Annotated in this window: 117 protein-coding genes (2 of these 117 cut by a window edge); 48 read left to right on the forward strand and 69 right to left on the reverse strand. The window is 46.6% G+C overall.

Annotation, left to right across the window (positions count from 1 at the left end; translation table 11 throughout):
• A protein-coding gene (locus LQ247_RS13170) for a transglycosylase domain-containing protein (protein WP_023856563.1) crosses the window boundary here: on the reverse strand, positions 1-791 show its beginning. It extends 1,348 nt beyond the left edge of the window; the window shows 791 of its 2,139 coding nt (coding positions 1-791); the start codon lies at positions 789-791; the stop codon falls past the left edge of the window.
• Between the two features lie 132 nt (positions 792-923).
• On the opposite strand from LQ247_RS13170, the gene LQ247_RS13175 reads away from it, so the two are divergent.
• The 3 genes from LQ247_RS13175 (at position 924) to LQ247_RS13185 (ending at position 4,212) form a co-directional block, all read left to right on the forward strand.
• A complete protein-coding gene (locus LQ247_RS13175; protein WP_023856562.1) occupies positions 924-1,427 on the forward strand; it encodes an antibiotic biosynthesis monooxygenase family protein in 504 nt (167 codons plus the stop codon).
• A gap of 107 nt (positions 1,428-1,534) precedes the next feature.
• Positions 1,535-2,911 (forward strand): membrane protein, encoded by a 1,377-nt coding sequence (locus tag LQ247_RS13180; RefSeq protein ID WP_023856561.1) that lies wholly within the window; start codon positions 1,535-1,537, stop codon positions 2,909-2,911.
• Between the two features lie 140 nt (positions 2,912-3,051).
• Complete coding sequence (locus LQ247_RS13185; RefSeq protein ID WP_231006176.1) at positions 3,052-4,212, forward strand: M20 family metallopeptidase; 1,161 nt, start codon at positions 3,052-3,054, stop codon at positions 4,210-4,212.
• A 30-nt stretch (positions 4,213-4,242) separates the two neighbouring features.
• On the opposite strand, the gene LQ247_RS13190 is transcribed toward LQ247_RS13185, so the two are convergent.
• Genes LQ247_RS13190 through LQ247_RS13200 form a run of 3 tightly spaced genes read right to left on the reverse strand, consistent with a single transcriptional unit; the run spans position 4,243 to position 6,961 of the window.
• Positions 4,243-4,953, reverse strand: coding sequence for an EcsC family protein (locus LQ247_RS13190; RefSeq protein WP_023856559.1), 711 nt, complete (start codon positions 4,951-4,953; stop codon positions 4,243-4,245).
• Between the two features lie 48 nt (positions 4,954-5,001).
• The gene (locus tag LQ247_RS13195; protein WP_020450803.1) at positions 5,002-6,228 is read right to left on the reverse strand and encodes an ABC transporter permease; all 1,227 of its coding nucleotides are present in this window, start codon (positions 6,226-6,228) and stop codon (positions 5,002-5,004) included.
• Positions 6,221-6,961 carry an ABC transporter ATP-binding protein gene (locus LQ247_RS13200; RefSeq protein ID WP_020450802.1) on the reverse strand — a complete coding sequence of 247 codons (741 nt, stop codon included), beginning with the start codon at positions 6,959-6,961 and terminating at the stop codon, positions 6,221-6,223. The genes LQ247_RS13195 and LQ247_RS13200 overlap by 8 nt, the downstream gene beginning before the upstream one ends.
• A gap of 524 nt (positions 6,962-7,485) precedes the next feature.
• Between LQ247_RS13200 and LQ247_RS13205 the strand changes: the two genes are divergently transcribed.
• The 3 genes from LQ247_RS13205 to LQ247_RS13215 all read left to right on the forward strand — a co-directional run bounded on the left by LQ247_RS13205 (position 7,486) and on the right by LQ247_RS13215 (position 9,848).
• A complete protein-coding gene (locus LQ247_RS13205) occupies positions 7,486-7,905 on the forward strand; it encodes an HIT family protein (protein ID WP_020450801.1) in 420 nt (139 codons plus the stop codon).
• Between the two features lie 198 nt (positions 7,906-8,103).
• Positions 8,104-9,177, forward strand: a complete 1,074-nt coding sequence (serC, locus tag LQ247_RS13210; protein ID WP_229129130.1) for a 3-phosphoserine/phosphohydroxythreonine transaminase — start codon at positions 8,104-8,106, stop codon at positions 9,175-9,177.
• Between the two features lie 143 nt (positions 9,178-9,320).
• The gene (locus LQ247_RS13215; protein ID WP_020450799.1) at positions 9,321-9,848 is read left to right on the forward strand and encodes a tryptophan transporter; all 528 of its coding nucleotides are present in this window, start codon (positions 9,321-9,323) and stop codon (positions 9,846-9,848) included.
• A gap of 91 nt (positions 9,849-9,939) precedes the next feature.
• On the opposite strand, the gene LQ247_RS13220 is transcribed toward LQ247_RS13215, so the two are convergent.
• Positions 9,940-10,131 (reverse strand): hypothetical protein, encoded by a 192-nt coding sequence (locus LQ247_RS13220; RefSeq protein WP_231006146.1) that lies wholly within the window; start codon positions 10,129-10,131, stop codon positions 9,940-9,942.
• Between the two features lie 161 nt (positions 10,132-10,292).
• On the opposite strand from LQ247_RS13220, the gene LQ247_RS13225 reads away from it, so the two are divergent.
• Positions 10,293-10,649: a YtxH domain-containing protein gene (locus LQ247_RS13225; protein WP_003180256.1), complete on the forward strand. Its 357-nt coding sequence runs from the start codon at positions 10,293-10,295 to the stop codon at positions 10,647-10,649.
• Positions 10,650-10,842: 193 nt separating this feature from the next.
• Positions 10,843-11,463 (forward strand): HTH-type transcriptional regulator Hpr, encoded by a 621-nt coding sequence (locus LQ247_RS13230; RefSeq protein WP_020450797.1) that lies wholly within the window; start codon positions 10,843-10,845, stop codon positions 11,461-11,463.
• Here the strand turns inward: LQ247_RS13230 and LQ247_RS13235 are convergent.
• Entirely contained in the window at positions 11,460-11,807 is a 348-nt protein-coding gene (locus tag LQ247_RS13235) for a YhaI family protein (RefSeq protein WP_023856555.1), read from the reverse strand. The two genes, LQ247_RS13230 and LQ247_RS13235, sit on opposite strands and share 4 nt — an antisense overlap.
• 213 nt (positions 11,808-12,020) lie before the next feature.
• On the opposite strand from LQ247_RS13235, the gene LQ247_RS13240 reads away from it, so the two are divergent.
• Complete coding sequence (locus tag LQ247_RS13240) at positions 12,021-12,536, forward strand: DUF3267 domain-containing protein (RefSeq protein WP_231006147.1); 516 nt, start codon at positions 12,021-12,023, stop codon at positions 12,534-12,536.
• 78 nt (positions 12,537-12,614) lie between these two features.
• Positions 12,615-12,830 (forward strand): hypothetical protein, encoded by a 216-nt coding sequence (locus LQ247_RS13245; RefSeq protein ID WP_003180249.1) that lies wholly within the window; start codon positions 12,615-12,617, stop codon positions 12,828-12,830.
• Between the two features lie 54 nt (positions 12,831-12,884).
• Here LQ247_RS13245 and LQ247_RS13250 read toward each other — a convergent pair whose 3' ends face one another.
• Both LQ247_RS13250 and LQ247_RS13255 read right to left on the reverse strand, forming a co-directional pair.
• On the reverse strand, positions 12,885-12,983 hold the full coding sequence (locus LQ247_RS13250; RefSeq protein WP_020450794.1) for a YjcZ family sporulation protein: 99 nt from the start codon (positions 12,981-12,983) through the stop codon (positions 12,885-12,887).
• Positions 12,984-13,110: 127 nt separating this feature from the next.
• Positions 13,111-13,197, reverse strand: coding sequence for a YjcZ family sporulation protein (locus LQ247_RS13255; RefSeq protein ID WP_003180245.1), 87 nt, complete (start codon positions 13,195-13,197; stop codon positions 13,111-13,113).
• 163 nt (positions 13,198-13,360) lie between these two features.
• On the opposite strand from LQ247_RS13255, the gene LQ247_RS13260 reads away from it, so the two are divergent.
• Entirely contained in the window at positions 13,361-14,221 is an 861-nt protein-coding gene (locus LQ247_RS13260; RefSeq protein WP_020450793.1) for a peptidylprolyl isomerase, read from the forward strand.
• Between the two features lie 44 nt (positions 14,222-14,265).
• Here the strand turns inward: LQ247_RS13260 and LQ247_RS13265 are convergent, their stop codons facing one another.
• The 6 genes from LQ247_RS13265 to LQ247_RS13290 all read right to left on the reverse strand — a co-directional run bounded on the left by LQ247_RS13265 (position 14,266) and on the right by LQ247_RS13290 (position 22,039).
• Entirely contained in the window at positions 14,266-14,499 is a 234-nt protein-coding gene (locus LQ247_RS13265) for a sporulation YhaL family protein (protein ID WP_020450792.1), read from the reverse strand.
• A 68-nt stretch (positions 14,500-14,567) separates the two neighbouring features.
• Positions 14,568-15,512: a 3'-5' exoribonuclease YhaM gene (gene yhaM / locus LQ247_RS13270; protein WP_020450791.1), complete on the reverse strand. Its 945-nt coding sequence runs from the start codon at positions 15,510-15,512 to the stop codon at positions 14,568-14,570.
• Positions 15,513-15,561: 49 nt separating this feature from the next.
• The gene (locus LQ247_RS13275) at positions 15,562-18,522 is read right to left on the reverse strand and encodes an AAA family ATPase (RefSeq protein WP_231006148.1); all 2,961 of its coding nucleotides are present in this window, start codon (positions 18,520-18,522) and stop codon (positions 15,562-15,564) included.
• A gap of 13 nt (positions 18,523-18,535) precedes the next feature.
• Positions 18,536-19,780, reverse strand: a complete 1,245-nt coding sequence (locus LQ247_RS13280; RefSeq protein ID WP_231006149.1) for a metallophosphoesterase family protein — start codon at positions 19,778-19,780, stop codon at positions 18,536-18,538.
• A 101-nt stretch (positions 19,781-19,881) separates the two neighbouring features.
• Positions 19,882-21,150: an ABC transporter permease gene (locus LQ247_RS13285; protein WP_039072583.1), complete on the reverse strand. Its 1,269-nt coding sequence runs from the start codon at positions 21,148-21,150 to the stop codon at positions 19,882-19,884.
• On the reverse strand, positions 21,143-22,039 hold the full coding sequence (locus LQ247_RS13290) for an ABC transporter ATP-binding protein (protein WP_020450787.1): 897 nt from the start codon (positions 22,037-22,039) through the stop codon (positions 21,143-21,145). Before LQ247_RS13290 ends, LQ247_RS13285 begins: the two co-directional genes overlap by 8 nt.
• A gap of 117 nt (positions 22,040-22,156) precedes the next feature.
• On the opposite strand from LQ247_RS13290, the gene LQ247_RS13295 reads away from it, so the two are divergent.
• A complete protein-coding gene (locus tag LQ247_RS13295; protein WP_020450786.1) occupies positions 22,157-22,342 on the forward strand; it encodes a YhzD family protein in 186 nt (61 codons plus the stop codon).
• A 72-nt stretch (positions 22,343-22,414) separates the two neighbouring features.
• On the opposite strand, the gene LQ247_RS13300 is transcribed toward LQ247_RS13295, so the two are convergent.
• The 8 genes from LQ247_RS13300 to LQ247_RS13335 form a co-directional block, all read right to left on the reverse strand.
• On the reverse strand, positions 22,415-22,693 hold the full coding sequence (locus tag LQ247_RS13300; RefSeq protein ID WP_105979107.1) for a hypothetical protein: 279 nt from the start codon (positions 22,691-22,693) through the stop codon (positions 22,415-22,417).
• Positions 22,694-22,697: 4 nt separating this feature from the next.
• Positions 22,698-22,835, reverse strand: coding sequence for a hypothetical protein (locus tag LQ247_RS13305; RefSeq protein WP_023856549.1), 138 nt, complete (start codon positions 22,833-22,835; stop codon positions 22,698-22,700).
• Positions 22,825-23,943 (reverse strand): Rap family tetratricopeptide repeat protein, encoded by a 1,119-nt coding sequence (locus LQ247_RS13310; RefSeq protein WP_026579963.1) that lies wholly within the window; start codon positions 23,941-23,943, stop codon positions 22,825-22,827. Before LQ247_RS13310 ends, LQ247_RS13305 begins: the two co-directional genes overlap by 11 nt.
• Positions 23,944-24,069: 126 nt before the next feature.
• Positions 24,070-24,846 (reverse strand): enoyl-CoA hydratase, encoded by a 777-nt coding sequence (locus LQ247_RS13315; protein WP_020450783.1) that lies wholly within the window; start codon positions 24,844-24,846, stop codon positions 24,070-24,072.
• A 135-nt stretch (positions 24,847-24,981) separates the two neighbouring features.
• Positions 24,982-26,499, reverse strand: a complete 1,518-nt coding sequence (locus tag LQ247_RS13320; RefSeq protein WP_103749107.1) for a coproporphyrinogen III oxidase — start codon at positions 26,497-26,499, stop codon at positions 24,982-24,984.
• A gap of 143 nt (positions 26,500-26,642) precedes the next feature.
• Positions 26,643-27,506 (reverse strand): Cof-type HAD-IIB family hydrolase, encoded by an 864-nt coding sequence (locus LQ247_RS13325; protein ID WP_016886434.1) that lies wholly within the window; start codon positions 27,504-27,506, stop codon positions 26,643-26,645.
• 446 nt (positions 27,507-27,952) lie between these two features.
• Entirely contained in the window at positions 27,953-28,306 is a 354-nt protein-coding gene (locus LQ247_RS13330; protein ID WP_016886435.1) for a YlbF family regulator, read from the reverse strand.
• 122 nt (positions 28,307-28,428) lie between these two features.
• Positions 28,429-29,559 carry a DUF445 domain-containing protein gene (locus LQ247_RS13335; RefSeq protein WP_105979108.1) on the reverse strand — a complete coding sequence of 377 codons (1,131 nt, stop codon included), beginning with the start codon at positions 29,557-29,559 and terminating at the stop codon, positions 28,429-28,431.
• Between the two features lie 329 nt (positions 29,560-29,888).
• Here LQ247_RS13335 and LQ247_RS13340 point away from each other — a divergent pair, with 329 nt between their 5' ends.
• The 5 genes from LQ247_RS13340 to LQ247_RS13360 all read left to right on the forward strand — a co-directional run bounded on the left by LQ247_RS13340 (position 29,889) and on the right by LQ247_RS13360 (position 34,814).
• Positions 29,889-30,974 carry a YheC/YheD family endospore coat-associated protein gene (locus LQ247_RS13340; RefSeq protein ID WP_020450775.1) on the forward strand — a complete coding sequence of 362 codons (1,086 nt, stop codon included), beginning with the start codon at positions 29,889-29,891 and terminating at the stop codon, positions 30,972-30,974.
• A complete protein-coding gene (locus LQ247_RS13345) occupies positions 30,971-32,329 on the forward strand; it encodes a YheC/YheD family endospore coat-associated protein (protein ID WP_026579967.1) in 1,359 nt (452 codons plus the stop codon). Before LQ247_RS13340 ends, LQ247_RS13345 begins: the two co-directional genes overlap by 4 nt.
• 144 nt (positions 32,330-32,473) lie before the next feature.
• Positions 32,474-32,692, forward strand: a complete 219-nt coding sequence (locus LQ247_RS13350) for a YheE family protein (RefSeq protein WP_171866274.1) — start codon at positions 32,474-32,476, stop codon at positions 32,690-32,692.
• A gap of 18 nt (positions 32,693-32,710) precedes the next feature.
• On the forward strand, positions 32,711-33,592 hold the full coding sequence (locus LQ247_RS13355; protein WP_105979109.1) for a helix-turn-helix domain-containing protein: 882 nt from the start codon (positions 32,711-32,713) through the stop codon (positions 33,590-33,592).
• Positions 33,593-33,707: 115 nt separating this feature from the next.
• Positions 33,708-34,814 carry an ABC transporter ATP-binding protein gene (locus tag LQ247_RS13360; RefSeq protein ID WP_023856547.1) on the forward strand — a complete coding sequence of 369 codons (1,107 nt, stop codon included), beginning with the start codon at positions 33,708-33,710 and terminating at the stop codon, positions 34,812-34,814.
• Positions 34,815-34,864: 50 nt separating this feature from the next.
• On the opposite strand, the gene LQ247_RS13365 is transcribed toward LQ247_RS13360, so the two are convergent.
• Entirely contained in the window at positions 34,865-35,089 is a 225-nt protein-coding gene (locus tag LQ247_RS13365; protein ID WP_020450771.1) for a hypothetical protein, read from the reverse strand.
• A gap of 233 nt (positions 35,090-35,322) precedes the next feature.
• Here LQ247_RS13365 and LQ247_RS13370 point away from each other — a divergent pair, with 233 nt between their 5' ends.
• The 3 genes from LQ247_RS13370 (at position 35,323) to LQ247_RS13380 (ending at position 36,487) form a co-directional block, all read left to right on the forward strand.
• Positions 35,323-35,526 carry an alpha/beta-type small acid-soluble spore protein gene (locus LQ247_RS13370; RefSeq protein ID WP_020450770.1) on the forward strand — a complete coding sequence of 68 codons (204 nt, stop codon included), beginning with the start codon at positions 35,323-35,325 and terminating at the stop codon, positions 35,524-35,526.
• Positions 35,527-35,696: 170 nt separating this feature from the next.
• On the forward strand, positions 35,697-35,840 hold the full coding sequence (locus tag LQ247_RS13375) for a hypothetical protein (RefSeq protein ID WP_023856545.1): 144 nt from the start codon (positions 35,697-35,699) through the stop codon (positions 35,838-35,840).
• Between the two features lie 23 nt (positions 35,841-35,863).
• Entirely contained in the window at positions 35,864-36,487 is a 624-nt protein-coding gene (locus tag LQ247_RS13380; protein ID WP_025811778.1) for an NAD(P)-dependent oxidoreductase, read from the forward strand.
• 19 nt (positions 36,488-36,506) lie between these two features.
• On the opposite strand, the gene LQ247_RS13385 is transcribed toward LQ247_RS13380, so the two are convergent.
• Together LQ247_RS13385 and LQ247_RS13390 are read right to left on the reverse strand one after the other, a co-directional pair.
• On the reverse strand, positions 36,507-38,525 hold the full coding sequence (locus LQ247_RS13385; protein WP_231006150.1) for an ABC transporter ATP-binding protein: 2,019 nt from the start codon (positions 38,523-38,525) through the stop codon (positions 36,507-36,509).
• Positions 38,522-40,276 (reverse strand): ABC transporter ATP-binding protein, encoded by a 1,755-nt coding sequence (locus LQ247_RS13390; protein WP_079289317.1) that lies wholly within the window; start codon positions 40,274-40,276, stop codon positions 38,522-38,524. Before LQ247_RS13390 ends, LQ247_RS13385 begins: the two co-directional genes overlap by 4 nt.
• 521 nt (positions 40,277-40,797) lie before the next feature.
• Here LQ247_RS13390 and LQ247_RS13395 point away from each other — a divergent pair.
• From LQ247_RS13395 to LQ247_RS13410, 5 genes are all read left to right on the forward strand, one after another.
• A complete protein-coding gene (locus tag LQ247_RS13395) occupies positions 40,798-41,295 on the forward strand; it encodes a universal stress protein (RefSeq protein WP_231006151.1) in 498 nt (165 codons plus the stop codon).
• Positions 41,296-41,958: 663 nt separating this feature from the next.
• On the forward strand, positions 41,959-42,273 hold the full coding sequence (locus LQ247_RS22335) for a heterocycloanthracin/sonorensin family bacteriocin (RefSeq protein WP_080131300.1): 315 nt from the start codon (positions 41,959-41,961) through the stop codon (positions 42,271-42,273).
• A 124-nt stretch (positions 42,274-42,397) separates the two neighbouring features.
• Positions 42,398-44,254: a putative thiazole-containing bacteriocin maturation protein gene (locus LQ247_RS13400; protein ID WP_231006152.1), complete on the forward strand. Its 1,857-nt coding sequence runs from the start codon at positions 42,398-42,400 to the stop codon at positions 44,252-44,254.
• The gene (locus LQ247_RS13405; RefSeq protein ID WP_144497727.1) at positions 44,254-46,188 is read left to right on the forward strand and encodes a TOMM precursor leader peptide-binding protein; all 1,935 of its coding nucleotides are present in this window, start codon (positions 44,254-44,256) and stop codon (positions 46,186-46,188) included. Before LQ247_RS13400 ends, LQ247_RS13405 begins: the two co-directional genes overlap by 1 nt.
• 77 nt (positions 46,189-46,265) lie before the next feature.
• Positions 46,266-46,742 carry a DUF4944 domain-containing protein gene (locus LQ247_RS13410; protein ID WP_023856536.1) on the forward strand — a complete coding sequence of 159 codons (477 nt, stop codon included), beginning with the start codon at positions 46,266-46,268 and terminating at the stop codon, positions 46,740-46,742.
• A 15-nt stretch (positions 46,743-46,757) separates the two neighbouring features.
• Here the strand turns inward: LQ247_RS13410 and LQ247_RS13415 are convergent, their stop codons facing one another.
• Positions 46,758-47,738 (reverse strand): aldose 1-epimerase, encoded by a 981-nt coding sequence (locus LQ247_RS13415; protein ID WP_043054255.1) that lies wholly within the window; start codon positions 47,736-47,738, stop codon positions 46,758-46,760.
• A 237-nt stretch (positions 47,739-47,975) separates the two neighbouring features.
• Here LQ247_RS13415 and nhaC point away from each other — a divergent pair, with 237 nt between their 5' ends.
• Entirely contained in the window at positions 47,976-49,334 is a 1,359-nt protein-coding gene (gene nhaC / locus LQ247_RS13420; protein ID WP_023856534.1) for a Na+/H+ antiporter NhaC, read from the forward strand.
• 39 nt (positions 49,335-49,373) lie between these two features.
• Here the strand turns inward: nhaC and dat are convergent, their stop codons facing one another.
• Positions 49,374-50,225, reverse strand: coding sequence for a D-amino-acid transaminase (gene dat / locus LQ247_RS13425; protein ID WP_161513206.1), 852 nt, complete (start codon positions 50,223-50,225; stop codon positions 49,374-49,376).
• 293 nt (positions 50,226-50,518) lie between these two features.
• Here dat and LQ247_RS13430 point away from each other — a divergent pair, with 293 nt between their 5' ends.
• Together LQ247_RS13430 and LQ247_RS13435 are read left to right on the forward strand one after the other, a co-directional pair.
• Positions 50,519-51,430: a polysaccharide deacetylase family protein gene (locus tag LQ247_RS13430; protein ID WP_023856532.1), complete on the forward strand. Its 912-nt coding sequence runs from the start codon at positions 50,519-50,521 to the stop codon at positions 51,428-51,430.
• A gap of 134 nt (positions 51,431-51,564) precedes the next feature.
• A complete protein-coding gene (locus LQ247_RS13435) occupies positions 51,565-52,059 on the forward strand; it encodes a GNAT family N-acetyltransferase (RefSeq protein WP_144497724.1) in 495 nt (164 codons plus the stop codon).
• Between the two features lie 39 nt (positions 52,060-52,098).
• Here the strand turns inward: LQ247_RS13435 and LQ247_RS13440 are convergent, their stop codons facing one another.
• The 3 genes from LQ247_RS13440 to LQ247_RS13450 form a co-directional block, all read right to left on the reverse strand.
• Complete coding sequence (locus tag LQ247_RS13440; RefSeq protein WP_023856530.1) at positions 52,099-52,848, reverse strand: NAD-dependent protein deacylase; 750 nt, start codon at positions 52,846-52,848, stop codon at positions 52,099-52,101.
• A 29-nt stretch (positions 52,849-52,877) separates the two neighbouring features.
• On the reverse strand, positions 52,878-53,954 hold the full coding sequence (locus LQ247_RS13445; protein ID WP_039072568.1) for a mechanosensitive ion channel family protein: 1,077 nt from the start codon (positions 53,952-53,954) through the stop codon (positions 52,878-52,880).
• A 182-nt stretch (positions 53,955-54,136) separates the two neighbouring features.
• Entirely contained in the window at positions 54,137-54,244 is a 108-nt protein-coding gene (locus LQ247_RS13450; RefSeq protein ID WP_003180159.1) for a YhdX family protein, read from the reverse strand.
• A gap of 191 nt (positions 54,245-54,435) precedes the next feature.
• On the opposite strand from LQ247_RS13450, the gene LQ247_RS13455 reads away from it, so the two are divergent.
• From LQ247_RS13455 to crcB, 3 genes are read left to right on the forward strand one after another with little or no spacing between them, the layout of a single operon-like run.
• Positions 54,436-55,140: a glycerophosphodiester phosphodiesterase gene (locus tag LQ247_RS13455; RefSeq protein ID WP_023856527.1), complete on the forward strand. Its 705-nt coding sequence runs from the start codon at positions 54,436-54,438 to the stop codon at positions 55,138-55,140.
• 15 nt (positions 55,141-55,155) lie between these two features.
• On the forward strand, positions 55,156-55,557 hold the full coding sequence (locus tag LQ247_RS13460) for a fluoride efflux transporter FluC (RefSeq protein WP_035339092.1): 402 nt from the start codon (positions 55,156-55,158) through the stop codon (positions 55,555-55,557).
• A complete protein-coding gene (gene crcB, locus LQ247_RS13465; protein WP_231006153.1) occupies positions 55,554-55,910 on the forward strand; it encodes a fluoride efflux transporter CrcB in 357 nt (118 codons plus the stop codon). The genes LQ247_RS13460 and crcB overlap by 4 nt, the downstream gene beginning before the upstream one ends.
• Before the next feature lie 207 nt (positions 55,911-56,117).
• On the opposite strand, the gene LQ247_RS13470 is transcribed toward crcB, so the two are convergent.
• From LQ247_RS13470 to LQ247_RS13485, 4 genes are all read right to left on the reverse strand, one after another.
• The gene (locus tag LQ247_RS13470) at positions 56,118-56,795 is read right to left on the reverse strand and encodes an N-acetylmuramoyl-L-alanine amidase family protein (RefSeq protein WP_009328972.1); all 678 of its coding nucleotides are present in this window, start codon (positions 56,793-56,795) and stop codon (positions 56,118-56,120) included.
• Positions 56,758-57,045, reverse strand: a complete 288-nt coding sequence (locus tag LQ247_RS13475) for a hypothetical protein (RefSeq protein WP_003180149.1) — start codon at positions 57,043-57,045, stop codon at positions 56,758-56,760. The genes LQ247_RS13470 and LQ247_RS13475 overlap by 38 nt, the downstream gene beginning before the upstream one ends.
• Positions 57,046-57,245: 200 nt before the next feature.
• Complete coding sequence (locus tag LQ247_RS13480; protein ID WP_003180147.1) at positions 57,246-57,647, reverse strand: hypothetical protein; 402 nt, start codon at positions 57,645-57,647, stop codon at positions 57,246-57,248.
• A gap of 97 nt (positions 57,648-57,744) precedes the next feature.
• Complete coding sequence (locus LQ247_RS13485) at positions 57,745-59,118, reverse strand: hemolysin family protein (protein ID WP_003180145.1); 1,374 nt, start codon at positions 59,116-59,118, stop codon at positions 57,745-57,747.
• Positions 59,119-59,432: 314 nt separating this feature from the next.
• Between LQ247_RS13485 and LQ247_RS13490 the strand changes: the two genes are divergently transcribed.
• The 4 genes from LQ247_RS13490 (at position 59,433) to LQ247_RS13505 (ending at position 63,242) form a co-directional block, all read left to right on the forward strand.
• The gene (locus tag LQ247_RS13490; protein ID WP_020450745.1) at positions 59,433-59,858 is read left to right on the forward strand and encodes a MerR family transcriptional regulator; all 426 of its coding nucleotides are present in this window, start codon (positions 59,433-59,435) and stop codon (positions 59,856-59,858) included.
• Positions 59,859-59,918: 60 nt separating this feature from the next.
• Positions 59,919-61,241 carry a hemolysin family protein gene (locus tag LQ247_RS13495; protein WP_020450744.1) on the forward strand — a complete coding sequence of 441 codons (1,323 nt, stop codon included), beginning with the start codon at positions 59,919-59,921 and terminating at the stop codon, positions 61,239-61,241.
• Between the two features lie 106 nt (positions 61,242-61,347).
• Positions 61,348-61,968 carry a TetR/AcrR family transcriptional regulator gene (locus tag LQ247_RS13500; RefSeq protein WP_228119598.1) on the forward strand — a complete coding sequence of 207 codons (621 nt, stop codon included), beginning with the start codon at positions 61,348-61,350 and terminating at the stop codon, positions 61,966-61,968.
• On the forward strand, positions 61,965-63,242 hold the full coding sequence (locus LQ247_RS13505; protein WP_095289900.1) for an acyl-CoA thioesterase/bile acid-CoA:amino acid N-acyltransferase family protein: 1,278 nt from the start codon (positions 61,965-61,967) through the stop codon (positions 63,240-63,242). Before LQ247_RS13500 ends, LQ247_RS13505 begins: the two co-directional genes overlap by 4 nt.
• Positions 63,243-63,271: 29 nt before the next feature.
• Here LQ247_RS13505 and LQ247_RS13510 read toward each other — a convergent pair whose 3' ends face one another.
• The 3 genes from LQ247_RS13510 to LQ247_RS13520 form a co-directional block, all read right to left on the reverse strand.
• A complete protein-coding gene (locus LQ247_RS13510; protein WP_144498023.1) occupies positions 63,272-63,637 on the reverse strand; it encodes a DUF805 domain-containing protein in 366 nt (121 codons plus the stop codon).
• Between the two features lie 102 nt (positions 63,638-63,739).
• Positions 63,740-64,339, reverse strand: a complete 600-nt coding sequence (locus LQ247_RS13515; protein WP_020450740.1) for a lysophospholipid acyltransferase family protein — start codon at positions 64,337-64,339, stop codon at positions 63,740-63,742.
• Positions 64,340-64,464: 125 nt separating this feature from the next.
• The gene (locus tag LQ247_RS13520; RefSeq protein ID WP_231006154.1) at positions 64,465-65,460 is read right to left on the reverse strand and encodes an aldo/keto reductase; all 996 of its coding nucleotides are present in this window, start codon (positions 65,458-65,460) and stop codon (positions 64,465-64,467) included.
• A 155-nt stretch (positions 65,461-65,615) separates the two neighbouring features.
• Between LQ247_RS13520 and LQ247_RS13525 the strand changes: the two genes are divergently transcribed.
• From LQ247_RS13525 to LQ247_RS13540, 4 genes are all read left to right on the forward strand, one after another.
• Positions 65,616-66,158 carry a cupin domain-containing protein gene (locus tag LQ247_RS13525; RefSeq protein WP_101560649.1) on the forward strand — a complete coding sequence of 181 codons (543 nt, stop codon included), beginning with the start codon at positions 65,616-65,618 and terminating at the stop codon, positions 66,156-66,158.
• Between the two features lie 288 nt (positions 66,159-66,446).
• The gene (sigM, locus tag LQ247_RS13530) at positions 66,447-66,938 is read left to right on the forward strand and encodes an RNA polymerase sigma factor SigM (RefSeq protein ID WP_011197692.1); all 492 of its coding nucleotides are present in this window, start codon (positions 66,447-66,449) and stop codon (positions 66,936-66,938) included.
• The gene (locus LQ247_RS13535; protein WP_106070791.1) at positions 66,931-68,001 is read left to right on the forward strand and encodes an anti-sigma factor; all 1,071 of its coding nucleotides are present in this window, start codon (positions 66,931-66,933) and stop codon (positions 67,999-68,001) included. Before sigM ends, LQ247_RS13535 begins: the two co-directional genes overlap by 8 nt.
• Positions 67,989-68,279 carry a hypothetical protein gene (locus tag LQ247_RS13540; RefSeq protein WP_003180123.1) on the forward strand — a complete coding sequence of 97 codons (291 nt, stop codon included), beginning with the start codon at positions 67,989-67,991 and terminating at the stop codon, positions 68,277-68,279. The genes LQ247_RS13535 and LQ247_RS13540 overlap by 13 nt, the downstream gene beginning before the upstream one ends.
• A 28-nt stretch (positions 68,280-68,307) precedes the next feature.
• Here LQ247_RS13540 and LQ247_RS13545 read toward each other — a convergent pair whose 3' ends face one another.
• Complete coding sequence (locus LQ247_RS13545) at positions 68,308-68,742, reverse strand: GNAT family N-acetyltransferase (RefSeq protein ID WP_025808232.1); 435 nt, start codon at positions 68,740-68,742, stop codon at positions 68,308-68,310.
• Between the two features lie 112 nt (positions 68,743-68,854).
• On the opposite strand from LQ247_RS13545, the gene pdxR reads away from it, so the two are divergent.
• Both pdxR and LQ247_RS13555 read left to right on the forward strand, forming a co-directional pair.
• Entirely contained in the window at positions 68,855-70,267 is a 1,413-nt protein-coding gene (pdxR, locus tag LQ247_RS13550; protein WP_106070792.1) for a MocR-like pyridoxine biosynthesis transcription factor PdxR, read from the forward strand.
• A gap of 77 nt (positions 70,268-70,344) precedes the next feature.
• Positions 70,345-71,232, forward strand: a complete 888-nt coding sequence (locus tag LQ247_RS13555) for an AraC family transcriptional regulator (RefSeq protein WP_231006155.1) — start codon at positions 70,345-70,347, stop codon at positions 71,230-71,232.
• Positions 71,233-71,268: 36 nt separating this feature from the next.
• Here LQ247_RS13555 and LQ247_RS13560 read toward each other — a convergent pair whose 3' ends face one another.
• From LQ247_RS13560 to LQ247_RS13580, 5 genes are all read right to left on the reverse strand, one after another.
• Entirely contained in the window at positions 71,269-72,897 is a 1,629-nt protein-coding gene (locus LQ247_RS13560) for a pyridoxal phosphate-dependent decarboxylase family protein (RefSeq protein ID WP_082021580.1), read from the reverse strand.
• Between the two features lie 21 nt (positions 72,898-72,918).
• The gene (locus LQ247_RS13565) at positions 72,919-74,277 is read right to left on the reverse strand and encodes a sodium-dependent transporter (RefSeq protein ID WP_039072556.1); all 1,359 of its coding nucleotides are present in this window, start codon (positions 74,275-74,277) and stop codon (positions 72,919-72,921) included.
• 138 nt (positions 74,278-74,415) lie between these two features.
• The gene (locus LQ247_RS13570) at positions 74,416-75,285 is read right to left on the reverse strand and encodes an SDR family oxidoreductase (RefSeq protein WP_231006156.1); all 870 of its coding nucleotides are present in this window, start codon (positions 75,283-75,285) and stop codon (positions 74,416-74,418) included.
• Between the two features lie 82 nt (positions 75,286-75,367).
• Positions 75,368-76,432 carry a PQQ-dependent sugar dehydrogenase gene (locus tag LQ247_RS13575; RefSeq protein WP_231006157.1) on the reverse strand — a complete coding sequence of 355 codons (1,065 nt, stop codon included), beginning with the start codon at positions 76,430-76,432 and terminating at the stop codon, positions 75,368-75,370.
• Between the two features lie 121 nt (positions 76,433-76,553).
• Positions 76,554-77,645 (reverse strand): citrate synthase/methylcitrate synthase, encoded by a 1,092-nt coding sequence (locus tag LQ247_RS13580; RefSeq protein ID WP_095289882.1) that lies wholly within the window; start codon positions 77,643-77,645, stop codon positions 76,554-76,556.
• A 110-nt stretch (positions 77,646-77,755) separates the two neighbouring features.
• Between LQ247_RS13580 and LQ247_RS13585 the strand changes: the two genes are divergently transcribed.
• Positions 77,756-78,634 (forward strand): LysR family transcriptional regulator, encoded by an 879-nt coding sequence (locus LQ247_RS13585; RefSeq protein ID WP_025811806.1) that lies wholly within the window; start codon positions 77,756-77,758, stop codon positions 78,632-78,634.
• Between the two features lie 48 nt (positions 78,635-78,682).
• Here LQ247_RS13585 and LQ247_RS13590 read toward each other — a convergent pair whose 3' ends face one another.
• The 3 genes from LQ247_RS13590 to hmpA form a co-directional block, all read right to left on the reverse strand.
• Positions 78,683-79,519 (reverse strand): C40 family peptidase, encoded by an 837-nt coding sequence (locus LQ247_RS13590; protein ID WP_101560643.1) that lies wholly within the window; start codon positions 79,517-79,519, stop codon positions 78,683-78,685.
• 385 nt (positions 79,520-79,904) lie between these two features.
• Positions 79,905-81,314 (reverse strand): SpoVR family protein, encoded by a 1,410-nt coding sequence (locus LQ247_RS13595; RefSeq protein WP_101560642.1) that lies wholly within the window; start codon positions 81,312-81,314, stop codon positions 79,905-79,907.
• Positions 81,315-81,409: 95 nt separating this feature from the next.
• The gene (gene hmpA / locus LQ247_RS13600; protein WP_224145873.1) at positions 81,410-82,624 is read right to left on the reverse strand and encodes an NO-inducible flavohemoprotein; all 1,215 of its coding nucleotides are present in this window, start codon (positions 82,622-82,624) and stop codon (positions 81,410-81,412) included.
• Between the two features lie 258 nt (positions 82,625-82,882).
• Between hmpA and nsrR the strand changes: the two genes are divergently transcribed.
• Positions 82,883-83,314: a nitric oxide-sensing transcriptional repressor NsrR gene (gene nsrR / locus LQ247_RS13605; protein ID WP_023856512.1), complete on the forward strand. Its 432-nt coding sequence runs from the start codon at positions 82,883-82,885 to the stop codon at positions 83,312-83,314.
• A 31-nt stretch (positions 83,315-83,345) separates the two neighbouring features.
• Here the strand turns inward: nsrR and LQ247_RS13610 are convergent, their stop codons facing one another.
• On the reverse strand, positions 83,346-83,672 hold the full coding sequence (locus LQ247_RS13610; RefSeq protein ID WP_306453675.1) for a YqzG/YhdC family protein: 327 nt from the start codon (positions 83,670-83,672) through the stop codon (positions 83,346-83,348).
• A gap of 198 nt (positions 83,673-83,870) precedes the next feature.
• Between LQ247_RS13610 and LQ247_RS13615 the strand changes: the two genes are divergently transcribed.
• Positions 83,871-84,119, forward strand: a complete 249-nt coding sequence (locus LQ247_RS13615; protein ID WP_023856510.1) for a YhdB family protein — start codon at positions 83,871-83,873, stop codon at positions 84,117-84,119.
• Between the two features lie 30 nt (positions 84,120-84,149).
• Here LQ247_RS13615 and LQ247_RS13620 read toward each other — a convergent pair whose 3' ends face one another.
• The 10 genes from LQ247_RS13620 to LQ247_RS13665 all read right to left on the reverse strand — a co-directional run bounded on the left by LQ247_RS13620 (position 84,150) and on the right by LQ247_RS13665 (position 94,267).
• Entirely contained in the window at positions 84,150-84,668 is a 519-nt protein-coding gene (locus tag LQ247_RS13620; protein ID WP_101560641.1) for an NADPH-dependent FMN reductase, read from the reverse strand.
• A gap of 4 nt (positions 84,669-84,672) precedes the next feature.
• Positions 84,673-85,323 carry a response regulator gene (locus LQ247_RS13625; protein ID WP_033155147.1) on the reverse strand — a complete coding sequence of 217 codons (651 nt, stop codon included), beginning with the start codon at positions 85,321-85,323 and terminating at the stop codon, positions 84,673-84,675.
• Entirely contained in the window at positions 85,311-86,459 is a 1,149-nt protein-coding gene (locus tag LQ247_RS13630; RefSeq protein WP_101560639.1) for a GAF domain-containing sensor histidine kinase, read from the reverse strand. Before LQ247_RS13630 ends, LQ247_RS13625 begins: the two co-directional genes overlap by 13 nt.
• A gap of 118 nt (positions 86,460-86,577) precedes the next feature.
• On the reverse strand, positions 86,578-86,775 hold the full coding sequence (locus LQ247_RS13635; protein WP_059230683.1) for a helix-turn-helix transcriptional regulator: 198 nt from the start codon (positions 86,773-86,775) through the stop codon (positions 86,578-86,580).
• A 21-nt stretch (positions 86,776-86,796) separates the two neighbouring features.
• Positions 86,797-87,255, reverse strand: a complete 459-nt coding sequence (locus LQ247_RS13640) for a DUF6773 family protein (RefSeq protein WP_025811820.1) — start codon at positions 87,253-87,255, stop codon at positions 86,797-86,799.
• 130 nt (positions 87,256-87,385) lie between these two features.
• Positions 87,386-89,131: a phospho-sugar mutase gene (locus LQ247_RS13645; RefSeq protein WP_101560638.1), complete on the reverse strand. Its 1,746-nt coding sequence runs from the start codon at positions 89,129-89,131 to the stop codon at positions 87,386-87,388.
• Positions 89,132-89,315: 184 nt separating this feature from the next.
• Positions 89,316-90,983, reverse strand: a complete 1,668-nt coding sequence (glpD, locus tag LQ247_RS13650; protein WP_026579995.1) for a glycerol-3-phosphate dehydrogenase — start codon at positions 90,981-90,983, stop codon at positions 89,316-89,318.
• Positions 90,984-91,129: 146 nt separating this feature from the next.
• Positions 91,130-92,620 (reverse strand): glycerol kinase GlpK, encoded by a 1,491-nt coding sequence (gene glpK / locus LQ247_RS13655; RefSeq protein WP_025811824.1) that lies wholly within the window; start codon positions 92,618-92,620, stop codon positions 91,130-91,132.
• A gap of 46 nt (positions 92,621-92,666) precedes the next feature.
• Positions 92,667-93,482, reverse strand: coding sequence for an MIP/aquaporin family protein (locus tag LQ247_RS13660; protein ID WP_020450709.1), 816 nt, complete (start codon positions 93,480-93,482; stop codon positions 92,667-92,669).
• A 227-nt stretch (positions 93,483-93,709) separates the two neighbouring features.
• Positions 93,710-94,267 carry a glycerol-3-phosphate responsive antiterminator gene (locus LQ247_RS13665; RefSeq protein ID WP_101560637.1) on the reverse strand — a complete coding sequence of 186 codons (558 nt, stop codon included), beginning with the start codon at positions 94,265-94,267 and terminating at the stop codon, positions 93,710-93,712.
• A 172-nt stretch (positions 94,268-94,439) separates the two neighbouring features.
• Here LQ247_RS13665 and LQ247_RS13670 point away from each other — a divergent pair, with 172 nt between their 5' ends.
• The gene (locus LQ247_RS13670; RefSeq protein ID WP_023856502.1) at positions 94,440-95,432 is read left to right on the forward strand and encodes a quinone oxidoreductase family protein; all 993 of its coding nucleotides are present in this window, start codon (positions 94,440-94,442) and stop codon (positions 95,430-95,432) included.
• 66 nt (positions 95,433-95,498) lie between these two features.
• Here LQ247_RS13670 and LQ247_RS13675 read toward each other — a convergent pair whose 3' ends face one another.
• The 7 genes from LQ247_RS13675 to LQ247_RS13705 all read right to left on the reverse strand — a co-directional run bounded on the left by LQ247_RS13675 (position 95,499) and on the right by LQ247_RS13705 (position 103,454).
• Positions 95,499-96,410, reverse strand: coding sequence for an AEC family transporter (locus LQ247_RS13675; RefSeq protein WP_020450706.1), 912 nt, complete (start codon positions 96,408-96,410; stop codon positions 95,499-95,501).
• A gap of 708 nt (positions 96,411-97,118) precedes the next feature.
• A complete protein-coding gene (locus LQ247_RS13680; RefSeq protein WP_101560636.1) occupies positions 97,119-97,919 on the reverse strand; it encodes a formate/nitrite transporter family protein in 801 nt (266 codons plus the stop codon).
• Positions 97,920-98,163: 244 nt separating this feature from the next.
• Positions 98,164-99,792, reverse strand: a complete 1,629-nt coding sequence (gene abc-f / locus LQ247_RS13685) for a ribosomal protection-like ABC-F family protein (protein ID WP_144498032.1) — start codon at positions 99,790-99,792, stop codon at positions 98,164-98,166.
• A 335-nt stretch (positions 99,793-100,127) separates the two neighbouring features.
• On the reverse strand, positions 100,128-101,666 hold the full coding sequence (locus LQ247_RS13690) for a bifunctional GNAT family N-acetyltransferase/carbon-nitrogen hydrolase family protein (RefSeq protein ID WP_020450701.1): 1,539 nt from the start codon (positions 101,664-101,666) through the stop codon (positions 100,128-100,130).
• Between the two features lie 23 nt (positions 101,667-101,689).
• Positions 101,690-102,352, reverse strand: coding sequence for an HAD family hydrolase (locus LQ247_RS13695; RefSeq protein WP_023856497.1), 663 nt, complete (start codon positions 102,350-102,352; stop codon positions 101,690-101,692).
• A 138-nt stretch (positions 102,353-102,490) separates the two neighbouring features.
• Positions 102,491-102,895 carry a CBS domain-containing protein gene (locus tag LQ247_RS13700; RefSeq protein WP_425332687.1) on the reverse strand — a complete coding sequence of 135 codons (405 nt, stop codon included), beginning with the start codon at positions 102,893-102,895 and terminating at the stop codon, positions 102,491-102,493.
• Positions 102,896-103,085: 190 nt separating this feature from the next.
• A complete protein-coding gene (locus tag LQ247_RS13705) occupies positions 103,086-103,454 on the reverse strand; it encodes a DUF5365 family protein (RefSeq protein WP_026579999.1) in 369 nt (122 codons plus the stop codon).
• Between the two features lie 112 nt (positions 103,455-103,566).
• Here LQ247_RS13705 and LQ247_RS13710 point away from each other — a divergent pair, with 112 nt between their 5' ends.
• On the forward strand, positions 103,567-104,484 hold the full coding sequence (locus LQ247_RS13710; protein WP_035339123.1) for an RluA family pseudouridine synthase: 918 nt from the start codon (positions 103,567-103,569) through the stop codon (positions 104,482-104,484).
• A gap of 31 nt (positions 104,485-104,515) precedes the next feature.
• On the opposite strand, the gene LQ247_RS13715 is transcribed toward LQ247_RS13710, so the two are convergent.
• From LQ247_RS13715 to LQ247_RS13725, 3 genes are all read right to left on the reverse strand, one after another.
• A complete protein-coding gene (locus tag LQ247_RS13715; protein WP_023856493.1) occupies positions 104,516-105,100 on the reverse strand; it encodes a class D sortase in 585 nt (194 codons plus the stop codon).
• The gene (locus LQ247_RS13720) at positions 105,097-108,699 is read right to left on the reverse strand and encodes a 5'-nucleotidase C-terminal domain-containing protein (protein WP_280639421.1); all 3,603 of its coding nucleotides are present in this window, start codon (positions 108,697-108,699) and stop codon (positions 105,097-105,099) included. The genes LQ247_RS13715 and LQ247_RS13720 overlap by 4 nt, the downstream gene beginning before the upstream one ends.
• 112 nt (positions 108,700-108,811) lie before the next feature.
• On the reverse strand, positions 108,812-110,833 hold the full coding sequence (locus tag LQ247_RS13725; protein ID WP_231006159.1) for an ATP-binding protein: 2,022 nt from the start codon (positions 110,831-110,833) through the stop codon (positions 108,812-108,814).
• A gap of 691 nt (positions 110,834-111,524) precedes the next feature.
• On the opposite strand from LQ247_RS13725, the gene LQ247_RS13730 reads away from it, so the two are divergent.
• Positions 111,525-112,172 carry a spore coat protein gene (locus LQ247_RS13730; protein WP_020450692.1) on the forward strand — a complete coding sequence of 216 codons (648 nt, stop codon included), beginning with the start codon at positions 111,525-111,527 and terminating at the stop codon, positions 112,170-112,172.
• On the opposite strand, the gene LQ247_RS13735 is transcribed toward LQ247_RS13730, so the two are convergent.
• Both LQ247_RS13735 and LQ247_RS13740 read right to left on the reverse strand, forming a co-directional pair.
• On the reverse strand, positions 112,162-113,061 hold the full coding sequence (locus LQ247_RS13735; protein ID WP_231006161.1) for a hypothetical protein: 900 nt from the start codon (positions 113,059-113,061) through the stop codon (positions 112,162-112,164). The two genes, LQ247_RS13730 and LQ247_RS13735, sit on opposite strands and share 11 nt — an antisense overlap.
• A gap of 115 nt (positions 113,062-113,176) precedes the next feature.
• Positions 113,177-113,737, reverse strand: a complete 561-nt coding sequence (locus tag LQ247_RS13740; protein WP_035339130.1) for a YhcN/YlaJ family sporulation lipoprotein — start codon at positions 113,735-113,737, stop codon at positions 113,177-113,179.
• A gap of 145 nt (positions 113,738-113,882) precedes the next feature.
• Here LQ247_RS13740 and LQ247_RS13745 point away from each other — a divergent pair, with 145 nt between their 5' ends.
• Positions 113,883-114,608, forward strand: the start of a protein-coding gene (locus LQ247_RS13745; protein ID WP_106070799.1) for a S9 family peptidase. 1,071 nt of this gene lie beyond the right edge of the window; only the first 726 of its 1,797 coding nucleotides appear in the window; it begins with the start codon at positions 113,883-113,885; the stop codon falls past the right edge of the window.

Consider the following 114,608-nt stretch of genomic DNA (forward strand, 5'->3'; position numbering starts at 1 on the left):
AGATCAATATAGCTGTCAAGCCACGGATTTTTTGATTTTTCTTTCACGTGGAGGCCCAATGTGCTGCCTTGGGCTCTGACGGTTTCCTTTGAGCTGATATATCCCTGCTCGTTCATCATGCCGAGAATGACATTGCGCCGCTCACGGCTTTTTTCCGGATTGAGAATGGGCGAATACGTGGACGGCGCTTTAGGAATGGAAGCCAGCACCGCTCCCTCACTGACCGTCAAGTCTTTCACATCTTTGCTAAAAAAGTAGTTTGCAGCCGCTTGGATTCCATAGACGCCGTGCCCGAAATAAAGCTGGTTCAAATACATTTCCAAAAGCTTGTCTTTGCTGTAGTCCCGCTCCAAGTTGATCGCGATTATGACTTCTTTCGTTTTTCTTAAAAACGTTTTGTCGTGTGTCAAAAAAGTGTTTTTTGCGAGCTGCTGGGTGATCGTACTTCCACCTTCCACTTTTCCTCCCGCTAATATATCTTTATAGACCGCACGGCTCACGGATTTAAAATCGATGCCGTGGTGCTCATAAAAGCGCTTGTCTTCAACCGCGATAAAGGCATTTTTTACGCCGTCCGGCACCTCGGCAATTGAAATAGGTCTTCTGTTTTCAGTATAGAGGCTTGTGACTTCTTCTCCATTTTGGTCGACGATTTTAGAAGAAGCATGGAAAATCAGTTTCTTTTCATCAATCACATAATCCCCCAGAAACAAAATCGTAATATATCCGATTAACGATAAAAGGAATATCGCCGCTGTAATGATGATTGGAATGAAAAATCTCTTTCTCATATGGGTCACCTCATTCCTTTCTATAGCTAGTATGGGAATTTTTTCTTCAAATTATGTTGCAGCATTTATAGCGGGTAATAGATAGAATTTTAAATCGTCCTTTTGTTATACTATCAAAAAGGGGTGATAAAATTGAATTTTTACATTACATACGGAACTGTCGAGTTTTTAAAAAAGCTCGCCAAACAGCACGGTCTTGAAAACATGTTATTTATGAAAAGCCACGATTCCGCCATTCTCTTTCACGAAACCGACGGAGAAAGCGTCTTTCATTCTCCTCACCGCTACGAAATCATCGATCAGTCGGGAACTTTGGAACATTCCGGATTCGCCGTCCTCAACAACATCCCTGTCACACCGGAAGGAAGACCGCTTTTCGAAACCCGTTTTAAAAACAGAGCCGGAAAAATCGAAAATCAGCCTGGCTTTAAAGCCCTCAGGGTGCTGAGGCCGAAAGACAGCGATACGTATATCGTACTGACGCTGTGGGACACAGAACAGTCGTTTCAGGACTGGAAAAGCTCCAAATCGTTCGGCGAAGCCCATCAAAAGAAGGAATCTTCAGCTGGAATCAACCAAGGCGGAACGATTTTTTCCCGCCCATCCTATATTTCTTCGTATCATTCTGTCGAATAACTGCCTTTTAAGGCAGTTTTTTATTTCCGAGGAAATGAGCCCTTCCTTCACACTCTGACAGCCCAGGAATAAGCTGTATGAGGTTATGTTAACGGGGGGATCGGGAAATGGAAATTGAATTAACGTCCGTTCACTTTATATATTTGGGCTTTATCGCTGCAATTCTCGCATTTATGCTTCTTCGTCTTGATACCACCTTTATATCGCTTGCCGGGGTTTTTTTCATTTCATTAGCGGCGACCCATTCTGCCATTGCCTCTGTGATGGGCCTGTTCAACAGCTTAATCTACGCCGCCGGAGAACTTCTCCCGACCATTTTCATCATCTGCTTTACCGTTTCGATGAGCGAACTGCTGGCAAAGACCGGCGTTAATGAAGCAATGGTCACTCCGATCGCCAAATGGATGAAAGGTCCTGCCTTGGCCTACTGGATCACCGGAGCTTTAATGTTTATCATTTCTTCATTTTTTTGGCCCTCCCCGGCTGTCGCATTGATCGGCGCCGTCCTCCTGCCTGCCGCGCTGAAAGCCGGCCTCTCCCCGATAGCGGTAGCGTGCGCCATGAATTTGTTCGGCCACGGTTTCGCTCTATCAGGCGATTACATCATCCAGGCGGCGCCTAAATTGACCGGAGATGCAGCCGGACTGTCCGTTGCAGAAGTGATGTCTGCAAGCGTTCCGCTCGTCCTGATCATGGGCTTTTCGACAACGGCGGCAGCCTTTTTTATGCTCAGGAAAGAGAAAGACAATCAAGCAGCCGCAAACAGTGAGCGGCGGCAAAGCGAGCCTGAATGGCTTCTTCCCCCAGCCCCAAGAAAATGGCTCGCACTGATGATTCCGGTCATTTTTTTAGGGGATATCGCCGCGATGCTGATCCTGGAATTGCAAGGAGACGAAGCGACGGCGCTTGTCGGAGGAACAGCTGTCTTCGTCATGATTCTCATTCATTTTATCGTCCACAAACACCGTCGTCTTGAGAAAATCACCGGTTATTTCATTCGCGGATTTCAGTTCGGCTTTAAAGTGTTTGCCCCCGTCATTCCGATCGCCGCCTTTTTTTACTTGGGCGACGCGGGTTTCGAAAAAGTACTGACAGCCGAGATACCCGGTTTTTCTAATAGGATCGTGCAGGACCTCGGTTCAGCTTTTGCCCACAGCGTCCCGCTCTCTCCAGAACTCGCCGCAGTGGCGCTCACTGTCACGGGAGCGGTGACCGGTCTTGACGGCTCCGGTTTTTCAGGAATATCTCTAGCCGGATCAGCTGCTTCGATGTTTGCTGCGGCTGTTGACGGCAACCCGGCCGTTCTGACCGCACTCGGCCAAATCTCAGCCATTTGGGTCGGCGGCGGTACGCTTGTGCCATGGGCGCTCATTCCGGTAGCAGCGATTTGTAAAGTGGACCCGTTCGATCTTGCCAGAAAAAACTTTATTCCTGTAGCAGCCGGATTAACTGTCACAACGATTGCCGCCATTTTTCTTCTATAAAACGTGACAGCAAGGTTGAACAGCGGCTTCAGTTGTCATAAAATTATAAAAACTTGTCATTCCTAAAAGGAGGAATTTTTTTGAGCGCATCCGCATTCATCCGACAAATTAATGAGCAGCTTGATGCACACTACGATGAAATGGTCAAATTGAGGCGTCATTTTCATCAGCACCCGGAGCTTTCTTTTCAAGAAAAGAAAACAGCAGCATTTATCGCTTCTTACTATGAAGCGCTCGGTATGCCTATCCGCACCAATGTCGGCGGGGGCGGAGTTCTCGCGCACATCGAAGGCGGATCGCCCGGCCCCGTCATTGCGCTTCGAGCCGATTTTGACGCGCTGCCCATTCATGATGAAAAAGATGTGCCTTACCGGTCGACGGTGCCGGGAGTGATGCATGCCTGCGGACACGACGGGCACACGGCCACCCTGCTCGTCCTCGCGAAAATTTTGAACGAACATGCCGACCGTTTAAAAGGAAAGATCGTCCTCATCCATCAGCACGCCGAGGAATATTCCCCGGGTGGAGCCAGGCCGATGATTGAAGACGGCTGTCTTGACGGTGTTGACGTGATTTTCGGAACCCATTTGTGGGCTACTGAGCCGACGGGAACCGTTCAATATCGAACAGGACCGATCATGGCCGCTGCGGACCGTTTTACGATTACGATTAAAGGCAAAGGCGGGCATGGCGCACAGCCTCATAAAACAAAAGACGCCGTGTTGATCGGATCGCAGATCGTCGCTTCACTCCAGCAGATTGTCAGCCGCAGGCTCGATCCGACTCATCCGGCAGTCGTTTCGATAGGTTCATTTGTTGCCGAAAACGCCTTTAATGTAATCGCTGATAAAGCCGTTTTAATCGGGACGGCGCGTTCCTTCAATGATGAAATCCGCACCTTGATTGAAAACGAAATTGAACAGATTGCAAAAGGTATATGCGGCATGCATGGCGCTGACTGTGACTATTCCTTTGAAAGGGGCTATCCGCCTGTCTGCAATCATCCGGAAGAAACGGCTTTTCTCGCAAAAATTGCTAAACAGACAGAAGGCGTCGAAAACGTTGAGGAAAGCAGCATGCAAATGGGCGGGGAAGATTTCGCTTACTACCTAGAGCGCGTCAAAGGGACATTTTTCTTTACAGGCGCCCGTCCTGAAAATCCGGACGCGGTGTTTCCCCATCACCATCCGAAATTCGACCTTGATGAAAAAGCGCTGTTGATCGCAGCCAAGGTGCTGGCAAATGCCGCTGTCTCCTATCAGGAGAAAGAGCAGGCGCTCCGCGAAACGCCTGCAATGTAACAACCGAAAAAGCAAAAAACAGCCGGATCATCAATATCCGGCTGTCTCATGTATCAACCTCATATGGAAAACGTGTCTCGCTGTTTCCCCAAGATGCCCAAGCAGCTTATAGTTAGCCGTTCCGCCTATGACCGCGCCGAAGCCCGGCACAAGCTGAAACAGCTTTACAAGATCGAGATAGTCCCGGTATTCCTGCTGAAATGCCAGCCAATCGATTTCGCGCTTTTCGGTTTCCCAATGTTCAATCATACGGAAAATTTCTTTTCGGTGAGCTTCCCCTGAGAAGGCGAGCTGAAAAATATACAGAAGAAACATCCGCTCTTCTTTTTCCTTGATATCATATCCGTAAATCGACGCCAATTCAAACAGGCATTTCATTTTGATGCCGAGCAAAAGCGGAAAGTCCGCCAGTCCGAGAAAAATCCCGCCTGCGCCTGTTCCGATCCCTTCAACGGCAGCCGCCTTTTGATACTGGGCGATCGTCTTCTGAGCCAGCTCATCTTTTTCCCTTAGTGAAAGCGTGCCTGTTTTCTTGTCAAAAGTCGTCAAATTCGAGCCGAGCAAAGTGGCCTCGACCATCTTTTTAATGCTTTCTGTTATCGCTTTATGAACTTTGGCGGGAATGCGGGCGTTGATTTTCGACTGCACGCCTTTCGACATCCGCTCAGCCATCGACGGCTTTCTGAGAAACTTCATTTTCCAGCGGATTGCTTCCTCCAAATAAAGCTGGTTTTCATTCATGCGCCTCTCACCTCTTCTTTCATCATACTTGCTTAAAAAGAAAAGGATTCATGATCTCTTGGCATTTTTCTTCAATCTGCTGTTGAAATAAGGCTTCAAAATTACAAATATAAGCAATGCGGAGCCGGCCAGTCCGGCGAGCATCCCGGTCCACTGCATCATGGCTCCGGCAACGGCAGATAAAACAAGCGCCTGGACGCTCAGAACAATGTGAAGCAGACCGAAAAAGCTCTTCCGCTTTTCTGCAGCTTTGACGGGATAAAGCTCCTGCAAGGACAAGTGTGAAAAATGATCAAACAGCGGCGTCAGCTGAATTCCTGTAATGAATACGGTAAAGACGATGAGCGCCGCAGAAACCCACTCATATGTCGAAAAATAAGCGATGATGATACCAAAAATTGCGGTCAGCCTGACGACGATACCGAAATAGTCGTTTGATCTGATAAAGGCCCTTCCGTACATATATGTAAATGTCCGGCGCTGTTCATACGGAATAAACCGGAGCATCCAATCGAGATATGCTCTTCTTTTCGCCTGCTTTCTAAGATGGGGAACGTCTGTGAATAGGTTCGCAATTCTGTAGAACCGCTGCTTTCTTCTGATTTCGTCTTCAATATGCAGCTCCCATTTAAACGATTTTTTCTTATCGATCATTTTAAAATACACATACAGTGCGGCCATGATCAGGTAGACAGCTGCTGCAAATCCGTATGAAGACGCTAAAGCGAAATAGATCGCGATCGTGTTGAGAAGCAGTCTGACAATCCAGTCGGTGACCCTCATGTTTTTTTCGCCGAAAAACGTCATCCGCCATTGCATCGCTGTGTTCCATCCTTTTAAGACGAGCAGCTGAATCAGCAAGATGAAGTACGCGGAGAATGCCTGGCCGCTCGCTTCAAAATAGAGCGGTGCCAAAGCGAGGGCCGCGGCGGCCAGCGGAAAAAGCTGCGTCAACAAACTGAATCGGAAAGCCTGCTGAAAATACGGCTCCATCTTTGCTTCGAGCGGCAGCAAAAAGACGAGATCCGCTTCTTTAATTAGCGTTCGGACGTATGAGCCTGTCAAAATGAACGAAAAGATGACGGCCATCACCCAATAGGCGGGAAAACCTTCGGGCATCTCTTTCAGCCATTTGCTGTACCAGCTCGCAGCTCCTGCAAGGAAAAAAATCATGACGATGACAAGGTGGTCATTCAGCATGTATTTCAAATATGATCTTGTTTCTTTGACATACTCCTCAATTCTTGTCTTCCAAATCCCCAGAATGCTATTCATAGCTCTCTTCCTTCGTCAGTTCAAGATACAGGTCGTCGAGGCTCGCTTCTTCCATCGAAAACTGCTCTCTGAGCTCATCAAGCGTTCCTTTCGCCCGCACTTCGCCGTTATGGAGAATAATGAAGGAGTCGCAATACCGCTCTGCCGTTGCCAAAATATGCGTCGACATCAAAACGGCCGCGCCGTTTTTCTTCGCTTCGTTCATCCGCTCGAGAAGGGCATTGATCGCCAGTGGATCAAGACCGAGAAACGGTTCGTCTATAATGTACAGGTCGGGTTCGACAAGGAAAGCGCACATGATCATAACCTTCTGCTTCATACCTTTTGAAAAATGGGCAGGGAACCATTTCAGGCGCTTCTCCATTCTGAATTCTTTCAAAAGCGGCGGAAGCCTTTTCTCGAACGTTTCCTTCGAAAGGCCATACGCCATCGCCGTCAGCTCCAAATGCTCCTTCAATGTCAGCTCTTCATATAAAATCGGCGTTTCCGGAATAAACGTAAATTGGGAACGATAGCTTTCCGGATCGTCCATGAACGTTTTGCCGTTCAATTCAACCGATCCTTTGTGCGGTTCCATTAAGCCGATGATATGCCGGATCGTCGTGCTTTTCCCCGCTCCGTTCAAACCGATCAGCCCGACGATCTGCTCCCGTTCAATCGCAAATGAAACATCGCGCAGCACCGGGTTTCTTGTATACCCTCCAGTTAACTCATTAACAGTCAGTAGTGACATACGTTCGTTCCTTTCCTGCATTTTTCTTAATAGTACCAAAAACAAGAATGTATTTGAAACGTTTTCCCTCTTGCTTTTCGGCCTTAAAATAAAACGAATAATCGAATGCGCATCAGGACATTCTAATTCTTGAAGAAGGGAAAGCTTATCAACTCTGGCGAATGAGGTGTTTGTCAAAGACAAAATCGGCAAGAGTTCCTGAGTATGAAACATGTCAAGCTTAGAAATTTCTTTCATCCACTGAATTGAGAAAGCACCTGCTTTATTTGACATCTCCGTCATATAAAAAAGGTGTGACGATCAAATGAGGTGTTTGTCGCAGGAAATGTATAGGCGTTACAAGCTTTCATTTTGACGAAAATGGGGTGCTTGCAAAAGGCAGTTAACGTTTCTTCATTAAAGCGTACCTTCTTCTGGCAGGGTGAACGTTGGAGCCGTTCATCCTGTTTTTCGTGTTTTCGCGCAAATTGTGGTAATATGTTGCTTATACATAACCTTTCCCTGATGGAAAAAGGAGGAAAAGTATGAGCGACTGTATTTTCTGCAAAATCATAAACGGAGAAATCCCTTGTGCAAAGGTATTTGAAAATGAACATGTATTGGCTTTTCTCGACATCAGCCAAGTCACAAAAGGGCATACGCTTGTGATTCCAAAAGTTCATAAAACCAATATTTACGAAATGACACCTGATGTTTCAAGGGAATTTTTTGAAGCGGTTCCGAAAATCGCCCAAGCTATCAAAGACGAATACGAGCCGATCGGCTTAAACCTTCTGAATAACAATGGCGAAAAAGCGGGGCAGTCCGTCTTCCACTATCACATGCACATCATCCCCCGCTACGGCAAAGGAGACGGATTCGGAGCCGTCTGGAAAACACATGCGGACGACTATTCACCGGAAGACTTGCAGAACATTGCAGCTTCCATCAACAAGCACCTGTAATCGAGACATTGTCCAAGGGCGCCGGCAGCTGCCGGCGTCTTTTTTTCGTTCAAAAAAACTCCACATTTATCAGATCGCCCGGCACGACTAAATAGACTTTGTTCTATATTTCACACAATTCAAATTTTTTATGTATAACCGGAACCTTTTATGATAGGATGGTTTTATATTTTTATACATGAACAGGGAGCGATTGTGATGATACGTACAACGAACTTTAACGCAGGACCGGCAGCACTGCCTTTAGAAGTACTGCAAAAGGCGAAAGACGAATTTCTTGATTTCAACGGTGCGGGGATGTCCGTGATGGAGCTGTCCCACCGCAGCAAAGAGTATGACGCCGTTCATCAAAAAGCGAAAGCTCTGTTAAAGGAACTGATGGACATACCTGATGATTATGAAGTCATGTTTCTGCAAGGCGGAGCAAGCCTTCAGTTCTCAATGATTCCGATGAACTTCCTCTCCAAAGACAAAACGGCGCACTACATAATGACAGGCGCCTGGTCTGAAAAAGCGCTCGCCGAAGCGAAGCTCTTCGGAAACACATCGATCATCGCGTCCAGTAAAGAAAATACGTACAGCTATATTCCCGAAGTACCGGAGATTCCGGCAGACGGTGCTTACCTCCACCTGACTTCCAACAACACGATCTTCGGAACGCAGTGGCAAAAGTTCCCTGACGCTCCGATTCCGGTTGTCGCTGATATGTCCAGCGATATTTTAAGCAGAAAAATCGATGTTTCCCAATTTGATATCATCTATGCCGGCGCTCAGAAAAACCTCGGACCGTCAGGGGTGACCGTTGTCATCATGAAAAAAGACTGGCTCGGCAAAGAAAACGAGCAAGTTGCCAAAATCCTGAAGTACTCAACACATGCCAAAGCGGATTCTCTCTACAATACCCCTCCGACTTTTGCGATTTATATGCTGTCTCTCGTGCTGGAGTGGCTCAAGGAAAAAGGCGGCCTCGATGCCATTGAGAAACGCAATCGCGAAAAGGCCGGTATTTTATACAACGCGATCGACGAAAGCGGCGGATTCTACCGCGGCCATGCGAGAGAAGACAGCCGCTCAAACATGAACGTTACCTTTACGCTCAAAAATGATGAGCTGACAGCATCATTCATCGCAAAGGCAAAGGAAGAAAAAATGTCAGGGCTTGGCGGACACCGTTCGGTCGGAGGCTGCCGCGCTTCGATTTACAATGCCGTATCTGTTGAAGACTGCGAAAAGCTGGCAGCCTTTATGAAGAAATTCCACGAAGAAAACTGATGGTTTATCCTGATGATGGAAGATGGCGAAAAAGGCTTCCCCATTCCTTCGAAAGTTTGATATACTACTAGAAAGCTTTCGCAATAAATGACGAGCATATTATTGGAAAGCGTAAAAAGAGCCTAGATGAGGAGAGAATAGACATGAAAACAAAAGAATTAGTGGCTATGGCCCTGTTTGTCGCCATTGGAGCGGCGCTTCACGCTGTGATTCCGCCTTTTTTCTACGGAATGAAGCCGGATATGATGCTGATCATGATGTTTATGGGAATCCTTTTGTTCCCTAGATTGCAAAATGTTCTTGTCATCGGAATCGTGACAGGCGTCATTTCCGCGTTGACGACGGCTTTTCCGGGAGGACAGCTGCCCAACATCATCGACAAACCGCTAACAGCCTTGATGTTTTTCGGCGTATTTCTGCTTGTGAAAAAGCTGAACAGCAAAACGCTTGCCGCCGCCGGATTAACTGCTGCAGGAACGGTTCTTTCCGGAACCATTTTCCTTACGGCTGCGCTGTTCATCGTCGGCCTGCCTGGAAACCAGGGGTTCATTACCCTGTTTTCTGTTGTCGTTTTACCTGCTGCCTTGATCAACACGATCGCCATGGCGGTCATCTTCCCGATCGTGCAGTCGATCATGAAGCGCTCAAGGCTGATTGAACAAGTCAAATAAAACCAGAACCTCTTCTTGAAAAGGGTTATCCTTTTTTTGAAGAGGTTTTTTTCATTTTGATGGTCAAAAAAAGGGGAATCCGCCCGATATTTTATATAAGAAGCTGAATAAAAAAAAGGAGCAGGAGCGCCAATCCTGCGCTTCCCGTGCAAAAAAGCGCTTTTTGTTTAAGAATGCGTTTCGGCGGGTAAGATGCAGAATGTCCGAGAAGCCTTAAATAATAAAAGGAGCCGGCGGTAAACACAGCGCTTAAAATTGTCAAAACAATGATAATGACAGACAACCCTCTCCCTCCTTTTTTTAAAAGTATGCTAAAATAAAGCAAGCTATGCAGAAGTTTCTAAGAAGAGAAACGGATGGCCCGGCTCGAACGCCAGTATCTAATCATGAGAAGACGGGCGCCTGCCAAGCCTGATCTTTAAAAATATAACCGGGGTGATGTACATGTCAAAAGGCCGATCTTTAGCAGCTGGACTGATTGTAGGCGGTGTTATTGGCGGTGTTGCAGCATTGCTGACCGCGCCGACTTCAGGAAAAAACTTGAGAGGACAGCTAAAAGCCAACTGCGGTAAATGGGAAGACACCGTCAAAAGGCTGAAAAACGACGGAATCGCATTAAAAGAGCAATTCGTCAAAACCGCCATAGAAGGCGCGGAAATCATCAAAGACGTCGGCAGCGAACTGCAAACGTCCATCCAGGAATGGCGCGAGGAAATCAAACCTCACCAGCAGGACTTAAAAAAGGAAATCGCTGAGATTGAAGAAAAGATAAAACAGCTGGAGAAAACCTTACAAAACTAATATACTCAGCGAAAAAAATGAACCTTAAAAAAGGGGTGTGAATGGAAAATTTTCACGCTCTTTTTTTGGGTAAAATCCTGATTTCACACCGTAAAGCTGGATTTTTTAAAAATTTCGTAAATTTACATCTTTATTAATCTTTATTTTATTGGCATAATAGAAATTATAAGATAAAGAGAAGCAGGTGAAGTGAATGAATCGAGCGGAAGAGCCCTATACGGTGAAAGAAGCCCTTTTATTCAGTCAAAGAATGGCACAGCTTAGCAAGGCGCTTTGGAAGTCAATAGAAAAGGATTGGCAGCAGTGGATTAAACCTTATGATCTGAACATTAACGAGCATCATATTTTGTGGATCGCCTACCAGCTGAACGGTGCATCCATTTCGGAAATCGCCAAGTTCGGCGTCATGCACGTATCCACAGCGTTTAATTTTTCAAAAAAACTTGAGGAAAGAGGTTACCTGGAGTTTTCCAAAAAGTTGAATGACAAACGAAACACTTACATTCAGCTGACTCCGAAAGGTGAAGACGTTTTCCTTAAAATCCTCGAGTCTTACGATCCGACCCGGAATGCCGTCTTAAAAGGCGCTCAGCCCCTTCATCAGCTGTACGGGAAGTTTCCAGAAATCGTCGAGATGATGTCGATCATCCGCCATATTTACGGCGATGATTTCATGGAAATTTTCGAAAAATCGTTTTCAAACATCGAAAGTGAATTTACGAGCGAAGAGGGCAAAATGAAGAAAAAACAAGAAGCAAAAGAAGCCGGGGAATCGATAGAGATGGACAAACCGCTTGAGCCTCTTAAAAACTAAGCCAGATCGTATTGCCTGATAATGCTGATGAATTCGCTCATCAGCGGTTTGTACAGACCTTGTCTGTGAAGGGCGAAAATCGTTTCGTGCACTTCAAGTTTTTCATTTAACTGTCCCGCAAAAAGCGTGAGGAGATGATCGAACATCACATATCCTTGCGCTTTTTGTGCTTCAAGCTCCTTGGAGAGCTCTTCGCACAGCTTTTCCGTTTCCTTTGCTTCTTCCTCTGATAAGCCCTTTTCGATCAACATTTTATAATACGGATACTCTTCCATATCCGCATTGTTCAATAACAGTTTGATGTAATATTCCAGCCGCTCAAGGCGTTGCTCCATAGAGTTCATATTTGTCCCTTCTCTCCCTTTCTCTTATTTTAGCCGATATTCCCTTCTGATGAAAGTTCAACACGGGAGATTTCTGTTCCTTTTACACCCTTCTAAATTCTTTGGAAAATGACGAAATTTTTTTCGAAAAAGGGATTGATTTTTCTCATCCAGAGGAGTAAATTATTCTGAGGATTTCATATAACAGTTTGTTGAAACGGAAGGATGTCATTTATGAGTTGCTGGAAAACCATCAATCTCGTTAAAGATTATGGAGGCATGCGCATCGTGCTTACTGCCGTCAGTTTAATGATTTTATTTTTTATTCCCGAATATTTAGCGATGCAACTGATTCATCCGCAAACTGTTCAGAGAGGCGATCATGCCCTTTTGTTTGCAGGACTATTGGTTGCGGCTATAATTGCCCATAAAATTCTTCATATCTTGCCGTTGATCAGCAAGAAAAAATTAGAAAAAAAGATTTATTGGTTGAAAATGAGAACATGGAGAGAAGTTCCAAAAAACACGATGCTTGTCTCTCTTCTCTGCCCTTTTTTCGTCATCACGCCTGCTTTATTTTACGCGGGGGCTGTGATGCCGAGCTTTGCTCATTATTACTGCATCATTTCAAGCATTCATTTCGGCTATTGTCTGCCTGATTTTCTGTTTGCCTGGAAACTGATCAAAGCGCCTAAAAACTGCTATGTCGATCAGGAAGCCGACGATTTTGATATTTTAATACAAAAATAATCCAGCCGCTCGGCACTTGGAAAATCCTTTTTTTCAGTCTATTTTCTATCTTTTTTAATAAATATTTGGTAATGTAGTATGGAGCAGAAACAGAGAGGGGGATCTCCTATCATCCTTTTTTATTTCATCTTGTTTGCGGTTTTTACTGTCTTCAACATAAACAAGCTTACAAACTCTTTATGCCTTGTCAGAGAGATTCCTGAAGAACGGCAGGATAAGGTGTTTAGAATGATTAATGTGCTGATCTTAATTTTATTGATCTCATCATTCATTGAGATTTCCTTTACGGTGTAAAGAAAAAAAGGATAGCTGCCGATCGTATTGATCCGGCAGCTATCCTTTTGTTGATTAGCATATCCAAGAAGCACCAATAATAATTAATAAGATGAACAGTACCACAAGCAGCGCAAAGCCGCCAGCGAAACCTCCTGTATAACCGTCGCCCATATTGACACCTCCTCTGCCCCAGTCGTTACATTAGTGTATGCACGAATGTCATGAAACGATTAGGCTATCGTCCAAAAGAAAAGAACCGCTTGAAAAAATGACGGTTCTTTTCTCATTTTCTAAGGTTTTAGTACAGATAAGCTGCACCAACGATGATTAATAAAATGAACAACACGACCAATAAAGCAAAACCGCTTGAGTATCCTCCGCTCATGTTATTGACCTCCTTTTCTTGATCAATATATTTGTATGAGCGGAAAGAAAATTTGACTAGACGGATGCCCCTCTGTTGAAAATCTTTTTACAGCATGTCAGAATATGATATGATACAATTCAAAGGAAAGTTTAAACTGTTATGATTAGGAGTGTTTGCATTTATGAAGAAGATTGCAATTGCGGCGATTACAGCGACAAGTGTGCTGGCTCTCAGCGCATGCAGCGGAGGAGACTCTGAGGTTGTTGCAGAAACAAAAGCTGGAAATATTACAAAAGAAGACCTTTATCAAACATTAAAAGACAATGCCGGAGCGGACGCACTGAACATGCTCGTTCAGCAAAAAGTACTCGATGATAAATACAATGTCTCCGACAAAGAAATCGACAAAAAGCTGAACGAGTACAAAAAGTCGATGGGTGACCAGCTCAACCAGCTCATTGAGCAGAAAGGCGAAGACTTCGTCAAAGAACAGATCAAATACGAACTTCTCATGAAAAAAGCCGCAAAGGATAACATAAAAGTAACCGATGATGACGTAAAAGAATATTATGACGGCCTAAAAGGCAAAATCCACTTGAGCCACATTCTTGTGAAGGAAAAGAAAACGGCTGAAGAAGTTGAGAAAAAGCTGAAAAAAGGCGAAAAATTCGAAGACCTTGCAAAAGAGTATTCAACTGACGGAACAGCCGAAAAAGGCGGCGACCTCGGATGGGTCGGCAAGGAAGATAACATGGACAAGGATTTCGTCAAAGCTGCGTTTGCTTTGAAAACCGGCGAAATCAGCGGCCCTGTGAAATCGCAATTCGGCTATCACATCATTAAGAAAGACGAAGAGCGCGGCAAATATGAAGACATGAAAAAAGATCTCAAAAAAGAGGTCCAAGAACAAAAGCAAAACGATCAAACTGAACTGCAATCTGTTATCGACAAACTTGTCAAAGATGCTGATCTAAAAGTAAAAGACAAAGAGTTGAAAAAACAAGTCGACCAGCGCCAAGCTCAGACAAGCAGCAGCAGCTGACGCCAAAAAAGCTGTCCTCCCCTCGCGGGGCCGGACAGCTTTTTTTATGCGATGGAATGACTGTCAGCCGATTTTTCATGCTGTTCTTGATCTTCATCCAATGAACGCTTCATGCGCTGTGCTTTTTCTTTTTCCATCCGTTCGATATAAATGCGGCCTTCTTTTTCGATAAAAGCCTGATCGATCTTTTCCTCTTCCTTTGCCGTCGTCATCAGCTTATAGGCGCTGAAAATAATGCCGACGATGCAAAGGTACACCCACCACGGAAACAGCAGCACGGCTTTTCCCCCTTTTTTGAATAAACTGTATATCAGACATTATGCAAAAGGGAGACAAGTTATGACGCTTATTTGTGAAAAACAGGCTTGTAAAAGGAACGATTATCCAATGCAAAGACGCGTTCGGTATACTCTCCCGGCTTGACCCGTTCGAGCGCTCTGTCCATCATATTGATCTTCGCGTCAAGGTTGTCGATATAGTGAAGAATTTCCGCTTCCTTGACCATCGGCGGCTTTGGACTGCCCCATTCGGGTTTGCCGTGATGGCTTAAAATCAAATGCTGGAGAATCAGCACTTCTTCTGAATCAATTTGAAGCTCTTCGGCTGCTTTTGCAATTTCTGTCACCATAATCGAAATGTGCCCCAGCAGATTCCCTTCGACAGTATAGGTCGTGGACACCGGTCCGGATAGTTCTTTTACTTTTCCAAGGTCATGCAAAATAACACCTGCGTACAATAGGTCGCGATCGAGCGACGGATACAGGTCTGCGACCGATTTGGCCAGGTTCAGCATGGAGACAACATGGTATGCGAGACCTGATACGAACTCGTGGTGATTTTTCGTCGCAGCTGGATAATCAATGAATTCCTTGCCGTATTTTTTGACGAGGTGCCTCGTGATTCGCTGAATACTCGGGTTTTTCATTTCAAAAATATATTGAGTGACCGCATCCATCATTTCGTTTTTGGGAATCGGTGCAGTCTCAAGAAAGTCATCGATTTTGACATTGTCATTGTCGCCCGCAGGTCTGATGTTTCTCAGCTTCAGCTGATTCCGCCCGCGGTAATGATGAATGTCGCCGACCACTTTCACGATCGTCTGCGGGCCGTAGGTCACTTCGTCCTGCTGTTTGGCGTCCCAAAGCTTCGCTTCTATATCTCCGGACTGATCCTGGAGCATCAGCGTTAAAAACGGTTTCCCATTGCTCGCGATTCCTTTCGTTGACGATTTAATGAGCAAATACAAATCAACCTGCTCGCCAACTTCGTGCAGCATGATACCTTTTGCCATGATAAAGCTCCCTCCGTTTTCCTACATAAAATCATTATAGCACACACTTTTATTTGTTAGTTATACCCTTTACTTCCACGTTTTTCATGACGGGAGGCAGCAGGATCACATCTTCGTCGTGAAAAGCTTCTCTTACATGTTCATGACACGTAAAATACAAGATTTGCTGTTCTTCGCCTGAAAGCTTTTTTAAGATGTTCAGCACTTGTTTAAACCTCTCCTCGTCAAAGTGGACAAAGCTGTCATCCAGCTGGAACGGCAATTTGACTTCCTTTTGATGGGAGAGGGCCAGAGCGAATCGGATCGCTAAATAGAGCTGTTCACAAGTTGCCTGGGACAGTTCGTGGGCGTAAAAAACAGCCCCGTCTTTCCGCATGACCATCATGGATTCATCTGTTTCAGAAAAATAAATTTTTTCGTATTGCCCGGCAGTCAATGGGTTCAGTAATGTTTCAGCCGTTTGTAACAGCTTCGGAAGCCGAACCTTCTTATGTTCATCGATCTTGTTTTTGACCGCCTGCCGGATCAGCTTGACGGCTGCCCACTTTTTGGCCAGTTCGGCGACCCGCTCTTTTTGCATTCCGGTCTGATAGGCGAGCTCGGATACCGCTCCCGATTCCTCAAGTCTGACCAGTTCCGCATGGACATTCGCCGCCTTTTGTCTTTCTTCTGCAAGCTTATTTTCTATACGGGCTCTTTTTTCCTGCGCCTCGGCCAGCTTTCCTTTCAGTTCTGCAAGAGAGTGTTCTGATGCAAGCATGACGGCCTTCTCGTCCTGCCTGCCGAGCTCTCTTTTGAGCTGCCCGAGCCTTGCCGTTAATTCTTTTTTGGCTTGGTCGCGCTTCGCCAGACCGATGAACATCTCACGGCCGTCCGCCCCTGCTTTTTGAAAGAGTTCGCCAATTTGGGATTGGAAGTATTCCGTCTCTTTTGTCAGCTCTTTGATTTGTTCGGCGGTATGCTTTAAAGACACGTCCGCTTCCTGTTTTTGCCGAAGTTTTTCTTTTTGGGAACCAAGCGCGCTTTTCAGTAGAAACACCTGCTCTTGGACGCTTTCGCCAGCGCGGCCGAGAGATGAGACAAGCTTTCTCAATTCCGCTTCAAAGGATGCTTTTTTAGCTTGAAGGCGGCTCAGCTCTTGCTCGATATCCCGCTTTTTCAACATTTCCTCTCGGAGTTCCTTGATCAAAGCGTACGCATCGGCTAAAAATGACGGGTCGATTGACAGGTTCAGCTCTCTCAAATAGCGTTCGGTCTTCTCCTGATACGGACGGATATCCTTTTCCCACGCTTCGAACTTCTGAATCGCTCTTTCATATTCCGCTTCTCTCTGTCTGAGCTCTGCTTGTTTTGCGATAAGGAGCTGCCGGGTTTGGTCGTCCTTCCACAGCTCTTCCCTCAAAGCGTTGTCACTCACTCCGCTTTTTGTACCGCTGCGATCAATGTCGTCCAGCTGTTTTTGAATAAAAGCCGCTGCCGCGGAAGGCTCGGGCTTTTTTAGAACAACAGCGGCAAATATGAGCAAGATCGGCACGAGTAAAGCGCCCGGGAACCACTCCTTGAAAAAGAGCGCCGCAAAAGCGGCCGCGAAAGCAGCACAAAGCGCTGCTGCAAAAGCGGTCTTTCTTCTTTTCATCCGAACCTTTTGTTCTTGCTTCAGATAGGACAGCTGAAGGAGCAGCTCTTCCCGTCTTCCGGCATGGCCGCCGGCTGACGCAAGGTGGCTGAGGGTTTCCTCCTTTTGCTTGCGGACATCTTCCGGCATCACTTCATTGCTGAGAGCGGCGTGGGCCTGTTCAGCTTCCTCCAGATCAGCTCTCGCCTGCTCAAAGCGTTCGTCAAGCGACCGTTTCAGTTCACGCAGCTCGATGTATGCCTGAGCGGTTTCCTGCAGCTTCCACTCATATTCATACGCGGTGTCCGCATTGAGGATATCGCATTCCTCGATTTTCAGGCGCCCAAGCCCCGCTTGAACCCGTCCGTTAATCTGGTGAAGCTGATCAGTCAAAGACGCGATTTTTTCGGAATACGACTGGTAAAACGGATATGCTTTTAAAAGCTCTTCCGCTTCGTGCTCGAGAAAGTCTTCAGCCGGTGCAAAAGCGGCGGCCCGCTGTTCCAAACGGCGCTTTTTCTCTTCCAGCGCCTTCAGCTGAGCCGCTTTTGGATGCAGGTGGGATTCGAGCTTTTCGAGCTCAAAAAGTCCACCTTCGGGGAAACGGCTTTCTCCTGAGCCGCCGAAAGATGCGAGCTGCTCTTCCAGCTGGCGTTTTTCCGCGGCCGCCGGCAGAATCTCAATCGCCTGCTCGATTTGTGAGACGAGATGCTCAAGATCTTTCAGCAGTTGTCCGCTGTCCTTTATTGACGCCTCGGCGCTTTTTTTTTCGTTTAACAGGCGGTGGTAGTCGCCTTCCCGCGCTTTCGCTTTTTTCAAATCTTCGGAAAGCTTTTTTAACCGGTCGAGCTCCTGATTCAGTTCAGGTTTCCGGCCGTTCGGTTTAAACAGCTCTTCCTGCTTTTTCACGAGGCCGGCATCCATCTTTGAAATCGCATCAGAGCCGAACAGACTCGAAAACAGCAGAAAACGGCCGATTTTGTCGCGGTTGAATTTATGAATTTCCTGAAGGCCGAACACGTCAAATGAATAGATCGCTTTATACAGCTGTCTGTCGACGCCTGACAGCAGCTCATTTAAAAAACCTTCCGGCTTCGTGCTGCCGTCTTCCAGATAAACGGTGACCCGCTCAGGCTTTCCGGCCGTTCGTTCGATCCGGATCTGCCCCAAATCAGGGTGCCCGACCTCAAGCATCCCCCCGTAAATGACGCCCGTTTTCGGCTCATACCGTTTCGTCTTCGGAAAACCGAACAGCACGCTTTCAATAAACGACATGAGCGTCGTTTTCCCGGCTTCATTGAGCCCGTAGACCAAATGCAGATTTGAAGGAGACAGGCGAAATGTCTGATTGGCAAATTTACCGTATCCGTATATATGTATCGCATGTATATTCACCCTGCACCCTCCCTTATCTTTTCAATGTCTTCAGTTCATGAAGCAGCAGTTTTTCCGCCTGCGCGCGAATGTCCCGGAAGTCTTCTTCATGAAACCGCTCTCCGTGCCTTCTAAAGACCGGATGACGCTCCAAATCGTCAAAAATCAGGCTGAAATCCTGAAATTCCTGCATTTCTTGCAATAGCTCCTGAAAAAAAGCGTCCCGTTCAATTCCAGACAAGGCGGCATCTGTTTGATCTTCGATCGCGGTAAGCCAGATGAACGCGTCTTCCTCCCGCTCTTCTTCATGGAAGATGTCAAGGATCTCGTCCACGATGCCGGCCTGTCCTTCCGCCAAATAAGAGGGTGTTTCTCCTGTCAATACCATCTTGACGCATGCCGGCTTGCCTCTGTTTCTGAAAGATTGAAGGGCATCCTGCATCAGGCTGATCAGCTCTGTCATCTTCTTTGTCCCGGAGATATCGATGCTGGCCGTTTCCCACAGAACATCCGATAAGGCTTTAAATTCGAAGGACAGTTCTCCGCCGCAAACATTGACGAGACAGCAGCCTTTCTCTCCCGTTTCCTTCATGTGCCGCGATTGTGTGTTTCCCGGATAAATCACCGCCGGTTCGGAGGCTGAAATGACCTGTCTTTTATGTATATGGCCAAGCGCCCAGTAATCCATCCGGCCGTTTTTTAAATCTTGAAGGGAAAAAGGACAGTACGGATCATGGCCGCTCTCCCCGGAAAGCGTCCCATGAATCATGCCGATATGCAAGGGCGCGTCGGTCGTTTTTTTGATTTCAGCAGCCTTATTGGAATAAACAGAGCGCTCGGGATAGCTGTAGCCGTAGATGCTTGCGGCGAGCCGGCCGTCTTTGTAAAACGATTTTTCTTCAATGTCTTCCGACGAGAAAATGTGGACGTTGTCCGGCCATTCAATCGGCGTCCAATCGCCGCCCAGATGATCGTGATTGCCAAAAATCACATAGACTTGGATGTTGTTCTCTTTCAGCTTTAAAAATTGCTTTCTCAAAAACATCTGTGCTTTTAAACTGCGGTTTGCTTCGTCGAAAAGATCGCCGGCAAGCAAAATGAAGTCGGCCTCTTCATCAATCGCAAGCTTAAACACATTTTCAGCGCTTTTAAATGTGCTGTTTTTGATCCGCCGGTAAACCTCTTCAGGTAGCCGGCTGATGCCGTGAAACGGACTGTCCAGGTGCAGATCGGCCGCATGAATGAAAGTGATGTTTGTCAATCTTCTGCTCCTTTTCATAAAATATTCTGCTCCCATTCTATCACGGGTTGAAAGCGAATGCACGTTCTACTCTTTGCACGAAAAAAGCAGCTTTTCTTTCAAGCTGCTTTTCTCTTTTATTATCGATCTTTTGACAGACGAAGCGCCTGTTTGATATTTTTCAATCCGCCGCCGCTCGTGTACATGAGCACGCCGCCTTTATACACCCTCGCCCCGATGACGGCGAGAATCACAATGGTGAGAGCGGTAATGCCGATGCCGAGTGCCGCTTCCCAAAACGGAATATCAAGCACGCCGACTCTGAGAAACATGATCATCGGCGCAAAGAACGGAATGAATGAAGTAACGGTAATGAACGTTGAATCCGGTGTACTTAGCCCGACCATGGCAATTACGAATCCTGCGACGACCAGCAGAATCATCGGCGAAATCATCTGCTGAACATCTTCAATCCGGCTGACGACGCTTCCGAGAAATGCCGCAAGAGTTGCGTAGAGGAAGTAGCCGAGCATCAAGAAAATGGCCGCGTACACAAGCGTTGCAGTAGGTACGCCGGAAATATCAAGAAATCCTTTAATCATATCGGCTGCATCCCCTCCCTTTTCCTGGCTGGACTGGAGCGAAAGATAGCCGACAAGAAACAGCGCGGCAATCTGTGTCAATCCCAACAGAGCGACGCCGAACAGTTTGGCGAACATTTGCTGGACAGGCGGCACGCTGGAAATTAAAATTTCCATCACGCGGGAAGACTTTTCCGTCGCAACTTCTGTCGCGATCATTGACGCGTACGTCAAAACCGAAAAATAGATGACAAACAGCACAACATATACAAGCCCTGTCGCCTTTTGAAGCTCTTCCTCGGTTTTCGCGCCTTCTTTCAAGGCGACACTGTTGACTTTTACCGGTGTAAACAGTTCACTCAGCTTTTCCTGTGGTACGTTCAATTCAGCCGTTCCAACGGCAATCTTTGCTTGTGAGAGCGCCTGTTCAATCGTGGAGACAGCTGTGGAATCAGCGATTTCGAGCGCTTTATACGTTCCCTTCAGCACGCCTTTTTTATCTCTGTCCAGGATTAAAATGCCTTCGAGATTTTCGTCTCTGACGTCTTTTTCAAGCTCTTTTTCCGGTTTATCCGCTTTTTCGACTTCCAGCGCTTCATCAGTGTCGAGTGCTTTCACTTGCTGGGCAAACGTGTCGTACAGCTGATTTGAACGGTCAATGACGGCGATTTTATCACCCTCTCCGCCGTCATCAAACATGGAAATAATCGATCCCAGATTTGTGACGAGCACGACAAGCGCAAGCGTGATCACCGTTGAAATAATGAACGACTTTGTTTTCAGCTTGCTGAAATATGTATGAAAAAGAACAATCCAAAACTTATTCATAACGGGCACCTACCTTTTCGACGAAAATATCATGCAAAGAAGGCTCTTCAAGTTCAAATTTTCTGATAAACCCGCGTCCTTGAAGCATTGTAAACAGCTCTTGAGAGACTTCTTCATTTTCGACCTGCAGGCGGACTCCTTCGGAATGATCGCGCCATTTGACGATACCGTCCGCCTCTTTCAAGAAGCTCAAGTCGCCGTCTGCGTGAATCGTGACATTCTTTCTGCCAAAAGAACGTTTGATTTCTTTTAATTTCCCTTGAACGACAGGCGTCCCGCGCTGCAAAATGCAGACGTGTTCGCACAGCTCTTCAACATGCTCCATTCTGTGGCTTGAAAATACAATCGAAGTGCCGTCGTCTTTCAAAGAAATGACCGCGTCTTTTAATAGCTCGACATTCACCGGATCGAGACCGCTGAACGGCTCGTCAAGAATCAAAAGCTCCGGCTTGTGCAGCACGGCCGTGATGAATTGAATTTTTTGCTGGTTCCCTTTGGAGAGCTCCTCAACCTTTTTGTCGGCGTATTCCGTAATATGGAACCGTTCGAGCCACTTCTCCATTTCCTTGAGCGCATTTTGCTTTGTCATGCCTTTCAGGCGGCCAAGGTATACGAGCTGATCTTTCACCTTCAGCTTCGGATACAGTCCGCGCTCTTCGGGCAAGTAGCCGATGCTGTTTGTGATACCGTAGTTAATCGGCTGTCCTTTCCATGTGACAGTACCCTCTGTCGCATTCAAAAGGCCTAATATCATTCGGAATGTCGTCGTTTTCCCTGCTCCGTTGGCGCCGAGCAGACCGAACATTTGCTTGTCTGGAATCTCCAGCGTCAGATCGTTTACAGCTGTAAATGAACCGAACTTTTTCGTGACGTGATCGATTTTGAGCATAATAACTCCTCCTTCCAATTTACAATCATACGTTAGTCATACCATTTTAAAAAGGATTTTTTTGATTTTTATATAATTTTAAACAAATAGATCATATTTTGAGAAAGGGGAAGAGAAATGGAAAGTTATTATGTAACCGTTTTCGATACTGGTGGAGAAACGCTTTTGAATGAGCGATTTGAAGCGGCCGATGATGAAGAAGCGAAAGAGAAAGGAAGAGGAATGCTGAAGGAAAAGCAATTTTTGGAGCATACACACCGGGTAGTACATTCGTCCGGTAAAATCATTGTTTTCCGGAGCTGACTAAAATACGGGGCAAGGCGGCTCTTTTGGGGAAGGTCTCCCGCTGCCGCCTGCCCTTTAATCCGCCAAACACTAGTGGATCATCATAACAATGAGCAGTCCCATGTTGATGAAACAGAGTAAAAACGATAAGCAAGCGACGCCTTTATTTTTTCGCAGAAAATAAAGGCCATTGACCGCCAGCACACAGATGATGACGGCATCAAACAGTCGAAACAGCAGATCCTGCAAGCTGTAGGCCGGAGCGAATAAACAAATCACAGAGACGATCAGGATGAAAAGGCAAGAAACTGTAATATACATCGTCCATTCTTTCGCTGCGTCAGCCCGCTCATTCTCAGATGAAATCATGTTCTTAAACTCGGGCCTCCTTGTCAGTCGTGATCATTTTGTCCGCGTACAAGGAAGGAGCTTTTCCCACATCTGCCAAAAAGCCTGAAGACGTTAACACAACAGCCAGTGACACCGCGACGAACAACAGTTTAGCTTTCATACAACGCATCTCCCCTTTTGATTTTTCGTCTTGCCTGAGCGCACTTCTCATAGTAAAAAATGGCATCTTCAAGCCGCTCCATTTGATTATAGTACTGGGCTGCGTCTAAAGCCAGCTCTTCAACAGCGGCATATAAATGGTTTGACTCCAAATAATCAAATCCGATTTCCACGGCTTTCCGATCCCCGCCGTCCAAATACAGCCCGGATAGAATGTTAAGCTTGGCCGCGTGTTCTTCATCTCCGAGCGATGCCGCACTTCGGATGCCTTTTTCATAACAGTCGGCCGCTCCGACATGATTTCCCTGTTTTAGACGGACGTACATTAAGTTGTACAGCACTTTTGGAATATATGATGAACTTTCCTGTTCAAAAATGGAAAGGGCGCTCTCCATATGATCTGAGGCTTCCCGGTACGATTCTTGATGGAAATAGCAATTTCCCAAATTAAAATGAGCGGCTGCCGTCAAATGGCTGTTTTTGATTTTCGCGGCGTCTTCAAGCGCGTTGGCCAGGCTTTTCAGCGCTGGTCCGTATGTCATCGATTCAACCCAATTGCCGGCAATGATAAAATCGCAGAAAATCTTTTTTTCTTTTAGCGTCTCATACCGGTTAAAAATGTCGGAAGCGAGCGTCGCATAGTTGATCGATAAATATCTCTGGCTGATATAATAGTAGATTTCCGCCAGCTTATAATAAAATTCCGCTTTTTCAACCTCGTCTTCCAAGGCGCTGACTTTTTGTTCAGCCGTTTTATAGCAGCCGATTGCTTTGACAAACCGCTTTTGTTTGAACTCATACATCCCTTTAAAAAACCAGTAATAATAGTTTAGTAAACCTGTCATTTGGTCCTTTTTCTCTTCTAAGTCGCGGAGGTTTTTTTCAATATTTTCAGTCTTTTGTGGTTTCAAATAGCTGAGCATCAGCTTATGCCTGAATTCGAGCAGCGAATAGTAGAGCAGGACGTCCTGATTTTCTTCCATGTCTTGAAAATCATTTAAAATTTCCGCTTTCAATGATTCACTGGCGGCGATCTGATTTTTCCGAATGGCGTTGTACCAATCATTCAGCTTACTAGCAACGTATTCAGATGGAATCTTCTGTTTCAATTTCCCCGCCTCCCAAGACTTCGTACAGACCTGTGTCCTTATGAATCATTTTATAGAAACTTAAATTTTTTTACAATTGCTTCTGCACATCATTTCCCAAGGTCAATTTCCTGTCGGGCCCTCTTGTTATACTTGCTGACGGTTAAATTGCGGCTGGCGCTTTTCTAAAAATGCGCGGATTCCTTCCTGATGGTCGCTTGTCAGCCTCATTTTCATTTGGGCCGCTTTCTCGAGTTCAAGCGTTTTCTGCAGCCTACCGCCATTCAGCGCCTGATAGATCTTTTTTGTCTCAATCATCGCTGCCAGCGGAGCGTGCAGAAGCTTTTCAAGATAGATGCGCGCAAAACGGCCGGAGTCCCCGCTGAATACAGCGTCTGCGATTCGAAGTTCGTGCGCTTCGGCCCCCGTCAATTGTTTCCCGCTCCAAATCAATTCTTTGGCCGCAGCTTCACCGATTCTCCGCTCTAAAAAGAAGTGTCCGCCTCCGTCGGGAACAAGCCCGATGCCAATAAAATTCATCGCCAGCTTCGCCTCTTTTTCGACCAGCACATGGTCGCAGCTGAGCGCGAGGCTCAATCCCAGACCTGCGGCCGCCCCGTGGACAGCCGCTGTCGTCATCTTCGGCATGCTGTAAAGCTTCACCGCAATTTCAGAAATTGTGTCAATGACGCGGGCAGAGCTGTCTTGATCTCCGGAAGACAGCATCATCTTAATGTCTCCGCCTGCCGAAAATCCTTTGCCGCTGCCTCTCACAAGGAGAAGCAGCGATTCGCTTTCCTCTGCAATACGCAAAGCTTCATTCAGTTCTTCAAGCATTTTTTCATTCAAGGCATTGTACGCCTCAGAGCGATTTAGTACAATTTCAAAAATCCCGTCTTCGTCTTTCCATTTGATATACTCCATCTTGCACCTCCGTGAATACGTTTACAATTGATACTGTTTAAACTATTCCACCTTCGCCCTTTAAAACCTTTTTTTGTTGCCGATTCCGGTTTGATTCCGCAATAAAAAAGCTGCCGGCGATACCGGCAGCAGCTTCTATTCCTGTTGAGAACCGCTTTTTGCCTCCTTCTGAAAAAGCTCAGACAAGTAGCGGATTTTTTCGTTTGTATAGTGTTCAAATCTGTCATTGTACGTTTTCGGGTCTTTCGGGTTGGAGAAGTGTGTGATCTTTCCCGTTTCCGGATCGACGAATTTGCTCGCAGCTCCGCAGCCGATCCCAATAATCGTCTGTTTTTCCTCCATGATCATGATGTTATAGATGCTTTCCTGGCCGGGAAGGGAATAGCCTATATTCTCCAGGTTGCCGAGAATGTTTTTCTGCCTGTACAAATAGTAGGGATGGTAGCCGTGCTGTTTCGTCCACGAGACAGCGTCATCCATCATCGCAACAATCTCCTCGCGGTCAGCCACCTTATACTTATGTTTGTTTTTCGTCATTTCAGACGCGCGCTTAAATGACAGCGTATGGACGGTCAATGATTCGGGCATTAATTTTTCGGTTTCGGAAAGAGAGTTTCTGAATTCTTTTACCCCTTCGCCCGGAAGGCCGATGATTAAATCCATATTGATGTTCGACATGCCGGCATTTCGCGACAGATGATACTTTTCGATCGTTTCTTCGACCGTATGGTGGCGTCCGATCGCTTTCAGCGTTTCATTCTCGTAAGACTGGGGATTAATGCTGATTCGGTCGATGTTCCATTTTTTTAAGACTGCGAGCTTTTCCTCTGTGATCGTATCGGGCCGTCCAGCCTCAACTGTGACCTCGCGGATGTTTTTTACATCGGGAAATGAACGGTACATTTCTTCATACAATAGATCCATTTCTTCAGCGGTAATGCTTGTCGGCGTTCCGCCGCCGAAATACACGGTCGTTATTCTGACATCGTTCTCCTTGAGCCATTCGCCGATTTTTTGCATCTCATAGTGAAGCCCCCACAAAAATGAGCCGACCCGTCCGGCTTGTCCTCTGATCGCATACGCCGGAAACGTACAGTAGGCGCACTTCGTCGGACAAAACGGGATGCCGATGTAAATGCTGACTTCTTGACTCAGCTCATACAAATCGGGTACCGCTTTCAGCTGACGGTCAATGATGTTTTGCATCAGTTCGATTTTTTCGTCGTGAATTAAATAATCCCGTTTCAGCTCGGCATGTGCCTCTTCCTTTGGCATGCCGCTCTCCAGCTTTTTATGAAGCAGCTTTGTCGGACGAACACCGGTGAGAATCCCCCATTTCTGAATGATTCCGGTATGCTCCTGAAGCATGCTCAAAAAAACGTAGGAAACGGTATTTTTCACCTGCTTAAACGCTTCCTTTTCCGTCAGTTTGGGGTCAATGTTTTTTGCATATTCCGCTCTAATGTCCGTATCTTTTATCATACCCGAAGCCTTGACGCCGTTCTCTTCCCGGTCGTAGCCGAGAACGATCGCAAGGTCTGCCGGCGCTTCTTCGCCAAAAGCGACTTCGCTTTCTTCAAAGAATAAGTTGGCTATATGCTCAAGCGGTCTCTGGAACCTTTCATCTTGGAGCCCTTCTATATAAATGCGCAATGTCATCACCTTTTTCGTTTCAAAACTTTCTTTAGTGTACAAAAATAAATGGCCAAAATCAATCCGGGAAACAAACATTCCTACGTGGCAGTGATGAATGAATAATCCCCGCATTCGAGTTGAAAGCGGGGATTCTATCAGAATCAGACTTTTTTAATATGGAATTTTTTAAGAAACCCTTTGCTTTGCTGCATTCTGAAGTATTCTTTAATCATATAAGCGACGCCCTGTTCATCATTGGAGCGCGTCACCCAATCCGCTTTTTGTTTGACTTTCTGAGGAGCATTGCCCATTGCGACTCCGAGTCCGGCAAGCTCGATCATCGGGAGGTCGTCGATTTCATGGCCGATCGCAACGACATCTTCCATTTTTAGACCGAGGTCGGCGGCGAGCATCGTCAAGCCTGCTTCTTTGGAAACCCCTTTATGGACAATCAGCATTTTTTCCCCCGCTCCAATGATGTCGACGAGAGGAAATGCATTTGTGATCGTCTGCCTGATTTCTTCGGACTGTCCTGTTGAGCAATAAACCTCGATCACCGGTGCGCTGACCGGTTCATCCATCAGCATGTCGCTCAGCGAATCGACAAACTGGACGGGATAAAAAATCGGGTCAGACGGGTGAATCATCGTTTTCCCCAGCAGGTTTGAATTCGTTTTTTTCCGGTTTCCAATCGAATATTTTTCATGGAGGATTCTGATATTGCAATCATAGCTTTCCAGTATTTGAACAAGGTTAAATGTCTGTTCTTCGGAAATCCTTTTTTCTAATAAAGGATCGTCGATTTTGTCCGCTATGATGGCTCCGCTGTGCGTAATCAGCTTCGTATCCAGCTTTAAAGATTTGGCGATTTTTTGAGCGGAGCGAAAATGTCTGTTCGTCACAAGCGTAACATATACACCTTTCTTCTTTGCATATTCGATCGCTTCCTTCGTTGCGGGATGAAGCCGTCCGTTTGTCCGAAGCAGCGTTCCGTCTATATTCAGCGCAAGCATTTGTTTTGACACCAGGAGGTCCCCCTTCTTTGATGACTGAATCTGTTATAGAGGATATGTCCCGATCCTTTTTTTTAGAACAGCCCTCTTGATGCACATACTAAAAAAGCCTGTTTTCACAGACTTTTTACTTCGCATCTTGTGGATACGATCATGATTCTCCCTCATATTCAAAACAGTGAATTCAACGCCCCTTTCGTTCAATTCACCGTATATTGATAACCCCTTTATTTGACCAGCAGACGTGCTTTCAGTCTGTTAATTTCCTCTATACCCCTTATCATTTTGCCGCCAGTCCGTTTTTCATGATCGTATCCCGGCAAAAAATGAAAGCACTTACATTTAATATTATCGCAACTATTTCATGAATTGACAAGTCTTTTTTTAAATCTTTATGAACGTTATTTGTTCACTTAGTGAAAAAATCCCCTCTTGCCTTGACAAGGGGGGATTTTTTATCAGCTCTCTGGGTTTCCGTAAAGCTCTTCCAAAGGCTTCATGATGATTTTGTTTAATTCAGCAATCAGCATGCTCATCCGCTGTTCCGCTTCCATCAGCTGCGAGATTTTATCATGCTGCTGGACGAGCGCCACGGATTTTTGCGCTTGTTCGACTTCTTCCTGTGTGATGTCTTCGCCGTTCATCTGTTTTTGCTGAAGGTTCATTTGAATATCGCGAAAGTTATCAAACATCTTTTTAGCAGATGGGTCGCCATTCACCTCATCATAAAGATTTTTCAATCGGGAATATTCATCGCTTTGTCGCAAGGCTTGCCCCAAGTCATAAGCCGAGTCATGTAAATTGACCGTCATCCTAATCCGCTCCTTTCCTGCCTGTATTCTTCTTATGGAATCGGCACCACTCCACTATAACAAACTATGGAGCGTTTTTCACAGTTATACGATAATTCCGTTTGAACAGGCCGTCTTCAGCCTCAGATCAAAATCACAAAGATGGCTTGCACGGCTCCGATAATTCCGCCAAGCAGACCGCCTAAATACGTGATCATTTTGAACTCCCGCTTGGAAATGGACAGCACCATTTCTTCAAGACGTTCAACAGGGAAGTTGTCCACCTGTTCCTTGACGATTTGCTCGAGCTCCAGCTGCTTGAGCACTTGATCCAGGCGGCGGCCCGCCTCTTCGAGAAGCCGGTCGGCGATCTGCGGCAGGCGCAAAGCGATCTCCCGCTCAACACTGGCAATAGAGGAGCCAATCGTTTTTTCGAAAAACGGCTGAAACGAGAATCGTTTCAAAAGCTTTTCCTTCAAATCGAAAATGAGAGATTTGAGATTCCATTTGTCATCCGCTTCCTTGAACGTATATTCTTTCAGCTTGTCCCATTCGTTTTCAAGCAGATCCGTTAAAAGACGCGCGGTCTCGCCGTTCTTTAAAAACTTCACAATCTCCGGCTGAACGCGGTCAACCAGACTGCTGTTGCCTAAAAACATCTGCACCATGCTGCCGAGCATGCCCCGTTCTTTCAAAAAATCGTCAATCATATGTCCGAGGCGTTCCTTTCCTTCGCCGCTTTCAAAGTAGGTGACAGCCCGGCTTAAAATATAGCCGGACACCATCGGAATTTTCTCTTTCAGCTTTTTCTGGGCCTCAAGAGGGATAAGCTCTTTGAGCGGTTCATTTTCATGTGCCTCTAACAATGCGGACAGCTTCTCATCCGTCCATCTGGATACCGCCCGATCCGCTTTTTGGGCGGGATTTGAAATTCCGATGCTTTCCAATGCTTCTTCAACGGTGGCCGTTGATTGCGAGAAGTGCGCCAAGATCCGCTCCCCAACCTGCACCGCCTGGCTTTTAACCGCATCGGATGCAAGCCTTTTTTTGATCCCTTCTGTTGTCAGCAGATGGCCTGTGACCATCTGTCCCATCTGTCTCGCCAATTCATCGCGCCTTTTCGGAATTAATCCGGGTGTAAAAGGAACCCTCTTTCCAAATATGTAGACCGCTTTATATGGGCGAAAAAGCATTTTAATCGCAAAATGGTTCGTTACAGCGCCGATAAGTGCACCGACTGCAATCATAACGGCAAAAACCCCAAATACATACATGTTCTTTTCAACTGCCTTCCTTTTTACCTGACATCTTAGCTGCACAGCGTGGGCCTTATGGTCGATCCTCACCGTCTTGCCTAACGTTATTATAGTAGCTGAATAAAAGACGGGCAAATAACGGAATGGAGCAAGCCGCTTCAAAATACAATGGGTCAGATGGCAATTGTATGAAGGGCGCTCTAAAATTTTTAATCATTTCCAATTTACAAAAGCCTATTTCTGCAATCTCAAGCGTATCATGAAACAGAAGTCTATATATTAAAGTTTGCCCGAAGTTTGACAGTCTCAGCCTGTTAAGCCTTGTTTTTCATGAAGGAGGTATAATCATGATGACGCTTGGATTTATGTCGCTGTCGCACGAACATGAAAAAGCCTATGCCGAAGAACTGGCCAAAATGGCTTCGGACTATGGAATCCGGTTTATCCGTTTCACGCCCCTGGATATTTCTCCCGGTTCCCTGCTTGTGAAAGGGCTCTCCTTTCACCCGAAGTCAGGACAGTGGAATGAAATTGAAAGAGAAATCCCGGAATTGATCTATGACCGCTGCTTTTACGGCAGAGATCAGCAATCGAAAAAAGCAAAACCGATTGTCGAATGGCTCAAAAAGTATCCTAAAACAACATTTTTAGGACTCGGACTTCCTGACAAATGGACGGTTTTCAAAGCATTGAATGCCGATCCCGTCATCAAGTCCTACCTTCCTGCCACATCGATTGCAGAAAACGCCCAGGATATCCTGCGCAAGCTTGCAAAAGAAAAAGCGTGCATCTTGAAGCCTGCATCCGGATCAGGAGGCCGCGGCATCATTCACCTCGAGCTTACGGGAAAAACGGTCAAGGCCGCCTACCAAACCGGAAAACACAAACAGCTGAAGTCATTTTCGAAACAGGCTTCATTTGAAACGTGGTGTCAGAAAGTTCTTCAGCACCGCTATTTGCTGCAATCGTTCCTCGATATTCAAGACAAAGACGGTTTTCCGTGCGATATCAGGCTGCTGCTTCAGAAAAACGGCAGTGGAGAATGGGAAACAGCCGGCAAAACGGTAAGGCGGAGCTATCAGCACGGACTGCTTGCAAACCTGGCCGGGGGCTCAGAGGCGGTGAGCTTTGACAGCTGGCTTTTATCCGTGCCGAAAAAGCGCCAGGCCGTCCTTCTCGATGATTTAGAGACAATGGCGCAGGCCGTACCCCTGGTGCTTGAATCAAATCACGGACCATTATTCGAGCTCGGCCTTGATATCTGCCTGACGAAAGACGGAAAAGTCTGGCTTCTGGATGTCAATTCAAAGCCCGGAAAGCACGCTTTTATTAAGCACTCTCCTGAAAAAAGGGAGCTTTTGTATAAAGGTCCTTTGGAGTACTGCTCATTCTTAACGGCTTCAGCCGGCGCGAAAGGGGCTGAGAAAAGATGACCGGTCAACCGCTGACCGTCGGCATCCACCAGACGAGCGAAAACACGATGCTCCTGCCCGCTTCTTTTAAACAGGACGGTTTGTTATTCGCGGCTTTCGGTACAAGTGTTGAACGTTGCCACGTCTCATTTGACAGCCATTTGAAGCGCACCGTTTTATTATCTGAAAATCTGTACAAAAACCTGCGGATTCCGTACCGCGGCAAAGCCTCCCTGATTTTCCGCGACAATACCGTCTATATCGGACCTTTAATCGGGATTTTCACGGCCGGTTTTACAAAATCGCAGCTGGACCCTGTCAGAGGGAGGTCTTTATTTTTTTCGAAGCTTTTGACGATGGATCTCCCGGCAGGAGGCTACAGCTATCTGTTCGGAGCGCACCAGATAGATTGGGAAGAAGGTACAGTGCAGGCTCTCATTTTCAGGGAAAACGGCTGGGAGGAGGCCACAGTCCCCCTTCCCAACGTCGTTTACGACAGACTGCCGAACCGCAAAGCGGAAGAATCCGCCGCTCTGCGGGAAACAAAAACCCGCCTTATGGATGAATACCGGATTCCGTGGTTCAACCCGGGCTTCTTTAACAAATGGGAGATCTATAAATGTCTGCAGCAAGACGAGAGGACAGCGGAATTGCTTCCATTTTCGGCATTGGAGCCCGATGCCGGTAAAATCGAAGACATGATCGGTCAATACGGCTTCATTTATGTAAAGCCCGCCGGCGGCAGTTTGGGCAAAGGCATACTCCAGCTTTCAAAACGGGAAGAAAACGGAATTCTCGCCAGACATGCCGAAGGCGTCACATCTTATTCGTCCGCTGCTGAATGTTTAGATGAATGGCAGAGACTGCACAAACATACTTCTTATCTCGCCCAGCAGGGCATCGAACGGATCGAAGTGGATCATCATCCGGCAGACTTCAGGGTTCATACAAACAAAAACGGAAAAGGCCAATGGACCGTCACAGCCATCGCGGTCAAAATCGCTGGAAAAGACGGAATTACAACCCACATGTCGAGCGGCGGTGCCGTCAAAACGCTTGCAGAGCTATATGATGATCCTCAGGAAAGGCTTCACACTCTGCAAAAACTGACAAAAGCGGCGCTCCTCCTCAGCCGGGTCCTTGACGAAAAGCTTGACGGTTTCATCGGGGAAATCGGCTTTGACCTCGGATTGGACCGTTCGGGAAAAGTGTGGCTGTTTGAAGCCAATTCCCGGCCCGGCAGGGGGATCTTCTCCCATCCCCGTCTGGCATCTGTCAGCAGCTTAACGAAGAAAAGAAGCTTCGAATATGCTTCTTATTTAACTGAACAGTCCATCCTTAATCCGGAGGACATGTGGCATGACCTCAAGCCGTGAAGAACCTGCTTCTTCACGGTATTTTTTTGAAAAAGCTCCACTTGAAAAGAATCTATGATCTTTTCTGTGAATGAGATACAATGATAACAAATCAACGTGTAGACAGCTCGCTGGATTTGACCCACCTGAAATCAATGAAGGAGCGTGGCGTTTATGATTTCTCATTTTCAATGGAAGCCGCTGTTTAAAAAAGAAAGGCTTCCCGGCTGGAAAATATCGTTTTATCATAAAGGGATTCACTATGAAGGAATCTATCATAAATCAGGGGAAATCGAGTGGGGCAGCACCTATCCCCCGCACGATGACGAGCCTTCCCTGAAAAGCGAAATTCATGAATTAATGCTCTTCCATATTTACGAATAAAGAAAAGGACGTTGTCGTATGCTGGAGAAATTAAAGACGCTTTACGGTGAACGGATGATTGTATCTGAGGCTGTTTCAAAACACGATGCATTATGGTTTCAAACGGACGAAGGCGAGACCTTCGGCGTTTTGAAAAACGCGGTCACCGACCGGGAAAAAGAGCTGCTCCATTGCCTGTTCCGGCCTTTCTCAGAACCGCGTCCCGAACAGCAGCTGACAAAGCGGGAGAAAGAATGGCATCAATATTTTTTTCGCAATGCCCCCCTTCCAAACCCGGGGAACATTCAGCTGATGCAAGGACATTTTTTTAAAATGGAGCATGTACCTGAAGAAAGACAGGCGATCAAAGAAGCGGTCAGCGGCTTTTTTAAAGACCCGCTTGTGGTATGGTACGACCAGCACGAAGCTGTCATCGTCCACGAAAATCCTTCGCCGTTTCTCGCCAAAAAAGAGCTGTCCGAGCTTGCGCATGCACTGACAAGCGATTTCATGGCAAACCCTGTGTTTTTCAGCGGCCAGCTTCATCCAGTCAACGGATCGCTTCAAGGCAAAATCCGCTTTGAAAAACAAATGTTTCATTATATGCTGGAAGCGGGTGACATCGGAAACGTCGCCACGTTTTGCCAGTGTCTCCCGTCTTTTTTGACGGCAAAACCCGAGCGGGTTCATGCTTCTTCGTTTTCGGACGCCGTAAGAGAGGCGCTGTCTGATCCCGAGACATCCCTGACCATCAAAACGTATATGAGATGCAACCTGAATGCCTCTCTTACAGCAAAACGTTTGTTTATCCACCGAAACAGCCTGCAGTACAGAATTGATAAATTCATCGAACGGACCGGGATTGACATCAGACAGTTTGAAGAAGCAGCCGCTGTTTATTTGATGATGTATCTCCTTTAGCGGCTTTAGCAACTTGCACGAAAAGAAATTGTGCACCATGTCCATTTACACCGACCTGCCGTTTTTTATAAACTAAGACCAGATAAAGCGCTTACATAAAAGAGGGGGAGAAAAAATGGCGGAACTCGTGCTCGATCGGATATACAAAGTGTATGACAACAAAGTCACGGCTGTGGATAATTTTAATCTTCATATCGATGATAAGGAATTTATCGTCTTTGTCGGACCGTCAGGCTGCGGCAAGTCGACAACGCTCAGAATGATCGCAGGACTTGAGGAAATTACGGATGGCGAATTCACAATCGACGGGAAACGGATGAATGATGTCGCTCCCAAGGACCGCGACATTGCGATGGTATTCCAAAACTATGCCCTTTATCCGCACATGAACGTCTATGACAATATGGCTTTCGGCTTAAAGCTGAGGAAGTTTCCGAAGGATGAAATCAAACGGCGCGTCCATGAAGCGGCCAAAATTCTGGGCCTTGAACAATATTTGGACAGAAAGCCAAAAGCGCTTTCCGGCGGACAGCGCCAGCGCGTTGCCTTAGGCCGGGCAATCGTTCGGGACGCAAAGGTGTTTCTGATGGATGAACCATTATCAAACCTTGATGCCAAATTGCGCGTACAAATGCGCGCCGAAATCACAAAGCTTCATCAGCGCCTGCAGACGACGACCATCTATGTCACCCACGACCAGACTGAAGCGATGACGATGGCTACGCGGCTCGTCGTCATGAAAGACGGAATCATCCAGCAGGTCGGCGCGCCGAAGGAAGTCTATGAAAATCCGGAAAACGTGTTTGTCGGCGGCTTTATCGGTTCTCCCGCAATGAACTTTTTCACCGGCACTCTAAAAGAAGACTTGTTTACATTTGACGGCGTTTCGGTTCGCGTGCCGGAAGGAAAAATGAAAGTTCTGCGCAGCCAGGGCTATGCCGGCAAGGAAATCATCATGGGAATCAGACCTGAGGATATCCATGACGAGCCTGTTTTCATTGAAGCGTCAAAAGACTCAAAAATCGATGCGAAAATTGAGGTAGCTGAGCTGATGGGCGCCGAAACGATGCTTTATTCGCAAGCCGGCACGCAGCCGTTCATCGCCAGAGTCGATTCAAGAACCGACGTCCAGGCCGGCGATACGCTCCCTCTTGCGCTTGACATGAATAAAGCCCACTTCTTTGATAAAGAAACGGAGCTTCGCATCCGTTCTGAAGAATAGCGGATTTAAACACTTTCCATGACCGAAGCATGCTGCGGCCCTCCGTGCTGCTATGCTTCGGTCGTTTCAATTTCAACGGTTTCTTCATAAGTACAGTCCTGGCAAGTATATAAATGAACGCATACGGTTTGCGTTTGTTTAAATGAATCAAACTCCATATACGGACTGTACGGACCGAAAAAATCGGTTGCTCTCCCCGCGTCCGCCATTTCCCCGCCGCACTTCGGACAATGCCTTGTCTGGACGAGAATCCCATTGCACACTGGACACATCATCTGCTTCATCCTCCTGCTTTTTTCCTTAGCTTGCCCCATTCCCGGCCTTTTCGCCTTTCAACATTTACCAGATTGAAGCACGCATTTATTTTATCGAATCCACCATAATACGTAGTACAAACCAACATTGGGCTTTAGCCGAGAAGGCAGCGGTTTTCTTTTGGTGAAAGCCGGCAGCTGGTGCAACTCCAGTCAGCCCAACCATACCATTTTTATAAAGGAGTTTGATACAAATGGCTAATCAAAATTCTTCAAATCAACTGGTTGTCCCAGGAGCAGCTCAAGCGATCGAACAAATGAAATTCGAAATTGCTTCTGAATTCGGCGTAAACCTCGGCGCTGACACGACTTCCCGTGCAAACGGTTCTGTCGGCGGAGAAATTACAAAACGTTTAGTTTCCCAAGCTCAAGCATCTATGGGCGGTCAACAATTTTAAACAACTTCATATTCATGGATAACAGAAGGTGCATATCCTGCACCTTCTTTAGCGTGTCGACAAACTTTCACATTCATTGCCGGGGCGGCGGCCCGCACCTCTGGCATATCTTATGAAAGCCCGCACCCGCTTCTCCTTTTTTCATATGCTGATATAAAGGAGGAGTCGGCATGCAGCTGATGTTGAGCATCAATTGGGAATTGATTCAATTTGTCGGGATTTCTCTATTGAATGAGTATGTCTCAAATGTCCACCCTTATCATGGAACTTTTTGCTTTCGCGGGGCTTTTTCTTCCGGACGATCTGACGTATGATAGATCCGATGGGAGTGATTATGTTGAAAATTGCGCTTTTTGGAGGTACAGGCCGTGTCGGACAGGCCTTTCTCAATTTTGTTGAAGAGGATGGGCGTTATTCCGTTTACGCACTTGTTAGGAGGACGGAAGGCGCCCGCATTCCGGATAAATGCTGCCAAGCGCTTACAGGGAACGCTAGGAACCAGCATGACGTCGAGTCTTTAATAAAAGATTCGGATATCGTTGTCAGCTGTTTAAACACAGATGGAGACGATACATTGACCGTCTCCATCGAACATATGATAAATGCCATGAACGCACATCGGATTAAACGGCTGATTACCATCGGAACGGCCGGTATTTTAAACGCGAGGCAGAACCCGGACCTTTACCGCTTTGAAACAAACGAATCAAAACGGCGCTCGGCGCGCGCAGCGCAAGAACATGCCCGTGTGTACGAACGTCTCCGCGAGTCTGAATTGGATTGGACGATCGTCTGCCCGACATATCTCCCCGACGGGCCGGCATTGAAGACATACCGTTTTGAACAGGATGTTCTGCCGGACGGCGGAAAAGAAATATCGACCGGCGACACCGCCCATTTTCTTTTCAAACAGCTTGAATCAGACCAGTTTGTCAAGGCAAGGGTGGGGCTTGCTTATTAAAGCCGGGTGAAGATCCGGCTTACCCTGTCAGGGCTCCTTTTCCCTTTTGCAGTTCATACATTTGATAGTATTGTCCTTTTTGCTTCATCAGCTCTTCATGATTTCCCCTTTCGATAATCCGGCCTTTTTCAAGAACGAGAATCTGGTCGGCGTTTTTGATCGTTGACAGCCTGTGGGCGATGATAAAGGTCGTGCGCCCTTGTTTAACAACATCAAGCGCTTTTTGAATGACCGCTTCTGTTTCCGTATCGATATGGGCCGTTGCCTCGTCTAAAATAAGAATAGCCGGATCATATGCCAGCGCACGCGCAAACGAGATCAGCTGTCTTTCCCCTGACGAAAGGGTGCTTCCTTTTTCGATGACCGGCTCATCAAGACCTTTCGGCAGGCGGGCGAGCATTTCAAGTGCCCCAACCTGTTTCAAGGCGGCTTCTATTTGATCTCTGGTCAAATCAGCATTGTCAAGGCTGACATTTGAAGCAATCGTGCCGGAAAATAAGTAAGGATCCTGGAGAACGATGCCCATCTGCTTTCTGATTTCCTGCCTTGACATATCGTATATGCTTCTGCCGTCGATTTTGACATCGCCCTTTTCAATATCGTAAAAGCGGAAAAGTACATTTAAAATGGAGCTTTTTCCTGAGCCTGTATGGCCGACCAATGCAACGGTCTCCCCTTGCTTCGCTTCAAATGAGATGTTTTTCAGCACATCTTCACCGTCATGATAGCGAAAAGATACATCTTCAAATACGACTCGCCCCCGCGCTCTTTCGCTGCCCGGCTCTTTGACGTCGACGCCTGGCTCATCCAGCAGGCGGAAAACCCGCTCCGATGATACGCGAGCCAATTCAAGCTTGGCAAACTGGTTGACAATGCCCGTAATCGGCTGAAATAAACGATTCAAGTAATCAACGAATGCATAAAGGACGCCGATTGAAATCATTCCTTCCGCGTTCAGGGCAGCTCCCCCGAAATACCAGATTAAAGCGGTGAACATCACATTTCTGAGAATGTTGACCAAGTTGTGGGACATAAGCGAATTCAATTTCAGCATTTTATTTTGGTAATGAAAGTGGCTCTCGTTCAGCTGTTCAAATTCTTCTTTTGTGTCCTGTCCGCGACGGAATGCCTGAATAATCGGCATGCCTTGAATCGATTCATTCATTTTGGCGTTGATCTCGCTGTTGATTGACCTGAGTTTATGATTGTAGCCAGAAGCGAATTTTCGATAAACGGCCGCCCAAATGACAATCAGGGGCAAAATCAACAGACAGACGCCGGCCAGCCTGACATCAAGGAAAAACAGCGCGGCGAATATTCCGGCCATATAAATGATATTTGTGACAAACGTCGAAAGAACGGTCACATACAGGTCGCGGATCGCTTCGGTATCATTCGTCACCCTTGCAACGATTTTTCCTGCCGGCAAATTATCAAAATAGCGGATAGGTAGCCTTTGAATGTTGGCGAATACATCCTGCCTCATCTTTTGAATGATGCGGTTTGCGCTCATCTGCAAGAGGTAGAATTGGCCGTAATGGAAAAAGATCGAGAAGACGAGAAGGCCGAAATAAATAGAAACGAGTGAAATCAGCCCTCCTATTTCAGGCTCGTAAAAAGCATACACTTCTGACAAAGACAGGCGATCGGCCTTGTAGGTTTCCGTCCGGTCTCCGCTTGTCATTCTCAGCTCTTCTCCGGATACCGTCCGCTCTCCGTCAAAGGAAACCGGTTCCTCCACAAAGTAGTAGTTCATGCCGACTTGAAAGATGTGAACTTCCTGCAGCTTTTCAGCTGAAGAGTCTGTCCTGTCCTCCCTGATATATTCCTTTCCTTTATAGGAAACGGTATATTTCGTCTCCTCTGTCGTTTCATACCACGTTTTTTCAATTCCGAGAATATGATCGTCGATCATCTTTTTGGCGATCATCGGTCCCGTCAGCTCGGCTGTGACGGCAATCGTCAGCATGACGAGCGCCCAGATGAGAATTTTTTTGTAAAGAAGCGCATATTGGAAAAGCCTTTTTCCTGTTGTCATGCTACAGTCCCCCCTTCTTCTCCCGAAGGAAGCTGCTGTGCTTCGTATTGTTCAAAATACCAGCCTTTCCGGCTGATCAGTTCCTGATGCGTCCCTCTTTCAACGATCCTTCCATTTTCCATGACGAGAATGAAATCGGCGTGTTCGACGGCCGACATCCGATGTGATGTAATAAAGGTCGTTTTGCCTTTCCGCCTGCTGCGGATGTTTTCAATAATCGCCGCTTCCGTTTTCGCATCGACGGCGGACAGCGAATCATCCAAGATCAAAATATGGGGCTCCGCAATCATCGCTCTCGCAATTGAAATCCTTTGTTTCTGCCCCCCGGATAAAGCGACGCCCTTCTCTCCGACCATTGTCTCCAAACCGTCTGAAAGCATCTCAATATCCTTTTTCAGATGTGCTGCAGAGATGACATCGTATAAATCGCGTTCCTCGGCGAGTCGTCCGCCGAACAAAATATTGTCTTTCACCGATTTTGAAAACAACACGTGGTCCTGAGGCACATACCCGATCCAGCTGCGAAGCTGATCAAGCGGCAGGCGGTCAATCGGCACACCCGAAATGGTGATCGTTCCTTTTCCTTTCGGGTACTGCCTCAGCAGCTGCTTGACTAACGTCGTTTTGCCGCTTCCCGTCTTTCCGACGACTCCGACCGTCTGTCCTTCTAATACGGTAAATGAAATATCGGCCAGGTTTTCCGACGCGGAGCTCGGGTACGTAAAAGCGACCCCGTCAAACACAATATCGCCCGGTTCCGCTGCTTCAGGTTCGGCGGGCTCTCTCACATCAGGCTCATATGCCAATGTTTCATTTACTCTGTCAAGCGAAGCATTTCCCCTCTGCATGACATTGATCAGTTCTCCGATCGCAAACATCGGCCAGATCAGCATGCCGAGGTACACGTTGAAAGAGACGAGTTCACCCAATGTCAGCTGGCTGCGGAAAACAAGATAGGCGCCGTAGCCAAGACCGATTAAATAGCTGATCCCGACCAAAAACTTCACCGTCGGTTCGAACAGCGAATCGATCAAAGCGACTTTCATATTTTTCTTGTACACATCAGCCGTCATGCTGTTAAACCGGCTGACATCATTTTTCTCCTGTACATAGGCCCGGATCACCCTTACCCCTGACACGGACTCGAGCACTCGATCATTTAAAGCGCCAAACGCATCCTGCGCTTCCGTGAAACGCTCATGAATTTTTTTCCCGTAGATGCTGATGGCAGCCGCCATCAGCGGAAGGGGAATGATCGAAGCAAGCGTCAGCTTCCAGCTGATCAAAAAACCCATCGTCAAAAGAATCGTCAGCATATACATCGTCGAATCGACCAAGGTCAAAATGCCGAAGCCCGCCGTCATGGAAATCGCTTTTAAATCATTTGTCGCCCTCGCCATCAAATCCCCTGTACGGTTTTTCTCGTAAAAAGACGGGGTCATTTTCAGCAAATGGCCCATCAGCTTGGATCTGAGGATTTTTTCGACCAGGTTCGCTCCCCCAAACAGCTGATACATCCAATAATAGGACAAGATATAAACAACTGCGCCAAGCGCGAGAAATAAACCGATATAGCCGAGCATGCCGGCCTTTGAAAAAGTGCCTGCCTGCATGTCGTCAATCGCGTTGCCAAGCAGCTTCGGCGGAAACATTTCCAATACGTTTACAATAATCAATAGGACGACTGCTATCGTGTAGCGCCGCCAAGAGGCTTTAAAAAACCAGCCCAGCTTCCATAAAACAGAAAACATCTAATATCCTCTCCTTTTTTAGCCGCCTTCAAGTTTTTCCTTACAATCTTTGATTTCGTTTTTTCTGATACTCGGCATAAAAAATTCCTCCTTATGTGCGGTTTATTTATTAGAAAAACATGCTGCTCCGCATCGGGAACAGAATGTTTTTTCTCAGAAAAAAAAGGCACACTGTGTACCAGCATGCCTTTTTTCATATAAAAAGGCGCATGTACGCTTGTTCACGCGACATGCGCCTTCCTTTTGAAAATTGTTAAAGTGAAACAGAGCCCTGATCGTAAGGAAGGTATAAAAATGTCACGTTAAGGTGCTTTTGTTGTTGAACTGATGCTTTGATATTTCTAAACATGACGATACCCTCCAATCTTATTAATATTTTCCATCTTATAGTACGGCCCTTTATTTGTCAATTTGTTTTTTTGGCGAATGGCGGGCTTTTGATTCATATTCTCATATTTCGTTAGATTTGTTGGGAAAACGGGTAATATAAAAGTAAATCCATTCTGAAAGGAATGATCAATTTGTTTAAAGCTGAGATCATTGTCGCGTTTGACGGAAAAGAGGAAAGCAAAAAAGCGCTGAAAAAAGCGATCGACCTCTCGAAAAGGCTCGGCTCGCAATTGACCGTCGCCCATGTCCATGAACCGAGACAAGTGAGAACAGAGGCTGCGACTGAAAGACCCGCTGCCGGCGCGCCATACCTTTACAGCGGCTTCCCGGCCGCGCCCCGGGTCCCCCACGATTCAGACTTGGCCGGTGAACCCATGATCTATGAGGACAGCGCGGAAGAAGCGATTGCGGCAGCGAAAATCATATTAAGCGAAAACCAGTACGACGCGGAAATAGAGGTGTTGGAAGGCGACCCGGCCAACGCAGTTCTACAACATGCGGAAAATATCGGCGCTGACCTTGTCATCACGGGTACGCGCGACCAAAACCGCCTGAAAAAGCTCCTGTTTGGCAGTGTCAGTGACAAGATATCGACAAAATCGGAGATCCCTGTGCTAATTGTAAAATAACGATTTTAAAAGAGGCCGGTCAAATGTCCGGCCTCTCATCATGTTACGATCTTCTCCTGTTCATAATATAGATCATGCCCCACACAATGGATAGGAAGACTCCTAATACTATGACCGCATTTATTATGATCAAAGCAATCTCTCCTTCTCTATGAAAACATACTTGTAGAAAGAACCTGTTTTTGCAGTCATACATAAGCATTTGCATCAGTATAAAACTGCAAGGGCACTGTTCCCGCGAATGATCCTCTACTGCTATATACAACGCCAATTGATTTTTCCTGCTAAGCCGAATGGTTACCTTTATCCTCTAGGCTTTCTTCACTTTAGACGTTTCCCTTGAAATTTGACTTTCACTCCACATGACTTACAATTGATTTCTTTCTCCGCCTTGCCCCGCATTCTTGGTTTTACTTAGTGTCCCCCCTCTCTTCAGTCCCAACGATCTTTATATCAATAAACTGCCGCAAAATAAAAGCCCCTCTCCAGCGAAATCCAATAACAGGAAAAATAGGCGTTCAAATTAGTAACAACCACCTAACAGACCTCATAATTTGATCTTGTGAGTACCCGGGGTATTTGACTTAATCTGACTTTGCTTATGTTTCATTCTTTTTTTATTGTGTTTTGGTCAAAAAATTTTATCGATGAGGGGGATATTAAATGCAACCATTCCATGATGAACTGCAGTCGTTGGAGATGGATCAATTCCAGGCAGAAGATATGACGCATTGGGATGCGGACCGTCATCACGCCAATGTTAAACACTGCGCAAGCTGCTGGAGCTGCGGAAGCTGTGCCAGCTGTTGGAGCTGCATGGGTCACAGCTGTTGGAGCTGCGCGGGTCACAGCTGCTGGAGCTGTGCGGGCCACAGCTGCTGGAGCTGTATGGGCCACAGCTGTTGGAGCTGCATGGGCCACAGTTGTTGGAGCTGCGCGGGCCATTGCTGTTGGAGCTGTTGGCGCGGAGGCATGTAGTTTTTTTATAAAAAAGAAGACTTCCCCTGCCTCTTTTGCCGCAGGGGTCTTCTATTGCATAAAGGACAAACAAAATTACATATAATGGTATGTCTTGTTTTTAAAACATTGAAGGAGGAAGAGCATGACACACCTGACTGCTTCCGCTCGCCTGAAAGTAAACCAGGATACATGGTTTCTTCCTGATCCGAACGGCGGCGCATACTTTAGAAATAATTCCGGGTCGTTTCGCATAAAAGGATCTTCGATTGCTCAATGGATCGAAAAACTTCTGCCGATGTTCAACGGGGAACATTCGCTTGAAGACTTGACAAAAGGGCTACAGGCTCCGTACCGAAAGAGAGTATATGAAATCGGAGAAATGCTTTATAAAAACGGGTTCGTTCGCGACGTAAGCCGGGATCACCCGCACAAACTGGAAAGCTCAGTGCTTCAAACGTTTGAAGCCCAAATCGAATTTATTGAGAGCTTTGCCGATTCCGGCGCTTACCGCTTTCAGCTGTCGCGTCAAACCAAAATATTGGCTATAGGGGCCGGCTCCTTTCTCACAAAATTGGTCCGGTCGCTGATCGATTCCGGTTTTTCAAGAATCCGTGCGATCGTGACGGATGCATCCGGGCGCGCTTTAGACGAACTGGCAGAAATATCAGGGCAAACCGAAAGCGGACTGGAGATTGGCTGCGCCGAAACGCAACACTGGCGGGAAGCGGTGCGATCTGCCGATTGGGTTCTGTATGTCTCTGACCGCGGCTTCACAGATGAGCTCCGCGATCTTCAAACGTTTTGCCTCGAAGAGAACAAAGGCTTCATACCCGGGATCTGCCTGAAACAAGTCGGACTGGCAGGCCCTGTCTTTCATCAACAAGGAGACGGTTGCCTGAAGGATGCCTGGAGGCGCCTCCATCGGCCTGCGCTCCATGAAGAACGGACGCTTCGAACTTTTCCTTCGGCAGGGAAAGACATGCTGGCAAACGTTATTGTGTTCGAATTGATGAAAGCAACTGCTGAGATTGCACCATTATCTAAGAAGAATCAAGTGTATCTGATTGATTTGGCAACGCTCGAAGGCGGCTGGCATATGTTTCTTCCGCATCCGGACTTCGAATGCGGCAAGGATTCGCCTGAACTCATCTGCGACCTTGAAGCGAAACTTTCGGAGCGCCCCGGAAGAGAAGCAGAAAGCAGGTTGTTTCAATGTTTCAGTGAACTGACCTCACCTGTAACGGGCATTTTTCATCTGTGGGAAGAGAAACATTTGCGGCAGCTTCCTTTAGCACAATGCTTTGTTCAGACAGCAGACCCGCTCTCTTCCGGACCTGCGGAGCTTTTGCCCAAGACGGTGTCGGTCGGTTTGACCCATCAAGAGGCGCGGCGGGAAGCCGGGCTGACGGGTATTGAAATGTATGCATCAAGGTTGAACCGTTCTTATCCGAGTAACGGGGAGTTGTTCGCGATCGCCGCCGGGGAAACGCTGGCTGAAGGCGTATTAAGGGGATTGGAGAAATGCTTGGAACACCGGTTGCGAGAACGGATCAAAAGCGGAAAAGAAACGATTTCCCTCGTTCAGCTAGGCGGAATGGAAGACCGGCATACCGCATTTTATTTAAAAGCGATGACAGTCTTGTACGGCAAACCGGAAATCGGTTTAGGAAAAAACATAGGAGGCTTCCCTGTCGCATGGGCGGGAATTCGCGGCCGCTGGTACGGAAGTTCTGGACTCAACATCACATTCGCTCTCAGAAAAGCGCTCGAACGGGCGCTGACAGACAAAGACCCTGTGAAAGGCGCGGATGTTTTGCTGGAGTCTAGTGACCTGAAGCTTGCTACCCCCGTTTCCGCTGATTTGCAGCAAACACTGCTTTCCGCCTTGAAAAACAACTGCGACTTGCAGCTTTATGTCTATGAGCTGCCTGCTGAACCATTTTTCAAAGAAAAACTGGCAGGCATTTACTGCGTGCAGTTGCGAAAGGAGGAATCTTGATGAACCGCTGCATTTTGGTCATTGGCGAAGGATTGATGGCAGAAGACGCATCACAACAATTATCTGCTGAATATAACATTATCCGAAGGTCTGATTTTGAGAACAGCATACCGGAGGAGACTGCGTTCGCTCTTGTGCTGCACGATGCTTGGCGGCCTTTATTATACCGCGAGGCGGAAAAGGTGCTAAGGGCGGCAGGGATTCCGTGGCTTCGCGGGTTTGCATCTTTTGGCGAAGGGGTCATCGGACCGCTCGTTATTCCGTCAGCGTCAGGATGTTCCCAATGCGCCGATATGAGGCGGTATATCTCCGGCCCCGACAGCAGAGAGACCCTTGAACTGGAACAAAAAAGCAATGGCATAAGCCGCGATCCGTGGATTTCAAAGACCGGCTGCCGCCAAATGGTCAGCCTGATCTGCACAGAAGTCGACAACATCATGAACGGCGGGTGCGGCCGGTTGAAAAAAAACCTTTACATCGTCAATTTGAAAACGTTAGAAAGTTCGCTGCACGCTTTCATCCCGGAACCGACATGCCCTATATGCGGCAGTCTGCCTGAAGACGGAGCGGAATCCGCACGGATATCGCTTCGGCCCAGTTTGAAAACGAACCCGGACAGCTTTCGCGTGCGAAACACGGACGATTTAAAACAAACGCTCGCCAAAGACTATCTGGATCATAGAACGGGGATATTCAACGCCAAAATTTATGACGCGATTCTGCCGTTCGCCGATATGATCGTCAATATGCCTTTATGGACGGGAAATGAAGGTGTCGGAGGGCGGAGCCATTCGTATGAAGACAGCGAATTGACCGCCATTTTAGAGGGTTTGGAACGTTATTCCGGAATTGAACCGCGCGGCAAACGGACGGTCGTACATGACACCTATGAAAATGTAAAGGATCGTGCGCTCAACCCGGCAAAAGTCGGGCTCCATCAAGCGGAACAATACATGCATCCCGATTTTCCTTTTCAGCCATTTCACCCGGCCCGTCCTCTTCACTGGGTATGGGGCTATTCATTTTTGCAGAAACGGCCGATTCTTATTCCTGAATCGCTCGCCTATTACAGCCTGGGGCGCGAAGACAGCTTCGTCTATGAAACATCGAACGGCTGTGCACTTGGAGGGAGTTTGGAGGAAGCGATTTTCCATGCCATACTAGAAGCCGCTGAGCGCGATTCATTTTTGCTTGCCTGGTACGCCAGGCTCCCACTTCGGCAGCTGGATCTCGGCTCTTCAGAAGATCCGGAATTACGCCTCATGACAGAGAGGGTGCGAAGTGTGGCGGGATATGATCTGCATGTCTTTAATTCAACGATGGAATACGGCATTCCAAGCGTTTGGGCGATCGCCAAAAACAGAAAACGGGAAGGATTGAATCTGATTTGTTCCGCAGGGGCCCACCCCGATCCCGTAAAAGCGGTGAAAAGCGCCCTTCATGAGCTGGCAGGCATGATGTTGAAGTACGACCGCAAATTTGAATCTGAAAGGAGCAAATATCACCAGATGCTCCGCAATCCTGCTTTAGTGCAGGAAATGGAGGATCACAGCTTCATGTACGGACTGCCTGAAGCTGAAGAGCGACTCCGGTTTTTGCTGAATCAAAGCCGGCCTCTGCAAACATTCGACGATGCCTTTAAAAAAAGAAAGAAACACCTTGATTTAACCGAAGATCTCTGCGACCTGCTTGAAGCTTTCCGGAGTCTCAATCTTGAAGTGATTGTCGTTGACCAGACTTCCCCTGTTATCAAACGGAACGGACTTTACTGTGTGAAAGTGCTTATCCCGGGCCTGATTCCGATGACATTCGGACAGCGCTTCATCCGCCTGGAAGGACTTGAGAGAATTTTCACGGTGCCGAAGGAGCTCGGCTTTGCAGAAGAGCCGTTAACACCAGAACAGCTGAACCTGCACCCGCACCCGTTCCCTTAAAATTTAAGAGAATGACTTTTTTTCCCGATTGTTCTGCTTTATGATCATAAAGCAGAACTTTTTAGGCGGTGGATAATATGAAACAGGAATACAAGCGGCCGCTTCTTTTCATTGCTTCCCTTTTCACGGCCTTTTGCACCGTTTATTTCGGCGGCAGACTGATCGGTTTCTATATGACGGAATACCCGAAATGGAACGGACAAAGCGCCGATGGAAATTGGGAGGCCGTGATCAAAAAGATAGAAGGCCGCACGCTATTTGGCGGAGACCTCTATTGGACAGGCGACCGCGGGGAGCTGGACGATATATATTTGGAAAAGTTGGTCGTAAAGTTTGGTGATGAAATCGTTTTGAACTCCCAAGTCGAGACGCCGATGAAAGATTACGCGGGAGGCGAATTCCCCGGCGGAGGGTCAAAAGAACAATCCGTTTCTTTTTTGGAAGAGCTTGAAGAAGCCGAATTCGCCGGCCGCAAGATCACGGTTCAATTGGATTGGAGAGAGGGCAAACAAGCGTCCCATACAGCATTTACGCTTGATAAAAGCTCATGGTAAAAGGCGGAATATCGATTATATTCCGCCCACCTCAATTTTGCTTCGCATCGTCAGCTCTTCCTGCGGCCCCAAATCCCGAAATCCGGTCACATCCTTCGGAAGGTTGAGGTTCGGTGCATTCGTCATCCAAGTATATGGCTCTATACAAAGCAGATCATCCTGATCAGATGTACCGTTAAACACAACCCAGTGCTTAAAATGCCCGTCGCATTGGTAGCGGACGCGAATGCCGGCGAGGCTGTCCGCAATGACGGCCGCGCTGTTTCCTTCCTGGTCTTGTTCAGCTGCCAATATATCGTCAAGCCTTTCTCCCGCTGCCATTTTTCCCGCTTTGAACTCCTCTGTCACCCGATACTCGCCTGTCGGCAGCATGCGGTCTGTCAGCGTCCATCGCTTTGAGGCAGGAAGAGTAAACAGACACCTTTCTTTATCTCCTGCTTCGTTTAAAGGATAGCGGAAAGATGTGTGGTACCCCAATCCGATCGGCATCGGGTCTTGACCGCGGTTGACAGCCGATGCATCGATTTTTAGATGCTGTCCTTCTAACGTGTAAGTGATGGTGATGGAAAACGAGTGCGGAAAGATCGCTTTAATATCGGGATGATCATCAGAGTCCAGCTTCGTCTGCACGATGATCCTCTCTTCTGTTGCCTCCACTTTTTCGACCGTCCATTTTTTATCGTAAAGAAATCCGTGCAGGTGGTTTTCGAGCGGCTTTTCATTGATCGGCAGCTCGTACGTTCTTCCCGCATATGTAAATCTTCCGTGATCGATCCGGTTGGGAGGAAAAAGAACAGGAATTCCGAATAAAAACGGATTCGCGTTATATTCTTCCTTTGTTTCAGGCGTTTTCAACAATTTCAAACCGCTCGGCTTCCACTTCAGTGAAATTAAATTGCTTCCCCACCCGGGCACAAGTACAGCCTCTAAATCATCATTTTCCAACCAGATCGCTTCCTCATCTAAAAACCGGCTTTTCTGAACAGTGTAAGACATTCGCATTTCCCCCTATTTTGGCTAAAGGATCAGTGAAACGTGTATCAAGTACATGCCTATCTCCAATCTATTATATCTTAAAAAAGTCAGCGCTTTCAAAAGAGAATGGGCGAACCTTTGAAAAATGTTTGAAATATTTTAATTTAAGTATATAATCTATTTTTCTGTTATAATACGTTTATGCACAAAAGCATCAAAGTATTAAAGAGAGATATTTCTTCTAATGAGGTGTGTGACTTGTCAAACGAAAAACGTCTATCGTTTTCCATATCGGCTCTATTGTTTTTAGCCATATTGTTCATTATTTTCACCTGCTTATTCATATTTAAAGCAGAAGCGCACATACCGCTGTTGATTTGCGTTGGTTTTTTAGCTGCGGTCGGCGCGGTGAAAGGCCATTCCTGGAAAGACCTTGAAAGCGGCATTGTCTCAGGCATCCGGAATGGCGTTCAGCCGATTATCGTCCTTTGTTTAATCGGCATCTTAATCGGAGTCTGGGAGTACAGCGGCGCGATTCCGACGGTAACGGTTTACGCGTTGAATCTGATTGAACCGCAGCACCTGCTGCTCACCGCACTTTTCAGCTGTCTTGTGATCAGTTCATTGGTCGGCTCCAGCTTTACGACGGTCAGCACGATCGGCGTCGCCCTCATCGGCGTGGCCGCAGCGGCCGGCGTTCCACTGACATGGGCGGCGGGAGCTGTGATTTGCGGCGCCTGTTTCGGCGACAAAATGTCTCCGATGTCTGACACGACCAATTTTGCCGCAGGAGTCGGAGAGCTTCCCATTTTCAAGCATATTAGACATATGGCGGGAACGACGATCCCCGCTCTTTTGATCACGATTTTGCTTTTCTTTTTCATGGGCCGTTCTTTAACGGCGGCACCGGCTTCTACCGAAAACATTCAAGCGATCATAAACGGAATAGAAAGTACAGTCAACATCAGCGTCTGGGCGCTTCTGTCGCCTCTTCTTGTGATTGTACTTGCTGTCAGACGAACGCCCGTCATTCCGTCGCTTGCAGCGGGGATCGTTTCCGCCGGAATTCTTGCCGCGTTGATACAGCCTGACGCCAGCATTTCATCGTTTTTGTCAGCGATGCAGAATGGTCCTGTTTTCTCAGCCGACACTGAAGCCGTTGAGAAAATTTTAAACCGCGGCGGCCTTCAATCGATGATGGGCTCTGTTTCCCTGATTATCATCGCATTCGCGCTCGGCGGTCTCATGGAAAAGATCGGCCTGATTACAAGCCTGCTTGAAGGTGTGATCAAGGGCATTCATACGAAAGGCCGGCTTGTGTTCTCAACCGTTTCATCAAGCATCGGCATGAACCTGGCGACAGGCGAACAGTATTTATCGATCTTGATTCCCGGACAGTCCTTTAAAAAGCTGTATGACAAGCTCGGAATCGACCGGAAACATTTGTCGAGATCGCTTGAAGACGGAGGGACATTAATCAATCCGATGATTCCTTGGGGAGTCAGCGGCGCGTTCATGTCCAGCGCGCTCGGCGTTCCCGTTATTGAATATTTGCCGTTTGTGTTTTTCCTATATTTATCGCCGCTCTTTTCAATTTTGTTCGGTTTCCGCAAGTAAAAAAACGCCGTTTCCCCATGGAAGCGGCGTTTTTCTTTGTTAAACCGGTTTGGCTGTCTCTGACAAAATGCTGTTTTGCAATGCGGTCTGCACATTTTTGGTGAGCGGTCCGGGCGCTCCGGAGCCGATAGTTTGCCCATCAATCGATGTGACCGGAATGACTTCGGCTGTCGTTGACGTGATGAACACCTCATCTGCATTCAGCAATTCATCCTTTGTCACCGCTTTTTCTTCATAGTTCAAGCCGTGTTGCTCACACAGCTGAAGCACTTTCATCCGCGTGATGCCGTTTAAGATGAGCGTTGTCACAGGATGGGTGTAGATAACGTTTTGCTTGACGACGTAAACATTTGAGGACGTCCCTTCCGTCACCAACCCGTCGCGAATTAAGATCGCTTCGAATGAAGAAGCTTCATACGCTTTTTGCTTGATCATTACATTGTACAACAGATTTAAACTCTTAATGTCGCATCTCAGCCAGCGCATGTCGTCCGCAGTAATAGCTGAAACGCCGTTTTGCTGTTCTTTTTCAGGCTTTTGAATAGGAAATGTATAAGCCGTCACCTGAGGCGTAAGCCCTGCTCCGTATTGGTGCTTTCTCGGGGCTTTTCCCCTTGTCACTTGAAGATACAGCCCGCCGTCCCGCATTTGATTGATGTCGACGAGCTCTTTCAGCTGGCTTTTCAGCTCGGCTTCTGAAAAAGACAAGTCGATTCCGATTTCGGCTGCGCTTTTATATAAGCGGGCAATGTGTTCATCAAGCGTGAACAAGATTCCATTGTAAATGCGGATGACTTCATAGACGCCGTCTCCAAATTGGTAGCCTCTGTCTTCAATATCAACCGCACACTCGCTCCGTTCCATCAGCCGGCCGTTAAAAAGAACTTTCATTTCTCCATCCCCTTGTTTTTTGTTGACTTCTGAATTTTCTCCATTCCATTCTAACACGACCCTGCCCTTCAAAATAGTGCAATATTTCCAAAAACTTTTCTCCGCCTTCATGATCAAAAAAACAGCATTCCCCATCGTTCAGCATTTTCTATTAAAATTTGATATATTTTTCCCTTCATCCTGTATTCATCTTCTTTCCAATCCTGTATACTTAAACATTGTGATCCATTATTTTATGAGACTAGCATTCTATAATGGCATTGGAACGAGAAAAATGATACGGAGAGAGTGACATGCGCCAAGTATCAAAAAAAACTGCCCCATCTGTAGCTTATCTGTTGACGAAAGCAGCGTGCTTTTTTGTTTTGTGTCTGATTCTCCTGTACGTATGGGACCTTTCACAGTCCTCTGCCGCCGCTGAGAAAAAAGAGCTTACGGTGTCGGAAAACAGCCAAATGAGGCATGAAGGAGACAGCGTTCCGCTCAAAAAAGCAACGCAAGGCGAACTTCTCGATCACTTGAGCACAAAACAGCAGATCGAAAAGCGCAAGCAGGAAAAAGAGAAGCAAAAAGCTGCCGCGGAAAAAAAGCAAGAAAAATTGAAGGAAAAAACGGTTTATTTGACGTTTGACGATGGGCCTTCAGCCGTAAGCCAAAGGCTGCTGCAAATTTTATCCGAACATGACGCTAAAGCGACGTTCTTCATGCTCGAACCGAACATGAAGCTTCACAAAAAAGCCGTTCTCAATATGAAGCAGCAGGGCCATGCACTTGGACTTCACGGAGTGACCCATGACCAAAAGCAATTTTATAAAGGCGCCAATTCTCCTCAGCTGGAAATGAAGCAGGCTCAAAAAACGCTGAAGTCTATCACCGGGGTTGAAACCCATTTAATCAGAACGCCTTACGGGAGCAAACCTTCGCTGACCGAAGCGCAGAAAAAAGTGCTGAAAAAGAACGGATTTGTTTATTGGGACTGGAATATTGACAGCATGGACTGGAAATACAGAAGCCAAAAATTCGTTCCGGAAGTCATGAACCAGCTGAATACGCTGGAAAAGCGGCAGACAAAACAGCCGATCGTGATCCTGATGCACGATATTCCTTCAACGGTTCAATCGTTGCCGTTATTGCTGACAAATTTAAAAAACATGGGGTATTCATTTGCAACGCTTGATGAATCGATGACACCCGTTCATGAATAACACCCCATGCCTGATCCCCTACTGAAGGGGATTTTTTTATTTCCTCCCGCAAGTGTGATTATCTGACACACTTGTTGCCAAACAAACCGTTTTCTGATTATGATGCAGTTATCTTTATATCATGGGGTGAATAAATGAAAATTGAAGAGCTGCATTCGACTGCCGAATATACCAATCAATTGGCCGAGCTTCTCATCCGGGTCGTCGATGACGGGGCATCGATCGGCTTTCTGCCCCCGCTTGATGAGCAGCTGGCGGAGGCTTATTGGAAAACAGCCGTCACACCGGATTCGGTGTTATGGATTGCCAAACAAAACGGCCGGATCGCAGGAAGTGTTCAATTGCACTTATGCACAAAACAAAACGGCCGCCACAGAGCGGAAATCTGCAAGTTAATGACAGATCCCGCCTTCAGGCGGCAGGGCGTCGCCAGATCATTAATGGAAAAAGCGATCGACAGGGCGAAACAGGAAGGCAGATCTCTTCTCGTGCTGGATACAAGGGAAAAAGACCCGTCCAACCTTCTTTACGCTTCGCTCGGCTTTGCCGAAGCCGGCCGCATTCCCGCATACGCGGAATCTGCAGACGGCGGCTTTGATACATCCGTTTTTTATTATAAAAAATTGTGATGAAGCTCAGAAAAAGGCGCTCCGGTCTGGAGCGCCTTTTTAACAATTAAGCTTCCGAACAAACTCGGCGATTTTTTGATGGATGACAATATCAAATAAATGATCGTAAGGTGTCTTATCGAGATTGATCATCGCTTTCTTCAAGCCTGGGATCAAGTGCGCTTCTTCAGGAACAAACCTGACAGGCGCCACTTCAAGTGAAGTGCCGATCACCAAAAGCAGGTCGGATTCGTTGAGGACTTCAAAAAGCGTGTCAAAATGCTGAACGGCATCGCCGAACAGCACGACATCCGTTTTTAATATGAATCCGCATTCTCTCCCCTTGCCATTGACGCGATGGCATCTTGGCACTTCTTCTTGAAGAATGTGGTCAAGACCATAGCGCGCCCCGCATTTTGGGCATGCGGCTGTTTGGATCGAACCGTGCAGTTCATATACATGCCGGCTTCCCGCCTTGAGATGCAGTCCGTCGATATTTTGCGTGAATACCTTGACATCCTTACCGCTTTTCTCGAGATCGGCTAAATAAAGGTGCCCGTCATTCGGCTGATAAGTTCCGGTCATTTTCATTTGAAAAAGCTCTTTAAACTTCGGCCAAAACAATTTTGGATATCGTTCGTAATAATCACGACTCATCGCTTCCATTCTCGACAGATCTTCCGTCCATATGCCGCCGGCTGAACGAAAATCGGGAATACCTGATTCCGTGCTCATACCGGCGCCTGTCAAAACGGTAATGCGCTCGGCATTTTCGATCATCTCCACAAATCTCAGGGCTTTTTCCTCCATTTGGCTTGTCTCCCTTCCAAAAGCGTTACCTAAGCATCTCCTTGCTGATCTTTCATTTTCTTCAACTCAAAGAGGCTGTGACCCGGAGAAACAAAATCAACCTGCTCCTCTTTCATAATATCAAGAATTCGGTAGTTGACATCCTGTCTGACGTCCAAGTTTTCGGCCCAGACCGTCGTATTGGTATAGTAGTTGAAGAAGATGCTTAAATGCGTATCCTTCAGGACGTCGAAATTGACCATAATGACATCCGGGTTGACCCCTTCGTGCGACTTGAGCATTTCTTTGAAACGCTCCACACATCGTTCGACTTTCTCGCGCGGGGTGGACGGATCGATTTCGAGCGTAAAGGTGACCTGACGCTTTCGCATTTTCGTCCAGTTCATGATCGCTTCGTTAGCCAGCACCGAGTTGGGGACGGTCACGAGAGCTTCTCCAGCCGTGCGGACTTTCGTGCTTCTGAACGATATATCTTCAACAGATCCGGTGACGATATTTGTTTCAATCCAATCGCCGATTGTAAAGGGCTTCTCCATAATAATGACAATTCCGCCGAAAAAGTTGCCGACAGTGTCTTTTGCCGCAAGAGCAAAAGCGAAGCCGCCGAGCCCGAGTCCGGCAACAAATCCGTTGACATCATAATTGAACTCTCCGGCGATAACGCTGATTCCGAGCGCTACAATGATAAAGCGGAGAATCTTGGACAAAAACGGCGCAAGAATATCATCCATATCAAGCTCAAGCCGCTTATTGATTTTATCGAATAAAACCGACGAAGCCGCCGTTAAGTTGTATAGGCCGCTTACAATGACCAAAATCACGGACACTCTGTACAGTTTATGAACGATCGCCATATGCCCATCAAAAAACGGGGAATAAATGATGGCCAGATAAATACCGAGTATCGCAAAAAACCACCGGGCCGGCTTTTCAAACGCCAGCGCCACCTGATTGAAAAAGTCTGTTTTCGTCTTATTCGTCAATTTCAGTATTAAGTTGAACAAGTACTTCGTAAATATTTTTCGAAACGCGAAAAATAAAAGAAGGATACCGATGCTGATTCCGATATCGACAGCGAAATCCATTGTCATATACTTTTCGAACATTGCTTTCTCTCCCTTATTTGACTCATCAAGCTTTAATTATACTAAAACGAGAAAAAAATTTCTCATTTTATTGTGCACCAAAAATAACCGTCGACACGCATAAAAGGCTGCCGAACACTTCGGCAGCCTGATGATCATCATATTTTATTGTTCCAGAGACAACGTGATTCGGGCCAACACCGCTATTTCTTCTTCTGAGACTGTGTTTGATCAAGGAGAGTCGCTTTAAACATTTCAGCATCGGTTTCGATCTTAATCCGTTCTTCCACTTTAATTCTCCCTTTACCCATCATCTCGCCTCCTTTTGTCCATTATAAAATATCAGAATCTTTAGTAAATGATCCTTTTGTACCATTTTGCCGAAATTTGTCGCTTGTCTCTTCTCCCTGCCCTTTGTCCGCTTCAGTCAAATGATTTACTTGCATCGTCAAAATCGGGTATCCTTGTGATGGAAAGATTTTATCAAGAGGAGCTGACATGCTTGCATATTATCGCACATCGCGGAGCCTCGGCTTACGCCCCTGAAAATACGTTTGCCGCTTTTGAAAAAGCGGTGGAGCTCGGGGCTGATTTTATCGAACTCGATGTACAGCTGACAAAAGACGGCAGACTTGCCGTCATCCACGATGACAAAGTTGACAGAACGACGAACGGTACCGGGTTCGTTCGCGAGTATACGATGAATGAGCTCGAAAAGCTTGATGCGGGAAGCTGGTTCAGCCCGGAATTTCAGGGCGAAAAAATCCCTTCACTTGAAGCTGTTCTGGGGAAATATCACAACAAGACGGGCCTTCTCATCGAAATCAAGTCGTCCAAAACCCAGCCCGGAATCGAAAAAGCGGCCGGACAACTGATCAGCCGGTTCGGCCATTCGATGAACACGATTGTCCAGTCGTTTGACGCAGGCGCCATGAGGGCGCTTCATCACATGTATCCTTCGATTCCGACCGCCGTTTTGATCAGGCCGCGATTCGGAATGCTGCCGCGCGCCCGGCTGCGGCAAATCGCGGAGTTTGCCCGGTACGTCAGCCTGAAAGCTACGATGGTCAGCCCTTTTCTAATCAAATCGATTCACAGCTGTGATTTGAAGGCGCTGGCCTGGACGGTCAACGGGGAGAAAACGGGACGCCGCCTGAAAAGCTGGAAAATCGACGGGATCATTACCGACTACCCGGATTATTTTTGAGAAAGAAGGAAGAGTATGAAATCATCTGTTGCCGTTTTTATCGGAGGAGCCCTTGGCTCGCTGCTGCGCTACTTCGTCAATCTGCATGGCGGCACCGCCGGTTTTCCTTGGCCGACTTTTATTGAAAATGCGTCTGGAAGCCTTCTCCTCGGCCTTTTGACAGGTTTTTTTGCGGCTCGGGCAAAAAAGCCGCTCGTCCAGTTATGTTTAGGAACGGGGTTTTGCGGAGGATATACGACAATGTCCGCTTTTTCTAAAGAGACCGTATTTTTGCTGCAATCGGCCGCTCCGCACATCGGGGTTCTGTACTTGATCGTGTCGCTTGCCTGTGGGGTGTGCTTCGCATTTTTGGGCATCATGATCGGCAAAAGGATGAGCGGAGCGTCAGGGAAAGAAAAGGAGCGGTATCAATCATGATGGCAGTTGGATTTATGATCGCCGGAGGATTCGGCTCCGTTTTAAGATTTTGGCTCGGCAATATGCTCATGGCGATGTTTCCGCGCCCGCGCATTCCTGTCAGCGTGATGGTGGTCAATATTGTCGGCTCATTCGCCCTCGGCATATTCGTCAGCCTCGGCATTGACAATCAAACGGTCTCTATCTTGGTCGGAACTGGATTTTTCGGAGGCTTCACAACATTTTCCACATTCAGTGTCGAAGCGGTTCAGCTTTTGGCTGCACAACGTGTAAAGGATTCAGCGGTTTACATGCTGCTTACAATGGCATGCTCACTTGGGGGTTTCTGGGCCGGCAGCATGCTGATTTTGTGAAGATGATGAAACAATGATGCTCGTTCGGCTATGAACAGGCGCTTGCACATGTACTTCCGGTTGTCATTTTTTTTTGCGCCCGCCGTCGCAAAAGCTGTACCCTGATTTGAATGGCATTGTTCAGAAAGGAACACCACGGACAACTAAAAAAGATACAAACACATTAAAGAATCCATTTTGAATGCTTCAAAATGGATTCTTCCCTTTTTATCCTTTTTCAATGGCCGCTGTTTGAAAGCTGTCCCAATTCGCAGAAATAACGTTCAAAACATCGTCTTTTTCTTGGTAAGCTCCAATTTGTCCCCCGTCCATCGTCACTTTATACAGGGGAAACTCATTGTGTGTCAGACCGAGGCAGAGTGCGATGCCGGCTGCATGTCCCCGCGCCGTCTGTTCGATCCAGGCGGCGCTTTTCATTTTTGCCGAATCTTCGGGATGATCGATAAAGCCGTTCTCCGTCAATATGGCGTGCATCGCTGTTTCCCGAAGAACATGAAAGTTCGCCTTCTTCATTCCCCTGTCCCTGAGTCCGTTCTGCTTGATCACTTCGCCGTGAATGATCCGTTGATAAAGAGCAGTAACCGACTCATCGGTCAAGCCGCTGTAGATATAATCTTCATACCCGTACGCTGTACCGTCAAAAGCGTTTGTATGAATGGAGACAAATAAATCGGCCCCCCACGAATTGGCATCATCTGTGCGCTCCTGAAGCGTGACCGTTTTGTCTGTTGTTCTGCTCAGCCTCGTCTCTGCGTTATCATACTCTTTTAATAGAATGTCATTCATTTTGAGAGCAATCGCAAGCGTCACGTCCTTTTCCTGCAAACCGTTTCCCGATGCTCCCGGATCACTTCCGCCGTGTCCCGGATCCAAATAAATCTTCATGTTCAATCTCCTCCTTTGATAATGGTTTCAAGACGTTTTTTGAGCCGGAGTAAAATCCAACTGATGACAAGCCAAGCCAAGTTCCGATCATCATATCTTCCTTCCAGTCCCCTGCGGTAAACAAGAGAGAAATCGAGATGCCGAAGACAATTGCACAGATGGGGAGAAATCGTTTCTGAATGCCGACAAGCTTTACCGTATGCACCAATCCCGTAATCAGCGGAACGAGCGCAATTTCAGAAAAATCCATGTTCTTCCTCTCCTTTCCTGAAGCGTTTGTCTCAAAAAATGACCGGCATTACATGTGTCAAACCTCCCCGCTGTTTAAAGCTTGTCTTTATCATAAAAGAAAAGCTGCCCTCTCCCGTGTCATCATCGCGTCAAGAACCTGAAAAAAAACTGAAGCGGCGCAGAAAAGAAGGGCTTGTTTGAGACAAGCCCTCGCATCCGTTAAATATTCGTGATCGCCGCCAAGCTGACAAGCAGCTTGTCCAGTAGCGATTTCTTCATTAAAAACAGCGTTTTTTCGCTGTAGCCGATTTCCATCGCGCATTTTCCCATGCTCCAATTATGAATATACCGGCATTCCACCAACTTCCGCTCGAGCTCATCCAATTCGGAGACAGCCGTTTCCATCGAATCAAGCAAAAATTGATAGAGCCTTTTTTCCGCGTCGATCTGATATTCAGCGTTTCTTTCTTTGACGGTGAGCCCGTTCTTTTGCTCCTTCTCCATCCTCCTCTCTAAATTGAGCACGGCGGCTTTGTAATTTTTCCAATTCCGCAAATGAAATTCGATCCGCTTAATATACGTTTTCCTCTCTTCCTCCGAAATGATTTCGTACCACAGCAAATCAATCACCTCTCAAACAGAACGTTTGTTCCCATTATATACGAACAAAAGTTCCTGTTCAAATGACTTTTTTCTTAAAATCAAAAATCACCTTGAGCTATTTTTCGCTCAAGGTGACTTCGTTAACGACGACCGGATTTGCCGGTGCCAGCTCTACATGTTCTGTTGTTTGTTCCCGCTTAACTTCGACGTGCTTAATCAGACGCCCTTCCATTTCGAGAACCGTTATCGTGTAGGAGCCGATATGCACCGCCTGGCCTTCCGCGATATCTATGTTTTCTTTCAGCACAAGTCCGCCGACTGTTTCGACTTCCTCTTCCTCGAGATCGTCTTCAAACAGCTCATTGACCTGATCGATTCTCACTTTGCCGTCCATGATGTATTCATGATCGGAGACTTTTTCGATAAGCGGTTTTTCGTCTTCATCGAATTCGTCCCTGATTTCCCCGACGATTTCTTCAAGAATATCCTCGGCCGTCACAAGACCAGATGTCCCGCCGTACTCATCCGTTAAGATCGCCATGTGAATCCGCTCCCGCTGCATTTTGATCAGCAGCTTTTGAACAGGCACGGTTTCAATGACTTCAATAACCGGACGGACATAGGCTTCAAGGGACAATCGCTTTTTCTCAGCCTCTGACATCATGAGCATATCCGTAAACAGCTGTTTCGTATTGATCATGCCGATGACATGATCCTTATCGCCTTTATAGACAGGCCAGCGCGTATACTTTTCCTGCAGCATGACCGAAATGGCCTCATCGATCGGCATATCCACCGGGACGGAGGCGATTTCAGTGCGCGGCACCATAATTTCTTTGGCGATCCGATTGTCGAATTCAAAGATTTTATTAACGTATCTATATTCAGACGGATTGATTTCTCCGCTTTTGTAGCTTTCTGATAACAGGATTCGCAGCTCTTCCTCCGAATGGGATTCATCCTTTTCCGAAGCAGGCTTCAAACCGAATAACCCGGTCAGCACTCTGGCTGAGGCATTCAGCGTCCAAATGAACGGGAACATCACAACATTGAAAAAGTGCAGAGGTCCCGCCAGCCACAGTGTCATCTGTTCGGCTTTTTGAATCGCGATGGTTTTTGGGGCAAGTTCTCCAACCACGACGTTCAGGAATGTAATCACTAAAAATGCAATGGCAACTGAAAGAGCGTGCGATACAGCGCCAGAAACATGCAAGCTTTCAAAGACCGGATGCAGCACCTTTTTAACCGTAGGCTCCCCCATCCAGCCGAGTCCGAGTGCTGTAATCGTAATGCCGAGCTGGCAAGCTGAAAGGTATTCATCCAAATCCGACACCACTTGTTTTGCGCGAACCGCCTTTTTGTTTCCTTCAGCAATCAGCTGATCAATGCGGGAGCTTCTGACTCTGACAATCGCAAATTCCGATGCCACGAAAAAAGCGGTTAATGCAATCAGAATCCCGATGATTATCAGACTAACAATATCGTCCATTTAACCTTATCCTTCACAAAGGACAAGGAGTCACCTCCTGATGAATTCAAATTCCCTTAATAAGGCTGATGTGCGTTCTGTAAAAATGACTATGCAGAGGGCCCCATCTAACCACCTCCAAGCCAAATATATACTATTATCTTACTTTATTAAAAAAGAGTCAGTCAAATGTCTAAACTTTAAATCTAACAATATTTTCTCGAATATTTAGATAAATAAAGGTTTTCGCATCAATTTTACGCCTTTTTTTGATCAATTAACTTGTATAAACAGCTTCTAATATATTAAAATGTTTTATAACTATAACGTGATGGTTGAGGAGGGATGCAGATGGGGCAGAGAAATATCGCATTGGCGAATTAGCAGCTGCTGCAGGCGTAACAAAACGGACTGTCGATTATTATACGAATCTCGGGCTGTTAACGCCTGACAGATCATGTTCAAACTACCGTTATTACGATGAAGCCGCTCTCAAACGGCTGAAGTTTATTATGGACTGCAAGCAGCAGAGATTGGCCCTGTCCGACATTAAAGTAAGGCTGGAAAACCAGTTTCCCTCTTCAACTGTGAATGATGATGAAATTGGAAGCCTGACAACGGAAATTGATCATGTCAATGACAATATTTCCGTGCTCATAAACAGATTGAAACGGTTGAATCCCGATGAACGGAAGATTCTGAAAAGCCGGCTTTCTCCTGAAAAAATGACGGTCATCCAGTCCTTTTTACTGCTGCTTTAGTTAATCTTTTACTAAACAGGAGGTGTTACCTTCATTCTCACGCTAGAGTGAAGGTCCTAATTGGAAATAGTTAATTTGGTTTTTGTTGCTGTATTAATTGCTTTAACAGCATTTTTCGTAGCGTCTGAGTTTGCGATTATCAGAATCAGAAGCTCGCGGGTTGATCAATTGATTGCTGAAGGAAACAAAACAGCGGTTTCGGTGAAAAAAGTCATTACGCATTTAGACGAATATTTATCGGCCTGTCAGCTCGGCATCACTTTGACGGCTCTCGGTCTCGGTTGGCTCGGGGAGCCGACAGTTGCCCGGCTGCTTGAACCGCTATTTGTGAAGTGGAACATTCCGAGCTCTGTATCACACATCGTTTCAGTCGTGATCGCCTTCAGCTTGATTACGTTTTTGCATGTGGTTGTCGGCGAGCTCGCTCCGAAGACGCTTGCGATCCAAAAAGCGGAAGCCGTTTCCTTCCTTTTTGCAAAACCGTTGATCTGGTTCTACCGCATCATGTTCCCATTCATCTGGGCGCTGAACGGATCGGCAAGGCTGCTGACGAAAGCGTTTGGCCTTGAAGCGGTTTCTGAAAATGAAATGGCGCACTCAGAGGAAGAGCTGCGAATTATTCTGTCAGAAAGCTACAAAAGCGGCGAAATCAATCAATCTGAGTTCAAATATGTCAACAAAATTTTTGAATTCGATGACCGTCTTGCCAAGGAAATCATGATCCCGAGAACAGAAGTCGTCAGCTTTCCAAATGATATGAAAATCGCCGAGATGATCGACATCACGAAGGTCGAAGGCTATACCCGCTATCCCGTAGAAGACGGAGATAAGGACAACATCGTCGGCGTCATCAATGTCAAGGAAATACTAACGGCCTGCATCAGCGGAGAATGCTCCAAAGAAGACACGATTGAACAGTTTATCAATCCGATCATTCATGTGATCGAGACTGTTCCGATCCACGATCTGCTTCTGAAAATGCAGAAAGAACGCGTTCATATGGCGATCCTTTCTGATGAATACGGCGGAACGGCCGGACTCGTGACGGTCGAAGACATCATTGAAGAAATCGTCGGCGAAATCCGTGACGAATTCGATATCGATGAAATTAATGAAATCCGCAAGATTGGCGAAAACCATTACATTCTCGACGGTAAAGTGCTCGTCAACCAAGTCAACGATCTGCTCGGCATTCAGCTCGACAATGAGGAAATTGACACGATCGGCGGATGGTTCCTGACGCAAAAATATGACGTCCAAAAAGGCGACATGATCACCGATCAGGGATTTGAATTCACGATCAACGAAATCGACGGCCACCACGTTTCATACGTTGAGGTGAAAAAAGCTGCGGAAACGCCGCTGCTTGAGGAAGCGGAATAACATTGTGAACAAACCGGGGGATACAATGAATTTGTATCCTCTTTTTTTGCATTCAAAATATGTAACCACTTGATTACAGAGCAAAATTCAATTATCATGTAATCAAGTGATTACATTTCAGGAGGGACTTATGTCAGCACAATCTACAAGGGATCGATTAATCGAAGCGGCGCTTGCCCTTTTCAAAGAAAAAGGATATCAAGCCGCATCCACCAGAGAAATTGCCCAAAAAGCAGGCGTCAATCATTTGACCCTTTTTAGACACTTCGGAAATAAACAGAATTTATTTCGGGAAAGTGTTATTCAACATGTGTCATCGGGAGATTTTATTGGAGAACTTGAAGGAATACTGAGCGGCGATTTACGACAAGACCTCTCATTCATTGCGAAAGCATATCTAAAAGAAAACCTGGAAAAAGGTACTGTTTTTTTACTTTACTTTAATGATGCAGTACAGGATAAGGAAGTTTGCGAATTAATCATGGATATTCCCCGCCGTCTCAATCGCTTTTTAGAGACTTATTTTGCGAACCTCTATGCCGAAAAAAAAATTTCAGGCGGCAATTTTCAAATTTTAAGCCAAATGTTTTTCGGTTTGCTGAATCAATACATTATGTTTCAACATTTGCCCGCATTCAAGGAGTCGTTCGATGATCGTATTGATGACTATGTTGAGGAGTGCGTCGATTTATTTTATACAAAACTTGAAAAGGAAGTGCCGTCTTGATTACTCTGCAACCGGTTTTGCACATACCTGCAGTTTCCAAATGGGATGAAAAAATAAACCTGAAGATAAGCGGACTCCGACCGTTTGACATCATTGAAATCATCTTGACTGTGAAAGATGAAGCTGACGCAGAGTGGAGATCACATGCTGTTTTTCAAGCGAATCGATTGGGAGAAGTCGACCCTGCAGCAGCAGCCCCAATAAAAGGAACCTACCAGTCTAAAGATCAAATGGGGCTTTTTTGGTCAATGCAGGCGGTTGAATCCTCCTGCTCGTTCCATAAAAAATCGGTTAATTCCTCCGTTTACAGGATTGAGGTGAAGCAAAAAGAACGCACGATCCTGAGTAAAGAAATAAAACGAGTGCTGCTTTCTGAAACAGTAGAGAGACAGGAAGTAAGCGAAAATGGGTTGTCCGGCACATTTTTTCGTCCGCTTGCTGTCAACCGGCCTCCCGCAGTCATCGTATTAGGGGGATCTGACGGCGGTCTTGATGAAACAATGGCAGGCATGTTAGCAAATTACGGATATGCAACATTTGCAATCCCTTATTTTCAATACAAACAGCTTCCTAAAAAACTGGTTGAAATCCCGCTTGAATATTTCCGGAAAGCGATCGATTGGCTCGGACGCCAAGAAGGACTTCATCATCGTCAGATCGGAATATGCGGAAGGTCAAAAGGCGGCGAACTGGCGCTGCTGATAGGTTCCCATTTTCCTGAAATCCGTTTTGCGGTTTCTCATGTAGGCGGCGGGGTCGTCTTTCAAGGCGTTGGATTAAAAAAATTTCGGCAGACATCTTCCTGGAGTCTGGACGGCGCACCGCTCGCCTTTGCCCCGCTGCCATTGTTTTCGCTTTCTCAGCTGTGGAATATGGTGACACATAAGCTCACAAGACAGCCTCATGCTTTTACTGATCTTTACAAAAAAGCTTTACGGAAAGTGAAAGAGGATCATCCAGCAATTATAAAAGCGGAACATATTAATGGGCCTATTCTGTTAACTTCAGGTACGGATGATTTGGTATGGCCCTCCGCCTCTATGAACGAGAAAATCGTTGAACGGCTGAAAAAGAAGAGATTTCCCTATTCTGTTAAACATCTATATTTCGAAGATGCCGGCCATAATATCAGGCCTCCATACTTTCCGACATCCGGGCGGAAAAGCCGAAAAATAGCCTATGGGGGAAAAACTGAAGCCGATGCCATTGCAGCTCAAACATTTTGGCGGGAACTGCTTTTGTTTTTAGAAAAATCAACTGCCACAAACAACTAAAAAACCGCCTGGGGACAGGCGGTTTTCGCTTAGATAGCTCCCTTCGGGTTCGGCCCGTATTGATTTTCCTCTTTTACACTGTTTTGACAAAACATGATCAGCAAAGTAAATTGCCCAATGAGAGGGATCAGACCGATGCAGATCCAGCAGCCGCTTTTACCCGTATCATGCAATCTGCGGATCGTGACAGCCAAGCCCGGCACAAGAATGGCAAGCAAATAAACCATCCCTAAAAATGTCTCTATTTCATATTCCGGAAGATGCAGAATGGCTTTAAAAAAACCGTAGAGGACCAAAATCATGTATGAGAAAAAGCAAAACAGCCAAAATTCCTTTCGTCTCGCCCTTCCTGTAAATCCTGCATAGTTTTTTATTGCTTTCAAATACCATTTCATATATAAGCTCCTCACCAATAAATATCGTTCTAAAATACTGCCCAAAAAATTAAAAAACAGCTTCTGTGCGTGAGAAGCTGTTTTTCCTTGCGTATGTTTGAATTATAGCTGCTCCAGCTTTTTCTCTAAAGCTTTAATACTGTCATTCAAAGCCTCCGTCATCTTGACCAGCTTTTCTTTTGACGAATATTGAGCGAAATCTTCCTGATTGAGCGGTTCGCCGATGACCAGTTTCATTTTGCCTCTCTTGAAAAGCTCTTTTTCGTTGGAAGGACCGCTGTATGCGGCCGGCACAAGCGGCGCTCTTCCCATCTGGGCGATCGTGACAGCCCCTCTTTTCAATGGAACATCTTCAGATGATCTTGTTCCGCTTGGGAAAATGCCGACGATTTTTCCTTCTTTCAACAGCTTGATCGGGGTTTTGATGCTGCTTGGCCCGGGATTTTCCCTGTCGACGGGAAATGCGTTGATGCTTGAAAGAAAAGAACCGCTTAATTTATTTTCAAAAAGCTCTTTTTTCGCCATGTAATGAATTTCCATAGGCAAAATGCCGACACCCAGTGCGACGACATCCACCCATCCTGCATGTGTGCACGCAATAACGAAACCTGTGTCTTTAGGAAGATTTTCTTTATTGTATACTTTAATTCCGCCGCGCAAAGAAAGAATCGCTTTTGCAGCATAACCAGTAAATTTATACATATGGCACTTCCTTTATTGATGTAGTCGTATGAGGTTTCCCTTTATTATTATAACAATTTTTTTTATTACCTGGTACTAAAAAATGATTTTTCACAAAAAAAACCGAGGAATTTTCTCCCCGGTTTTCAGACTTTTTCTTTTGTCGGCGGCGCCATGAATTCAGGCCCGATCTGTTCTGAAATCGTATTGTCCAATATGTCGTCAATTGCTTTTTGATCACTTTCCGTTAAACTCCAGCCGGTGATTTCGCTGACGGGACGGATTTGATCAGGGCGTCTTGCCCCCCATAAAGCAATGCTTGCGCCAGGCTGATCAAGCACCCATCTTGCTGCCAGATGGAGAACCGATTTGCCGAACCGCTCGTTTGCAAACTCATCAAGTTTCCTGACGGCCTCCAGATATTCTTTAAAGCGCGGCTTTTGAAACTTAGGGTCCCGCTTTCGAAGGTCGTCCCCTTTGAACGTGTAGTCCTCATTCATTTTTCCTGACAGGAGCCCCCTGCACAAGCTTCCGTATAATAGCGTCGTCAGCCCTTGATCTTGCGCATACGGAAGAATGTCTTGCTCGATTTCCCTTTCAAACATGTTGTACGGCGGCTGTACGGTATGCAGCGGCGCCGCAGCTCTGAATGTGTCCATCTGCTCCGGGGAAAAATTGCTGACGCCGACCGCTCTGATTTTCCCCGCATCATACAAGTCTTTCATCGCTTCCGCCGTTTCTTCGCTCAGGACGAGCGGATCGGGCCAATGCACTTGATACAGGTCGATGTAATCCGTATTGAGCCTTTTCAGCGAATCGTCAACTTCCTTGATGATCCGCTCCCTCGATCCGTCGCGATACAGCTGTTCCTGCTTCCAATCAAGTCCTGATTTTGTCGCGAGAATGACTCGGTCGCGCTCTCCGTATTGCTGTACGGCTTTACCGACGATTTCTTCCGACTGCCCGAAACCGTATGCCGGAGCGGTATCAATCAGGTTGATTCCTTCATCAAGCGCAGCATGAATCGTCTGAATCGCTTCTTTTTCATCGCTTCCGCCCCACATAAAACCTCCGATGGCCCATGTTCCGAGACCGATGCGCGACGATTCGATCGATGTACCGGATATGTTGATGTATTCCATGCTCCTCTCCCTCCTGTTATGAGTCTGATATCATATTTTCCCGGAAGCTTTTTTAAAAAAACGTGTTTTGACTAAAAACCATCTTACAGCGGGACACTTCATATGCCTATTGCATACGATGATCCCAATAAAGCTAATGAAGGGACCTAGAACAAATGCATCCAAATCAATACCCATATTATATTCCTTTTTCTTATAACCCGGTTTGGTTTCACGAATCAGACTATGCAGGCGCTTTTCGAACACCCGGCAGCGAAGAACGCATCGTATTAAGAGATTATGGACAAAAGCCGTTTGCCGCGAACATCAACGAAGCGGCAAAACAGAACAAAACGTTTCGGACCGCTTTATGGACAGGAAGGCATTTACAAGTTACCCTGATGAGCCTCAACCCCGGCGAAGACATCGGATTGGAAATGCACCCTCACGTTGACCAGTTCCTTCGTATTGAACAAGGCAGGGGAATCGTGCAAATGGGGCCGAGCAAACATCATTTGCAATTTAAAAGAAATGTTTACGATGACACCGCTATCGTCGTCCCTGCCGGAACATGGCACAATCTCACCAATACAGGCAATACTCCGCTGAAACTCTATTCAATCTATGCTCCGCCCAACCATCCATTCGGCACCGTCCATCGAACGAAAGCCGATGCGCTGGCCGCAGAAGGCCGCCGCGGTCACGGCCAATATTTTTGACAGACGATAAAAACAGCTGATAATGAAGGATATCCTCTAATCAAATAGCCTTTTAGCATATAATAAAGATCTGATATGCTTAAAGGCTTATTTTGCTGCTGTGCTTTATATTTCGGCCGTTCAGTCGTTAAAATCGCCATGAAGATTAGTTTTTTTGAACGTGTTCAGTTATTATATAGGGTAGATGATTTTAAAGGTAAGAAATTGGAGGAAAAATGAGCCGTGGGCATATTTAGTGCAACTTCAAACCTTTCTTATGCGTTTATAACATAGAGGGGAGAAAAGGCAGTGACTATCGACGAAATTTACCAAATGTATATGAATGATGTTTACAGGTTCCTGCTCTCCATGACGAAAGATAAACATCTAGCAGAGGATTTGCTTCAGGAAACCTTTATGAGAGCTTACATACACATCCATTCTTACGACCACAGCAAAGTGAAGCCATGGCTTTTTCAAGTGGCACGCAATGCGTTTATCGACTATGTCAGAAAGCATAAAAAGGAAGTGACGATTTCTGACGACATGATCGGAAACCTGTTTCAAAACGCGGTGCAAAGCCCTGCTCACCAGGTCGAAATCAAGGAAGTGTTAACCTTATATATGAACCAGCTCCCCGATAACTACCGGGAAGCGCTTACGCTGTACTATTTAAAAGAATTGAACTACAAGGAAGCGTCAAGCTTGATGAATATCTCAGAGGCTAATTTTAAAAGTGTTTTATTTCGTGCCAGACAGCGGCTGAAAGCACTTTACAACAGAGGTGTTAACGATGAATGAAGATTTTAAAAAACGTTGGGAAAAATATAAAAACGGCGAACTTTCCGAATCGGAAATGCTCCGGGTCGAAGAAGAGCTTGAACAGCTTGAAGAATACCAGGACATGCTGGAACAGGAAATGAAAGACGAAGACTGGGATTTGGCGATCAGTCCTGAAAAGCAAAAAGCGATTTTAAGATACGGAAAAAATAAATCATATATGCGGATTTCCACCCTTGCTGTTATTTCTACGCTTATTATTCTGCCGATCTGCACACTCGGCAGCTATCTATACTACGGGTTGGGCGGGCATGAAAGCAAAGGGAATGAACTGGTGCAAACCGCTTCAATGACAGTTGCCGTCACAAACCCGAATATTCAAGTCGATACTGAAGCCCTTGTCAACAAAGTAAAACTCTTTGGAATCGAAACACAGTTCCCGTTAAAGAAGCAAATCGGAAACGTCACAAAAGTAGTTGGAAATGAAGAAGTGGAAATGTTCTTCGATCAGCTGAAGTCTCCGCAGATTCATCAATACAATCAGGAGCTTTCAAAAGAAGAACGTCATTTTGTCTACCCTGACGGCATCAAAGAAAAATCAGTGTCCAAAGCCGAGTCGATTTTAAAACAGCTGCCTGACGGAACCGTAACCGAAGCTTTCCTTTCCTTTGAAAGAGCATACCCGACAAAGGAGCTGTATGAAAAATTAAAAGGCTATGATATTCGCGTTCTGTGGAATGCGATTGAAACAGAGGGCGATTTAAAAGATCATCCATACGCAGAGCCGATCGGATTTCCCGGAAAAGATTCAAACCGGATTTTTGAAATTCAGCAACCTGCCGAAAACGATGACGAGCAGTTTAAAGCGGCGCTTTCCTACATGATCAAGAACAAGAAATGGGCTGAAACCATTTCAGGCAGGAAAGACCTGAAGCTTTCCAAACGGCTTGACTATGTGGAACAGAATGGTGTGAACGTGTATGGAGCCGTCATTACCGGACCGTCAAAAGAGGTTGAACGGCTGATCAAAAAAGGGCCTGTCAAAGCAGCTAAAGTAGGTGAGGTGGAATTATGGAACTGGTAAGAATCTTTAAGGAGCACAACGTATTTGGATGGGTGTCTGTCGGCACGGCCATTCTGTCCCTGTTCGTCTTAAACTTGGCCATTTTAAGCGACACGATCGCATATTCGTATAAGATGCTTCCTTTTGCGATGGCCGCCGTTCCGCTCGGAATTATCGAGCTGTTCATAAAAAAAGGACGGACCGGTCTCGGATTTCTCGGCGTCGTCCTGAACATTTTCATTCTCGTTTGCGTATGGACCATCGTCTCCATCGATACGAATCTGCAGCTCGGCTTTTAATAACTCCCCGGTTATACCGGGGAGTTTTTCATTTCAGAGCCTTGCGAAATAGGTAGCTCGCTTTTTCATACCCCATTTTCTCTTCGTAAAAACGGTGAGCGTCTGCCCGCTGTAAGCCTGAGGATAAAGCGATTGAAGCCAATCCGTTCCCTTTGGCCCACTCTTCAACAGCGCCTAAAAGCTTCTTTCCATAGCCTTTTGAACGGTGTTTTTCACACGTCACCAGGTCCGCTACCCAAACATGCCGGCCTTGGTTCAAAGAAACCCTCGGCAAAAAGCCGGCCAAAGCCACCGGAATATCACCGTCGTACAGCGCAAATAACGTGTAGCTTTCAGCCTCCCGAGCTTCTTTGACGAGCTCCAAAAAAGACGTTTCATCCAAATGGGGCCGGAGCTGTTTCATGATCGGATAGACTTCCTTGAGCTCTGTTTCACAATGCAATTCCCTATAATCAAGCAACATCGTCATTCCCTTCTGTTGGTTATGAAACTACTTTAACTCGAAAACTGACCTTTTTAAAATGACCAGTTTTGATAAAATAAAACATACCAGATGAATTGAAAGGGCTGATCGAATGGATATAACCCCTTTTTTAAACCGCAGCGGCAGCGAGCCGCTTTATCAGCAGCTGTACACGTTTTTCAAACGCAGCATTCATTCGGGACACATAAAGCCTGGAACAAAGCTTCCCTCCAAACGAATGCTTTCCAAACACTTAAATGTCAGCCTGACAACTGTAGAACACGCGTATGAACAGCTGGCTGCAGAAGGATATTTGCTCAGCAAGCCTAGAAAGGGCTGGTTTGCGGCTGAAGCGGAAGGAGACTTTGCACAGACTGCGCCTCCTCCCCCTGCCGAAAAAGAACTGGAAGAACATGAGACGGCGGCTAACATGATCGATTTTCACCACGGCCATGTAGACCTCGCGTCATTTCCTGTTTCCCAATGGAAAAAAACGCTCGCCAAAACTGTTGGTGAATCAGGGTACGACCTTTTTCAAAGCGGCCCGCCGGCCGGAGACATTCCGCTGCGGAAAATGATTGCGGTTTATCTCAGAGAGTCTCGCGGCGTGGTCTGTTCACCCGAGCAAATCATCATCGGAGCCGGCACACCGGTTTTGCTGCAGTTGCTGTGCCATCTGTTTCCTAAAGGCACAACCGTCGGTTTTGAAGATCCCGGATTTCATCGCTCGAAAACGGTCCTGAAAACCGGCGGCTTCAATGTGATGCCTATAGCAGTCGACGAGAGCGGGATTTCCGTGCAAGATCTTGAACAATATCAGCCGCAGCTCGCATACACCACCCCGTCCCATCAGTTTCCGCTCGGAATGATCATGCCGGTCGGCCGCAGGCTGCAATTGCTTGACTGGGCAGCATCGACCGGAGCTTATATCATCGAAGACGATTATGACGGGGAATTCCGCTATGCGGGACAGCCGATTCCTTCCCTTCAGGGACTTGACCGGAACCACCGGGTCATCTATTTAGGAACCTTTTCAAAATCGCTGATTCCCTCCCTCAGGATCAGCTATATGGTTCTCCCCTTTTCGCTCGTCAAAGAAGGGCTCAACATGGCATCCTTATTTAAACAAACGGTTTCCCGCCATGTGCAGCAAGCCATTGCTCTTTTTATGAAAAACGGGGATTATCAAAGACACTTGAACCGAATGAGAACACTCTACCGAAAAAAACGAAAAACGCTCCTTGACGCCATCAAGCGTGAATTTGGCGCTCATGCCGCAGTCAGAGGAGAGAACGCCGGTCTTCACATCATCCTTGAGGTGAAAAGCGCTCCGAGTGAAGAGTGGCTGACCCAAAAAGCGCTGGAAAAAGGAGTCAAAGTATATCCAGCCTCTGTCTCGTATGTGACTCCTCCTGAAACACACGCGGTGCTCCTCGGGTTTGGCGGACTTTCTGAAAAAAGCATCGCAGACGGCATCAAAAAGCTGAAGACAGCATGGTTGAGCGGCGGACAGTCTCGGGAATGATCCTGCACAATCGGGCATGGAAAGTCGGATCCCGGGATTCTGATTCTGATATTTTTGTAAACAGAGGAGGTCATCAAATGGATGTGCTGAAGAACATGAATCAAGCCATGGCGTATATTGAAGAACACCTGACGGACAGAATCGACTTTCAAACGCTTGCGAAGCTTTCTTACTGCTCTGAATATCATTTTAAAAGGATGTTTTCTTTTCTTGCAGGGATTTCGCTGTCCGAATACATTCGCCGCAGGCGGCTTACCCTTGCAGCGTTTGAATTGAAAAACACAAATCAAAAAGTAATTGATATCGCTGTGAAATACGGCTATCACTCGCCGGATGCTTTTACGCGCGCATTTCAAAAGCTGCACGGCATCACGCCGACAGAGGCAAGGCACGATATCAGCACACTGAAAGCATATCCTCCGATGACCTTCCAGTTAACAATTAGAGGAGGAAACGAAATGAACTACCGTATTGTAGAAAAGAAGGCATTTCGGATCGTCGGAATCAAAAAAAGGGTCCCTGTCGTCTTTCACGGAATCAATCCGGAAATCGCCTCGATGTGGAAAGCTTTAAGCAGTGAAAACATCGCTGAATTAAAAGAGCTGTCAAATGTCGAGCCGCTTGGACTGATTCAAGCATCAGCGAACTTTTCCGAAGGCCGGATGGAAGAGCAGGGAGAACTTGACCATTATATCGGTGCAGCGACAACGAAGGAATGCCCGGACCGCTATGAACAGCTTGAAGTTCCCGCCTCGACATGGGCTGTCTTTGAATCGGCCGGTCCGTTTCCGGACACCCTTCAAAATGTCTGGGGACGCATTTATGCTGAATGGTTCCCGGCTTCACATTACGAGCAAACGAAAGGGCCGGAAATCCTTTGGAATCAGGATCAGGATATCAGCTCCCCAACGTTTAAAAGCGAAATATGGATACCTGTCCAAAAAAGAACCGCATATAAAGACTAAAGAAAGAACGGGAGGTTTAACCCTCCCGTTTAAATTTTATCCGGCTGCTACATCGGACGGTTCAACATGCGCTTTTAAAAAGGCGATATAATGGTCAATTGTATCAACCGTCGTGTAAGGCGAGACACTGTAGAATTTCTGGACATAAAGCGGCACGGGCAAACGGCTGTCAGCAGGATAAACGTATGTTTGCTTTTTCGTGCTGCCAAAATAGGTGTGACTGCGGTACCTTCCCAATGTTTCGGCGATTTTTTCATTGAATTTGTTAATATTCCGCACTTCTTCCTCCGTGATGGCGCCGCTGATTTCTTCGTGATAGCGGACATTTCCCGGATAGAAGCGGAATGTCGTTACAGGTGATACATCATTGGTGACGGCTGCATTCGGAAAAGCCTGCAGGAGTTTTTTTCGAAATGCCAGGTTAACTCTGATGTAATTGGCCAAGATCTCCTGGTAGCCTTCGATTCCGAATGCGAGCAGAGAAGCATAAATCGGTATGCTGCTTCCCATTCGCGAACACTCTAGCGTATAGCTCGTATGATAGCTGCCAAACCCTCTGTTACCGACATAAGGCGTCTCATCCGGATCCAAATCAACGACTTTCAGTGCCTCACGGTTTTTCACCAAGAAAAGGCTTGTGATATACGGCGTTTGTCCAAGTTTATGAAAATCAAAGACCAAGCTGTCCGCCAGGTGCAAATGCTGAAAATGTTTTTTGTAGCGGGCAAGCGTCTCAAGCACCTCATCTTCAAGATGAAGCGGGTTTCCGATGAAATCGTATCCGTTAAAAAAACCGTACATCCCACCCATCGCCGTATCGGCATGAATATAGACAGGAGGCAAACCGTAGGCGGCCTCTATTTCCTCAGTCACTTTTTTGATACCGGCCAAATCATCGATGCCAAATGAGTCGGTTGTGCCAAGCGTTGCCAACACATAGATCGGATGTCCGCCTTTTTCAATCACGGCTTGCATTTTTTCCCGCAAATCGGCCAGATCCATCGAATGATCGCGATTCGTCTTGACCTTGATCAAATGGTCCGTCCCGATTCCGGAAGCTTCCATCGATTTGTAAAGGCTGAAATGCGAAAGCTCTGAACAGAACGCGTACAGGTGATGCGGCGTTCCTTGCTGATTCGCTTCAGGGTACGCGCTTGCGATCGCCAGCCTGAGCGACTGAAAAACGGCTCCCTGCCCGCCCCATGTGGTAAAACCGCCGCTCTTGTGCCTGTCATAGCCGACAATGTCCGAAAGCATCGCCGTGATCTGCACTTCCGCCTTGGCTGCAGCCGTGCCGTCGACATCCCATAAATTGTTTCCGTTTAAAAGAACCATTAAAAGATTCCCGGCGATGCTGGCGGTGTTCGGCAAAGGTGTCGCGTTGGCCACATAATGCCTGTTTAAAAAACGGTGGCCGTCAAGCAATTTCAATAGCTCTTCAACGCTTTTTTCCGCCCCGAAGCCTTTTTCCGGCAAGGCGGCCTCCTCAATGACGCTTTGATAGTAGTCAGAGGAAACTTCAGACTCGCGGCCAAGCGTCATCCGGGCGGGATCCTTCAGCCTGTCCATTCCGGCCAATACCTCTTCAAGCAATGCCAGCAGCTGATACCGCGCCTCGTGATTGCCATCCTCGCTCGGAAACATCTGTTGAAAGTCTAACACCATATTCACCCATCTCCTGATCTTTTAAAATGAAAACACTCCGATTAAATTTAAAAAGACAAGTACAATTGCAAGCGGCACAAGGAAACGGAGAAGATAAAACCACACGATAAAAAAGCCTTTCCCCGCTTTTGATCCGCTCTTCATTTCTTCATATAGATCGTGTTTGGACAATTTCAGCGGAATAAAAATCGAAATAAAAAGCGCGCCAAGCGGCAGCAAAATATTGCTGACGACATAATCCGCCGCATCAAAAAACGTCTTCTTAAAAATGAACGGCTCATCGAGCACTCCGTAAGACAAGCAGGAAGGAATGCCGACGGCAAAAATCAAAAGGCCGATCGCCCACGTCCATTTTCCCCTTTTTGTTTGATCGCCTTTTGTAATAGCGGCAACAATGATCTCAATCATCGAAAAAGCCGAAGTCAGGGCAGCAAATAAAAAGGCCGTCAAAAATCCGATAAAAAACAGCATCCCGAATGGAAGCCGGTCAAAAACTGCCGGCAGAACCGTAAATAATAAAGTCGGACCCTGATCGGGCTGAAGCCCGAATGAAAAGACGGCCGGAAAAATCGCCAAACCGGCAAGCAGCGTGACGGCAAGGTTCATGATCACGATCGAGACCGCCGACTTCGGAAGGTTTTGTGACTTTGACAAATAGGAGCTGTACGTTACCATCACAGATACGCCAAGCGTCAACGTAAAGAAAGCTTGTCCGAGCGCAAAAAGAATCGCCTGCGGCGTCAGGCTGCCAAAATCGGGCACAAGCAGAAAACGCACGCCGTCGATCGCATGCTCAAGCGTCAGAGCCCTTAAAACGAGCGCAATAAATAAAATAAATAATAGCGGCATCATAATCGAACTGACGCGCTCGATTCCTTTTTGCACACCCTTCGCCACGACGAGGATCGTCATGATGATAAACGCAAGCTGCGCTGCCAGTGTCTGCAGCGGATCTTGGATGATCGAACCGAAGAGCTCCCCGTATCCGGCCTGCGTGAGACCCGACAATGAACCGGTTACTGCTTTGATGATATAAAGCAAAATCCAGCCGCCGATCACACTGTAAAACGACAGAACAAGGAAGCAGGCGGCGATTCCGATCCAGCCTGTGATCACCCAAGGCGTCCCCGGCGCTATTTTTTGATAGGTGCCGATAGCATCCGATTGGCTTTTTCGGCCTAATATAAATTCCCCCAAAAGCAAGGGGTATCCCAGCAGGATCGTAAATAGGACAAATACAAGGAAAAATGCGCCTCCTCCGCTCGTTCCAGCCACATAGGGAAACTTCCAAATCGCCCCCAGGCCGATGGCGGATCCCCCTGCAGCGAGAACAAATCCAAGTTTGGATGCCCATTTTGCTGTCATTCTGCGATCGCTCATTCATACACATCCTTTCTCTTTCTGTTTCTATTATCTCTTACGGGGCAGCTTTTTTGAAAGTGATCTTTCAAATTCTTATTTTTCCGAAAAAAACAAACAGAAAAAAACCGGCTGCAATTGTAAGGCAGCCGGTTGAAATTATGTCGTCACATATCTTCCGCCGTTGATGTGGATCGTCTGTCCTGTCATATAAGAAGAATCGTCTGAAGCGAGCAGAACATATACCGCAGCGTGTTCAGAAGGCTGTCCGGGCCTTCCCATCGGCGTATTTGTACCGTGTTTTTCCGTTTTTTCCGGCGAAAAAGTAGCCGGAATGAGCGGCGTCCAAATGGGCCCCGGCGCTACCGCGTTGACGCGTATTCCTTTTTTGACAAGGGATGCAGCCATCGAACGGGTAAACGCGACAATCGCACCCTTTGTGCTCGAATAGTCAATCAGCGCCGGACTGCCCTCATAAGCTGTGATTGATGCGGTATTGATAATCGCGCTTCCTTCCCCTAAATGCGGGAGCGCGGCTTTTGTCATGTGAAACATGGAGAAAATATTCGTTCTGAACGTTTGTTCAAGCTGTTCGCTCGAAATATCTTCGATCCCTTTTTGCGGATGCTGTTCGGCAGCGTTGTTGACAAGAATGTCGAGTCCGCCAAAGTGATTCACCGCTTTTTCGACAGATGTTTTGCAATGTGCTTCATCCCCGACATCTCCGGGAATCAAGAGGCATTTTGCGCCTTCCTGTTCGATTCGTTCTTTCGTTTCCTCGGCATCCTTGTGTTCGTCCAAGTACATGACGGCAATGTCCGCACCTTCTTTGGCGTATGCAATGGCGGCCGCTCTGCCGATTCCGCTGTCTCCTCCGGTAATAATGGCGGTTTTTCCTTTTAATTTGCAGCTTCCTTTGTAGTCACGATCTTCCGAGAGCGGAAGGGGCACCATCTTGTGCTCAGCCCCGGGTTGTTTTTCTTGTTTTTGCGCTTTCTGTCCATCCGTCTGTCTGTTTGCCGGATTCATTCGTCTCACCTCTTCACCATTGTTTAGTGCACAGTTACCACGATTCCGGCATCCTTAAACGCAAGAACTCAGCGAGACATGTTTACTGGTCAGACAGAGGCACGCGGATGAGCCGGTCATCTGTCTGTTTTTTTTCGCCTCTTCCGTCGCCATTGTTCGTAATGAAATACAGATCATCTCCGATTACTTTTACATCTCTGATTCTGCCGTATCCGCCAAGCCACTTGACCGCTTTGGCTTCCGCAGGATCGACCCGGAAAACCCCCTCTCCCCGCAGCCCGGCCATATAGAGGACATCCCCTTTCTGCGCTAAACCGGATGGGGCCCACGTTTTTTCTCCCGAATGGATGAGCGGCGCTTTCATTCCCCGCTTCTCATCGCTTCCCTCAATCACCGGCCAGCCATAATTGGCTCCGGGTTCAATTTTGTTCACTTCATCATGTTCAGACTGCCCGTGTTCGGAGCTGTAAAGCTGCCGGCCGATCCATGCGAGGCCTTGCGGATTCCGGTGTCCAAAGCTGTATACATAAGACGAGCGAAAAGGCTGATCAGCAGGGACCGCACCATCAAGCTCCATCCTTAAAATCACCCCCGCCAGCTTTTCAGGCTGCTGGGCCCATTCCCTTTCCCCCGCATCACCTGTCGTGATGTACAGCTTTTGATCGGGCCCGATCGCCATCCGGCCGCCGTTATGAATCACGCCTCCTGGCAAATCGGCAAGCAGCTCCTCCGTTTCCGTCCAAGTAAGACGGTCAAGCGTCAATTTTACGATCCGGTTTTTCAGATGGCTCCCGTCTTTGTATGTATGGTAAACGTATGCCTCCTGATTGTTTTTAAAATCAGGATGGAGCACAAATCCGAGCAGCCCGCCTTCCCCTTCTTGATGAACGGGCTTTTTCAGCTGAAGCTGCATGCGCTCCTTTTTGCCTTCGGCAATGGATACGATTCCCCCGTTTCTTTCGGTAATGAAAAAAATCCCGCCAGTGTGAGCGATCGTCCAAGGTACATCCAAGCGCTCTGCGATGACCTCGGCGCCGCTTCCGCCTTCTTTTGTCGCCGCCGCTTCATTTTCAGCATCAAAATCCCGGCCTTCCGAGCATGCACTCAGAAAAAACAGCATGATCAACATCAGGAATCCTTTTTTCATCGTCTCCCCCTTAAAGGATTTTCTTGATGAATACATTCAAGAACACCGGCATAATTCCCTACTTAAACATACAAAAATCTATTAAAAAACACGCCCTTCGCTGAGAAGGCGTGTGTCCGCATTACTGAGAAACCAATTCCCCGATATATTTAGCCGACGGCCTGAAAATCATGTTGTTATCAGCCTGCTCCAGCACATGGGCGCACCAGCCGACCATTCTCGCTGCCGAAAAAGTAGGGGTAAACAATGCGGCATCAAAATCGATCGCCTTCATGACAGCCGCTGCGTAAAATTCGACATTCGTATAAAGCTTGCGCCCCGGTTTGTATTCTTCCAAAAGGCGGATCGCCGTATTTTCAACATGAAGAGCAAGGTCGATATCCCGGTCGCCCCCGGCAATTTCCTCAGCTTTCACCCTTAAAGCCTTCGCTCTCGGATCATGCGTTTTATAGACGCGGTGTCCAAATCCCATCAGTCTCTCGCCTTTTTCAAGCTTCTCTCTTATATAGCTTTCTGCGTGCTGTTTTTCCCCGATGCCTTCCAGCATATCGGTAACCGCTGACGGCGCTCCGCCGTGCAAAGGTCCTTTCATTGTGCCAAGTGCAGATGTGACGGCAGAAACAAGATCGGATTCCGTAGACACCGTAACCCTTGCCGAAAAGGTTGAAGCGTTCATGCCGTGTTCCATCGCAAGAATCATGTACGTTTCGAGCGCTTTTTTCTGAGCTTCTGTCGGGCGCTTTCCTTTCAGCATGTAAAAATAATGTTCCACAAAGCCAAGCTCATCCAGCGGCTGAACAGGCTCTTTGCCATCAGTCAGCCTTTTTCTGAAGGCGATAATCGACGGGGCGGCTGCTATCAGTCTGAGAGCCTGCTCCATTGTCGGCTTGAACGCAAACGATTTATCCCCGAATGAAGAAACGGCCGTGCGAAGAACCGCCATATCGTCTAATTCGGCAGGAAGGCTTCGGATCAATCGCTCGCATGCTTCTGGCAGCACACGGAATGAAGCGAGCATCTCATTGAATTGGCCGAGTTCCGCTTCCGTCGGAAATGACCCGTTGAGTATCAGATAAGCGACTTCTTCAAATGTGGATGTAAGCGCCAGTTCATCAGCATTGTACCCTCTGTAGATCAGCTTTCCCTCTTCACCGTCAATGCGGCTGATGGCTGTTTCAACACAAGTAATCCCTTTTAATCCATGATAAACCATATCAATTCCTCCTTTTTCCTTTGTAAATATCATTATAGTTGATATAATATTTAAAAAATATTGAATTATATTGATGTCTTTGATTAACAAAATTAATCAGGAGGACTGCAATGGATTTTAAATGGCTTCATACCTTTGTTACTGCCGCAAAATACGAAAATTTCAGAAAGACGGCGGAAACCTTATTTATTTCTCAGCCGACCGTCACCGTTCAAATTAAACTGCTTGAGGAAGAACTCGGGTGCCAGCTGTTCACCCGCAAAGGAAGAAGCATTCATTTAACGAAAGAAGGCCGCGCTTACCTTCCTTTCGCCCTTCGCCTGCTGGAAGACTATGAATCGAGCATGGCAGAGCTTCACAGAATCAGACAGGGCTATTCGCAGACATTGAATCTAGCGGTTTCACCGCTTATCGCCGATACGATTCTCCCATTTGTATTAAAAAAATACACAGCGCTGCATCCGAATTCGGAGATCAAAGTAAAGATCGCCGAATCAGCTGAAATCGCTCCCCTGATTTCAGCCGGCCATGCAGATATCGGATTAAGCTGCTTAAACGTGCAATCGTCAAACCTGAACTGCTATTCCATGTACAGCGATCCCGTGATTTTGGTTGCCCCTCATGACGGCCGCGATTCAGAACAAGCGCCGCCGCTCGATGTCGAAGATTTGCTTGAAGAATATTTGCTGTTGACCCATAATCACCCCGAATACTGGGACGACCTCGTCAGGCAGCTGAGGATCAAATTTCCGTTTGTCAGAACAATGCTCGTAAGCCAAACGCATATTACGAAACGATTTATTTCAGAAGGACTCGGTATATCATTTTTGCCGCTGTCGACTGTGCGCCGCGAGCTGATGGAAGGAAGATTAATAGAGGTGCCGTGCGATTTCATGAAGCTTCCTGTTGCAGGGGGATATGCAATTAGTCTGAAAGATAATGAGAAGGTCGAACACTTTTTAGCGTTTTTAGCCGAGTTCCGTTTCTAAACGAAAAAAAACCCGTTCATCATGATGAACGGGCTTGTCCCTGCAACATTAGAAGCGTTTTGCTCCAAGATAGCGGGGCTTCCAATAGCTGTTTGTCATATCGCTGATCGTTACGCCGTCAGAACCGGCATGAACGAATTGATTGTTTCCGATGTAAACCCCCATATGCGAAGGTCCCGGCTGATATGTCGTGAAGAATACGAAATCACCTACTGCAGGGCTTGATACGCTCTTCATCGAATTCCAGTAACCAGCTGTGTTCGTTCTCGCCACATTTGTCTGTTTATTGAGGATGTACCAGACAAATCCGCTGCAGTCAAATCCTGATGTAGATGTTCCGCCCCATTTATAAGGCGTTCCGATAAGGGCTTTTGCATCTGAAACAAGCTTTGACGTATTCAGCGCTGAAGAGGTTTGCGCAGGTGCCTTACTTGTTTTGCTTGTCCCGCTTGAAGAAGAAGGCTTTGTCGTTGATGCAGCTTTTACGCTTTTCGTCCCTTTAACTTTTAATACTTGTCCGATCCGGATTAAATCTGTTTTTAAACCATTCAGAGACTTCAGTTCATTGACGGTCATGCCGTATGTCCGAGAAATTTTCCAAAGGCTGTCTCCTTTGACCACTTTATGCGTAGCTGATGAAGCTTGCGACGCTTTTGCAGACGATGAGCTGCTTCCATTGATCGACAACCTCTGCCCTATGTAAATGATATCGGATTTCAGCTTGTTTTCCTGTTTAATCTTGCTGATACTTGTACCGTACTTCTTCGAAAATCCCCATAACGTATCCCCTTTTTTCACCGTTATGGTTTGCGCGGAAGCCGCTCCCGCAAATAAAGTCGATCCTAAAACAACCGCTGATGCTGCTGTTATTACTTGTTTTTTCATGTTGTCCTCCCACTAGCAGAATTCTTTATATTTTTAAAGGCAAAAATTAGCAGTTTCATGATTTTTGAGAACGGCTGCTTCAGCCTTCCTCTGCTTCTATTATAAGGAGGGGTTTCCATCAGGTATAGTCTTGACTTACTAAGTCAAATTCCTTAATTATTCGTTTTTAAAAAAAGTTTTTAAGGGTCGATAATATTTCATTTACATTTCAAAGGTAACTTAAATACTACATTTTCGCACTTTCCTGCAGCCAAAATTACAATACTAGAAATAGTGTTAAATACTTTATTTTACATTTTTGTTATTAACTCGTAAAACTGCATAGTGACGGACGTCGCTGCGCTTTAAAATAAAAAAAGGCTGCCCGAATGCAGCCTGAAACTTTTTATAAATATCTGCGATGGACAGCCTTTCCATCATAGGAAAACATGACGGGCTTATCTTCGAGCACGGTTTCGACATGCACGCTTCTTCCCCATAGCTGGTGAAGGTAAGGCAGAACTTTTTCAAGATACTTTAAATCGAGTTCGATCCCTTCATACCAATGCTTAATGTATAATTCATTGTTCTTTAAGTAATCTCCATCCTCAACTGTCAAATAAGGAAATCCTCCGTTGACTCTCATGCTGACAAGCTGATCGCGCACAGCCTCCCAATCCTTGTCGATGATTTTATAATCCCTTCCCTGTTTTTGAAACAAGTAGAGATCTTCCCTCATCACGAGATCTTTCGTTAAATAGTTTCTGATAAATGAAATGTCTGATTCGATCTCCCTGACTTCAAATATTTTTTCTCTCCCCGAGTCCGGCTTTACACCCATCTTCTTCATATCTTCTGTCGGGTTGTTGTAGCGCTCCTCTATGTCCTCAAATATTTTCAATCCGAGATAATAAGGATTGATGCCCGTTTTGGACGGCTGAACCACTCCCGCGTTGAGCTTGGCGAATTCGATCGCTTCACTTGATGTCAGATCAAGCTCGCGGATGATTCGCTGATGCCAATAGGACGCCCATCCTTCATTCATGATTTTCGTTTCAAGCTGCGGCCAGAAATACAGCATTTCCTCTCTCATCATCGTTAAGATGTCGCGCTGCCAAGGCTCCAGCTCCCGCGAATGTTCTTCAATGAACAGCAGAATGTCTTTTTCCGGCTTCGGCGGAAACTTTTTTTTCGTCCTTTTCTTCTTCTCTTTCGATCCTTTGTGATCCAGTTCCCAGAGGTCGTCATAAGGAGTGGGCGACGCGTCTGTTTCTTCTTCCTCTTCGTCATCTATGCTCCACGACAGCTTCGGCCTCACGAGCGAAGGGTCAATGTGTTCTTCAATCGCCAGCACCGCATCGAGAAATGCTTCGACTTCTTTTGAGCCGTGGACCGTCTCATAATGTTTAATCCGCTCTGCTGTCGCCGACATGCTTTCAACCATATCGCGCTTCGTATTTTGAAAACGGCAGTTATTTTTAAAGAAATCACAATGAGCTAGAACGTGTGCGACAATCAGCTTATTTTGAATCAATGAATTGCTGTCCAGTAAAAACGCGTAACACGGATTTGAATTAATGACAAGCTCATATATTTTGCTCAAGCCAAAGTCATAGTGAAGCTTCATTTTGTGAAATTGCTTGCCGAAACTCCAATGGCTGTATCTTGTCGGCATCCCGTATGCGCCGAATGTATAAATGATTTCAGCCGGACAAATTTCATATCTCATCGGATAAAAATCCAGGCCGAATCCTTCCGCGATCTCCGTAATTTCTGCTATCGCCCGCTGCAGCTCTTTTTGCTCCCGTATGCTCAATACTCAAATCCCCCCCGGTTGGACTTATCTTTATTGTATGAGCCGGGATTTGAAAAGATGAAAGGCAGCTGTCGGTTTGACAGCTGCCTCTTTGGTTAGTTCGCTATTTGCATGTCAAGGGATGAAGCAAAGCTCTCATAGCGGATGTTTTCCATCTGAACGCCAAGATTTTGCAATCCTTCAATCACGCTTTTCATAAATGAAAGCGGACCGCATACATAAAATTCGCCATTTGGATCTTTCACGATCGATTTCAAAAGCTCTTCATTCACCCGGCCTTTTACAATATGATCTTCCGTCGCTTCAGCATCCCTGCTGTAGACAAACAGGAGACGGTTCGCCGGATTGGCGCCGAGCAGCTTCTCCGTTTCTTCCTTGAAAGCGTGGTGCTGTTCAGATTTCGCAGCGTGCACGAATGTGATCTCGCGGCTGCTTTCTTTTTGAGCCAATGTTTGCACCATGCTCATGACAGGCGTGATGCCTGATCCGGCGCTGATGAAGTAAACCGGACGATCCGTTCCTTCGGAAAGGGTAAAATCTCCGGCCGGAGCGCTCACTTCCAAGCTGCCCCCGATCTCCATGTTCTCATGCAGATAGCTTGATACCCTTCCGACCGGTTGCCCTTCCTCCGCTTCCAGTTTGACTGAAATGCGGTAGTAGTCTTTATTCCAGGCATCTGACAAGCTGTACTGCCTTGTTAAGAAATATGGTTCGCCGGGAATTTTAATGCGGACAGATACGTACTGTCCGGGACTGAAAGCGGGCAAATCCGTTCCATCGGCAGGCTTCAAGTAAAAGGAAGTAATCGTAGCGGATTCGACCCGCTTATCCATGATGACAAACGGTTTAAATCCTTCCCAGTTTCCATCCTGCTTTTTGTCTTCTTCATACATTTGTTTTTCGACTTCAATAAATACGCGGGCGATCTCTTCATAGGCTTCTGCCCATGCCTGGAGAATATCCTCTGTCGCAGCTTCGCCGAGCACGATTTCAATGGCTTCCAAAAGGTGCTGACCGACAATAGGATAGTGCTCTGGTTTCACATGCAAACTTTTGTGTTTATGTCCGATTTGTTTGACAACCGGCAGCAGGTCTCCGAGCCGGTCGATGTTCTCAGCCGCCTGCAAAACAGTAAAAGCCAAAGCTTTCGGCTGTCCGCCGGTTTGCTGGCGGGACATGTTGAAGATATTTTTCAATTCAGGGTGCGCATTAAACATCCGCTTGTAAAAACAAGTGGTGATCTCTGTTCCCTTTTCTTTTAAAACAGGGGCGGTCGATTTGACAATTTGCATGGTTTTTTCAGATAGCATAACGCTTTCTCCTCTCCAGTCACTTTAAAGATGTATTTCAAATACATCTTTAAAGGTGCAATAAGATCTTTTTTTAAATGGGACTGTTACTTTTGATTAAAGATGTATTTTGAATACATCTTTATACTAGACTTTTAATGGAATTAAAGCAATATTTTCAATGAATGTTTTATATTTTTGTAACAATTTCCGCTTCACCCTCATAACCGAAGGCAAATGTGATAAGATAATGGAAACTTGTTTGATTGAGGTAATGCGATGAAATTAACAAATTATACGGATTACTCATTGAGAGTACTGATTTTTCTAGCAACCAAAAACTCAAACGAGCTTGTCAATATAAAAGACATCGCCGAATCTTATTCCATTTCAAAAAACCACCTTATGAAGGTGATTTACGAGCTTGGCAAGCTTGGCTACGTTGAAACGATTCGGGGCCGCAACGGCGGGATTCGTCTCGGAAAAGCGCCTGAACTGATTAATATCGGTGAAGTCATAAGAAATACAGAAGATGATTTTAACCTTGTCGAGTGTTTTAACGGAGAAAAAAACCATTGTATACTTTCTCCGATCTGCGGATTAAAGCATGTTTTAAACAAAGCCCTTTCCGCCTATTTGGACGTATTGGATCAATACACTCTGCAGGATATTATCGTTAATCAGGACCATATACGTAAATTATTGAGTTAACGAAGGAAGCTGCTTCCTTCGTTTTTTTTTGTTATAGAGTAAAAATATTCACGTTGATGATCGCATTGGTCACCGGGTGAAAATACACCTCGGCGTGCGCGGAAAATGATTTGCCTTCCTGATTGACGGTTACCCTGAAGACATCTTTTGTCTCTTCATCATTGACTTGAGTGCGCCCTAAATATTCATAATCCTCAAGCTTTGCGCCTTCGTATTTTTCTTCAAGGGCGCTCCAGGCGATTCTCTCCCACCGTTCTGGCGCATCGGAAACACCTGCTTGAAAGTGGCTTTTCGCCGGGAATGACAAAAGCGTTAATATGCAAAAAAAGTACGTGCAATATCGTTTTTTCATTTCCATTCGCTCCGCATGTATTGTACATACGTTAGCTTGACCGGAAACGGAGAATGTCATGCAGACATTTTTTCGCGGTATAGCGTATACCATCCTCATATTTCTAGGCCGTCAAACAAGGGAGACCAAGTTTTGCCCGGAGAAAAAAACACCCCGCCACATAAAATAATCATGACTCCTCAGAAAGAAGGGAGAGTGGCGAAATTGAATTACGCTGACTATGACAAAGCTTTGTATTATACGCACCGCTCGCAGTGGGACAACCTGCTGATCCTGATGGTGCGGACAGAAGACGATTTATTATCAAAGCGGATCGAGCATTTTTTGCACGCCTACAATTTTGAAAGAGATGACGCCATTGTCGAAAAAAGGCTTTATGATCTGCTGCAATACATTGATCACGCCTCATTTTCGGGACAAGAACACGAAAACGGCGTGCTCGTTTTTACGTAAAATAAAATAAGCCTGGCGCTCTAATCAGCGTCAGGCTTTTTGAAATTCGGCAAAGAGCAGAAGCTCTTCCATTACATTTTTGATATTGGCTTTGGCTGCTTCAGTAACCGTATGGTGTTCCTCATCAATATGAATCGGATCGAGCACAAGCTGCTTTGTGATGACGTTCGCATAAACTCCGCGCGCGACAATACGCATATTGGCGAGCGCGTTCATCCCGCCTTTGCCGCCTCCTGCACAAGCAAAAAGCGCCACCGGTTTGCCCGAGAACTGTTCATTGCTTAAAAAATCGAGCGCATTTTTCAAAGCGCCGCTCATACCGCTGTGGTATTCGGGAGATAATAAAACGACAGCGTCTGCTTCTTTGACCGAAGCTTTCAGTTTTTGAACATTCTCCAGCGAGCTCTGCTCTTCATCTCCGTTGAAAATCGGTAGGATGAACTCGCTTAGATCGATAAGCTCGGCCTGATACGTGCGGGCGATATAGGAAGCGGCGATCCGCGTTCTGCCCTGTTTTCTCGCGGTTCCGCTGACTACGGTTATTTTCATTTGATCATCTCCCGTCATTTTGTTGTAGTCCGTGTTTAACTGCAAAGAGCGCGGCTTGCGTGCGATCGGATAAGCCAAGCTTTGACAGCAGATTGGATACATGAGTTTTCACTGTTTTTTCGCTGATAAATAAAGAAGCGGCGATTTCCTTGTTGCTTTTCCCTTTTGTAATTTCCAATAAAACATCTTTTTCTCTTTTTGTCAATTGATGTATTTTTTCTTTCTCATCAGCCTGTGACATATGGTGAAAGACGTGGGACATGATGCTTGGATCCAAGGAATATCTCCCTCCATAAACAGCACGTATCGTCTCGACAAGTTCATCAGGTTCGGCGTCTTTGAGCTGATAGGCAGAGGCTCCAGCCTGGATTGCGGGAATCACATAGCTTTCATCCGCATAGCTTGTCAGCGCTATGATTTTGACAGACGGATATTCCTTTTTTATTCGCTTTGTCGCCTCAATTCCGTCCATTTCAGGCATTGATAAATCCATTAATACGATGTCTGCCTCCCGTCTTCGCAAGACATCGAGCGCCTCAATTCCTGTTGATGCCTCTCCGACAACGTCAAAATCGCTTTTTGTTTTGAAAAAAAATAAGAGGCCTTTTCTGACAATATGATGATCATCGGCAATGATGATTTTCACCTTTTCCATCCTGCCTCCCCCTTCTCATTCAAAGGCAAAACCGCCCGGATTTTCGTCCCCTTACCGATTGCGGAGTCGATCAAAAACGTGCCGCCCGCTTTTTCCGTCCGCTCCTTCATTCCTTTCAGCCCAAGCGTCGGAAGCCCCGCGTCAGGATCATACTGAAACCCTTTGCCGTCATCTTCGATCTCCAAGACGGCAGACGATTGGAATACATCGATTTTCACTTGTATGCGGCTAGCACTGGCATGCTTTTTGCAATTGTTGAGAGCTTCCTGGCTCAGCCGCCACATCAATTCCTCAGCAGGAGGCGGCAGCCGGAGCACACCGCTGAGCGTGAAGATCACCTGAAGGCCGAGCACTTCCGCATATTTTTCAAGAGCCGCCGCCAACCCTTCTTCAAGGCCCTGGGGCCTCAGCTGCCAAATTAACGCCCGCATCTCAAGCAGTGCTTCATGAGAAAGATGTTGCATAAACTCGAGCATTTCCCTGATCTCAGGCTGGTCTGTCATTTCCCCCGCCGCTTTAGCGGTCAAGCTGAGCGAAAAAAGCATTTGATTGACGGAATCATGCAAGTCCTGAGCCAATCTGTTTCTTTCGGTCAGCAGCATGTGTTTTTGCTGTTGTTCAGCAAGCCGCATCCGTTTGATCGCCATCCCGATTTGCAAAGCAACAGCTTCGAGGAGCGCCAGTTCCCCGCGGCTGAAATGAATTTTGTCCGGAGCCGCAACGTTCAGCAAACCGAACCGTTTCTTCTGATCGCTGAGAGGGACGGTTGCATGATGTGTGATGCCTTCCGGATCTCCGGTCTTCTGTCTCATGGCCGTCGTAATTCGCCGGCAATGAATGATATTTTTCGCCCTGTCCAGCTTTCCGTCCCTATATTGTTCAAGACAGTAGCAGCTTCCTTCGCATAATAAACGGTTGTGCCGGTAAGAAAGCGCCTGAGGCAGGCGGACCGAAGCGGCCAGTTCAAAGCTCCCCTTTTCATCGATCAGAAAAAGCCACGCCGTTTTGAGTCCCGTTAAGCTGAGCAGCTTTTTTAAAACAGCATGTAGCGTTTCTTTTAGATGGTTCCCTTCGTTTAAAGCTTCCGCTATTTCTTTGAGCGTTTTCAATTTTTCAAACTGCGTGTCTTCCCGCAAAAAATTCATCCCCTTAACCCGGAGTTTCTTTTATTATATCGATATTTGATAAAAAAAAGGCCACCTCATGAGATGAACTTTTCTAAGACTTTTGACCGAGAAGGGACAAAGCGAATCGTTAAGCTTCTTCCTCCCAAAACAAATCATCAAGCGTTTTGCCCAGCGCCTTTGCGATCGCGATGCAAAGGTGCAATGTCGGATTGTATTTATTTTTTTCGATCAGCCCGATCGTCTGTCTTGTCACATTGACCCGCTCGGCAAGCTGGGCTTGTGTCAAAGACTTTTCGACCCGGGCGAGTTTGACCCGGTTAACCATATGCTCACCCGCCATTTTCATTTAATCATCTAATAGATCTTGATTTTTCCGAAAGGATTTGCGCAACGAGATAAAGTTGATCAGAAAATGAAAAAATACAAACAACATCACCATCATAATAAAGTCAAACCAACTGCCGGGGTGTTTTGGTATGCCGGTAAAAATAAGCACTAAAATGGCAAATATGATGCCGGAAGCGAGGCTGAGAGCCGTGATCTCTTTTCTTTTTTTCCTGTACGCCGCTTGACCTGCAATCTCCGGATATTCAAACCCCGACAAAAGATAGCGGAACAATATCCAGCCTGCATAGACTGCAAAACCGATGGCACTGACGATGTATTCGGATGCCGGTCGCCCTAAAATGAGGCCCCGGATGATCATATCCAAAAATAAGATAGCAGCGACAATCGTACCGGCTTCGCTAAAAAATTGCGTCATTTTCTTTTCTACGTATTCATCCCCGGTTTTTATCCATTTCATGTCAGCCATTTTCCCCTTTCACATGCAATTTATACCTAACTTATTGTTAAATATATATTACATTATTTATGGCCGCTTATCAATAAAAATTGAAAACCCGCCGTGTAGCAAGGCGGGTTTTCAGCGATTATCAATTTGAAGTCGCTTTTACAATATCATCGATTTTTTTCATCACTTCATCTGTCAATTGATGGAGAAGCGCTTCACTGTCTTCATTGGTTGGGCCTTTGACTGCGAAATAAAATTTCACTTTAGGCTCTGTGCCAGATGGACGGAGGCAGAACCATGAGCCGTCTTCAAGGAAATATTTCAAAACATTGGATGTCGGAAGATCGATCGTTTCTGTTTTGTTTTCCTTCAGCAGCGTCCGCTTCCCTGTCAAATAGTCTTCTGCGGATACAACGTCTTTTCCGGCGATGGAAAGAGGCGGCTGTTCTCTGAATGTGCTGAGGATGGCTGCGATTTGCTCCGCTCCCTCTTTTCCTTTTAAGGTCAGGGACTTCAAGCCTTCTCTATAGAAGCCGAACGTTTGATACAATTCGAGGAGCCCATCATACAGCGATTTTCCCTGCTTTTTATAGAAGGCGCATACCTCAACCGCAAGCAGTGCTGCCTGGACGGCATCCTTGTCTCTTGCGAAATCGCCGATCAAGTAACCGTAGCTCTCCTCATAACCGAATTGGAAAGCATATTCGCCCGATGCTTCAAATTGTTTGATTTTTTCTCCGATGAATTTAAAGCCGGTCAGCGTGTCGATCGTGTCAAGTCCGAAAGAAGCGGCAATGTCGCGCCCCATTTCGCTCGTCACAATCGTTTTTAGAACGACTCCGTTATCAGGCAGCGTGCCTTTCTGCTGTTTTTGCGATAGCAGATAATGCAAAAGCAGCGCGCCGGTTTGATTTCCTGTCAGCACCGCGTAACGGCCTTCTTGATCCTTTACAGCAACGCCGAGGCGGTCCGCGTCGGGATCGGTTCCGATCAGAATATCGGCTCCTTTTTCTTCTCCGAGCCTGATCGCATATTCAAAAGCGGCGTGCTCTTCCGGATTAGGAGAAGACACGGTCGAAAAGTCAGGATCAGGCAGCTCCTGTTCCGGAACGACTGTGACATGCTCATACCCGAGAGCTTTCAAGCCGCGTCTCACGGATTTATTTGCCGTGCCGTGCAGCGGGGTGAAAATGACTTTGACTTCAGTTTCCTTTGCCAGATCAGGATTGACAGAAATCGATGTCAGTTTATCGAGATACGCTTGATCGATTTCCTCGCCGATTATTTTGATCAACCCTTTTTCGGTTAAGGCAGCTTCATCGCCTGCTTCGATTTCCAATTCGTTTTCAATCGCATTGACATAGCCGATGAGTTTGTCGGCATCAGCAGGCGGAAGCTGCGCGCCGTCCTCTCCGTAGACTTTATAGCCGTTGTATTCAGGCGGGTTATGGCTCGCCGTGATGACAATACCTGCAAACGCATTCAGTTCTCTTACCGCAAAGGAAAGTTCAGGTGTCGGGCGCAGTTCGTCAAACACGTACGTTTGAACGCCGTTTTCCGCGAGCGTTTTAGCAGCTTCCATTGCAAATTCAGGCGACTTGTGGCGGGAATCGTACGCGATCACAACGCCGCGCTTTTTTGCTTCTTTGCCGTTCGCTCCTATGTATGCGGCAAGGCCCGCCGATGCTTTGCGAACCGTATAAACGTTCATGCGATTCGGACCGGGTCCGATCTCTCCGCGCATGCCGGCTGTACCAAACTCAAGTTTTTTATAAAAGCAATCCTCTAGTTCTTTTTCATTTCCTTCAGCTTCCAAAAGAAGCGATTTTAATTCGGAATCTAAGTTTTCTTTGTTTTTCCAGCGTTCATAGCTCGTTCTCCAGCTCATGATTACCTCCAATGTTCTAGCTAAGTAATTGCAGCTTTTCTTTTATCATATCGACAAACAGCCGCTTTGTCCAAATTTAGCATGCCGAACGAAAAAAATGAGGCTGCCTGATCAAGACAGCCTCACATTAGGCCATTCGGTTGATTTTTAAAGAAAATTCATCAAGGGCATTTGACCCGATACATCATCTGCTTTCCAGCGGGACAACAGCGTCGTGAAGAAGTCCTTCCAATGCTTGGACATGCCGGGCCTTCGTTTCGCCATCCCAGTTCAGCTTCTCGCTCATGTAGTCGGTAAGGCTGTCTTTGTAAGTGCGGACCCAATTGATATCAAAGAACAGCGCACCCGTTCTGCGCACGAAGAAGTCTGCCGGGACGGAAGCCATTTCTTCCTCGATCCCGTAATCCATTTCTGCCAGTACATGGACAGGAATGCGGCGTTCTGCTGCTTCATCTTTCAGGGATGGGACACGATCAAACAGGCGGTCTGCGTTTGAACCGTATCGTGCGGCAATCTGTTTTGCCGTCTCTTCGGACAGTCCGGCTTTGATCCCTTCGGCTGCTTTCGCTTGAATAAAATCGTCCAGATTTTTGGAGCCGCCGATATGGCCGCCTGAGATCGGCATCGTTTTTGTTCTGCAAGGACCGAAGTCTCTGCCGCCCTCTTCTTTTAATCGGTCTCTGACAAGATCGACGATATGCTCAGCCATTTTTCTGTAGCCGGTCAGCTTTCCGCCGGCAATCGTGATCAGTCCGGATTCAGAAGTCCAGATCTCATCTTTCCGGGAAATCTCGGACGGGTCTTTTCCTTCTTCATGAATCAGCGGTCTGAGCCCCGCCCAGCTTGATTCGACATCTTCGGCCTTGATTCCCAGTTCAGGGAACATATAGTTGATTGCATTAATGACATAATCCCTGTCTGCAGTCGTCATTCGAGGATGTTCCAGATCCTCGTTGTAGACGGTGTCCGTTGTGCCGACATATGCCTTTCCGTCTCTCGGAATCGCGAACACCATGCGGCCGTCGGGCGTATCAAAATAAACGGCTTGTTTTAAAGGAAAGACCGATTGATCAAAAACAAGATGCACGCCTTTTGTATGCTGAAGGTGTTTACCTTCTTTTGAATGGTCTTTTTCCCGTAGACGGTCAACCCACGGACCCGCGGCATTCACGATTTTTTTCGCGTGGACACGGTACGTTTTTTTCGTGAAGACGTCTTCAATGACCACGCCGGTGACCTTGCCGTTTTCATAAATAAAATCGCTTACTTTCGCATAATTGACGGCCTCGGCTCCGAATTTAACCGCTTCTTTCATGACTTCGATCGTCAACCTGGCGTCATCCGTCCGGTATTCGACATAATAGCCGCCGCCTTTCAGGCCGTTCTTTTTCACAAGCGGCTCTTTTTGAAGCGTTTCCTCGGCATTCAGCATGCTCCTCCGCTCAGCTTTTTTGACACCTGCTAAAAAGTCGTACACTCGCAGTCCGATTGAAGTGCTGAATTTGCCGAAAGTGCCTCCCTTATGCATCGGAAGCAGCATCCATTCAGGCGTTGTCACGTGCGGACCGTTTTCATAGACGATCGCCCGCTCTTTGCCGACCTCGGCTACCATTTTCACTTCAAATTGCTTTAAATAGCGAAGTCCGCCGTGTACGAGTTTCGTGGAGCGGCTTGACGTTCCGGCCGCAAAGTCCTGCATTTCGCAAAGCGCCGTTTTCATTCCGCGAGATGCGGCGTCCAATGCCGTCCCTGCGCCTGTAATACCTCCGCCGATAATAAACACGTCATACTTCTGCTTCGTCATATTCTGTAAAATATCGTCCCGTTTGCGGCTTGAAAATAATGATTCCATGTTCATGTCCTCCCTTGTTGTCACGGTAAAAAAATAGAAAAAGAGACCACAAACATCCAAAGCGCTGATACTGCTTTGGTGCCTGCGGTCTCTCCTCTTCTCCAACCGTTTCTATTAACTTAATTAGATTGTAACATACATGCGGCTTATTTAAAAGCCCTAGCTGCATTTACAGCTTTCTTCCACCCGCTGTACAGACTCTCACGCTCTTTTTCTTCCATTTTCGGTTCAAAACGTTTGTCAAGCTGCCACTGGTCTTTGATCTCGGAACGATCACTCCAGAAGCCGACAGCAAGACCCGCTAAATAGGCTGAACCGAGCGCGGTTGTTTCATTGATTTCAGGACGTTCTACAGGGACATCCAAAATGTCGCCCTGAAAATCCATCAGGAAGTTGTTTTTGACAGCTCCGCCGTCGACTCTCAGCGTTTTCACCGAGATCCCGGAGTCTTCCATCATTGCGTCAAGAACATCTTTCGTTTGATAGGCAAGCGCTTCAAGCGTTGCTCTAACAAAATGCTCTTTCGTCGTACCCCGGGTCAGTCCGAATACAGCGCCGCGGACATCGCTGTCCCAATAAGGCGTGCCTAAACCTACAAATGCAGGAACCACATAAACACCATCGGCAGATTCTGCTCTTACAGCGTATTTTTCACTTTCTTTGGCGTCCTTAAACATTCTCAGCCCATCACGGAGCCATTGAATAGCGGAACCAGCGACGAAGACGCTGCCTTCCAGCGCATATTCCACCTTTCCGTCGATGCCCCAAGCGATTGTCGTCAGCAGGCCGTGCTCTGATTTGATCGCTTTCTCGCCGGTGTTCATCAGCATAAAGCAGCCTGTTCCATACGTGTTCTTAACCATTCCCTCTTCAAAGCAAGCCTGCCCGAACAATGCTGCCTGCTGGTCGCCGGCTGCACCTGCAATCGGAATGTTTTTGCCGAAGAAATGATAATCGACCGTTTCAGCGTATACATGCGATGAAGGCTTGACTTCAGGAAGCATCGATTTCGGCACGCCGAGAATATCGAGAAGTTCATCATCCCATTTGAGGTCATAGATGTTGAACATCAGTGTTCTTGAGGCGTTTGAATAATCTGTCACATGCGCTTTTCCGCCGGACATTTTCCAGATCAGCCAAGAATCGATCGTACCGAAGAGAAGGTCGCCGTTTTCCGCTTTCTCCCGTGCCCCTTCCACATGATCCAAAATCCATTTCACCTTCGTGCCTGAAAAATAAGGATCGATTAAAAGGCCTGTTTTTTCTCTGATCGTTTCTTCATAGCCTTGTTCTCTCAATTCCTGACATATTTCCGCCGATTGGCGGGACTGCCACACAATCGCATTGTAGACCGGTTTACCGGTATGTTTATCCCAAACAACGGTCGTTTCCCGCTGGTTGGTGATCCCGATTCCGGCAATTTGCGCGGCTTCGATTCCCGATTCTGAAAGCGCAGAAGCGATCACCGACAGAACGGAGCCCCAGATTTCATTTGCATTGTGTTCAACCCAGCCGGGGTTTGGAAAATATTGCTGAAATTCTTTTTGCGCAATATGGACGATTTCGCCTGCTTTGTTGAAAACAATCGCCCTTGTGCTTGTGGTGCCTTGATCAAGAGACAAAATGTATTTTTCCATTTTTGGAAACTCCCCCTTATATGTCTGTTAAGATTTGCGTTTTTTTTTAAATGTTGACCGATTGATCAACCGATTGTTTTTTCATATGAATATAGAAACCTAACAATATCACAACTAGTATAACGCTTACAATCCAAAATGTGTTGGTGATGTGCCCTTTGAATGCGGCGTTGTAAAAAACGCCTGCAAATGAACCGCCGAGCGCCGGTCCTAAAACAGGAATCCACGCGTACTTCCAATTTGAACTTCCTTTTCCTGCAATCGGAAGGACAAAGTGGGCGATTCTCGGCCCCAAATCGCGGGCAGGGTTAATCGCATAGCCTGTTGTTCCGCCGAGCGAGAGTCCGATCGCCACGATCAGAAATCCGACAACGAGCGGATTCAGTCCGTCAGTAAACTTGTTTGCACCGATCGCTAAAAGTCCGAGAACGAGAACAAAAGTCCCCAATGTTTCACTGAACAGGTTTGCAAATGTATTTGGAATCGCCGGCCCTGTCGAAAATACTCCCAGCTTCGCGCCTTGATCTTCGGTTTCTTTCCAGTGCGGCAAGTAGTGAAGAAAAACGAGCACCGCTCCTAAAAATGCGCCGATCATCTGTCCCAAAATATAGGAAGGCACTTCTTTCCAAGGAAAATCTCCGACAAATGCCAGCCCCAATGTAACGGCGGGATTTAAATGCGCTCCGCTGATGCCGCCGACGGCATATACCGCCATGGCCACGCCAAGCCCCCAGCCGAAGACGATCACAATCCATCCGGATTGATGGGACAGCGATTTTTTCAAATTAACTCCTGCACAAACTCCAGCTCCAAAGACGATGAGCAGCATCGTTCCGATAACTTCCCCCCAAAATGCTGTCAAGGCTATCCCTCCTAAAATCTATTATGAAGTGTTATTCTAAGATGAACACCATGGGTTCACCTTCTTCACTGTGTCTAAAAGACCATAAAAAAACACAGCAAACTTTCTTTACATCATACTGAGTAAAGAACTGCTGTGGTCTCCGGGTCTCCGTCACAATGTATTAACTTAGTAAGATCGTATCGTATAGTGAAAGCGTTGTCAATAATTATTCACATTTTAAATTTTTACTTCCAGTATTTTTTCCATAAATCAGTGTCTGAGGTGGTGACTGCGGACGCCCCTGCTGCAAGCGCCTGCTCGACGTCTTTTTCGGTACGGATAAACCCGCCCGCAAAGATCGGAATGCCGGTTTTTTCTTTGACTTCCCTGATCAATTCCGGCACTACTCCAGGAAGCACTTCTATATAGTCGGGTCTGTGCTTTTTCACCAATTCAATACTCTTCTTCATGGCGCTTGTGTCTATTAAAAACATGCGCTGGATCGCATACACTTTCTTCTGCTTTGCTTTGGCGATAACGCTTGATCTTGTTGAAAGAATGCCCGCAGGCTTCATTTCCTGGCAAATGAATTCCGCCCCGTATTCATCATGCTTAATTCCTTGGATCAGATCGACGTGAACAAACATTTTTTTCCCATGAGATCTTGCCGCGCTGATGACGCCTCCCAGCTGTCCAAGGTGGATGTCAAGCAGGACCCCGTATGAAAACGGGCTGTCCAGGAATGTATCAAACTGCTTCATATTACGTACCGCAGGTAAAATTTGTTGATCGTGAAAACTCATGTTCCATCTCCTTCACTTGCTATCTTGCTTCTGTATTACACTAATGGAATTTCCGCCTCATTGCAATCCTTTATAAACAGAAGCCTCTCACGGTGCCCGGGCAAATCATTTTACATTTACCTTCAGTCATGTCCATAATTTAACACAACCAACTCGAATGGGGGAATTTTTTATGAAAGCGATCATCCATGAAGGAATCAAGGGCCTTTCAGGACTGAAATATACAGACGTTTCCGACAAAACGCCCGGTCCGGGTGAAGTCAAAATCAGACTGAAAGCGGCCGGGCTGAACCACCGTGACTTGTTCCTCTTTCAATCCAGGGAGGCGGGTGATGCCCCATTTATACCCGGCTCCGACGGAGCTGGCACGATCGAAGAGACAGGCGAAGGCGTTCAGGGCCTCGCCGTTCATACAGAGGTGATCATCAATCCGAGCATCGGCTGGGAATATACGGATTCTGTTCCGCAAGTACCCGACATTCTCGGCGGCCCATCTGACGGAACCTTCGCAGACCATGTCATCGTCCCGGCGAAGCACGTGTTGAAAAAACCGGCGCACCTTTCCTGGGAGGAAGCAGGCGTCTTGCCTTTATCCGCTCTGACCGCTTACAGGGCTTTATTTACGAAAGGACATTTAAAAAAAGGCGAACACATCTTAATACCGGGAGTCGGCGGAGGCGTCGCCACAAACGCAGTGCTCATGGCAAAGGCAGCAGGCGCGCGGGTGACTGTAACCTCCCGAAGCGAAGAAAAAAGAAAAGAAGCGCTCCGCTATGGGGCGGATCTCGCAATTGAAAGCCGCGGTCTGTGGAAAGAAAGCTTGGGCGGGGAACGGGTTGATTTAATCCTCGACAGCATCGGTCCGGCAACTTTTGCGAATTATTTCGATGTCATCAAGCCGAACGGAAGGATCATCAATTTCGGCGCCAGCTCGGGAGACAGCATCCAGCTTCCGCTGCGCTCGCTCTTTTTCCCGCAGATCAGCATCATCGGCACTTCGATGGGCAGCCTCGAAGAATTTCGGCAAATGATTGATTTTATCGAACGCCATTCCCTTAAGCCGGTGCTTGATCAAGTGTTTCCTTTATCAGAAGCGGTTGCAGCCTTTAAACGGATGAAAGACGGGGAGCAGTTTGGAAATATCGCATTGCAAATAGGCGGGTAACCTCTGGGGAACGGCGGCTTGCCATGTCATCAGCCGCCGTTTTTTGGTTTTGACCGAAAAACGAGGTCAGCCCCATAATGAAAGCAGCCACAGCACGACCGGAAGGGTGACGATGCTGAGCATTGTACTGATAAACGTCGCGCTTGAAACGATTTCCGGCTTTGTTTCAAACTGCACCGCCATCAAAGTCGTATTCGCCGCTGTCGGCATGGCCGCCGCCAACACCATGATCTGTTTAACCAGCCCGTCGACGGGAAGAATCAGCGCAAACCCCAAGGCAATGAGCGGAGACACGAATAGTTTCAGCAAAAGCGAGTAAGAAATTTTCCGGTATTCGATATGTTGAAAGGAAATCACCGCAAGCTGCATGCCGAGAATAATCATAATCGTCGGAATCGCGGCGTCCCCCACCAATTTAATTCCCGTCATTAACTGTTCGGGAATCGAAATATGCCCCAGCTGAAAGCATATGCCGAGCAGGGCACCGTATGCGACCGGCATCCGGATAACCCTTGTCATCACAATTTTAAATCCGCCCGCTTCAGGGCTTCCTTTCGCTGCATAATATATGCCGATCGTGCTCATGACAAGCTGCTGAAGCACCATCAGCACAACGGCGATATCAAGCCCGGCCGTGCCGTAGACAAGCAGGACGACAGGAGTGCCGTAGTTTCCGTTATTCATGAAAGCGGATGATAAAACGAGAGCGCATCGCTCCTGATTGGAATACCCGTGAACATATGAAATGAGGTAGACAAAGAGAATCAAAATGAAACAGAGGCCGAGACAATAGACAGACATATAGATATAATCCATCGTCAGCTTGTTCTCATAAAACGTATCAAACGCTAAAAACGGAGACATTAAATACAGGGACATTTTAGATAGGTTCTGAATATCAAAATGAAGCAGCTTTTGTCCGATGAACCCGATCGCAAATATCCCGAAAACCGGCAGTAAAACAAGCACAAACTCCATGATGCACCTTCTTTTTATGTATAACCGTTTCTCATTAATACTATCAATCATATAGAAAATTCCGTTTGTTTTCAACGGTGTTTCCAGCCCGTTTGCAGTAAAAGAGATCCCGCATACCCGGCCCTGCTTGGCTAGGTATGCGGCAATCTTCTTCATATACTGGGATGCGGCTGTAAGGAGAACTTGTTCACTCACATTCCGTTTCCCCTGAAACAGACAAACGATTTTGCCGGCCTCCCCTACATGTCGGATGATGACTTTCTGGCGGTTCTTTGATCTTGGCAGTGCTCAAGCAATGGGCATGTTTCAGGATTTTTATATGACCGGCAGCCTTTTCGGTCTTGCTGGTTTAGGCAAATGCAACTGTCTTTTCACTGTCCTTTCAAAGGGCATCATTTTTTCTGCCGCGGGCAAATAAAAACCGCAGACAAAAGAAGACATACATTGTCTCTACTGCCTGCGGGGAGTTGCGGATGTCCGTCTATTCCGATTTTAATAGGTGCGATAAGCATTGGTTAAGGAAGGACACGAATTCTTCCACAGGCTGAATGAGCCATGAGCTTTTCCTTGTGTATCACATTCTGCTGTCTCATTGTCATGCTGTTCAGCCTCCGTTGCTTTTTTCTTACTTTGAAGTACACCCGCCTAATCCCATTTCATCATCATCTTTTTCCAAAAACGGACGGCATTTGTATGTTTGCCCTTAGTTTATGATACCCGTTTTATTTCTTGTCTGGAGCGGTCTTTCTTGTGGTATCCAATAAAATAAATGAGACCGACAAACACGGCTCCGCCAATGACATTGCCGATAAAAGCCGGAATGATGTTTCCGATAAACTGCCCCCACGTGAACGAGCCTGCAAAAATGGCTGCGGGAATCACAAACATGTTGGCGACAACGTGCTGAAATCCGATTGCGACAAAAGCCATAATTGGAAACCAGATGCCAAGGATTTTCCCTGCTCCGTCTTGCGCGCCGAAAGAAAGCCATACAGCAAGACATACAAGCCAGTTACAGCCAATGCCGGAAATGAGAACCTTGCCGAAGCTCATATCTAGTTTTCCTTGTGCAACGGCGATCGTTTTTTCTAAATAAGGGCCTGTTTCAGTCAATCCAACCAAATGTCCGAAAAAGTAAGCAACAAACAGTGCCCCGATTAAGTTCATAATCGTAACGATTCCCCAGTTAACCGCCAATTGTTTCAGTGATATTTTTCTTGAAAATAAAGCCATCGCAACGGACATCATATTCCCTGTGATCAATTCAGCGCCAGCGAGCACCACAAGGATCAGACCGACAGGAAATACGGCAGCTCCGATCAGGCTGGACAGGCTTCCCCATTCTTTCGGCAGGTCGCCGATTACCCTGATATCAAGCAAGTACCCAAGGGCGATAAATGCGCCGCCTAAAAACCCCAATACAAGCAGAGACGGCAGCGGGAGCTGTATCTTTTTCATTCCTGCTTCAATTGCCGCCTCCGCTATTTCATCCGGTTTTCGAAAAGCCATACTAAAACCTCCATTATTTCTTCTTTTCTCACAGTTATGGCAGAAAGACAATAAAAAAAGGCAGCACTCAAATAACCTGTGTCAACCAGGCGTTTGAATGCTGCCTAACTTGTATGCATGCCCATACAACAAAATCAAGCAGAATTAAGATATCGAAAGAGAATATATACAGTACGTGCATACATTCCATTGCTTTTGCCTTCTATAACTGTAGCAATATCCTATCAAATGTGATAAAAATGTGTCAACCCTGCCGCCGCTTCTCTCTTGCGAATGTATAGTTCCCTTCATACTTGACGAGTTTTCTGCCGTCAAGCCACCAGGTGACATTGAAAAGCCGGTCAAGAAAGTATCTGTCGTGCGAAACTGCGATAATCGTCCCTTGAAATTGGCTTAATGCTTCTTCAAGCATCTCCTTCGATTCGATGTCCAAATGGTTTGTCGGCTCATCGAGGATCAGCACATTATGGTTTTGGTGAACGAGCTGGGCCAAGCGAAGCCGCATCCGTTCGCCTCCGCTTAAATTTTTCACTTTTTGAAAGACGGATTGGCCGAAAAACAAAAACTTTGCAAGCAACATTCTGGCTTCGCCTTCTGATGCAGAAACATGTTCACGGAATTCGGCTAAAACCGTGCGCTCTTCCTCCATTTCGCCGACATGCTGCGTCAGATATGCGGCCGATAAATTGCTGCCAAGCTGCACGTCACCGCTGTCCGGTGTTTCCTTTCCGCTAATGATGTTGAGCAGCGTCGTTTTGCCGCTGCCGTTCTCTCCGACGATGGCGGCGCGCTCCTGAAAACGGACATGCATACTGAGATTGTCAAAAAGCAACCGCTCACCGAAGCTTTTGCAGACATCCTCAAGCCTGACGACATCTTTTCCGCTTCGTTCATCCATGCTGAAAGCTAAATCGATCTTTTTGCGTTCCAGTACGGGTTTCTTCACCTTCTCCATGCGCTCCAAAGCTTTTTCCATGCTTTTGGCTCGCCGGTGCAGGCCATCATTCGGAGGATTGGCGCGATTCGCCCATTCCTTCAGCCGCTTGATCGTGTCCTTCATTTTTTTGATTTTCTTCTGCTGATCCTGATAGTCATGAAATTCTCTCATGAGGCGCTCTTCCCGTTCATCGGCATAATGTGTATAGCCGCCTTTGGAAAAGTGAAGCTCTCCCTGGTCGATTTCAAGAATTGAGGTGACCGATTCATCCAGGAAATAGCGATCATGCGATACAATGACTGCTGTGCCTTTGTACTGCTTTAAAAAAGACGTCAGCCATTCGATCGCTGTCAAATCCAAATGGTTTGTCGGTTCATCCAGCAAAAGCAGATCCGGAGCTGCCAAGAGAAGCCTGGCAAGACCCGCTTTCGTCCGTTCTCCTCCGCTTAACTCCCGCCACTCGGCATCGAGTAGCCGCTCGATATTTAAGCCGTGCGCTACCCGTTCGATTTGCGCACTGATGCCGTAGCCGCCTTTCCGCTGAAATTCATCTTGTAAAGCCCCGTACTTTTCCAATAGAAGACTGAGTTTTTCCTCGTCCTTTTCAACGGCCAATTGCCGTTCAATCCGGGAAAGCTTCTGCTGTGTGTCCCATAATGACGAAAAAACATCATACAGCAGCTCTTTTACCGTTTGGCTGCCGTCCCATGCGGGATTCTGCTCCAAGAGCCCCGTTGATAATCCTTTTTTCCAAGTCACAAGGCCTTCATCAGGTTTCGCTTGGCCGCCGATCAGCTTCAACAACGTCGTTTTCCCTTCCCCATTTCGTCCGATCAGACCGATTCGCTCCCCTTGGTGCAGGTCCCATGACAGCCCGCTGAAAATCGTATGTCCTCCGTATGTTTGCCCGACATGTTGCAAACTGCATATCATCATCTATTTTTCCTCCGCACTCCGTAAAGAGACACCGAGCATAAAAAAAGACGGCAGAGCTTACACCCCGCCGTCAGCATCAAAAATCCGATTGTGGGCAGATGTCTCTCACTGGTATTTTTTCCAATTGAATGTGTAAAAAAGGGCAGACTGATCCCGTAATACGCATTCCCCGGAAAAAATCGCGCGACAAATATACAGATGAGCTTGCATATCCGTCATACGCTTACCAGTTTGATTCATCTTTTCCACCTCCTTTTAATAGTTACAATATATGAAAAATAAAGATAAAAGTCAACATGAAAAAGCCGGCCTAAAACGGCCGGCACACGAATCTGCTATTTTTGATAATGAATCCGGTAGATGTCATGGCGTCTGTCCTTGAGCTGCCGGACGGTTCCGTCCTGCCGCTGCCTTCTGAGAATTTCCAGGTCGACATCGCCGATGACCACCATTTCAATGTTCGGATTGCATTCTCCGACGATTCCATCCCTTGCGAATTCAAAATCTGAAGGAGCAAAAATCGCGGATTGTGCATATTGGATATCCATATTTTCGGTTTGCGGCAGATTGCCGACCGTACCGGAAATAACCGTGTACACCTGATTTTCAACCGCTCTTGCTTGAGCGCAGTATCTGACTCGCAAATAGCCTTGGCGGTCTTCCGTGCAGAAAGGGGTGAAAATAATCTTGGCCCCTTTTTCGGTTGCGATTCTGCCGAGCTCCGGGAACTCGATGTCATAGCAGATCTGGATCGCGATTTTGCCGCAGTCTGTGTCAAAGACGCGCACCTCGTCCCCCCTGCTGATGCCCCACCATTTTCGTTCATTCGGGGTAATATGAAGCTTATATTGCTTTTCGATAGTTCCGTCCCTTCTGAACAAGTAAGCGATATTGTAGATCTTCCCTTCTTCTTCAACGAAGTGGGAACCGCCGATAATGTTGACATTGTATTTAACGGCAAGATCTGTGAACAGGCTGATATAGTCTTCTGTATATTCAGTGATCCGCTGAACAGCCAGGCTCGGTGAACGCTCTTCAAGAAACGACATCAGCTGCGTCGTAAAGATTTCGGGATAGACGGCAAAATCCGCTCCCGCGTCTGAAGCCACGTCTGCATAGTATTCGACTTGGTTGGCAAACTCCTCGAAGGAATGAATCTGCTTCATCTCATATTGAATCACACAGATTCTCACCGGAAAAGCTGATTTGTAATAGCGCTTCGTCTGCGGCAAGTAGTCGACATTATTCCACTCCATCAATGTCGCATATTTGCTTGATGCTCTGTCATCCGGGAGATAGTTCGGATTGATCCTCATCATCGTAAATCCGTTCAACAGTTGAAACGAAAGAACCGGATCATAGATCTGGTGGTGGATGACTTGTTCGACATACTCCCTCGGCGTCATCTCGGAAGCGTACTTATGATAGTTCGGAATCCTGCCGCCGATGATAATGCTCTTTAAATTCAAGCGCCTTGCCAGATCTTTACGCGCTTCATAGAGACGGTGGCCGATCTTCATCCGTCTGTATTCAGGATGAACCATGACCTCGATCCCGTACATGTTTAAACCGTCGGGATTGTGATTCGTAATATACCCGTCGTCTGTAATATCTTGCCATGTGTGTCTGTCATCATATTCATCAAAGTTGATCAACAGGCTTGAACAGGAACCGATGACTTCTCCGTCAAGCTCTGCGCAAAACTGGCCTTCCGGGAAGTGTTCCAAATGGCTTTCTAGATGTTCCCGTTTCCATGGGATCATTCCCGGAAAACATAGCTCTTGAAGCCCGATGATGCTGTCGATATCTTTTTCTTCAATATTGCGGATGACAATCTTTTTTTCAAAGCGGGAAAGATCCAGTTTTTCAGACACGTCCCATTCCTCCTCTGCCTTCTTTATGATGGATTGGAAATTTTTTCGATCAGCTGCTCCAGCTCCATTTCCGCCATTGATTCCAAACGGTGGTCATAATGCTCGAACAGCAGGCTTTTCGTTACTTTATTCGGTACAATCACACATTTCATTCCGGCTCTTTTCGCGGCGACTGATCCGTTAACAGAATCTTCAAATGCAATGCACTCCTCAGGATTCACACCGAGACACTCCGCCGCTTTTAAATAGAGTTCCGGGTTCGGTTTGACTTCCTCAACATCATCGGCCGTTCTGATGCACTCGAAATCATCGTACAGGCCGATTTGTTTCAAATGCTGAGACACCCATTTATAATCCGAGCTTGACGCCAAGCCGATTTTTAAACCGAGCTCTTTCGCTGCGGACAAATAAGCTTCCACACCGGGACGCGCTTTTTCGCTTTCCATTCTTTTCGTAAAACGCTCTTGCCTCAATTTCGTCAATTGCTCATGGTCCAGCTTTTTTTGCAGCTGTTCCTCCAGATAAGAAAACGGCTGGAATCCGGCGGCCGTGCCGATGACATTTCCCCAAACCGACATAGGCAGCTCTGAGCCGTGTTCTTCAAAAATTTCCTGGAGCACTTCATATTCATGCGTTTCTGTATCTAAAATAAGACCGTCAAAATCAAAAATCACTGCTTTAATCATCGCGCTTTAGCCCAACTCCTTTTGACTGTTTGCACCATTCATTGTATCCTTCTTGCCGCCCCTTGAAAAGAGAAGACACTAAAAACCGGTATGTATAAATGAAGAAGAGCCTGCTGTAAGAGGCAAGCTCTTCCGTTCTTACTGAGTCCGTGCCGGAGTGGAGATGTTCGTAAGCGCCTGTCCGGCAGATTCGTTGGACATTTCGTTTACCGCCAGATCCCCGAGCGCCAAAATCCCAACTAAATGGTTGTTATCGATGATCGGCAGACGGCGGATTTGACTTTGAGCCATCAGCTGTGATGCTTCTTCAAGGCTCATGTTCGGATTCCCTGAAACAACATTTGTTGTCATCACGTTTGAAACAGGCGTCTGTCCATCCTGGCCTTCCGCTGTCGTTCTGAGTGTGATATCACGGTCTGTGATCATTCCTTTTAACACGCCTTGATCTACGACCGGGATCGCCCCTATATTATGACGGCTCATCAACTCAGCCGCTTCTTGAACCGTTTGATTGGAAGAAATTGTCGCCACTTGCTTAGACATTGCATTGCTGATTGTCGTCAATAGACTGCACCCCTTTCGATTGTTAGTATGTACAGGTCGCGCACATGCTAAAAAGGAAGTTGGCACCATTTCATTGTGTTTTCCGCTTATTTCTTATATCATCTTTTCATAAAAAGAAGAGCTTTTCCGAAAACGGAACAAGCTCTTTCAATTCAGGCAAAAGCCGATTTTACATCAGCATTTTATTCTCGGTATTCACGATATGAAAGTCGGCGGATGTCAGAGGGAAGTACAAACCGCAGTCATTCAGCTTGCGGCAGTTTTTATCGAACAAATCACGGTCTTTCAGCATCCACCGGCGCTTCGCCTTAGTTAATAAGGCATGGATCAATTGCAGGCTTGTCATAATCTGAAACGCCTCATCGAGCGTTCCTTTGTATTCATCCTCTTTCAATTCAAGCATGCCCTGCTTTTTAAGTTCTTTTATTTTTTGTTTATTCAAGTACAATGGAAATATTTGATACAGCTCTGATACAAGCTCTTCTATATAAATTTCTTGTTCTTCAGTTGCTGCCTTTACAATTCGCAAATTGATCACCCTTCATCCCTTGTTCAAATCTCTTCAATCAGAATATCATACATAAACAATGGGCTGTGAAGGTAAGTGTTTCCTAATGGCTGAACGCTTTTTACAGAAAGGAGCAGTAAAAATGAACCAAAAAAACCACGGCTTAATCTTTAGTGCAGGCAGCCGGCATGACGGCGAACATTTATTTGCATTTCTAAAAAGAGAAGCGAAAGCATCGAAGCCTGTCATTCAATACTGGGTCGCAAACGAGAAAATTAAAGTGAATCATAAACCCGTAGATCATAACGTTCGGCTGGAGAGCGGAGACAGCGTGATGATCGATCTCAGGGAGGAGGAAGAAAGCGGAATCGTCCCTGAATACGGGGAACTTCCCGTTCTGTTTGAAGATGATCATATGCTCATTGTCAATAAGCCGGCGGGAATGGCGACACATCCGAATGAAGCTGGCCAGACCGGCACGCTGAGCAATCTTGTGGCGTTTTATTTTCAAATGAACGGCGAGGAGCGGAAAGTCCGGCACGTCCACCGTCTTGATAAGGATACGAGCGGCGCTGTCGTTTTTGCAAAGCACCGCCTCGCCCACGCCCTTTTAGACGAACAGCTGCAAAGAAAAGAACTGTCGCGTACATATCTAGCTGTAGCGGAAGGGAAATTCAGAAAAAGAACCGGAACCATTTCGGCGCCGATCGGCAGAGACAGGTACCACCCCGTCAGAAGAAGGGTGTCCGATTCCGGACAGCCCGCCGTGACCCATTTTGAATCGAAAGAGTATGACAGCCGGCACGATGTTACACTATGCAGGCTGCAGCTGGAGACAGGCCGAACCCACCAAATACGTGTTCACCTTGCAAGCATCGGCCATCCTTTGTCAGGCGACACTTTATACGGCGGTTCAGAGGGGCTTTTTCCGAGGCAGGCTCTTCACGCGATCGAAATCAATGTCACCCATCCGATCACAAAAGAACCCGTCACTGTCACAGCACCGCTGCCGGATGACTTGAAAGACGAAATCGGACGACTGTTCGGCACGATTGATTAAACATAAAAAAGGCTGTCCATTAAGGACAGCCTTAAAGCGGTTTTGCATACATAATATAGCGCTCAGGCGCATTTCCGACATAAGAAAACGGATAGCATGTCGTTAACAGCAGTTCTTCTTTTTCGTGCTGCAGCGTGATGATGGATGTATCATCTTGATCAACAATTTTCGTGTGTGTGATTTCATATTCGAAGCTTCCGTATGGAAGCTCGATTTTCAGCTTATCTCCGATTTCAAGCTCTCCTGTTCTGCGAAAAACCGTATCCCTGTGCCCCGAAAGAACAATTTGCCCGTTTTGTTTTGGATAATAGCTGTCTTTATAATGACCGACACCTTTTTTCAAATCATCGGGACTGGTTCCTTCAACGATGGGAAGCTCAGCGTCCAGTCTGGGAATATGGAGGATGCCTGCCGCTTCGCCGTTGTCGGGTTTAAACGATGCGGGCGCTGAGGGATGCTTTGCTGAACGGACGGATTGACTCGATGCAATGGCTTCTTTTGCTGCAGTTAAAGAAATATCGGTCTGTCTGTTCATATCGAATATTTTCCAGCCGCCGTATGCAAAAATGGCAAGCCCCGCCGTCATAAGCAGAAACGATAACATCTTGACTTTCATAGTTTTGCAATACCCCTTTTCCGCATATAAAGAATCGCTCCAAACATAAATGTCAGGAAGCCGTACAAAAGGAAACCGCCGTAAAAGGCCGCCGTATCGGGCAGCTTGTGCTCTTCATGCGAATCTGACAGAAACGCATCATTTGACAGACCGTCCATCTTCTCCTCCGGCGCATCCGCCCCTTCACCGATCGTCACGCCTGCAACAGGAGCAGCTCCGCTCTTTGACGTATCGCCATGAACCGGCTTTTCTCCGCTGTCATTGCCGGGCTTTTCTCCATCGCCCTTATCTCCAACCGGTTTTTCTTCGTCATTCGGATCAGCGCCTCCGCTTCCGGGTTTTTCTTCATCATCAGGATCAGCTGGCTCTTCTCCCGGACGCGAATCATCTTCTGCTAATTTTTTGATTCGTCCTTCGGCAGCGTAAGCGATCGGTTCTTTAAAGCTTTTGACAAATTCTACTGTGGCTTCGATATCCTCCGGCCCTGTGACCGAATTTTTTCCAAGCCGGGAAATCGGCGAATACTTGCTGCCCGAAGCAGATGCCATAAAGTTGTTTACGGTCAGCGTATATGTCCGGTCTAAATCAATTGGCGTTCCGTCCTCAAGAAAGATATCCGCGGTTTTATTTGTTTTCGGGTTCCATGTGTAGGTAAAGCCGCTGATCGAGTAATCCGGACCGTATGATGGGGATATTTGCGCGTCTATAATATCGTATAAATCCCTTCCTTTTATTTCAAGCCTGACGAGTACATTGCCGAAAGGCTGGATATTGAACAAGTCTCCCCATGTAATCGTTCCTTTTTTTAAATCTTGGCGGATCCCGCCCCCGTTCATCAATGCGAAATCTGAATTCATCGCTTGCCGCATGCCGTCAGCAATCAGATTTCCGAGAGGGGTGTCTCCGTCATTTGAATAGCCTCCTGCCATATCGCGCGCTGCTTCACCGACTTTCTCACCGATGATCGGCGCAACCATCTGCTCATATTTATCCAGTATCTGACCGACCGCCGGATCAGGCTTGAGCTTTTCCTGATTCACATATTCGATTTCCGCTTTCTTTTGAACAATGTCTTTCGATTCCCGATCGATTTCAAGATCGACAACACCGATTGCCTTCCCGTATTCGTATGCTTGAACGATTAAAATATCATTGACTTGGCCGTTGACCACTTCATGATTGTGGCCGGCAAAGATAACATCGATCTCGGGATCTGCTTTTTTGGCAAGTTCGGCTGATTCACCGGTCACAACTCCGCCGTCCTGGGAAGCTGTCATATGGGCGAGCACCGCTATCGCCCGGACCCCTTTCGCTTTCAATTCTTTTGCAGCCTGGTTGACGGCCTTTGTTTCATCTGTAAATTCAATTGAGCGAATCCCTTCGGGCATGACCATATTGGCAGCCGCCTGTGTCACGACGCCGATAAAAGCGACAGGCACTCCTTCAACTTCAACGATTTCATAAGGAGGAAGAAAGCTGTCCCCGCTTGTTTTCAACTTGCAATTGGCGCAGACAAGCGGGAAATTCTGTCCGTCATAACCTTTTGTCCCTTTCCCTTCAGGGTGTTCGCCGCCGTTCAACATGCGCAGCAGCTCTTCGGTCCCTTCATCAAACTCGTGGTTCCCGACGGTTCCAATGTCAAATCCGATTTCCTCCATGACTTCAACTGTCGGTTCGTCTTGAAGCAGGGAAGAAACCGGCGAGCTTCCTCCGATCATATCGCCTGCGTGGACGATCAGCGTATTTTCACGTTCGGATTTTTTTTCTTTGATTAATGCTGCTGCATAATCCATCCTGCCGAATGTTCCATCCGTCCGGCCATCGCCGTTTAGATCGAGCTCATATTGCTGATCGATCTTTCCATGCAGATCATTCATGCTTAACAGACGCAGCGGAATATTGCCGCTTTGCTCTTTTTTCGAATAGCCTGCAGCTTCCGCTTCTTCAGCCGTCGCAAAGAAAATTCGTCTTTCCACCGGAATCTCTCGCCACTTTTCAGGCGCAACATACGTTTTTTCCGCAGAGTCTCCGACGTGCCGCGTCAGCCCTTTGCCTTGCTCCCTGGCACGAAATTCAAACGGCATTTCGAGGAGGGGATCAGCGGGATTCCAAATGCCGATTTTCTCGTCTTTCGCCTTTTTGACGGCGCTTTGAAACAATTGATAGTCTTCATCGCTTCCAATCGGCCAAATGAAATAGGTGACAGCCATCCCCTTTTGGACAAGCTGCAAATTCGTATTGACGCCGTCTTCAGTGATGACTTGGGCAAGCAGGCGGCCGTAGCTGTCTTTTGCTTCTTTGCCCACCTTCACAGTGACTTTGTCTCCCGGAGCCAATATAGACTGCAAATATTCCTTCGCCTTGTTTCCATGTTTCAGCTGGTTTTCATCTAATTCATTTTTCGGCGTATGATAAGTTTCGGCTGTATCTATGTTGACATAGCGGACTTTTGTAGATCCGAGAACCGGCTCTTTTAAGTGGATCGTATCCCCGTCAACAACTCGTTCGACAACACTTTCGTATTCCCCTTCAGCAGCGGGGGGAGGATGCGCGACGCCGTCTAATATCTGAAGGTCGTCCTGCTTTCTCGGCAGAAGCTGCACCGTATCATAACGGCTTAACACGCCGGTAATTTCGTACCATTGTCCTTGTTCTATCGATTCGGCGGCGTTCGTTTGTTCCATCACCCTTAGTGTGAGCGGATGATAGTTTTCATCGATCATCGTGATATTATAGCCGCCGCCTGCCGGCGCATCCGGCTTTGTTTCAATAAAGCCTTTCATCTTCACAAGCCGGCCTTCGTATTCAGCTGCCGTTCCGTGATCGAGCACATCTTTAATGGTCAACGGAACAGGGTCAGGCAGTGCCGCTCCTTCTCCGGTTACTTCAATGCCTGACGGTACAGGAACAATTTCTGTCAAACCTTTGAATGTCGTGATCTTCCCTGTGACCGAGACAGACATCCCCTCTTTCAGCTCCGGAAAATCGCCTTGTACAGCGGAATAAATATTGATTCCCGCCGTGTCGTCCTGAATAAATGTGGACAGTTTTCCTCCTCCGACAGCTGCTTGATCCGCAGTGACGATTCCTTTGATTTTGACCGTTTCATTTAAAAGCTTGCGCGCCTCGGCTATCGTTTTGATCTCCGGCTGGACTGGCGGCGCATCGCCTCCGGAAAATGTGATGGATTGAACGGATTTCAAACCGGGGGAATTAAAATATGTAGAGCGTTCGCCTTGAATGATGAGTTTTTTTCCGATGAGATGAGGGTTTGTCTTTAAACCGAACTGGTCTCTGAAAGATGCGGGTATCTGCACGGGGAGTATGTTCTCAGGTGATGTTTCCTCTTTTTTATCTGCGATTGCGATGTTATAATCGTTGGCGAAATTTCCGCTGAAACGATAATGGCCGCTCGACACAGTATGCCCGACGACATACCCTTCAACGGCTGCATGCCCTTCGTTGTGCTTAATCGCTTCTTCTACGGTAATCGTTTCTGAAGCGCGCGATACGTCCGCAAACGGCGCTAAAAAAGACGCAATCATCATAAGGGTGATCGTCAAACCAGCTAAAAAACGACACTTTAGAACATTGACCATATATTCGCCTCCCGTTTTTTGCTTCCTGTCAAGTTTATCTGATGATGATAAAGAACATATAATTTTTTTGTAAAATTTTCAAAAAAGAATGAGAACAGGGATGACCGCATTCTCATTCTTTAATCGGAAGCTTCAATTTTACGGTCGTTCCTTTTCCTTCCTCGCTTTCAAAATGAATGCTTCCGCCGTGATTTTCAATAATTTTAAATGTAACCATTAATCCGAGCCCGGTTCCTTTTTCCTTCGTTGTATAAAATGGCTCCCCAAGCTTTTCAAGCACATCTTTTGAGATGCCCTTTCCCTGATCTTCAAAGGTGATGAATACGCTGTCTTTTTCAAAGTAGGAACGTATTGTGATAAAGCCTTCAACATCCTCCATCGCCTCGATCGCATTTTTTAATATGTTGAGGAAAACCTGTTTCAGTTCATTTGATACAGCAAGAATCTCAGGGAGATCTCCGCTCAGCTGTTTCTCGATCCGCACATTGTTCAGCACGGCCTGCGACTCCAATACCATGCAGACATCTTCAACAATCGAGTTGACCTGAACCGGATCAAATGTAGTCGATTTTGTTTTGGCCAATACGAGAAATTCGTTGATAATCGCTTCAAGCCTGATGAATTCGGACATCATCACTTCCGCATAGTCTTTTTGATATTTTTTAGACTGGATCATCAGCTGGAGGAACCCTTTCAGAGATGTGAGGGGATTCCGTATTTCATGAGCGATCCCGGCAGCGAGCTGCCCGACCGCTGACAGCATTTCCGATTTCATAAGCATTTTTTCAGACCGCTTTTGGTTTGTAATGTCCTCGGATATCAGCATCACCTGATGCACGTTCCCTGCGCTGTCCTCCACAGGAACAAGGGAGGTTTGCTCCCACCTGTCCTGCTGCTCCCCATCCTGGTAATGAAGATCCCCTGACCATGGTTTCTTATCAAGGACGTGCTTCCAGTAGCGATGGAGATCTTCACAGTGAAAATGCTTGCGGTAAATGTCAAATACATCCCTGCCGATGATGTCATCTTGTTGTTTTCTGAGCATCCGGCAGAAGCGTTTGTTTGCATAAGTAACCGAACCGTCGACCGAAGTGAGCAATATGTTGGCCGGACTTTGATCAATAGCCTGTGAGCTGATGTGCAGGGCCTCGTTTGTCTTTTTCAGTTCAGTGACATTCGTGAACGTGACAACAATGCCTTCAATCTTTTTCCCCGAAGCATAATAAGGCATCATTTTCACGGCATACCAGCCGCCGTTTGGCATTTCGAACTCTTTTACGACCGTCTTGTTTTCATAAAGCGTCCGCTTTAAGTCATCGGCATACTCCTCATAGTTGAACCTCTCTGTCAGCTTATCGGCAGGCCTTGAAAGGTCCTCCTTTTTCAGGTCGAACATATTGGCGGCTTCTGGCGTAAATAATTTCAATTTCAATTCCTGATCCAAAAAAACGGCGGCGATGTTCGTGCTCGTCAGCAGATTGTTCAGATCATTTTTAAGGGTGTTCAGCTCATTCACTTTCTTTTCAAACGCCCTGTTTAGCGCCGTTAATTTTTTGTTTTCTTCCTGAAGCTTTTGATTGGCGGACACCAAAGCGTCGTTGGACGCTTCGAGCTCTTTTACCGTCCGGTACAGATGTTGGAGATGAAGCTGGACGTCCTCTCCGCCGGATACCGGCGCGCGGGCAGCCTCTTCTTTTGCTTTTTCGATAAACAGCACATAAAGCTTGTGATACTGGCGGAAGAAACTTTTTAATGTCAAATGAACAAAGGATAGTTCTCCGCTTAAATAAATCGGAACGTTTTTAAACGACACTTTTTTCTCTTTTTTTGCCCGCTGTAAAGCGGCATTGACCTGCACGGATAAGCTCGCGGGAAAAGCTTGATGAATGTTGCCTTTTGAACTTTTCAAATATTGATCGGCACTTTCTGAGGACGCGACAATTTCTCCCCGGTCATTCAGGATCAGACAAGGAAACATATACTGGTCGATCAAGGAAAGATAAATATCATCCAGCCTATGAAAACCACTCAGTTCATTGATTTTTTTATATACTTCTGTTTGCACCTTCGGATACACAGAATCATTACCAAATAAACCTGACATTTTTCCAACCGTCTCACTTGAGCCCAGCATTACAAAACTCCTCCTTTTCTAAGTGCAAAATCAAAAAGGAAAACACCTTTTTTGCATTTTCATGATGATTGGCAGCTGAAATCATTTACGGAGGGAGAATCCTTTACAGATCGCGCAGGGGCAATAAAAAGTTTGCAGGCACCTTCTTTAAATGCCAAAGTTCTTCATGCCGATATCCACCCGGGCATTGCAAATCGATTGTTTTTCAGTCCATATTTAAACAAAAGTGCATGAACACAAGACCGACATCCGTCTTTTATTCTTCTTCCGGCAGCCTTTATTTGAATCCGACCTGTTTCGGCTCATTTGTTTTTTCGGATATCAGACATCCATCCACTCACCGAATTCCTTTAACTGCCGGAAGCATGCATGAACATTTCATCATCGCCCGGCAGATATGTGCTCCGTTTACAAAGGTACGAGGGATCTCAAAACCGGCCAGAATTTCCTCTCCTGATCCTCAGTTTTTTTCAGTTTGACGCCAAAATGACCTCATTTCCACTTTCGACCAATGAGATGCTATATTGTCTTTGAACACAAGACCCCCATAATATTTTCTCTGAACTAAACTATTCGACGGTTAGAATAAAATCCCTTTAAATCCAGTTTATCGATTATTCCTTTTTTGAATAAATATGACGGCAAAAACGAAATATAATAGTTGAATTACATTTAAGGAGGATACGTTAGAGTGGAACAGCAAAACCAGCCGCAAATGCAAATCAATCAAGGCAATGAAGGAATGCAGCATATGAATCACGGGGGCCACGAAGTGTTTGACATGCATGAAGTGTTGTCCGGTATGATCGGCGTTCTTGAGCAATATATGATGTTCAGAGAGCATGTCAAAGATCCGGAGCTGCTCGATATTTTGGACAGGCAGCACCGGTTTATTTCGTCTCAGTACAACATCACAACAGAATGTTTCAGAACGGGGCAAAAGCCGAGCCAGGAAACGGCAACATATATGATGAAAGAGGATCGCCAATTTGTCTACGGGTTAAAAGATGCCCAGCCAAAACAGCCGAAGCAATCCGTGCAGGCGATTGATGACGCCTGTATCAGCAGCTTTATGCTCGGCTTGATGAAAACCAATTGTTCGGCATTGGCCATGGCGGCTCCCGAAGTGACAAACCCTGTCTGCAGAAGGGTTCTCGCAGACCAGATTCCTCACTATATCGAAATGGCTTATGAAATTTTCCTTTATCAGAACAAACACGGGTACTATCAAGTTCCTCAGCTTGCACCGCAAGACATGCAGAAGATGACTTCAGCATTCGCTCCGGTGCAAGGTCAGCCGCAAATGCCTCCGAACGGGCAGCAGAGACCTATTCATTGATAATGAAAACGGCACGGAAGAATGAAACCTTCCATGCCGTTTTTTTCGCTTCATATTTCCGTTTGAATTCTTTTTCAAAGCCCGGTAAAGACTGACCGACGGCGGCCTTAAATCCGTCTTCAAAACTTCCCCGAGCAGCCGTTTCCTCGATAATGTCGAGGATGATACCCCTTCCTTTTTTCTCCGCGAGCTCTTCGATCAAATAATAACTTTGCAAATAAATATCGGTTTCATATCCAATGCGTGCTTTTTGCCACTGCCTGTCGGTCTTCAGCTTGCTCAACGGAACGGCTGACGGCAAAGTCCGGATTTCTACGGCGTCATGCGCAGAAACCCATTCCGCCACTCCCTCGTGAAACCAAAGCGGATAAGCTTTCGGGTCGGCATTCAGTTCTCTCAGCTTGACGTGAAAAGCATAATGGGTATACTCATGTATCAGCACCCGTTTGTACAGGAAGACGGCGAATCCCTCGCCGCTATTCAGATGCTTTTTCTCCTCGAGCAACAGCCCGATCATCCGCATATCATTTGAGTAAAATCCGGTGATATCCTTTAATTTTGAAAATGACTCCATATCATCGCGGTTTGAAAAAAAGATCAAATCAACGCTGTCTTGAAGAGGACTCGCAAACAGTTCCCGATTCATGTCAGCTGCATCCCGAAGCGTCTCCTTTGTCAGCTCCAGGATCGGCCTATCTTCTTTAGCGTAATAAATGCTGACACTTTCATATTTAAGCATTTTCAGCGATTCTTTCAGTTTTTCTTTTTTCCCAGAAAGAACAGCTGCCTCAGGGCTCTCTTGGCTGAACACGACAAAAACGGCCAATAACAAAGCGGATAGAGTGCCCGCCATAATTAAAATAAAGGCTGCTTTCATCTCTCCCGTCACATATCATCCCTCCTCCGCGATGTGCTTCTCTGTACTACACACTATGCGGAAAGGTTCAGGAAGTGGCCTGTATGAAAAGCAGCCAACAAAAAAAGCCGCTCATTGCGGCTTTTCATTATCTTTGATTCGGGAAAATTCTGTTGATCGTTTCACCGAATTCTTCAAACATGCCCTCGATCGGTTCGCCATTTTGGATTCTGTCGCCATAATTTCTCATCCGGTCAACAAAATCAGGATTTGCCGAAACGAATACATTGTTGATGTTATTGTCTGCTTCTTTAACCTTTTTCGAGATTTTCCCTTTCAGCTCATTCGTTACGTCGCCTTTCGGATTGCCTTTCAAAACGACCGCTACATAAGCGTTGCGGTTTGTCGTAATGACGTTTGCACTTCTGACTTCTTTCAGTTCCGTCACTTTGTCTGCAGCTTTATCCGCCACTTCCATATTATTATTGTTCCGATTGGCATCGCGGTTGTCTGTCACATTCATTTGGTCGTTGACGTTTCTGCCGTCATTGACATTCGTGCGGTCGTTATCTCTGTTTGTTACATTTTGAAGCGCATTGTCCTGGTTGCGACGGTTGTTATCCGCCCCCTGGTTTGCCATGCCGCATCCGGCTGTGAACAAAAACGGAAGGAGCAAAGCAACAATCGCGCTTTTTTTCATACTGAACATTAAAATTGCCTCCTTTAATGATTGACGTATAGGTTTTTTCTTTTTCGTGTTATTTATTTGTCTAAAGCATATTTTTTATACGCGACTTTTGTTATGATCTTATTGAATGTAAAAATACCCAAATAAATCCGGAGGTGTATATAAAATGGAAAAAGCAAAAAGCATTTTGCATGTGCTGCGAATTAAAGACTTTGCGGTACATCCCGATGAGACGCAGCTTGTTTTTGATACAAATCTCAACGGAACATCAAACCTGTGGGCGATGGATCTTCCAGATGCATACCCGTACCAGCTGTCATTCTTGAATCAGGATGCAAAAGGAATCGCCTACAATCCCGACGGCTCTATTCTCTATGCAGGTTTTGACCATGACGGAAACGAACAAAGCGGACTGTACAAGCTTTCGTCAAAAAACGGGTCGTTCCATTCATTAAACGGAAATCAAACGGACCGCCACTTCGAGCCCATCCCTGTCCAAAACGCCGTTTACTACTCCTCCACAAAGGACAATCCGACATTTTTAAATACATACAGATACGATTGTCTCGCTGAAAAAGAAGAGCTTATTTTTGAAGGAAAATACGGAACTTCAATACTGGCTGATGTAAGCCCGGGCGAGAAAGCCGTCAGCATCCATGTCTACTATGTCAACAGCCACAATGTCTGCATGATCCATACCGCCGAAGGTGTGACGACAGGAATCGTCCCCGATGAGACGCTGCCTCATATCGTTTATTCTTCCCGCTTTGCATCTGATGATCGGTTATTCGTCACGACAAACTACGAAGCCGAGTTTTCATACCTTGCCTTGTACAACGTTTCATCCGGTATTTTTGCGCCGGTGCTTTCGATTGACAAAACTGATTTAACA

Source organism: Bacillus sp. BS3(2021) (assembly GCF_021043345.1).
Classification (GTDB): domain Bacteria; phylum Bacillota; class Bacilli; order Bacillales; family Bacillaceae; genus Bacillus; species Bacillus paralicheniformis.

Excerpts from the sequence above, each read along its gene's own strand:
- LQ247_RS13180 (WP_023856561.1), top strand. The coding sequence starts at position 1,535 with ATGGAAATTGAATTAACGTCCGTTCACTTTATATATTTGGGCTTTATC.
- LQ247_RS13185 (WP_231006176.1), top strand. The coding sequence starts at position 3,052 with ATGGTCAAATTGAGGCGTCATTTTCATCAGCACCCGGAGCTTTCTTTT.
- LQ247_RS13190 (WP_023856559.1), bottom strand. The coding sequence starts at position 4,953 with ATGAATGAAAACCAGCTTTATTTGGAGGAAGCAATCCGCTGGAAAATG.
- LQ247_RS13195 (WP_020450803.1), bottom strand. The coding sequence starts at position 6,228 with ATGAATAGCATTCTGGGGATTTGGAAGACAAGAATTGAGGAGTATGTC.
- LQ247_RS13200 (WP_020450802.1), bottom strand. The coding sequence starts at position 6,961 with ATGTCACTACTGACTGTTAATGAGTTAACTGGAGGGTATACAAGAAAC.
- LQ247_RS13205 (WP_020450801.1), top strand. The coding sequence starts at position 7,486 with ATGAGCGACTGTATTTTCTGCAAAATCATAAACGGAGAAATCCCTTGT.
- serC (WP_229129130.1), top strand. The coding sequence starts at position 8,104 with ATGATACGTACAACGAACTTTAACGCAGGACCGGCAGCACTGCCTTTA.
- LQ247_RS13215 (WP_020450799.1), top strand. The coding sequence starts at position 9,321 with ATGAAAACAAAAGAATTAGTGGCTATGGCCCTGTTTGTCGCCATTGGA.
- LQ247_RS13225 (WP_003180256.1), top strand. The coding sequence starts at position 10,293 with ATGTCAAAAGGCCGATCTTTAGCAGCTGGACTGATTGTAGGCGGTGTT.
- LQ247_RS13230 (WP_020450797.1), top strand. The coding sequence starts at position 10,843 with ATGAATCGAGCGGAAGAGCCCTATACGGTGAAAGAAGCCCTTTTATTC.
- LQ247_RS13235 (WP_023856555.1), bottom strand. The coding sequence starts at position 11,807 with ATGAACTCTATGGAGCAACGCCTTGAGCGGCTGGAATATTACATCAAA.
- LQ247_RS13240 (WP_231006147.1), top strand. The coding sequence starts at position 12,021 with ATGAGTTGCTGGAAAACCATCAATCTCGTTAAAGATTATGGAGGCATG.
- LQ247_RS13245 (WP_003180249.1), top strand. The coding sequence starts at position 12,615 with ATGGAGCAGAAACAGAGAGGGGGATCTCCTATCATCCTTTTTTATTTC.
- LQ247_RS13250 (WP_020450794.1), bottom strand. The coding sequence starts at position 12,983 with ATGGGCGACGGTTATACAGGAGGTTTCGCTGGCGGCTTTGCGCTGCTT.
- LQ247_RS13255 (WP_003180245.1), bottom strand. The coding sequence starts at position 13,197 with ATGAGCGGAGGATACTCAAGCGGTTTTGCTTTATTGGTCGTGTTGTTC.
- LQ247_RS13260 (WP_020450793.1), top strand. The coding sequence starts at position 13,361 with ATGAAGAAGATTGCAATTGCGGCGATTACAGCGACAAGTGTGCTGGCT.
- yhaM (WP_020450791.1), bottom strand. The coding sequence starts at position 15,512 with ATGGCAAAAGGTATCATGCTGCACGAAGTTGGCGAGCAGGTTGATTTG.
- LQ247_RS13280 (WP_231006149.1), bottom strand. The coding sequence starts at position 19,780 with ATGAAAAGGAGCAGAAGATTGACAAACATCACTTTCATTCATGCGGCC.
- LQ247_RS13285 (WP_039072583.1), bottom strand. The coding sequence starts at position 21,150 with ATGAATAAGTTTTGGATTGTTCTTTTTCATACATATTTCAGCAAGCTG.
- LQ247_RS13290 (WP_020450787.1), bottom strand. The coding sequence starts at position 22,039 with ATGCTCAAAATCGATCACGTCACGAAAAAGTTCGGTTCATTTACAGCT.
- LQ247_RS13295 (WP_020450786.1), top strand. The coding sequence starts at position 22,157 with ATGGAAAGTTATTATGTAACCGTTTTCGATACTGGTGGAGAAACGCTT.
- LQ247_RS13300 (WP_105979107.1), bottom strand. The coding sequence starts at position 22,693 with ATGATTTCATCTGAGAATGAGCGGGCTGACGCAGCGAAAGAATGGACG.
- LQ247_RS13305 (WP_023856549.1), bottom strand. The coding sequence starts at position 22,835 with ATGAAAGCTAAACTGTTGTTCGTCGCGGTGTCACTGGCTGTTGTGTTA.
- LQ247_RS13315 (WP_020450783.1), bottom strand. The coding sequence starts at position 24,846 with ATGGAGTATATCAAATGGAAAGACGAAGACGGGATTTTTGAAATTGTA.
- LQ247_RS13330 (WP_016886435.1), bottom strand. The coding sequence starts at position 28,306 with ATGACGGTCAATTTACATGACTCGGCTTATGACTTGGGGCAAGCCTTG.
- LQ247_RS13335 (WP_105979108.1), bottom strand. The coding sequence starts at position 29,559 with ATGTATGTATTTGGGGTTTTTGCCGTTATGATTGCAGTCGGTGCACTT.
- LQ247_RS13340 (WP_020450775.1), top strand. The coding sequence starts at position 29,889 with ATGATGACGCTTGGATTTATGTCGCTGTCGCACGAACATGAAAAAGCC.
- LQ247_RS13345 (WP_026579967.1), top strand. The coding sequence starts at position 30,971 with ATGACCGGTCAACCGCTGACCGTCGGCATCCACCAGACGAGCGAAAAC.
- LQ247_RS13355 (WP_105979109.1), top strand. The coding sequence starts at position 32,711 with ATGCTGGAGAAATTAAAGACGCTTTACGGTGAACGGATGATTGTATCT.
- LQ247_RS13360 (WP_023856547.1), top strand. The coding sequence starts at position 33,708 with ATGGCGGAACTCGTGCTCGATCGGATATACAAAGTGTATGACAACAAA.
- LQ247_RS13365 (WP_020450771.1), bottom strand. The coding sequence starts at position 35,089 with ATGATGTGTCCAGTGTGCAATGGGATTCTCGTCCAGACAAGGCATTGT.
- LQ247_RS13370 (WP_020450770.1), top strand. The coding sequence starts at position 35,323 with ATGGCTAATCAAAATTCTTCAAATCAACTGGTTGTCCCAGGAGCAGCT.
- LQ247_RS13375 (WP_023856545.1), top strand. The coding sequence starts at position 35,697 with ATGCAGCTGATGTTGAGCATCAATTGGGAATTGATTCAATTTGTCGGG.
- LQ247_RS13385 (WP_231006150.1), bottom strand. The coding sequence starts at position 38,525 with ATGACAACAGGAAAAAGGCTTTTCCAATATGCGCTTCTTTACAAAAAA.
- LQ247_RS13390 (WP_079289317.1), bottom strand. The coding sequence starts at position 40,276 with ATGTTTTCTGTTTTATGGAAGCTGGGCTGGTTTTTTAAAGCCTCTTGG.
- LQ247_RS22335 (WP_080131300.1), top strand. The coding sequence starts at position 41,959 with ATGCAACCATTCCATGATGAACTGCAGTCGTTGGAGATGGATCAATTC.
- LQ247_RS13400 (WP_231006152.1), top strand. The coding sequence starts at position 42,398 with ATGACACACCTGACTGCTTCCGCTCGCCTGAAAGTAAACCAGGATACA.
- LQ247_RS13405 (WP_144497727.1), top strand. The coding sequence starts at position 44,254 with ATGAACCGCTGCATTTTGGTCATTGGCGAAGGATTGATGGCAGAAGAC.
- LQ247_RS13410 (WP_023856536.1), top strand. The coding sequence starts at position 46,266 with ATGAAACAGGAATACAAGCGGCCGCTTCTTTTCATTGCTTCCCTTTTC.
- LQ247_RS13415 (WP_043054255.1), bottom strand. The coding sequence starts at position 47,738 with ATGTCTTACACTGTTCAGAAAAGCCGGTTTTTAGATGAGGAAGCGATC.
- dat (WP_161513206.1), bottom strand. The coding sequence starts at position 50,225 with ATGAAAGTTCTTTTTAACGGCCGGCTGATGGAACGGAGCGAGTGTGCG.
- LQ247_RS13430 (WP_023856532.1), top strand. The coding sequence starts at position 50,519 with ATGCGCCAAGTATCAAAAAAAACTGCCCCATCTGTAGCTTATCTGTTG.
- LQ247_RS13435 (WP_144497724.1), top strand. The coding sequence starts at position 51,565 with ATGAAAATTGAAGAGCTGCATTCGACTGCCGAATATACCAATCAATTG.
- LQ247_RS13440 (WP_023856530.1), bottom strand. The coding sequence starts at position 52,848 with ATGGAGGAAAAAGCCCTGAGATTTGTGGAGATGATCGAAAATGCCGAG.
- LQ247_RS13445 (WP_039072568.1), bottom strand. The coding sequence starts at position 53,954 with ATGTTCGAAAAGTATATGACAATGGATTTCGCTGTCGATATCGGAATC.
- LQ247_RS13450 (WP_003180159.1), bottom strand. The coding sequence starts at position 54,244 with ATGGGTAAAGGGAGAATTAAAGTGGAAGAACGGATTAAGATCGAAACC.
- LQ247_RS13460 (WP_035339092.1), top strand. The coding sequence starts at position 55,156 with ATGAAATCATCTGTTGCCGTTTTTATCGGAGGAGCCCTTGGCTCGCTG.
- crcB (WP_231006153.1), top strand. The coding sequence starts at position 55,554 with ATGATGGCAGTTGGATTTATGATCGCCGGAGGATTCGGCTCCGTTTTA.
- LQ247_RS13470 (WP_009328972.1), bottom strand. The coding sequence starts at position 56,795 with ATGAAGATTTATTTGGATCCGGGACACGGCGGAAGTGATCCGGGAGCA.
- LQ247_RS13475 (WP_003180149.1), bottom strand. The coding sequence starts at position 57,045 with ATGGATTTTTCTGAAATTGCGCTCGTTCCGCTGATTACGGGATTGGTG.
- LQ247_RS13485 (WP_003180145.1), bottom strand. The coding sequence starts at position 59,118 with ATGGACGATATTGTTAGTCTGATAATCATCGGGATTCTGATTGCATTA.
- LQ247_RS13510 (WP_144498023.1), bottom strand. The coding sequence starts at position 63,637 with ATGAAATGGTATTTGAAAGCAATAAAAAACTATGCAGGATTTACAGGA.
- LQ247_RS13515 (WP_020450740.1), bottom strand. The coding sequence starts at position 64,339 with ATGTATAAATTTACTGGTTATGCTGCAAAAGCGATTCTTTCTTTGCGC.
- LQ247_RS13520 (WP_231006154.1), bottom strand. The coding sequence starts at position 65,460 with ATGGAATACATCAACATATCCGGTACATCGATCGAATCGTCGCGCATC.
- LQ247_RS13525 (WP_101560649.1), top strand. The coding sequence starts at position 65,616 with ATGCATCCAAATCAATACCCATATTATATTCCTTTTTCTTATAACCCG.
- LQ247_RS13535 (WP_106070791.1), top strand. The coding sequence starts at position 66,931 with ATGAATGAAGATTTTAAAAAACGTTGGGAAAAATATAAAAACGGCGAA.
- LQ247_RS13540 (WP_003180123.1), top strand. The coding sequence starts at position 67,989 with ATGGAACTGGTAAGAATCTTTAAGGAGCACAACGTATTTGGATGGGTG.
- LQ247_RS13545 (WP_025808232.1), bottom strand. The coding sequence starts at position 68,742 with ATGTTGCTTGATTATAGGGAATTGCATTGTGAAACAGAGCTCAAGGAA.
- pdxR (WP_106070792.1), top strand. The coding sequence starts at position 68,855 with ATGGATATAACCCCTTTTTTAAACCGCAGCGGCAGCGAGCCGCTTTAT.
- LQ247_RS13555 (WP_231006155.1), top strand. The coding sequence starts at position 70,345 with ATGGATGTGCTGAAGAACATGAATCAAGCCATGGCGTATATTGAAGAA.
- LQ247_RS13560 (WP_082021580.1), bottom strand. The coding sequence starts at position 72,897 with ATGGTGTTAGACTTTCAACAGATGTTTCCGAGCGAGGATGGCAATCAC.
- LQ247_RS13565 (WP_039072556.1), bottom strand. The coding sequence starts at position 74,277 with ATGAGCGATCGCAGAATGACAGCAAAATGGGCATCCAAACTTGGATTT.
- LQ247_RS13570 (WP_231006156.1), bottom strand. The coding sequence starts at position 75,285 with ATGAATCCGGCAAACAGACAGACGGATGGACAGAAAGCGCAAAAACAA.
- LQ247_RS13575 (WP_231006157.1), bottom strand. The coding sequence starts at position 76,432 with ATGAAAAAAGGATTCCTGATGTTGATCATGCTGTTTTTTCTGAGTGCA.
- LQ247_RS13580 (WP_095289882.1), bottom strand. The coding sequence starts at position 77,645 with ATGGTTTATCATGGATTAAAAGGGATTACTTGTGTTGAAACAGCCATC.
- LQ247_RS13585 (WP_025811806.1), top strand. The coding sequence starts at position 77,756 with ATGGATTTTAAATGGCTTCATACCTTTGTTACTGCCGCAAAATACGAA.
- LQ247_RS13590 (WP_101560643.1), bottom strand. The coding sequence starts at position 79,519 with ATGAAAAAACAAGTAATAACAGCAGCATCAGCGGTTGTTTTAGGATCG.
- hmpA (WP_224145873.1), bottom strand. The coding sequence starts at position 82,624 with ATGCTATCTGAAAAAACCATGCAAATTGTCAAATCGACCGCCCCTGTT.
- nsrR (WP_023856512.1), top strand. The coding sequence starts at position 82,883 with ATGAAATTAACAAATTATACGGATTACTCATTGAGAGTACTGATTTTT.
- LQ247_RS13610 (WP_306453675.1), bottom strand. The coding sequence starts at position 83,672 with ATGGAAATGAAAAAACGATATTGCACGTACTTTTTTTGCATATTAACG.
- LQ247_RS13620 (WP_101560641.1), bottom strand. The coding sequence starts at position 84,668 with ATGAAAATAACCGTAGTCAGCGGAACCGCGAGAAAACAGGGCAGAACG.
- LQ247_RS13625 (WP_033155147.1), bottom strand. The coding sequence starts at position 85,323 with ATGGAAAAGGTGAAAATCATCATTGCCGATGATCATCATATTGTCAGA.
- LQ247_RS13635 (WP_059230683.1), bottom strand. The coding sequence starts at position 86,775 with ATGGTTAACCGGGTCAAACTCGCCCGGGTCGAAAAGTCTTTGACACAA.
- LQ247_RS13640 (WP_025811820.1), bottom strand. The coding sequence starts at position 87,255 with ATGAAATGGATAAAAACCGGGGATGAATACGTAGAAAAGAAAATGACG.
- LQ247_RS13645 (WP_101560638.1), bottom strand. The coding sequence starts at position 89,131 with ATGAGCTGGAGAACGAGCTATGAACGCTGGAAAAACAAAGAAAACTTA.
- glpD (WP_026579995.1), bottom strand. The coding sequence starts at position 90,983 with ATGGAATCATTATTTTCAAGCCGCAAACGGGACGATATTTTACAGAAT.
- glpK (WP_025811824.1), bottom strand. The coding sequence starts at position 92,620 with ATGGAAAAATACATTTTGTCTCTTGATCAAGGCACCACAAGCACAAGG.
- LQ247_RS13665 (WP_101560637.1), bottom strand. The coding sequence starts at position 94,267 with ATGAGTTTTCACGATCAACAAATTTTACCTGCGGTACGTAATATGAAG.
- LQ247_RS13670 (WP_023856502.1), top strand. The coding sequence starts at position 94,440 with ATGAAAGCGATCATCCATGAAGGAATCAAGGGCCTTTCAGGACTGAAA.
- LQ247_RS13675 (WP_020450706.1), bottom strand. The coding sequence starts at position 96,410 with ATGGAGTTTGTGCTTGTTTTACTGCCGGTTTTCGGGATATTTGCGATC.
- LQ247_RS13680 (WP_101560636.1), bottom strand. The coding sequence starts at position 97,919 with ATGGCTTTTCGAAAACCGGATGAAATAGCGGAGGCGGCAATTGAAGCA.
- abc-f (WP_144498032.1), bottom strand. The coding sequence starts at position 99,792 with ATGATGATATGCAGTTTGCAACATGTCGGGCAAACATACGGAGGACAT.
- LQ247_RS13695 (WP_023856497.1), bottom strand. The coding sequence starts at position 102,352 with ATGATTAAAGCAGTGATTTTTGATTTTGACGGTCTTATTTTAGATACA.
- LQ247_RS13700 (WP_425332687.1), bottom strand. The coding sequence starts at position 102,895 with ATGTCTAAGCAAGTGGCGACAATTTCTTCCAATCAAACGGTTCAAGAA.
- LQ247_RS13710 (WP_035339123.1), top strand. The coding sequence starts at position 103,567 with ATGAACCAAAAAAACCACGGCTTAATCTTTAGTGCAGGCAGCCGGCAT.
- LQ247_RS13715 (WP_023856493.1), bottom strand. The coding sequence starts at position 105,100 with ATGAAAGTCAAGATGTTATCGTTTCTGCTTATGACGGCGGGGCTTGCC.
- LQ247_RS13720 (WP_280639421.1), bottom strand. The coding sequence starts at position 108,699 with ATGGTCAATGTTCTAAAGTGTCGTTTTTTAGCTGGTTTGACGATCACC.
- LQ247_RS13725 (WP_231006159.1), bottom strand. The coding sequence starts at position 110,833 with ATGCTGGGCTCAAGTGAGACGGTTGGAAAAATGTCAGGTTTATTTGGT.
- LQ247_RS13740 (WP_035339130.1), bottom strand. The coding sequence starts at position 113,737 with ATGTTCAGTATGAAAAAAAGCGCGATTGTTGCTTTGCTCCTTCCGTTT.